This is a genomic window from Nocardioides sp. TF02-7, assembly GCF_022437945.1.
GTDB lineage: Bacteria > Actinomycetota > Actinomycetes > Propionibacteriales > Nocardioidaceae > Nocardioides.
Genome location: NZ_CP092535.1, coordinates 2,455,848 through 2,568,884, shown reverse-complemented (window position 1 = coordinate 2,568,884; position 113,037 = coordinate 2,455,848). Strand labels below are relative to the sequence as shown.

Sequence of the window (113,037 nt, the reverse complement as noted above, 5' to 3'; positions counted from 1 at the left end):
TGACTTCGCGCAGCTCGTCGAGGCGGACCCGGTTGAGGTTGGTCCGGATGTAGTGGTCCTCGGGCAGGTCCGGCACCAGGTCGATGTGGCGCCAGTCGTACACCTGCTGGTGCCGGGGGTCCGACTCGTCGAGCTGCGCCGGCTGGTTGGGCGCGAGGTGGTGGCCGTTCCAGCAGTAGTAGTTGTGGTGGTGGAACACCACGACGCTGTCGCGGCGGCACAGCCGGGTCAGGCCACGAAGCACTTCGTCGAGGCTCATCAGGTGCTCCGTGACGTTGTGCAGCGCGATCGTGTCGAAGGTCTCCTCGAACGTGGTGTCCTCCGACGAGCTCTGCAGCAGGCGGATCGCCGGGAGTGCTTCGGCGATCTGTCGAGGAGTGACCCCCATGTCCTCCCACTTGCGCACACGCTTGTTCTTGGCGCGGCTGCTGTCGAGCTCCATGGCCGGGTCGAGGCCGGTGTAGCTCTTGGTGCCTGCGATGAGGAACCCCATCCCGTAGCCGCCGAACCCGCACCCCACATCGAGCACCGAGCGGCCTCGGACGTACTGCTGGATGCGGCGGGGCCACGCGATGTAGTCGAACCGGGTCGAGATATCGATCAGGTGCGGATCGTAGTTGCGCAGCGCGGCACGGAGGTCCGAAGCATGGTGGAAGTAAGCGATCGTCGCCTGCAGCCGGTCGCGCGTCCAGTCGGGTCCCGGGCGCATACGTTGGAGTGTTCGAGCGGCCGCCAGCAGCTCGCGGGTCGGCCCCTCCCTCCTCGCCCGCACGTGCTGGGCGTCGACGAGGCGGACCAGCCGCTCCGACTCCGCCGCTGCGCGACCCGCCGCGATCCGCTCGAGCAGCCGCGGCACCGCCGGATGGTCGGGTTCGAGCTCGAGGGCCGCCCGCGCCTCGGACTCCGCCTCGTCGAAGGAACCACTGGCGAGGTGGATCCGGGCTCCGAGGACACGGGCACCGACGTGCCGTGGTCGCCACGCTTTGAACGCGGCGACGAGCGGTGCGGCCACTTCCGGACGGCCGAGCTCGAGCTCCGACCTGGCGAGGAGGACGGCGGCAGCACCACGGGGGTTCTCGGCCACCAGCGGGGCCAGCAGCCGCCGCGCCTCCGTCCAGTTCTTGTCGGCGATGGCGGCCTTCGCTGCGGCCATGGGATCGACGGTCGTCTCTGTCATGCGCTCCCCTAGGAGACCTTGAAGATGTTGCCGTTGGAGATCTGCCGGCTCGCTCGGTCGAGCCGGAACCGGTTCCCGCGCGGATCGTCTGCGTCGTCGAGCAGGTCGGCGTAGACGCGTTCCACCTCGCGCAGCGCATCCATCGCTTCGTTCTTTCGTCCCTTGAGCGCCATCAGGTAGGCGCGGGACAGAGCGAGGTGGTACTCGTACCGGCGCTCGATGCCGCCGTACTCGATCGCGTCGTGGAGCTGGAGGCACTCCTCGTAGGTGCCCACGAGGAACGGGTCGACCTCGGCGATGTCAGCAGGGACCGCCTTGACGCTCCGGTAGACGGAGCTGGTGAACACCTGTCCCTCCCACCGGAAGTAGTCCTTCAGGTAGCCCATCGTGACCCTGATCCACGGCAGCCGGTCGAAGAAGAAGTCCTGGTGGACGAGGGTCGACCCGCCGCCGATCAGCGCCGGGAGGAACTCCTTCGACACGTGGGCGTTCAGCCGTGCTGTCTTGCAGACGTCGATGAACGCGATCTCGATGGGCGCACCGCTCCAGCGCTCCTTCTGCAGGTCGCCGATGTGGAGGGCCACCAGGTCCCGGTAGGGAGCGACGGTGTCCTCGAGGATCTGGACGAAGCTGTCGCCGAGCCGGTACTCGGTGCCCGCATACACCCGTCGACGGTCGACCCGGTCGCTCTGCGGCGCCGGTAGGTAGCCGAGCTCGTACCCGTGGATCGGCTTCCCGTCGGGGAACCGGTCGCCGGGCACGTCCTCGATGACCGAGCCTGCCAGCATCCCTTGGGCCTCCGCGACGAGGGACGACCCGAAGAAGCTGCCACCGTCGACCACCGCGCCCTCTCCGGACCAGGTTCGGCGTAGCAGCTCGTGCAGCAGCGCTCGTTCGCCGATCGACAGCATGCCCGGGGCGATCTCTGCCGCTCGTAGCCGGGCGGCCGCCGCCGGGACGTCGAGCGCCTTGAGGAACGGACCTCCGAAGATCCCCCTGCCGAGTCGTTCCCACGTCATCCTCGCCTCCACCATCTCCTCTTCCTCGCGGCGCGGCGCTGGTCACCGCGATGGACCCCGGGCTCGACGACCCGACGGAGCATCGGCCCGGCGGACAGGTCGAGCCGCAGCCCGCCCCGGTAGACGCGGGTGTGGCTCTCCCAGATCCGAAGGTGGAGGTCGGCGCGCTCCATGTGCTCGGGTAGGACGGGGATGCGGAACACGTGCCGCCCCCTACCGGGAACGTCCTCGAGGGATCGGTCGGTGCCGTCAGCGCGGACCATCAGCAGCGGCTCGGCGGCCGACATCAGGACGACGTGGAGGATCCGATCGCGGTCCTCGCGGTCCCATGCCCAGCCGGTCAGCCAGTCACCTGTGCGCCAGCCGTCGTGGGCGTACGGAGGCTGCAGTCCCGAGCGGGGGTGATCGGCGCGGGCAGCGTCGGCGGTGGACTCACGAGGAGGGCGCGGCTGCGCTCGAGCACCTCGACCGGGTCGGTGTCGGCCCGCAGCTTCAGGGCGTCTCGCGCCGCCCGGACAGCCCGCTCGACGTCGTCGTCGACCGAGGCGGTCGCGGTGAGCTCGAAGCCGACATCGGTGGGGGGCAGCGGGTTCGTCGGCAACCGGATCCGTCGGGTCAGATGCTGACCCGGCGGCGACAGGCTGTGGCACCGGCCACCGCACCGGGACGCTGTGGACGAGGTCGGTGAGCGCGCCAGCGGAGAGGACCGGTGTTCGGCCGGCGACCGCGAAGGTGCGGGCTCCGATCTTGTTGACGCGGAGGAAGGTGTTGCGGATCTTGACCTCGCCGTCGTAAAGACCCCAGGTCAACGGGTACGAGCTACCCGCCTCCCAGTCGGTCGGCACCTGGAACCGCGACACCGTCACGTGGTCCTCACTGCCCTCCTCACCGCGCGTCGCAACGAGCGTGACCGGCACTGCCTCGCCTCGGACGATGAGCCGGCGCTCGCCGAGGCCGCGGGCGTAGAGCCACAGCTCGTCGGTGCGGCAGTCGAGCCCGACGACGAGCCGCCGTTGCCGAGCAGCGGCGACGTCCTCGGGGTCCCAGGTCGCTGGCAGGAGCCATTGACTCTCGCCGTCGTCGGTTACGCCGCCGCGCAGCATGCGCTCGTCGACCCCGCCGGACGTCCGGCCGGGGTGCAGGGCGGCGAGCAGGACCTTCCGCTGCGCGAGCGTCGAGCGGTCGATCATCGGCTTCGCCTTGAGGTAGGCGTGCATCGGATCGGTGTGGAAGGCCCGTGACTCCTCGGCGGCTGACTCCCCAGGAGAGGAGCTGCTCGGGAAGGACCAACAGCTCGTGGCCGGCCTCGGTCGCGCGGGTGACGTACTCATGAACCAGTCCGTGGCGAGCGTCGTACGGCTCGAACCCCCGACCGCGTCGAACGTCTCGCGCCGAAACGCGAACACCTCCGGCCCGTAGGCGCGGGACGTGAGCACCTGTGACGCCACGTCTCCTCCGAGCGGCATGCCCACGGTCGCGTCGTCAGTGGCGAAGAACGCCGTGAACAAGCAGCCGGGCCGGTGGGTCAGCGCGCGGCGCGCGGCGTCGAGGTAGCCGAGCCGCGGCACCGCGCTCGCGCCGTGCGAGACGACGACCGCGTCGGCGCGTCCTTCCGCCACCAGGCGGTCGAGTGCGCTTCCCGCCGTCTGGCCGGTGCAGTTGACCACCTTCACGCTCACGCCCGCGGACTCGAGAGCGAGGCCGGCCTTGTCGACCTCGGCACGGACGGCGCCGTCGTTGTAGCCCAGGACCACCTGGTCGGGCGCCTCGGCGTAGAACGCCTTGACCAGGTCGTCGAGCACATCACCGCGACGAGCCAGTGCGACGTAGGCGATCGACGCGACTTCGGAACCGGGGCGGTCCACGCCGGCCGTGAGCAGCTCCACCGCCCGTCCCCGGCCCTCCCGTTCGATGAGCTCGGCCACGTAGGCGTGGAACCCGTACCAGACGCGGAGGTTCTGCTCGTTGGAGAAGCGCGGCCGGGCGATGACCTGGCCGTCGCGGATGGCGTGCTCCATGCGATCGGCGAGCGCCTGCGCGGTCGGCTCCACCAGGCAGGTCGGGTGGTCCTCTTCAGCGACGAGCTCGGGCGTCCCTCCGACGGCAGTGGCAATGAACGGGACCCGCTGCTCGAGCGTCTCGTAGACCGCCATGCTGGAGTTCTCGATGAGCGAGGGCATCACCGCGATGACGTCCTTCTCGCAGAGCAGCTCGAGGGCTTCGGGCTGGTTCCTGTCGGTCACGACGGTGACCGGACACGCCCAGGTGCGCGACTTCTCCGCGACGTACTCCTCCGGCGTGATCCCGCCCTGCGCGGGCAGCCTGCCGCTCCACTTCCCGAGGAAGGTCACCGACGAGGGCACCTCGCCCCGCTCGTGCAGCAGATCCACGGCCGTGCAGAAGATCTCGATGCCCTTGCGCTGCTCGAGGCGCCCGAAGAAGACGAGGTCGCGGGTCCGCACGACGTCGCCGTGCCGGCGCGGGGGTCCAGGCCGGCGGTCGGTCACGGCGACGTTCGAGAAGTCGACGATGTTGGGCTGCACGTGGACGTGGTCGTCGGGTATCCGGTAACCGACCCGCTCCATGAACGACAAGAGGTGGGCTGAGCCGCCGACCACTCGATCGGCCAGCTCCACGCACTTCTGCTCCGCGTACGCGGCGGCGAGGAGGTTCGGCTCGGTGATCGGCTGCATCTGGTAATGACGGTTCCAGATGTAGGGCGAGGAGGTCTTGACCAGGAAAAAGGGTCTCCCGGAACGCGAGGCCGAGTCGCTTGGCCATGAGCGCGTACACCAGCCCGCCACGCCACTCGGAGGTGTGGACGACGTCGAACGGTTCCTGCTCACGGAGCCACTCGTAGGCGCTGGCGTAGCGACGCTGCCACGTGGCTGCCGCACTCCAGACGGGAGTCTCGGGAATGTCGAGGTAGTGCAGCGCCACGCCGTGCTGGGCGTAGTGGTCGACCCAGTGCTCCGGCGTCTCGTCCTGCACGACAGGCCCCTTGAGGAACAGCACGTGCACCTCGTGCCCCTCGGCAGCGAGCCCCCTTGGCGAGGTGCGCGTACGTCGAGGCGATGCCTCCGTTGCGCACCGGTCCGATGATCTCCTCGGTCACGATCGCCACGCGCAACCGACTTGCGGCCTCGCTCAGGCCGACAGCATCGATCCCGGGGAATCTGCGTACCTTGAAGTCATCGCGTTGCATCTGTCCTCCGAGACAGGACCCCCATGCGGCCGTGCTTCTGCGGCCGTGCCGAGGAGGCGGCACGGTCGCTGCGTGGTACCCGGATGTTCTTTACTTTATCCATCGCCTACCGATTGGCTAGGCTGCGCCGACCTCGTCGACCTCGGGAGAGATGACCGCTCATGAGCGAGCACCGGCCTGCTTCCGCGCATCGGACGAGACGGGCGGGTCCCCTGCGCCTGGCCAAGCGCCACCCGGCGCTGTCGGTCCTGTGCGTGCTGGCTCTGGCCCTCCTCGTCGGCGTCGGCGGCTGGGTCTGGGTGCTCAACAGCCGTCTCGGAGACATCCCTCGGTTCGATGCCGAGCTGGACCGTCCGGGGCGCCCGGAACGGGTGGAGGGCAGCGCGCTCAACGTGCTGCTCGTCGGCGTCGACGCTGGTCCCGGTCACGACCTGCGGGAGCAGCTGCAGACCGGCGACTGGGTCGAGGGCAGCTTTCGCAGCGACACGATGATGGTCTGGCACCTGTCGGAAGACCGCGACTCCAGCCAGGTGGTGTCGCTCCCCCGCGACGCCTGGGTCGAGATCCCCGGCCGGGGCCGGGCCAAGCTCAACGCGGCGTTCTCCTTCGGCGGCCCTCGTCTGTTGGCACACACTCTCGAAGAGACGGCCGGCGTCTTCGTCGACCACGTGGTGGTCGTCGACTTCGAGGGCTTCGCCGAGGTCACCGAGACGCTCGGTGGGGTCGAGGTGCCGATGGCCGACGGGACCACCAGCCGGCTCGAGGGTGCAGAGGCGCTCGCTTACGTGCGGGACCGCAAGTCGCTTCCCGAAGGCGACTTCGACCGGATCGACCGCCAGCAGCACTTCCTCCGCGCGGTCCTCGAGCAGGCCGTCTCCGGTTCGCGGACCAATCCACTGCGGCTCACCGGCCTGGTCGGAGATCTCGCCGAGCTGGTGGTCCTCGACTCCGAGTTCGACCAAGGCCTCATCCGGAGCCTGGCGATGACCATCACCCGGAAGGGCGCCGGCGAGTTCACCTGGCTGACCGCTCCGCACCACGGCACGGCGACCATCGACGGGCAGAGCGTCGTGGAGCTGGACGTACGGGCGACTCGGGCCCTCTTCCAGGCGATCGCCAGGGACGACTTCGAGAGGTACCGGCGCACCCACGACGTCGACCTCCTCCCGCCCCCGACCGAGTCGATTGACCCGCTCGACGAAGTTATCAGATCCGGCGCCGTCGCGGCCTGCGTAACGCAGGAGTCGTCCAAAGGTCACGCGCACAGACCTACTGTTAGGTAAGTCACCCGTCCCGGCGCCACTGGGGCGGGCGCGGCCGGTGGGGGATCGGTCGCGGGGACCCGGCTCCAACGGGTCCGGGGGCACGGGGAGGGCTCATGCCCGGACGAGCCGATCGCGATCGGGTCGCAGGGGCGGTCGACGCTGCGCTCGCGCGCTCGCGCGCCGACACCGACGACCCGCAGGCGGCGACCTGGCGTCGGTTCGAGCAGCTCGTCGAGAGCAAGGCGTGGCGGCAGGCGAAGGACGAGGAGCGGGCCGCGTGGGCCAACCTCGTCTGCCTGTGCGTCGACGCCGAGGCCGAGGACGTGCTCACGCTCAACACGCTGATCCGCACCCTCGGCCACGAGCCGCTCGCCTCCGTGCAGGACCGGCTCGACGAGCTCCTCGGCCACGGCCCCGACCAGCCGGTGCTCTCCGGCGTGCTGGCGCTGCTCGACCGGGAGCAGGCGATGTGCGACGCCCTGGTCGACGCCGGCCTCGACATCGAGGAGGCCACCGAGGTCGCCGAGCTCAACCACCACCACGCGTCGTGGCTGATCCTCGTCGGGATCGGCGACCCCCGGCCGAGCCGGCGGCAGCCGTGGAGCGACCACCTCGAGCGGCTGGTCGAGTCGCACAGCGTCGCCGACTGGCGGGCGCTGGTGGCTCCGGTGGCGCTCAACCCGTGGGGTCCCGCCGCCGACCGGCTGGTCGAGCTGGCTCGTCGTACGGCGCGTGACGACGTCGCCCGGGCGGTCCAGCAGTTCCAGGTCGTTTACCGCGAGCGCCAGGAGCAGCGGGAGCGGGAGCACGTCGCGCTCGAGATCCGGCGGCTGGTCGCGATCAGCGGCCTCACCCAGCGCGACTTCGCGGCCTACGTCGGCACGTCGGCCTCGCGCCTCTCGACGTACATCTCCGGCAAGGTGACGCCGTCGGCGGCGATGCTGCTGCGGATCCGGCGGGCCGCCCACGCGCTGCAGGAGGAGAAGCGCGCCTGAGCGGGGAACGGCGACGGCCCGCCGCCGGTGTGGTGACCGGCGGCGGGCCGTCGTGGTGCTCGGCCTCCCCTACCGCTTGCGGAAGGTGAAGACGTCGCGGTCGGCGCGGTGGCCGGCGTCGCCCTTGTAGACCGCGACCACCCGGTAGCGGCCCTTCTTCAGCCGCGGCGGCAGCGTGCACGACGCCTTGCCGTTGCGCACCTTCGCCACGCATAGCTGCTTACCGCCGCGGTTGAAGGTCACCGTGCCGGTGGCGGTGCGCGCCAGGGTGGCGCGGAGCACGACCCGGGCGCCGGGCGGGACGACCTTGCGGCTGGCCCCCGCGTCGACGCGGGCGTCCCGCTTGGCCGGCGCCCGCACGTCGAGCACGAACGACCGCTGCGAGGGCGCGTGCTCCTCGTCGCCGGAGAACGCCGCGGTCACCACGTGGTCACCCGGCGCCGGCAGGGTGAGCACGCGGCACGACGCGCTGCCGTCGGTCACGACCGCCTCGCAGAGCACCTCCTCGCCGGCGAGGAACTGCACGCTACCCGTGGCCGCGGCCGGTGAGACCTGAGCCGTGAGCCGCAGCCGCTTGCCGAACGTCGCCGTGGCGTTCCTGACCGTCACCCGGGTCGCGACCCGGTCGTCCACCGGCTCCACGACCCGCACCACGCGGGGTACGACGACCTGGTTGCCGTTGTCGTCGGCCACCAGGTAGGTCAGCGCGTAGGACCCCGGCTCCGCCGTGTCGACCGACCCGATCACCTCGACCCGGTCGAGCAGGTCGCCGTCGCTGTCGTCGGTGGCGGTGACGCCCGCCAGCGGGTCGAACACCTCCCCCACCTCCAGCTCGGTGCCGGCCGGCACCGTCAACACCGGCGGCGTGGCGTCGGTGCCGGCGGCCGTCGCGACGAACACCGTGCCGAACTGGCGCAGCCCGCGGATCGGCTCACCGTCGGCGGTGCGGCTGTCCGACACCCAGGCGTAGACCTCGCCCTCCGTCAGCCCGGACCACTCGACGGTGGCCGGCCAGCCCGAGCGGGCGGTCGCCTCGCCGATCACGGTGTCGGTCGGCGTGACCACGGTCAGCGCGTCGGTCTCGAACGTGGTGGTGCGGGTCGACAGGTCGACCGGCAGCACCAGGTTGTCCTCCGCGCCGTTGTAGCGCTTGCGGTCGTCGTACTCCGTCGCCCCGAAGTCGTCCAAGAACGGCGAGTAGGTGTCGATGCTCACCTCCGACCGCTCGACGTCGAACTGCAGCAGCCGCAGCCAGCTCGCACCGAACTGGAGCAGGTCGCTCGCCCGGTGGTCGGACGTCCCGTCGCCGTCGAGGTCGATGGTGCCGTCGGCCGCCACCTTCTCCGGCCACAGCTCACCCGCGGTCACCTTGTAGAACTGGTAGTCCGCAAGCAGCTCGACCACGTTGTGCGCCACCGTGGCGCCGATGTCGGTCTTGAGGTTGGTGCCGACACCGTGCTCGTGGCCCGCGAGGACCAGGAACACGTTGGGGTTGTCGAGCACCACCTCGTCGTAGAGCCGCGAGCCGTCGACGGAGAAGCCGGCGCCCCGGCCGTCCGGCGCGGTCGACGGCGCGATGTAGGCGTGGCTGATCAGGATGCCGTTGCGGTCGGGGAACCGCTCGAACACCGAGCTCGCCCAGTCCGCCTCCTCCTGGGTGACACCGTAGGACAGGCCGACCGCGACGAAGTCGAGACCGCCGGCGGAGAACAGCACGTAGTTGTTCTGGTTGTCCCGGCCGCGGGTGACGGTGTTGCCCTGCTCGTCGGTCGTCTCGTCCCAGGCGTGGTACGACGCGCCCTCCGGCCACGCCTGCGACGCGTCGTAGTAGCGGTCGGGGCCGTAGTACTCGTTGAACCGCGAGTCCGGACCGGTCGCGCGGCCGAGCTGGTTGTCGTGGTTGCCCGCGACCACCTGGTTGACCACGCCGGCGTCGTCGAGCCGCGCCTGCGCCTCCGACGTGAACTCGTACTCGCGCACCGCCTGCTCGTCCAGCCCCGGCCAGAGCAGGTTGCCGTCGGGGCCGGTCGCCAGCGGGTCGTTGTACTCGTTCTCGATGATGTCGCCGCTGTGGGCGGTGTAGGCGATCTTGCGCTCGTCGGCGTTGTCGGCGATCCACTGGGTGCTCGACTCGTAGGCCGCCGCCCAGAGGGCGCGCTCCTCCTCCAGCATCACGTCCGACGGCTCCTGCACGCCGTCCCAGTCGTCGTAGGTGCCGCCGCCGGCGCCCTCGGCGAGGTACTGGGTGTCGGTGAAGTGGGCGAAGGAGAAGTCGTAGTCGCCCGGCTCCTCGAACCGGTCCTTGTCGGCCGTCGCCCGCTCGTCGCGCGGCGCCAGGTCGTCGGCGAACGGGTCGACGCCGGTGACCATGACGTGCACGACGCCGTCGTCGACGAACGCCTCGTGACGCAGCAGGCCCGCGAGCACGGTCTCGCCCTCGGCGTTGCCACGGGCGGAGGCCAGCTCGACCCACCGCTCGGTGTCGGTGCGCCATGCCCGCAGCGCGACCGAGCGGGCGGGGTCGACGGTGCCGCTCCACACGACCCGCCGGCCGGCGGCCGCGCCGTCGACCTCCACGTCGAACCGCTGGAACGGGATGTCGCCGCTGGTCGGGCTCGCGGTGGTCTCGCCGTCGTCGGGCTCCTGCGCGCCGGGGACCTCGCCGCCCTCGTCGTACTCGAACTCGAGGCTGGTCGGCACCCGCCGCACCACGCCCTGGAAGCCGTCCTCGGCGACCGAGGCGGTGGCCTCGCGGAAGGTCGTCGTGACGTCGCTGCCGTCGGGGCTGTCGGCGATCGCGGACAGCGACACCGAGCCGCCGCCCTGCCCGTCGTCGGTGCCGCCGCCGGTGGGGATGGTGGCGGAGGTGAACGGGATCTCCCAGCGGTAGGCGTCGCCGAAGACGCTGGTCGCGGTGACCACGACCTGGTGGTCGCCCGACCGCAGGCCGGCGCCGATCTCCTGGCCCTGCTCGATCGGCTCGCCGTCGAGGGTCGCGGCCCAGCCGGTCGCGTTCTCGGCCTTGGCGACGTCGAGCTCGAAGACCGTCGGCTCGGTCAGGTGCGCACCGGCCTCCGGCGAGCTGGCGACCAGCTCGACACCGGCCGGCGGCACGCCGCCCAGCTCGCGGGCGTACGCCGCGGCGACCTCGGCGCCGTCGAGCGCCTGGCTCCAGACCCGGCTGCTCGAGAACACCGCGGGTGCGAAGAACTGGGCGCCGGTGTTGTTGTTGGTGTCGCCGCCGACGACGAACCGCGGCCGGCCGTTGACCGACGGCAGCGTCAGCGCGCCGGTCGCGGGGGTCTCGGCGGAGAGGACACCGTTGACGTAGAGCCGGATCGCGGCGCCGTCCCAGGTGGCGAGGACGTGGTACCAGCGGTTGGCCTGGATCTGCGCGCGGGCGTTCTTGTAGGAGCCGCCGATGTGGGCCATCAGGCCGACCTGGTCGTCGTTGACGTAGATCGAGTAGCCGCCGGCCTCCTTGCTGGAGCACAGCGCCTTCTCGGCGGTGACCGGCAGGTCGGTCGTCAGCCGGAACGTGCACTCGATCGACACGCTCTCGCTGATCGCCGGCCACTGCTCGCCGAACGCATAGCTGTAGGCGTCGTCGAAGCCGTCGGTGGTGGCGGTCGGCTTGCCGAGCGCCGGGTCGGGCGCGACGACCGGCGAGCCGAACGTGCTCACCGCGAGGTCCTGCGCGGCGTCGGCCGGCGTGCCGTCGGAGAAGTCGACGGAGAGGATGTCGGCCTCCGGCACCTGCACGGCGAAGCCGTACGACGCCGCCGCCTCGTGCACCTGGGCGGCGTTGAGCGGCTGCGACCAGACCCGGCTCGCCACGAACGACGCCGGCGGGGCGTACTGGCCGACGCCGCTCGGCGCCGCGTCGGCGCCGATCGCGAACCGGTGCGCGGCCGGGTTGGGCGGCACGGTCAGCGCGCCGGTGGCCGGCGTGGAGCCGACCGGGGCGCCGTCGACGTACAGGGTCAGCGTGGTGCCGTCCCAGACCGACATCGCGTGGTGCCACTCGTGGCCCTCGATCGGCGTCAGCACCGTCTGGTAGCCGCCGCCGATGTGGGCCATCGTGCCGAGGTTGCCGCCGGTGACGTAGACCGACAGGCCGCCGGCCTCCTTGGAGGAGCAGAGGTCCTTCTCGTTGCCGATCGGCATGTCGGTGTCGATGCGGAACACGCACTCGACCGCGAACCCGCTGGTGAGCTCGTCCCACTGACCGGCCCAGTCGAAGGCGATCGCGTCGTCGGCGAGCTGCGGGTTCGCCGCGGGCGCGGTCACCCGCATGATGTCGCCGTGCTCGGGGTCGGTCTCGAAGGTCGGCGTGCCCCACGTGTCGACCGCGAGGCCCTGCGCGTGGTCGGTCGGCGTACCGCCGGCGAAGTCGGCGTCGAGCAGGTCGGCGTCGGGAACCTCCACGGCCGCCGCGGCGATCGTGGGGGCGGTGGTGGGTGTGGCCGGTGTGGCCTGGGTCGGTGCGGCCTGGCTCGGTGCGGTGAGCAGGCCGCCGGCGGCGACCGTCAGCCCGAGCGCCGCAGCCGCGAGGACGCGGCTACGACGATGCTGGCGTGGGGACACGTGTTGTCTCCTCGGGGTTGGTGGTTGCGGTGGTGGGGTGGGCTTGGGAGCGGCGGCGGCGGGCGACGAGCGCCGCGGTGAGGCCGGCCAGGAGGAGGGCGCCGAGGACGCCGCCGAGCTGGAGGGCGGCGCTGCGGCCGAGGTGGTCGTCGGCCTGGGTGGCCGGGTCTTCGACGTCTGCAGGGTCGGCCGCGGGACTGGTGGCGGGGCCGGCGGGCAGCTCGAACCGGTGGGTCTCCGTCGTGCTGCCGTAGACCGCGCGCTGGCCGTCGGGGCCGGTGGCGAGGGTGCGGTAGGCCGGGTGGAGGTCGGTGAGCGTCCGCACCGTGACGCTCGCCGCGGTGACCGGCACGGCGCAGGTGAACTCCAGGCGCGCGCCGTCGCGCTGCAGGTCGTCGGTCACCGACGTGACCTCGCCGGTGCAGGCGGCGCCGCCGGCCTCGACGGCGATCCGGTCGAGCAGGTAGCCGCGCAGCTCGTCCGGACGCGGCGACGGTGGCCGGGTCGGCCTCGTCGAACGTGATCGCGCCGTCGAGCATCACCCGGTCGGCGGGGAGGACGCCGAGCTCGATGCCGAGCAGGGTGAGGTCGTCGAGGCCGCCGACCCGCCACTCGACGACGACCCGGCCCTGCTCGTTGCCGACGGTGACCGTCTGCGGGTCGCCGAACGGGTGGGCCCCGGCGGGCGCAGGGGTGGCGAGCAGGAGCCCCGCGGCGAGCGCGGCGACGGCCGCGGCGGCCGCTGCCCGGCGTACGGGCTTCATGCGACACCGGCCAGGTCGGTCATGGCCAGGGTGGTGATGCCGCAGCCGATGAGCGTGATGCTGGTCGCGGCGAGCACCGGTGCGACGCGGGTGGCGACCCCGAGCAGCCGGCGCGACTCCGCCGCGCGGACCACGACGTTGCGCCCGCCGACGGCGAGCAGGCCGACCGCGAACAGCACGCTCGCCAGGCCGAGACCGAAGGTGATCACCAGCGCCAGCGCGAACCCGGAGCGGCCGGTGAACAGCCCGGTGATCAGCACGAGGAACGCCGCCGGCGACGGCGTCAGCCCGCCGGACATGCCGAGCAGGACCAGGCCGGGGCGGCTCGGGCCGGTGTCGTGGCCGCGACCGTGGCCGTGTCCGTGGCCATGGCCATGGCCATGCCCGTGGCCGTGGCCGTGGTCGCCGTGGCGGGCGCGGCGGAGGTGGCGGCGGAACAGCCAGACCCCGACGCCGATCACCAGCACGCCACCGACGAGCTGCAGCGCGGTGGTCAGCTGCTCGAGCCGCACCAGGTCGGAGAGGGAGAGGAACGTCCACGCGACCGCGATGACGAGCACCGACACGGTGTGCATCGCCGCCACGCTGAACCCCAGCCACGCCGCGTCGCGCACCTTGCCGTCGGACCCGACGAGGTACGCCGCCGCCAGGCTCTTCCCGTGCCCCGGCCCCACCGCGTGGGCGGCCCCGGCGACGAACGCGAGCGCGAAGGCGGCGGGGACGAACCCCGGTGACTGGACGAGACCGACCATCCGGTCGCCGAGTACCGAGGCGCCGAACGGATCGATCGCGAGCGAGGAGAACGCGGGCAGCATGAGAGAGCCGGGACTTCCTGGGCCGGGAGGGAGGGACCGGCCGGCCCGCAGAGGACCGACCGGGCGTCATGCTGCTGACCCGCCCCCGACCGGCCCGCTACCCGCCGGTGTCGCGTTCGCGACCCACCGGTGAACAGTTGTCGGGGGACAACCAGGGCGATGTGACACCGGAGGCCTGTGACCCACGGTGCGCGCGGCGCGGTCGAATCGGGCCTCATGGCGCGTCGAATCGGGCCTCATGGCGCGTCGAATCGGGCCTCGTGGCGCGTCGAATCGGGCCTCGTGGTGGATCGCAGGCGGCGCAGGTTCATCAAGGGATGTCGCTGAGTCGGTGCTTCCCATGGCGTGCCCACCGTGGGAGGCGGGAGTTCGCCTACATACCTTGATGAACCTGCGCTGCCCGCGTCGCGCACCGCTGTGCTGCGCACCGCCCGTACTACGCCCCGCTCGGTGCTCGAACACGGCCGGCGAGCCGCGCCCGCGCGTTCCACGAGCAGGTGCAGTGGAACCTCAGCCCGCCTCGGATGCGGTACGACGACGCCGTCATCGACCTGGCTAACCGTGCCGCCTCCACGCTGGAAGCGGTCGGCGTGCTCGCCGACGCGTGTGGCGGACGACGTACGACCACCCACCGGCTCCGCGAACGGGTGGCCGTCGCCGCGCGCCTCCATCGCCGCGACTGGCTGCTGGCGGTCCTGGCCGACGTCGAGGACGGCACGTGCTCGGTGCTCGAGCACGGCTACCTGACGCTCGTCGAGCGTCCGCACGGGCTGCCGCGCGGCATCCGGCAGGCGCTCGCGACGATCGACGGACGGCGCATGTTCCGCGACGTGCTCTACCGGGGTCGCCAACCCGCCTGGTTGCAGGTCGTGGAGCTCGACGGCCGCCTCTTCCACGACTCAGCCGCAGCCCGCAACGCCGACCTCGAGCGCGACCTCGACGCCGCGATCGAGCACACCGCGACCGTCCGCCTCGGATACGCCCAGGTCTACGACCATCCCTGCCGCACCGCAGGAAAGATCGGGCAGCTGCTGCGGCTCCGCGGCTGGACCGGCAACGCCACGCCCTGCCCCAACTGCGCGCCCGAGGCCGAACTGGGGGAAGATCGGATGAGCTATCGCAGTCGGATCTTCCCCACTTCCCGCTTTCCGGCCGCCTCGTCCGCGACTCAGCTGCCCTGCGCGGGTCACACCGGCGCCCCGCCACTGCCGGCGCAGATTCATCAAGGTATGCAGACGAGCTCGCGCCTCCCACGGTGGGCACGCCATGGGAAGCACCGACTCAGCGACATCCCTTGATGAACCTGCGCCGCCTGCGACCCATGGTGCGTCCCACCGTGTCAAGCGCGAGCGCGGACCGTGTTTGGGTCGATCGCGCACCACGACACCCGACTCGACGCGCCACGAGGCCCGATTCGACGCGCCACGAGGCCCGACTCGACCCGTCACGAGGCCCGATTCGACGCGCCACGAGGCCCGATTCGACCCACCACGACACCCGATTCAAACGCCCGGGCGGGCGGCACCCCAGCCTCAGCGCTCGGGGCGGAAGTGGAGACCGACCTCGGGGTCGACGACGACCTCCTGCGCGGCGGGGAGGCCGTCGGCGACGAGCTGGGCGTCGACGGGGACGTTGCGCTTGAGCAGGGCGAGGGCGATCGGGCCGAGCTCGTGGTGGCGGGCGGAGGAGCCGGTGCGGCCGATCACCTTGCCCAGGCCGTCGACGACGTCGGAGCCGACGCCGGGCAGCCGGTTCTCGGAGCCGTCGAGGTGGAGCAGGGTGAGCCGGCGCGGCGGGCGGCCGAGGTTGTGCACCCGCGCGACGGTCTCCTGGCCGCGGTAGCAGCCCTTGTCGAGGTGCACCGCCGAGCCCAGCCAACCCACCTCGTTGGGGATGGTGCGGTGGTCGGTGTCGACGCCGGGCCGCGGCTCGCCCCGCTCGATCCGCAGCGCCTCGAACGCCCAGAGCCCGGCAGCGGGGCCGGCCGCCTCGGCGTACTGCTCCAGCCGCTCGCGCGGCACCAGGTCGTACTTCCCAGGGCGCCAGCAGACCGCCACCTCGTCGCTGACGACGCCCACCTCGACGCGCATCATGAAGCGCATCCGGTCGAGGAAGTCCACCAGCGCGGCAGCCGCACCCGGCTCGGTGTGGGCGGTGAACGCCTCACCGTCGTCGACGCCGGTGAACGCGTGCTCGACGTGGCCCTGCGGGCTCAGCACCAGCGCCGACGTCCAGACGTCGGGCTGGAGCCCCTCGAAGTCCTGGGTGGTCAGCGAGTGCAGCCACGTCAGCCGGTCGGGTCCGGTGACCCGCAGGACGTCACGGTGGGACAGGTCGACGAACCCCTCCCCCGCGGCCAGCGCGCGCTGCTCGCCGTAGAGCGACCCGTAGTGGGCCGCCACCGGCGCGTCGACCCCATCGCCGGCCACCGCCCCGGGCAGGGAGAGCAGCGGGCTCGCGGTGTCGGTCATGGCTCCTCCGGTGGGCTGCAGTTGCGGCACCGGCCGAAGACGGTCAGGTGCCCGATGTCAGGGGTGAAACCATGACGGGCGCCCAGAACTTCCACGAACGGCGCCGCCGTCGCCGCGTCGACGGAGATCACCTCGCGGCAACCGCGGCAGACGAGGTGGAAGTGCTCGTGGCCGCGGGCGGAGTGGTACGTCGGCGCGCGGTCGCTCAGGTGGGCGTGGCGGATCAGCCCGAGCTCCTCGAGCACCTCCAGCGTGCGGTAGACCGTCGACGCGTTGACCGTCGACACCTGCTGCCGGACGTGGGCGAGCACCTCGTCGGGCGTGGCGTGGCCGAGCTCGTCGACGGCGCCGAGGATCAGCTCGCGCTGGGGCGTGAGCCGGTAGCCCTTCTCGCGGAGGGCGGCCTTCCAGTCCGCAGCGGACTCAGGCACGTTGCAGCCTCGCCCACAGGTGTGGCTGCAGCGGCTGGCCCATCGCGGCCATGTCGAACGCGTAGAGGAGGTCGCCCTCGACGTTGCCGTAGAGCCGCTTGCCGCCGGCGTACTCCTTGGCGGTCTCGGTGCGGGCGACCGCGTCGGTGACGATGTCGATCCGGCCGTTGTCGGCCTCGCCGTACCAGATCTCGACGAACCCGGTCGCGTGCGTGAGCACCAGCTCGAGCTTGCCCTCCGGCTTGGCGCGGAGGAACCCGGTCTCCTGGGCACCCTCGCGGACCTTGTTGCCCTGCTCGTCGATGATCCACGCGCGCGACATGTAGTGGAAGAACGGGCGGCCGTCCTGCTGGAAGATCAGCTCCTGCCCGAACTGGAACTTCTCGATCGTCGGGTAGTCGCCGTGGCCGTTGCCGCGCCAGGTTCCGAGCAGCCACGCGATCGGCCCGCAGTCGGGGTGCAGGTTCTGGGGGGATCTGGAAGGCCACGGTCGACCATCCTAGGCGGCGCCCGGGCGTACGGCGGGCTCTAGGGTGACCTGCATGGCACGCGACCTGGTGGTGAAGGTGACCTGCGGCGTCGAGGCTCCGGAGCGGGCCAACCAGGGGTTCACGGTCGCCGCGACCGCCGCCGCGTCCGGCGTCGCGGTCTCGCTGTGGCTCGCGGGCGACGCGGCCTGGCTGGCGGTGCCCGGCCGGGCGGCCGAGCTGCAGCTCCCGCGCGCGACCCCGCTGCCCGACCTGATCAGCACCGTCCTCGAGCTCGGCACCGTCACCGTCTGCGGGCAGTGCGCCGCGCGGCGGGAGCTGACCGAGGCCCACCTGCTGCGCGGCGTACGGATCGCCGGGGCGTCGGTGTTCGTCGAGGAGTCGCTGCGCGACGGCGCCCAGGCGCTCGTCTACTGACGTCCGGAGGCGGAGGCTCTCGTGCGGGCGGTGGTGCAGCGCGTCAGGTCGGCGTCGGTGGAGGTCGACGGCGCGGTGGTCGGCGAGCTGACCGGCCCCGGCCTGCTCGTCTACCTCGGCGTCACCCACGACGACGGCCCCGACGAGGCGGCATGGATGGCGCGCAAGATCCGCGACCTGCGGATCCTGCCCGAGGAGCGCTCCGCCGGCGACACCGGCGCCGGCGTGCTGGTCGTCTCGCAGTTCACCTTGTACGGCGACGCGCGCAAGGGCCGCCGCCCCACCTGGGTCGCCGCGGCGCCGCGGGAGGTGAGCGAGCCGCTGTACGACGCCGTCTGCCGCGAGCTCGAACGGCTCGGGACCCCGGTGGCCCGCGGCGTGTTCGGCGCGCAGATGCAGGTCGCGTCGGTCAACGACGGGCCGTTCACGGTGTGGCTGGAGCGCTGACAAGTGTTGAGCTGGACCGGTCACGGGTGCCGGGTCAGCCGTAGGCCGAGCCGGTGGTCGGCGTACCCGGCCGCGGCGTGAGGCAGGTCGCCGGCAGCCAGTCGGTGATCGTGCGCCCCCGCGGCTCGATCCACGTCACCAGCGCCTCCCCACCCGTCCCCGAGCGCCCGCCACTCCAGCACCAGCCCCGGCATGGTCGTCGGCGTGTGGGGCGGCCGGACCCACACGTGACGCACCCGCGGCATCGGCATGCCCGAAGGATAGAACAAGTGTTCGAACAGGGGTGGGCGGGGCGGCCCCCGTGAGGCCGCGGCCGAGCTTCTCGCGGACCTCCTGGTCGTCGAGCACTTGGACCAGGTCGGCGTCGAGCCCTCGATCGGCTACACGCGCGAAGGACAACTGGAGCTCCAAGGACGTTCCGGGAACCTTGTTCGTGCAGAGCGCGTCGAATCGAGAGATCGAGATCAGATTCGGTTCATACGTCAGCGAGGACCTGGGCGCTGATCTACGGCGTCTGCAGCGGGGGCCGTGGGACGTGCGGCGGGCGCCGGAAGGTGATGGAGCAAGGCTCCGAGAAGTCCGGATGTGGCGGAGCACCTCCATGGGACGACGACCAAGACGGTGTGCGGGCAAAGTACTGACGAAGGAGTCGGCATTGTGAACACGCTCAGTCGCGGGGTGCGATTGTCGATCGCTGTGACCTGCAGCGTCGCGTTTGCGTCGGGCTGCTCGGAGGGGAAGTCGCAGGACGCGGAAGCGGAACTTCCTGATGCGACACCCACCCCGATCACGCTCGGAGATGGCCCTGTCTATGAGTCCGTCGAGGAGTTGGTGGCGCGGGGCGAGTTGATCGTGCGCGGGATCGTAGGGGCAACGGTTGCCACCGAACTCGACGGCGGTGGCGCAACCCCGGAGGACTCGAGCAACGCGGTGCCGATCAAGTTCGTTGAACTGGCGGTCAGTGAGAGCAGTGATGAAGCGGTGGTCGCCCTCGGCGACGTCGCTGTCGTCGCCTGGGACGACTACGCGGGCGTTACCAGCGGCGGGGAGGATCACCCCGATCTCGTCGCCGGCGCCGAGGTACTCCTCGTAGTCGTCGACAAGACTTCGAAGGAAGCCCCTGGGATTCAGAGTTTCGATCGATTCCTGGTCCCTGTCGGCGGCTCCGCCGGGGTGTTCGACATTGTCGACGGCAACGCCGTTGCGCGGAGCGCCGAGGTGGTCGCCCTGTCTCGGAGCAACGCTCGCTCAAGTGACGGCAACGTGCCTCTCACGTCCAGCGTCGACACAATCGTGAACTTCGCCCAACGAGCCTGGGCCAAGGAATAGGCCTTCTCTATCGCTCGTGCTTTTTCAGTCGACCCGAGGGGACATGTGTTCGAACAGGGGTGGGCGGGGCGGCCCCCGCCAGGCCCTACCCCCGCGCAGCGGCGAGCAGCAGCCGCTCGAACTCCCGGCTGCAGTTGGCGAGGTCGAACTCGCGCTCGGCGAGGTCGCGGGCGCGGCGGCCGAGCTTCTCGCGGACCTCCTGGTCGTCGAGCACCTCGACCACCCAGTCGGCGGCCTTCTCGACCGAGCCCTCGTCGGGGGGCAGGACGCAGCCGCCGGCCTCGTCGACGAGGGCGGCGGCGAGGTTCTCGTGCGGCATCAGGCCGAGGATGGGGCGGGCGGCGCAGAGGTAGGACAGCGTCTTCGACGGCACGGAGAAGCCGCCGGCGGCCTTGTCGAGCACCACCATCAGCACGTCGCCGGAGCCGAGCACCTCCGAGAGCCGTTCGTACGGCTGGAACGGCAGCAGCGTGACCGGCACGTCGAGCCGCGCGGCCTCCTCCCGGAGGAGGTCGACGGCGTGGCCCTCGGTCACCACAGTGAGGCGCGCCGGCACGCCGCGGTCGCGGACGGCGCGGGCGACCTGCACCAGCAGCCGCGGGTTGTGCTTGAGGCCGAGGGTGCCGGAGTAGAGCAGGCTCGGGGCGTCGGCGAGGTCGTGCTCGCGCGCCCAGGCGTTGTCGCGGTCGGTCGGCACCAGCTCGTGCAGCGGCGCCCAGTTGGGGATCACGACCGTCTTGTGGGCGGTGCCCCAGGCGCGGTGGACGTCGAGGAACGCGTCGGAGATGACGACGATCGCGTCGGCCCGCCGGTTGCACCAGCGCTCGAGCCGTGCCGCCACCCAGGCGAAGACCACGAAGCCGCGGGAGAGCTTGTCGCCGGCGAAGCTCTTCATCGCCACGCCCTGCACGTCCTGCTGCCACGACACCCACGGCACCCGCGTAAGAAGGAGGTACGCCGTCACCACGACCATCATCGGCACCGGCACGTTGCCCATGAGCACGGCGTCGGGGCGCCGCCGCCGCACCTGGCGCGCGAGCTGGACGCCGTACCGCAGCTCCTGCAGGAGCCGGCGGCGGAAGCTGAGCTTCTCGATCACCTCGCCGCACCCGATCGGGTCGAAGCGGACCTGCTCGTGGCCGCCGAGGTTGCCCTTGCCGGAGACGTGCGCCTCGCACCAGGAGTGCGTCACGTCGTGACCGCGGTCGGCGAGCGCAGCGCTCAGCTCGACCTGGAACGGATGGCCGCTGTAGTCGTGCACGAGAATCCGCATGTGAGCCGCCACCACTCCCGATGTAGACCGTCGTTGACAGATCCCCCGCCTCTGTAACGACGCCCCCCGCCGGGAGGTCACACGGCCATCCCGACGCTCGCGCGGCTTACCCCCCGAGCCCGAGCAGCGCCCGCGCCTCCGTGGTCGTCATCGGCCGCCGCTGGGCGAGCCCGCCGAGGGCGACGGCGCGCTCGACGAGCTGGCGGTTGCTGGCCACCGGCTCGCCCCTGCGGATCGTCAGCACGTCCTCCATGCCGACCCGAAGGTGGCCGTCCTTGCTGAGGGCGGCGAGGGCGACCGGGAGGGTGGTGCGGCCGATGCCGGTGGCCGACCAGCTGGTGACCTCGGGAGGCAGGGCGGCGACCGCGGCGACGAGCGCGTCGGCGGTGCCGGGCATGCCGCCGGGCACGCCCATCACGAAGTCGCAGTGGACCCGCCCGCCGTGGGGCAGGCCGTGGCGGTCGAGCAGCCGGCCGAGCGCGGCGACGTGGCCGAGGTCGAAGAGCTCGAACTCGGGCACGACCTGCCGCTCCTGGCTCAGCTGGTAGAGGTCGCGGACGAACGGCCACGGGTTGCTGAACACGTCGTCGCCGAAGTTGGTGGTGCCCATCGTGAGGCTGCACGAGTCCGGCGCGGCGTCGAGCACCCGCAGCCGGGCGTCGAGCGGGTCGTGCACGGAGCCGCCCGTCGAGAGCTGCACGACGAGGTCGGTCTGCTCGCGGAGCGCCTGCACAGTGTCGGTCAGCCGGGCCAGGTCGAGGGTGGGCCGGTGGTCGTCGTCGCGGATGTGGACGTGGATCATCGCCGCGCCGGCCGCCTCGCACTCCTTCGCCGTGGCGACCAGCTCCTCGAGCGTGGTCGGCAGCTGCGGGCAGTCGGCCTTCGCCGTCTCGGCGCCGGTCGGCGCGACGGTGACGAGCAGGGCCTCCGCGGGGACGGGAGCGAGGTCTGTGGTCACCCGGTCATCGTGGCACGCCGGCGCCCGTCGCCGCCTCCAGGCGGTACGCCGGGTCAGCCGCAGCCCGGCGAGGTACAGCTCGCAGCCCAGGCAGAGCCCGAACACCGCGTTGAGCACGGCGGCGACCAGCGCCAGGCCGACCGCGAGCTGGGCGACCAGGTCGGCGCCGGCGGCGTACCCGGCGAGGGCGACGACGGTGAACGCCAGACCGACGCCCTGGGCGAACCGCGGCGGGCGCGGGTCCTCGAGTCCGGCAGGCGGCGCCAGCCGCGGCCGGACCAGCAGCCGGAAGACCACGCCGGTGGGCGTCCGCTGCACGCCGAGCGTGACCCCGACGAGGAAGAGCAGCGCCTGGACGGCCACGAGCACGACGGCGACGGGCGTCGGCACGAGCAGCGCGGCGGCGAGCACGACCAGCGTCACCGCGGCCGTGAAGCGGGGGCCGCGGGGGTCGATGCCGGTCACCGCGCGGGCTCCGGCGGGAGCGCGGCGAGCACCTGCTCGCGGCGCGGCGCCCCGGCGGCGCGACCGACCTCGGCCCCGGCGCCGTCGAGCACCAGCGTGGTCGGCGTCCGGCGCACGTCGAGGGCCCGGACCAGCTCGAGGTGCTGCTCGGCGTCGACCTCGACGTGCTCGACGCCCGGCTCGCGCCGCGCGACGTCGGCCAGCACGACCCGGGTCGCGCGGCAGGGCGCGCAGAAGGCCGAGGAGAACTGCACGAGCGTCGCCCGCTCACCCCGCCGGGCGTCGGGCACCGCGGCCTGCAGCCGCGTCCACGTCGTCGGCGCCTCGTCGGCGGGCGCGGCGAAGTCGCCGTCGGTGAGGCGGCGGTGCAGGCCGAAGCCGAGCGCGGCCACGACGGCCACCACGAGGACGAGGATCCCGGTCACGTCGTCCTCCAACGACGAGGGCGGCCCCCGGCATTCCGGGGGCCGCCCTGGTCGTTCGTCACGAGTCCTGCGTCACGTCGGCGCGCACCCTCAGAGGGTGACGGTCACCTCGGCGACGTCGCCCACCTGCGCTTGGACGACCCGGTCGACCGGGTCGGCCTTCGGCGCGAGGGTGCGCAGCGTCCACTGGCCGTCGGCGGCGAAGAACCGGAAGTGGCCGGTGGCCGAGGTCGGCACCTCGGCGGTGAACTCGCCGCTGCGGTCGAGCAGCCGGACGTAGGCGTTGGGGACGGGCTCGTCACCGCGGAGCACCTGCCCCTGGATCACCGCCTCCTTGGCGACGTTGACGCCGTCGAGCGAGAGCCCGCCCTTCGTGGCACCGCACATGTCAGGCCTCACCGGGCTCGTCGCCGAGCACCACGGGCACGCCGACCAGCGAGCCGTACTCGGTCCAGGAGCCGTCGTAGTTCTTCACGTTCTCGTGGCCGAGGAGCTCCTTGAGCACGAACCAGGTGAGCGAGGAGCGCTCGCCGATCCGGCACAGGGCGATGGTGTCCTTGGAGGTGTCGAAGCCGACCTCGTCGTAGAGGGCCTTGAGCTCCTCGTCGGACTTGAAGGTGCCGTCGTCGTTGGCGTTCTTGCTCCACGGCACGTTGACCGAGGTCGGGACGTGGCCGGCGCGCTGGGCCTGCTCCTGCGGCAGGTGCGCCGGGGCCATCAGCCGGCCGGCGTACTCGTCGGGGCTGCGCACGTCGACGATGTTCTTGTCGCCGATCGCGTCGACGACCTCGTCGCGGAACGCCCGGATCGAGCGGTCCTGCTCCTGCGCGACGTACTGCGTCTTCTCGCGGGTCGGGACCTCGGTGACCAGCTCGCGGCTGTCGAGCTCCCACTTCTTGCGGCCGCCGTCCATCAGCTTCACGTCCTGGTGGCCGTAGAGCTTGAAGTACCAGTAGGCGTAGGCGGCGAACCAGTTGTTGTTGCCGCCGTAGAGCACCACGGTGTCGTCGTTGGCGACGCCGCGGTCGGAGAGCAGCGCCTCGAACTGCTGCTTGTTGACGAAGTCGCGGCGGACCTGGTCCTGCAGGTCGGTGGTCCAGTCGAGCTTGATCGCTCCCCGGATGTGGCCCTTGTCGTACGACGTGGTGTCCTCGTCGACCTCGATCAGCACCACCTTGGGGTTGTCGAGGTTCTCCTCCACCCACTGGGCGGAGACGAGGGCGTTCTCGCGGCTCATGTCTGTTGCGTTCCTATCGGGTCGGTCGGGCTGTTCGGCGGTCGGGCTGTTCGGCGTTCGTTCGGGCGACGATGGGAGGGCTGGCGCCCGGGGTCGCGGACACGGCAGGTGTCCGGACGTGGCGGGGACGAGGCCGGCGGACGGGGCCGGGCGGCGGGCCCGGTGCGCCGGGAGTCGGTGGCGCTGCCGCGCCGGGGACGACCCCGCTCAGCAGGGGCGACAGAGCGCCGACCGGACGCGGCAGTGGTCCACCGCGCGGCGTCGGGTCAGCAGGGTCGTCGACATGTCAGCCACCCTAGGCGGTGACCGGTGGATCACCCGGCGATCGTCCGGATGTCGAGACCGGTGTCCGACTATCGAGACCGGCAGGCGGACGGCAGCGTCCGCGAGGCGCTGCCCGGCGTCGAGCCGGGCGTCACGACGAGCTCGACGTCGCCGGTCTGGGCGGGTCCGGTGCGCACCACGAACTCCACCTCCTGCGTCTCCTCCGGCCGCAGGTGCACGAAGACCGGTACGACGGTCCGGCCGCCGAGCGGGAAGGTGGCGGGCGGGTCGATGCGCCGGCCGGCCACCTCGACCTCGACCACCTCGCCGCTGGCGGGGAGCATCAGGTAGGCGACCACCTTCTGGTCGCCGGGCCGGAACCCGGCGTCGGGACCGGTGTAGCCGGTGACCGTCGGCGGCAGGTCGGCGACGTCGGGCGGGGTGTCGTTGGTGAGCCGCACGGTGCCGGCCAGCTCCTGCACGGCGTCCTCGCACGAGCGGGCCGCGACCGCGACGTCGTAGTCGAGGTAGTAGGACATCTTCGACGCGGTGGCGTCGTTGAGGTAGACGCCGATCGCCGCCTCGTCGCCGGGCAGCTCACCGGCGACCGCCGTGCCGGCGACCCGCTCCTGGACGTCGGGGTGGAAGCTGTGCATCCGGATCCGCCCCTCGGCCACCCCGCGGGCCAGCGCGGTCACCACGTCGACGGCGTCGCCCCGCCCCGCGGCGAAGGCGTCGAACACCGCCTTCGCGACGGCGTTCTGGTAGGCGTCGTGCTCGGCGACGTCGGTGGTGACCCGGTAGATCGTGTTCTCGACCGCCGCGACCACGGTGCCGGCGGCCACCGGCGGGTAGCCGGGCACCGCGACCGGGCCGGTGCCGGAGAGCAGGTAGGACACGGCGACCGGGTCGACGAGGAACACGCCGTCGATCGGTGAGCCGCGGTCCTCCCGCCAGTGCGCCGCCATCAGCTCCGCGGCCCGCGGCACGTCGGGCGTCATCACGGCGTTGAGGAAGTACTGCCCGAGGGCGTCGCCGAAGACCCGGCGCTCCTCGCGGGTGAGCGGCACCGGCGACCGATCGCGGATCCCGAAGTCGTGGGACGGCTCCTGGTGCACGATCTCGACCCGCCCGTCCGTCGCCTCGACCACCGAGATCGAGCCGGCCAGCCCGCCGGTCGAGCGCAGCTCGGCGTTGTTCTCGAGCACCAGCAGGTAGCGCCGCGTCCGGTCGTCGCCGAGCAGGTCGGGCATCATCGCGGCCGCGCGGTAGGCGGAGCCGAGGGTGTCGCGACCGGCCACCACCAGCGTCCGCAGCTGGTCGAACCGGGTGCGCAGCGGCCCGGCCAGGTCGGACTCGTCGACCGCGGCGAGCCGGTCGGCCGCGGCGTCGAACGCGGCCTCGCTGCGGCGCGCCGGCTCGCGCAGGGCGGCGATCCGCGCGAGCGGGAACTGGTGGTCCTGCGGATGGAACGCCCGCGAGGTCACCTGCTCGGCGGACTCCACGATCGGCGGGATCCCCTCCCCGGCCGAGGTCGTCGAGCACGTCGGCGGCGACGCCCACCGCCTCGGCGTCGTCGCCCACCAGCGGCAGCCGCTCGAGCGCCCAGAACGTCGGCCCGTCGGTGCGCGACCGCGCGGTGGCACTGGCCTCCTGGAAGTCGGCCAGCGCCCGGCGCGCCCCGTCGGCGTCGCCCTCGACCAACTGCCGGCGCAGCACCAGGCCGCTCTGCTCGACCTCCTGCAGGTCGGCGGCGGCCCGCCAGACGGTCACCCCGCACCACAGCGCGCACAGCAGCGCGGCGGCGAGGAACGCCAGCCCGGCGGCGACGGCCGGCCGCTGCCGCGCGGCCCGGACCGCCCGGCGCAGACGACTGCGCCGGCGGCGGCGGACCATCGGTGACATGGGCGCAAGCATGCCCGGACGCCGCGCCGACGGGCGACCGACCCGCGCTCCGGCGATGCGGCGTACGCCGCGCCGGGGTGCCCTAGTATCGGCGCGGACTCCGGCCCGCCACCCGACCCGAGGACTCGACACCGTGGACCTGAAGCAGTTCCTGCAGATCCTGCGCCGCCGCTGGCGCAGCGTGGTCGCGCTCCCGGTGCTGGCCCTCCTCGTGGCCGGTGGCATCACCTACTTCATGGACGCCGAGTACGAGTCCAAGAGCCGGGTGTGGCTGACCGTCGACACCCGTGAGGCGGCCGATGCCTACACGGCCGCCTTCATCGTGCAGCAGCGCGCGGCGTCGTACGCCAGCGCCGCCAAGAGCTCCGGCCTGGCCGAGGAGGTCATCGGCCGGCTCGACCTCGAGGACCTGACGCCCGAGGAGCTCGCCGACCGGATCTCGGCGGACGTCGAGGAGGGCACCACCTTCATCGAGATCACCGTGCGCGACGGCAACGCCCGCACCGCCCAGACGATCAACGACGTCGTGACGACGACGTTCATCGACTACGTCACCGAGCTGGAGACGCCGAGCGGCGCCGGCGGCGCCTCGCAGATCGACCCGAAGGTCACCGACGCGCCGACGTACAACCCCGACAAGGTCAGCCCGCGCACCGTGCTCAACCTCGTCGTCGGCGGGATCATCGGCCTGCTGCTCGGCGTCGCGCTGGCGATCGCCCGCGACCTGCTCGACCGCACGATCCACACCGTCGACGACGTCGCGAAGTTCACCGAGGCGCCGGTGCTGGCGAGCATCGGCTACGACCCGGCGATGAAGAAGTCGCCGCTGATCTCCGACCTGGGCGGGTTCGCCGCGCGCACCGAGGCGTTCCGGGTGCTGCGCACCAACCTCCAGTTCATCGACCTCGACAACCACCCGAAGGTCCTCGTGGTCACCAGCGCCACGCCGACCGAGGGCAAGACGATGACCGCCACCAACCTGGCGATCGCGCTCGCCCAGACCGGGCGCAAGACCCTCGTGGTCGACGCCGACCTGCGCCGCCCGCGGGTCGCCAGCACCCTCGGCCTCGACCCCGCGGTCGGCCTGACCACGGCGCTGATCGGCAAGGCCGAGATCAGCGACGCGATCCAGGTGCACGAGCCGAGCGGCCTGCACGTGCTGGCGAGCGGCGCCAAGCCGCCGAACCCGACGGAGATCCTGCAGGCGCGGGTCACCAAGGACGTGATCGCCCGCCTGCGCCAGTCCTACGACATGGTCGTCATCGACGCGCCGCCGCTGCTGCCGGTGGCCGACGCGGCGGTCCTCGCCTCGATCGCCGACGGCACGCTGCTCGTGGCCCGGCACAACAAGACGACCACCGACCAGGCCTCCGACGCGGTCAGCCGCCTCCAGCAGGTCGGGGCCCGGCTGCTCGGCGTCGTGGTCAACATGGTGTCCAAGCGCGCGGTCGGCTCCTATTACTACTACTACTACGAGGAGACCAGCCCGGTCGGCGCGAAGGCCCGCGTCAACGGCGACGGCGGCGGCTCCCGGGAGAAGCTGACGGCCCGCCGGGGCGGGAAGGACCGCCGGAAGCAGTGACCCGCCGCCTCGCCCCGCTCGCCTCCCTCGTGCTGGTCGCGTCCGTCGCGGCCGCCGGGTGCGACGACGAGCCGGGGCCGCTGCAGGTGTCGGAGCGGCTCGGCCCCGGTGACGAGTACGTCGCGCTCGGCGACTCCTACACCGCCGCTCCCGGCATCGGCCCGGTCGACGACGACGACGGCTGCTTCCGGTCGACCAACAACTACCCGCACCTGCTGGCCGACGAGCTCGACCTCGAGCTCGTCGACCGCAGCTGCATCGCGGCGACCACCGAGTCGATCGCCGGCCCGCAGCAGACGCCGATCGGGGTCTGGGCCGACCCACAGCTCGACGACGTCGACCGCGACACCCGGCTCGTCACGCTCCGCATCGGCGGCAACGACTTCGGGCTCTACCGGGTGCTGACGCAGCTCTGCCTGCAGACCGCCGCCAACGACCCCCGACGGCACGCCGTGCACCGACGCTGCCGCGGAGGCTCCCGGCCCCTCGATCCCGGAGCGGATCGACAAGCTCACCGGCCGGGTCACCCGGGTGCTGCGGGCGGTCGTCCGCAAGGCGCCGGACGCGGACGTGCTGGTCGTCGGCTACCCGTCGTTCGTCCCCGAGGACGGCCCGTGCGAGGGGCTGCCGATCGCCGAGGGCGACCTGCCGCTGGCGCTGAGCATCAACCGGGGCCTCAACACGGCGATGGAGAAGGCGGCCGAGCGGGTCGGCGCCCGCTACGTCGACGTCCACGCGGCCACCCGGGGCCACGACATCTGCAGCGACGACCCCTGGGTCGCCGACGGCACGGCGAGCCGCGGCCGGGCGGCGCCGTGGCACCCCTACGCCGCCGAGCAGCAGGCCACCGCCGAGGCGATCCTCGAGGCGCTCGCGGACTCCTGAGCCGCCGCCGGACCGGTGGAGCCGTCCCGCTCAGGACTCGAGCAGCGCGTCGACGGCCGCGAGCACCCGTGCGGGCGGGATGGAGACGTCGTCGGCGATGCCGGCGTTGGGCCCGCCCGGTCCGCCCGGACCGCCTGGTCCGTCGGCGACGAGGTAGCGGTAGTCGGCCTCGATCGCCTGGCAGATCGCCCACAGGCCGCGGTGCACGTACGTCGACGGGAACAGCTCGAGCACCTTCACGCCCGGCGGGCTGAACGTGATGTTGGTGAGCCCGGCGCCGTGCGGCGCGACGACGACCTCGGCCGCGGCGAAGGTGTCGATCTGCTCCTGCACGGTCAGCGTGCCGGGGTCGAGCCGGACGAAGCCGCGACGCTCGAGCCCGGGGAGCAGCTGCTCCTCCTGCACGTAGCGGCGGGTCTGCGGGGCGCTCCCCCGCGTCAGGTAGAGGCGGGTCGGGGTCGCCGGCGGCTGCTTGGGGGGCAGCCGCTTGCGCAGCCACTCGACCACCGACGGCGGCGCCTGGAGCGCCCAGTTGGGGTTGCTCGGCACCAGCAGCCGGTCGGCCAGCACGGTGCGCCCGCGCACCGGCTGGACGAACCGCCCCTCGATGCCGGCGAGCTCGAGCAGCTGGCGCTGGTAGCCGGCCGCGTGGGGCACGACGATCGCGTCGAACCGCGCGCCGGGCAGGCACTCCTCGACGATCCCGTGCCGGGCGAGCGCGTCGTAGAGGAAGTGGTAGTAGTTGCCGGCCGTGCCGCGCGCGGTGAGGCTCAGCACGGTGCCGGGCACGTGCTGCACCGCGCCGAGCGTGGGCCGCAGGAACACGGGGTGCTCGCGCCAGTCGGACACACCGAAGTACGTGCTCGTCTGGTGGTCGAGCACGCCCTCGGGGGTGATCGCGGCGCCGAAGTCGCCGACCAGCCGGCCCCGGTCGATCTCGAGGGTGAACGTGGCGGGCACGTTCGCGTGGGTGTGGAGGCCCTCCTCGAAAACCCAGTGCCGGGGCGGGTCCCCGGCGACCGGACGACGTACCAGCTCCTCGGCGGGACGCCCGGGGGTGCAGCCGCACGGTCCCCGGCGCGCGGGCCGCGGTGTCGACGGAGCGCTCCGTCGCGGTGCGCGGAACGCCGCGGACACCGAGCAGCGGCGCGGGCAGGCGGAACACGGAGCCGGCCACCCGGGTGAGCAGGCGGTGGGCCCGCTTGAAGAGCGGCCACCAACGTCTCAGGTTCGGCGGAAGAGGCACGGCCGGGACGTTACAGTCTGCGCTTGTGGCTGGGATGACGACCAAGACGCTGATGGCCAGGGCCAAGCGGGCGAACCCGCGACTGGTGGGCGCCGCGGTCGCCCGACGGGCACGGGTCCGGCTCGCCCGGGCCGGCATCGTCGTCAGCCGCCTCGACGAGGACATGCGGCGCGCGGTCAACCTGACCCACAACGACGCGGTCCCGCTGCCTCCGGGCGCCGAGGAGCACCTGCGGGCCGACAACCCGCAGCTGCAGGAGCTGCAGGCGGCCTACGACGCCCTCGACATCCCCGCCGCCGTGCACACGCAGTGGGCCAGCGGCTGGCTCGACAAGAACCTGTCGATGGCGTGGTTCCGCGGCGACAACGCCTACGTGTGGCAGTTCCGCCAGCTCGGCCAGGCCGCGACCATCCGGATGTACCTCGCGATGCTCGACGTCGAGTCCCGCGACGACCTCGGCCTGCTCGGCAAGCTCGAGGAGGACGGCCTGTTCGGCGCTTGGACGTTCGAGTTCGGCGACCGGCCGTCGATCAGCCGCGACCTGCTCGACAGCGTCAACGAGATCAACTACCTCGACGACCGGATGGGCCTGAGCTCGATCGAGGGCCTGCGGGTGCTCGACATCGGCGCCGGCTACGGCCGGCTCGCCCACCGGATGTCGGCCGCGCTGCCCAACCTGGCGGCGTACGACTGCATCGACGCGGTCGCGACCTCGACGTTCCTCTGCGACTACTACACCGGCTTCCGCGAGCTGCCCGACTCCGTGCGGGTGGTGCGGCTCGACGAGCACCAGAAGCTCGGCGACTCCTACGACGTCGCGGTCAACATCCACAGCTTCTCCGAGGCGTCGCACGCCGCGATCCTGTGGTGGCTCGACCGGATCGCCGAGCGCGAGGTGCCGTGGCTGTTGATCGTGCCCAACACCCCCGACGAGCTGCGCAGCACCGAGCTCGACGGCAGCATGCGGCCGTTCCGCCAGGACGTGCTCGACCGCGGCTACGAGCTCGTCGACAGCCGGCCGATCCACGACAACGACGAGCTGCTGCCGCTGATCGACCTGCACGACCGGTTCTACCTGTTCAAGCGCACCGCCAGCTGAGGCCGCCGGACCCGCTCACTGCCGGTGCATCCGCTCCGGCGTCGCCATCCACGGGTGCAGCGTCGCCCGGTCCTTGCGGATCGTGGCGGCGAAGATGTTGCCCCTGCCGGGCGGCGACCCTGTTGAGCACCCGCTGGCCGTTGGTGAAGGCCTTCTCCGCCGACGCCTGGCTCAGCCGCAGCTTGCGGCGGAGCACCTCGGAGGCCACCCGGCCGGTGCCGAGGTTCCACTCCGTGTGGACCTCGACGGGGATGTCGTACGCCGGGTCGAACGCGGCGACCGTCTTCTCCAGGTCGCGGCGGGTCCAGCGGTAGATGAAGTTGGGCACTCCGGTGCCGTCGACGCCGCCGGTCTCGTAGCCGTCCGCCACGACCGCGGCGAGCTCGTACCACCCGACGACGCCGGCTTTCGTGGCCGCCCGCATCAGCGCGGAGTCCTGGTTCTCCACGAACAGCACGGTCCTGCGGGCGATCCGGTACATCTCGTGCAGCGCCTCGTGCGGCCGCGAGCAGTGGTGGAGACCGGAGTGGCCCATCACGTGGTCGTAGCTCGCCGAGGCGTAGGGCATGTCGTGGGCGTCGATCACCGAGCCGCCGAGCTCGCTGCTCGGGCTGTCCGGCGCGATGTTGACCAGCGTGACGTTGGTGAGCCCGACCTCCTTGCAGACCAGCTCGTCGAAGGTGCCGGCGAACTGCACGAGCACCGAGTCGTCGGGCTGGATCACGCCCCGGTCGAGGTGCTGCCGCAGGATCCGCGCGAAAGTGGTCGCACCGGGCTCAGTCACGCTCGGATGCTAGGCCATGGCGCGGCGTGGCGGGCGGAGCTGTACGGAACTGGCGAACGGCCGTCCCGCGGCCCCTATCCTTGCTCCGCCATGACCACGTTGTCCCGCAGCTCCGTCGAGCCCGACCTGATGACGGTCCAGTGCGACGTCTGCTTCCCCCCAGCACGTCGCCACCACCACCCTGGGCGGGCTGACCGAGCGCGGCTGGCTGCTGCGGGCCAACGGCGCCGACGTCGACATGTGCCACCACTGCCGGTTCGAACCGCACCAGGGGCAGGTGCCGCGCGTCGACCGGGCCGGCGACGCCACCGGCGATGGGCACCTGCCGAACTTCTTCATCATCGGCGCCGCGAAGGCCGGCACCACCAGCCTCTTCCACTACCTCGACCAGCACCCCGACGTGTTCATGGCCGAGGACAAGGAGCTGCACTACTTCTGCGACCCCGACTGCGAGAAGTGGCTGCCGCTCTACCGCGAGCGGTTCCCGGTCGACGTACCGGTGCGGGGGAGGCGTCGACCCTCTACACCCGCTCCCCCGCCATCCCGGGCGTGCCGGAGCGGATGGCGGCGCTGGTCCCCGACGCGCGGCTGGTCTACCTCGTGCGCGACCCCGTCGAGCGGGCGCTGGCGTCGTGGCGCGAGGAGCGCTTCCACGTCACCGAGCGGCGGCCCGCCGAGGAGGCGTTCCAGAACCCCGAGGACCCGCACAACGCCTACGTCGCCGGCAGCAGGTACGCCGACCAGCTGCAGGGCTACCTCGACCACTTCCCCGCCGAGCAGGTGCTGGTGCTCGACCAGCGCGAGCTCGCCACCGACGCCGCGACCGTCGTCGCGCGGGTGGTCGACTTCCTCGGCCTCGACCAGCACCCCGTCGACACCGGCACCCGCCACAACGAGGGCGGCACGAAGTTCGAGTACGGCGCCCTCGGACACCGGCTGCGCTTCAGCGCCCCCGCCCGCGCCGTCCGCCGGATGCCCGTCCCGGTGCGCCGCGCACTCACCGCCCCCGCCCGCCGCTTCCTGCGCCAACAGGTGCCCAAGCCCGAGCTCGCTCCTGAGCTGATGACCCGCCTGCAGGCGACCCTGCGCCCCGACGCCGAACGGCTGCGCGCGATGACCGGGCTCGAGCTGGCGCACTGGTCGGTGTGAGGGGGCGGGGTCTGGTCGGCGTGGGGTGGGTCGGGTCGGCGTGGGTGGCCGGGTCACAGCCGCCGCAGATTCATCACGGTATGCAGCCGGATTGGCGCTCCCCCATGGTGGGTACGCCATGGGGAGCGGCAACTCACCTGCATACCTTGATGAACCTGCGCACCCATGGGCCGAGCCGGCTCCACACACCACCCGGGCACCAGCCGCCGCAGATTCATCACGGTATGCAGCCGAATTGGCGCCTCCCATGGTGGGCACACCATGGGGAGCGGCAACTCACCGACATACCTTGATGAACCTGCGCACCCATGGGACTCGACGACTCCACAGACCACCCGGGCACCAGCCGCCGCAGATTCATCACGGTATGCAGCCGGATTGGCGCCTCCCATGGCGGGTACGCCATGGGGAGCGGCAACTCACCGACATACCTTGATGAACCTGCGCACCCATGGGACTCGACGACTCCACAACCACCCGGGCACCAGCCGCCGCAGATTCATCACGGTATGCAGCCGGATTGGCGCCTCCCATGGTGGGCACACCATGGGGAGCGCCAACTCACCTGCATACCGTGATGAATCTGCGCACTCGTCAGCCCGCGCCCCTCGATCCCGCGCCCGCCGGTCCCGCGCCCGCCGATCCCGCGCCCGCCGATCCCGCGCCCGCCGGGTCCGCCCCACCCGACGCCCGCCGCAGGTGCCAGAGGAGCGCGATCCACCAGGCGGCTGCCATGGCGGCCTGGCCGCCGACGAGGCCACCCCAGACGGCGCCGGCGGCGCCGCCGAGGAGGGCACCGATCACGAGCGCGGTCATCGAGATCAGGCCGGTGACGACCTGCACGACCATCGCGCTGTGGAACTGGTGACGCGCTATCAGGGCGGGCGGCACGCCGGCCTGGGCGGCGGCGACGACGAGCCACAGGGCGGTGGGTAGCAGCAGCGGCGAGATGACCGGCCACACGCTGCCGAGCACGGCCTCGCCGACGACGTCGGGGAGCAGCACCAGGGCGACCAGGTTGGCGGCCGCGACCGCGGCGGCGACGAGCATCGTGCGGCGCTGGTGGCGCAGCAGGCCGCGGTTGTCCGGCTGCTCGCGGGCGACGTCGGCGGCCATCGAGGCGGCGACGGCGTTCTGAACGGCGGTGGTGGGGCGGCCGAGCAGGATCGCGGCGCGGACGGCGGCGACGGCGACCGGGCTCGCCACCAGCGCGACGAGCACGGCGCCGGCGAGGATGCTGCCGGCCGAGGCGAGGTTGCCGACGAGGAGCCGCCACGAGGCGTCCCAGCGCTCGCGCAGCCACCGCAGGGAGACCTCCGAGGGCCGCAGCACGCCGTACTGCGCCACCAGCACCAGCGACGCCACGGCGCCCGAGCCGACCCAGGCCAGCGTGAGCGTGAACAGGCCCGCCGAGTCGGTGACCTGTACGACGACGAGCGCGGCCACCAGCAGCACCAGCCAGGTGCCGTCGAGCACGACCGCCCCGGCCGGCCTGCTGCGGGCGACCGCGACCCACCGGCCGACGTCGTGGACGACGAGCGCGGGAAGCGCGATCCCCAACGCCAGCACCGACGCGCCCATCCCCACCCCGAACGCGACCTGCAGGCCGCCCACGAGCACGCACCCGAGGCCGGCGACACCGCCGAGCACCAGCGCGCTGCCGAGGACCTCGCGCGGCCGCTCGTCGGCGTCGCGGGGGTGGACGACGATGCGCATGCTGATCAGCGCCTGCACCGGCCCCATCACGAACATGTGCAGCAGGAGCAGGAGGCTGAACGAACCGAACGTCGTCGCCGAGGTCACGTGGGCGACCCACAGCACCACCAGCAGGTTGCTGGCGCTGGAGAGCGCCTGGTCGACGGTGACGAGGGTGGCGCGGCCACCGGTGGTCCCGCTCGGCGCGGCCGCCCCACCCGCGGCCGCCCCGCCGACGGCACCGTCGGCCGCAGCGTCGACACCCCCGTCGACAGCCCCGCCCACAGCCCCGTCCGCCACGGCGCCGGTCACCCTCCCGCCGCCGGCAGCAGCCGGTCGAGCACCGCGAGACCGGCCGGGTCGTCGTCGTGCACGACGGCGACGTCCCAGTAGGAACGCCGCCCCGGCCGGTTGCGCGGGAAGTCGTCGAGCTCGCCGGACCGCGCGGCGACCTCCGCACCGGTCATCCGGCCGACGTCGGCGCCGCCGTTGTCCCAGACGCCGGCCTGGTGGTAGCCGAGGTCGGCGAGCCGGTCCCACACCTCGAGCGGGTCGTAGCCGGCGATCCGGGTCAGGTAGGGGTCGTACTCGAAGAACAGCACCGGGCGGGAGTCGCGCCAGGCCTCCGCGATCGCGGGCACGAGCGCGACGTCGTAGCCGTCGGTGTCGGACTTCACCAGCCGCAGGTCGGCGAACGCCGGGTGCTCGGCACGCAGCCGCGCCGGGGTGACCGACGGCATCGCGTCGGCGTCGCCGCCCTCGACGAACCGGGTCGTGCCGCCGGTGCGGACGGCGGTCGTCCGCGCCGCGGTCTCCTCGAGCGCCAGCAGCGACTCGACCACGGTGACCCGGGGGTCGCCGTCGACGTTGCGGTGGAGGAAGTCCAGGTAGTAGGTGTCCGCCTCGACGCACAGCACCGTGCCGTCCGCGGCGTCGAGGACCTGCAGCGTGGAGTCGCCGACGTTGGCGCCGACGTCGAGCATCGTCAGCGGCGGCGCCTCCTCCGCGAGCAGGCGGGCGAGGCGCACGAGGTTCTGGCCGTACGCCGAGCCGGGGCCGGCGTAGTCGGGCAGCCGGTGCGCCCACGGCAGCACCATCCGCACGCCCTGCACCTCGCGGGCGACGACCCGGCGCGGGAACCGGTCGCGTACGAACCAGCCCGCGCGGCGGCGGACGGTCGACACGGCCTCTCGGAGCGCAGGCACCCGCGCGCTGCTAGTCGGCACGGACACCTCGCACGGTCTTGCCGCCTCTCGTCTCCAGGGCCTCGACGACCCGCACGCTGCAGGCTGCGCCGGGCGGGGCAGGTCGGCGCACGCCTCCTTGACCGCCGTGCGGAGGCCCGCCGGGTCGACGGCCGGCTCGGCCACCACGTCGACCGCGACGACCGCCCCGACGAGCGGGTTGGCCCGGCCGTAGACCCGTGCGGCGCGGACGCCCGGGAGGCGGGCCAGCCGCTCCTCGACCGGCAGCGGGTGCACCTTCACCCCGCCGACGTTGATGACGTCGGAGTCGCGGCCGCGGAACTCGATCCGGTCGCCGACGACCTCCACCAGGTCGCCGGTGGGCCACCACGCGTCGGCCGGCAGGTCGTCCTCGCCGTAGTAGCCCAGCATCGACGCCGACGAGCGCACCCAGAGCTGGCCGTCGACGATCTTGAGGGTGACCTCGCCGTCGTCGCCGCGCTCGAGCAGCGACGCGGGCAGCCCGTTGCGCCGGTCGCTCACCGAGCCGGTCGAGCCGAACTCCGAACCCGCGTAGACGTGGGAGATCCGCGCCCCGGGGAACGTCGCCTCGAGGTCGGCGAGCAGCGACGCCGGCGCGGCCTCGCCGCCCAGCGTCACCTGCCGCAGCGGCGGCACCGGACGGCCGTCCGCCGTAAGCTCGGCGAGCAGGAACCGCCAGAACGTCGGGGTGGCGCTGATGTGGTCGACCCGGTGCCGGTGGAGGTCGTCGAGCACGGCCTGCGGGCGCCGCACCGGCGGTGCCACGAGGGTGGCGCCCGAGCCGAGCACGTGGAGCAGGATCTGCAGGCCGGCGTACTGCTGCGGCCCGTAGACGAGCAGCCACCGCTGGCCGGCGCCGTCGGCGAGCCGGGACGCGCGGTGAGCTGGCGGCCCCAGTCGTGGCGTACGCCGCGGGGGAGGCCGGTCGTGCCGGTGGTCAGCACCAGCAGCGGCCGGCGCGGGGGCGGCTCGGCGCCCGGCGCGCCGGTGCCGCGCAGCTCCTCCGGCCGGCGCACGGCCAGGCCGGCGCCGTCGAGGTCGTCGCGGTCGGTGACGACCACGGTGTGGTCGAGCGCCGCGGCCCTGCCGCGCCAGGTCGTCGGGCGTCACGTCGGGGGCGTAGGTGCAGGCCTCCGCGCCCACCAAGGACGAGGCCGCGAGCAGCGCGACGATGAGCGGGACGTCGTTGGTCACGACCACGAACCGCTCGACGCCCGCGGACCGCAGGCCGGCGGCGTAGGCCTCGGCGGCGGCCGCCAGGTCGCCGTAGGTGTGCGTGCCGTCGGCGGCGACCACCGCCGGCCGGTCGGGGTCGGTCGCGGCGACCCGGCGCAGCAGCTCGATCACGACGCGGTCACCGGCCGGGCGGCCGCGGCGCGGTCGAGCCGGTCGCGGATCGCGCCGGTCAGGGCGGCCGGCTCGACGTCGAGCCGGTTGCGGTCGAAGGAGAGGACCAGCCCGAGCTCGCCGCGGAGCGTGGTGGCGGCGATGAACAGCACCTGGTTGGGCGCCGGCGCCAGGTTGGGCAGCAGGCCACGTACGCCGTCCGGCACCGGCTCGGGCACGACGCCGACGTTGCTGATGCACACGACGGGGGGGCGCGTCGGCCGTCCACCGCGCCACGGCGGCATCGGACTGGGGGCCGACCACGAGCCGCTCCGCGCCGCTCAGTGCGTAGGCGAGGTCGCCCTCGCCGCGCGCGACGCGGCGCCGGATGTCGCCGGTCACCGCGCGGGCGAGCTCGAGCTCCGGCACGGTCACGTCGTAGGAGCCGGCGATCAGGCCGGCGGCCTGGCCGACCGGCACCTCCGGCCCGATGCCGTGGGGGCCCTTGAGGTCCACCGGCGTCGACACCGCGAGCCGCCGGACCCCGGGCGACAGCTCCGCGCACGTGCCGAGCGCGGCCGCCGCCAGCAGGCCGTGGACGGTCGTGCCGTTCGCGCGCGCGTGCGCGAGCAGCCCCGCCGTCGCGTCGCGGTCCAACCGGAGCAGGTGGAACTCCACGTCGCGGGGCCCGTCGACCGCGGGCCGGTGCCACGGCAGCCGGTCGGCGTTGCCGGCGTACTCCTCCTCGTCGCGGACCGTGCGCGCCAGCGCGAGCAGCTCCCGGCGCCGCTGCCGCGGGTCGGCGGTCGCCGCGAGGACGTCCTCCTGCGAGACCGTCGGCGCGAACAGCGGGTGCTCCGCGGGCTCGCGGCCGGCCAGGATGTCGCCGAGGAGCAGGCCGACCTGGGCGATCCCGCGCCCGTCGACGAGCGCGTGGTGGACGCAGACCACGGCCGTGGTGGTGCGCCCGAGCTCGACCAGCGAGACGCGGGCCGCGGCCCGCTCGTGGTCGATCGGCGTCGACGACTCCCCCGCGCAGCGCGGCGGGCAGGTCGGGGAAGGTCGCCCACGGGTCGGGGGCGCCCTCGCCGGCGAAGTCGACCTCGCCGCCGCGCTCGGCGGCCGGCCGGATCCGGGCGCGCAGGAGCGGCACCAGCTCGACCGCGCGCGCCCACGCGGCGCGCACCGCGGCGGCGTCGGCGTCGAGCTCGACGGCGCAGAGCGCGTTCATCGGCCAGCGGCGCGCGAGCAGCTGGTAGTAGACCTCGGAGGGCCCGAGGGCCCGCACCCCGGACCCGGTCAGCACGTCAGGCCGCCGTCGACGACCAGCGTCTGGCCGGTGATCCAGTCGTTGCGGTCGTCGACGAGGAACTGCACCGCCCGCGCGATGTCGTCCGGCTCGCCGAGGCGGCCCGCGGGCGTGCGCCGCACGATCTGGCCGAGCTGCCCCTCGTCGAGCCCGTGGCTCATCTCGGTGCGCAGGTAGCCGGACGCGATGCTGTTGACGGTGATCCTCCGCGACCCGACCTCCCGGGCCAGGGCGCGGGTGAACCCGTCGAGCCCGGCCTTGGTGGCGCCGTAGACCGTCAGCCCCCGGTAGCCGGTCAGCCCGGTGATCGAGGAGATGTTGACGATCCGCCCGCCGCCGTGGGCGAGCATGTTGCGCACGACCAGCTTGGAGACGTGGAAGGTCGCCTTGAGGTTGAGGTCGACGACCGTGTCGGCGTCGTCGTCGGAGAACAGCGCCAGCAGGCCGTCCCTGGCGACGCCGGCGTTGTTGACGAGCACGTCGACCGAGCCCCAGCGGGCGACGACCTCCTTGACGAACCGGGTCGTCTGCTCGCGGTCGGCGATGTCGGCGCCGACGAAGAGGAACCGCCCCTCGTACGCCGGGTCCGCGCTCCAGGCGCGGACGGCGTCGGTCTCCGAGCGGGCACAGGTGGCGACCCGGTCGCCCGAGTCGAGGAACGACTGGACGATGCCGGCGCCGAGGCCCCGGCTACCGCCGGTGACGACGACGGTGCGCTGCCGCCCCGGCAGCGGCTCCGGCTGCTCCGCGGTCATGCCGCAGCGGCATAGAACGCGACGATCTCGCCCACGGTCTCCGGCATCTCGCCCGCGCTGAACGGGTCGGAGCCGAACTCGTCCTCGAGGGTCGCCGAGAGCTCGGCGGTCTCGAGCGAGTCGAGGCCGAGGCCCTCCTCGCCGTGGAGCGTCGTCCCGGCGTCGACCGTCACGCCGGTCCGGTCCCAGCCCTCGAGCAGCGACCCGATGATCTTCAGGACCGAGTTCTGGACGTCGTCCATGGAATGAGCCTCCTGTGTTCGGGGGCGGACACTAGCAGCGGGCGGAGGAGCCGGTGGCTCATCCGCCGTACCGCTGCCAGCGGTAGCCCCAGTCGTTGATCTTGATCGGCGCCAGCCGCCGCGCCGGCACGCCGCCGGCCAGGTTCTCCGCCTTGAGCTCCTGGCGCGTCCACACCGTCGAACCCGCGGCGAGCAGCGCCCCCTCCCCGATCACGGCACCGGCGAGCAGGGTGCAGTTGGTCGAGACGACCGAGCCCTTCTCGAGCTCGACCGGCTCGACGATCACGCCGCCGTCGTGCGGGTCGAAGACGTGGGTCAGCACGGTGGACCGCATGCCCGTCAGCCAGCAGTCCTCGCCGAGCACCAGCCCGCCGCTGCAGTCGATGACGTGCATGGTCATGATCCGCGAGTGCGCGCCCATCCGCAGGGTGCGCGCGACATCGTTGCGCTCCGCGCCCGGGTCGGTGGGCAGGGTGATGCCCGAGGTGATCAGGTTGAGGTAGTTGATGCGCGCACCGACGCCCATCTCGACCCGGTCGATGCCGCCGATGACGTTGAAGTTGCCGATCGCGGTGCCCTCGGCCAGCTCGAACCGGCCGACGCTCTTCACCAGGTTGATCCCGAGGTAGGCCGTGGGGTGGATCGAGTGCCCCAGCAGGTTGAGCACCCGGACCTTCAGCCGCTTGAACGGCAGCAGGAAGGCCAGGGTGGTGAGGAGGTTCCGCACACGGCGCATGACCCGTCAACGGCCCGGACCGACCCGGGGTTACAGGGATGACCAGGATCCGCGCAGCGGTGCGGTGCAGGTCACGCGGGTGCCACACTTCCGCCCATGCTGCAGACGCTCGCCGAGGACCTCCGCGCCTCCGTCGACGCCGGTCGCCGGACCGGCCCCCGGTTCTGGGTCTACCTGCTCGGCCGCTCCGCGATCTCCCCCGCAGGTGCACGCCCTCGTCCTGTTCCGGCTGGGGTCGTCGTTGCGCGGCACCCCGCTGTGGCCGCTGGCCTACCTGCTCAAGTCGCTCGGGATCGTCTGGGCGGGCGCCGACATCCACCCCAAGGCACAGATCGGGCCGGGCTTCGTGCTGGCGCACGGCCCCGGCGTCACCATCGGCGCCGACGTCCGCGCCGGGCGCAACCTGCGCGTCAACAGCGGCACCAACATCGGCGCGATGCGGATGACCGAGCCGCTGGACCCCAGCCGGCCGACGTACATCGGCGACAACGTCTTCGTCGGCGCCAACGCGATGATCCTCCAGGACTGCCACATCGGCGACGGCGCCGTCGTGGGCGCCAATTCCGTCGTCACCAGGGACGTCGCCCCGCTCACCGTCGTCTCCGGCATCCCGGCCAAGCCGGTGCGCACGCTGGACAAGCCGTTCCTCGGCCGCCAGGAGTGAGCGAACCGCCCCCGACCGCCGTCCGCTCGGATAGCCTCCGGTGGTCCGCGACCGAGAGGAGGGCACCGTGCCCGGGTTCCCCGGCCTGCCGAGCCTGTCCCTGCGCCAGCTGAGCGAGGCCCCCGTCGCGCGGCAGGTCTTCCGCCGGCTGCGCCACGAGCAGGACCAGCTGCGCGCCGCGATCGGCCGGCTCGAGGTGCACCTGATGGACGTGCGGCCGCGGCCCACCCGGCTCGCGGACGCCGAGTTCAGCGTCTTCTCCCAGTACGGCGAGGACGGGATCATCCAGCACCTGGTGCGGGAGGCGAAGGTCGAGCACACGACGTTCGTCGAGATCGGCACCGGCGACTACAGCGAGTCCAACACCCGGTTCCTCGTCGAGAACGACAACTGGCGCGGCCTCGCGGTCAACGGCGGCGACGACCACGTCCGGTTCGTCGCGAGCTCGGGGCTGGGCTGGCGGCACGACGTCGAGCCGGTCAGCGCGTTCGTCACCCGCGACAACGTCGACGCGCTGATCAGCGACCACGGGCTGACCGGTCCGATCGGCCTGCTGTCGATGGACGTCGACGGCGTCGACTACTGGCTGCTCGACGCGATCACCGTCGTGGAGCCGACGATCCTCGTCGCCGAGTACAACGCGCTGTTCGGGCCCGACGCCCGGGTGACCGTGCCCTACGACCCCGCGTTCGTGAACACCGAGGCGCACTGGTCGGCGACCTACTTCGGCGCGTCGCTGGGCGCGCTCGTCCACCTCGCGACCAGCCGCGGCTACCGCTTCGTCGGCTGCTCCAGCAACGGCGTCAACGCGTTCTTCGTCAAGGACGAGGCCGCCGGCGACCTCCCCGCGCTGACGGCCCGGGAGGGCTTCCGCGAGGGGCGCTACCTGACCGCCCGCAACCGGGACGGCTCGCCGGCCCGGATGCGCGGCGTCGGCGACCGGCTGCGGGTCATCGCCGACCTCCCGCTGGTCGACGTGACCAACGGCGAGCAGCGGCCGGTCGCCGAGGCCGTCCCGGTCTGGGACGACGCCCGCTGATGGTCTCCCGCGTCGGGCACCTGGCGCGCCGGGCCCGCGGCCTCGGCCTGCAGGCGAGCGGCATCACCCGGCTCACCGCCGGCCTGGCCACCGGGCGGGTGCGGGAGCTGTGGATCGGCGACTCCCACTCCGTGCTGCTCAACACCGAGCGGTTCCCGCTCTGGATGGGCTCGGTCGGCGAGGGCCGGTTCGTCTGGCACCTCGGCCCCCGGATCCTCCACTCGATCGCCACCAACGGCTTCCCGCCGGTCGTCGAGCGGGTCGCCGACCGGCTGCGCCGGCTCCCGGCGTCGCGCCGGCTGACGTGCTTCTTCGTCTTCGGCGAGATCGACGTGCGCTGCCACCTCGGCCCGCGGGTGGCGGCGGGGATCGACGACGCCTTCGTGACGGCGTACGTCGACCGCGCGGTCGCGCTCGCCGACCGGTTGGGTGCCGCGCGGGTCGTGATCGTGACGCCGACCCCGCCCAGCGACCACATCGCCGACCACGTCATGTTCCCGATCGCCGGCGACGTCGCCCAGCGCACCGCCGCCCACCGGTGGCTCAGCGACGCGCTCGTCGACGCGGTGCCCGCCGGCGACCCCCGGGTCGGCGTGCTCGACCTCCGCGCCGCGCTCGCCGACGAGGACGGCCGACTGCCGGAGGCCCTGACCTACGACGGGTGCCACACCAACGACGCCGGACGGGCCGCCGTACGACGGTTGGTCCGCGACCACCTGAGCAGCAGCGCCCCCGGGGCGCCGAGGAGGACAGCACGATGAGCGAGCAGGACGCGTCGGCCTGCCCGGCCTGCGAGTCGCGGTCGGTGAGCCGCGGGCCGGCCTCGCGCCGCAACCAGCACGTCGTCGTGCGGTGCCGCTCGTGCGGCGCCTGCTGGCTGGTGGGCGCGCCCGCGCCGCCGCCCACCTTCACCCTCGAGGACCTGCCCGAGGACTACGTCGACACCTGGGTCGACAACAAGCGCGAGTCGGTCGGCACCGGCGAGTGGGAGCGGCAGCTGCGCTGGCTGCGCGAGGAGCTGCGCGGGGTCGAGCGGCCGCGGGTCTACGACGTCGGCGCCGGCGACGGCGAGTTCCTCGCGCTGGCGCGCGACCGGTTCGGCTTCGACGTCGGCGGCAACGACATCCTCGAGGGCGCGATCCTCGTCGCCAAGCGTCGCTACGGCATCGACCTCGACCTCGGCGACCTCGGCGCGCTGCCGGACCTGCCGAGGGCCGACGCGGTCACCATGTGGTGCGTGCTCGCCCACACCGCCGACGGCCCGTCGATGGTCGCCGGCGCCGCGGACCTGCTCGGACCGGGCGGCATCCTGTTCCTCCAGACGCCGCACCGCACGCTGGCCGACCTCGCCTTCATCGGCGCCAAGACCGTGACCGGCGGCCGGGTGACCCGCCTGTCGGACCGGCGGCTCGCCGGCCACCACCGGATCCTGCACACCCGGCGGAGCATCACCGCGCTCCTCGAGCGGCACGGGTTCACCGACGTGGAGGTCACCCCGCAGGCGCGGTACTCGCTGTCGTCGGAGGCCTACCTCGCCTCGCTGCGCACCCCGCAGTGGGCGCTGCGACCGGCGGCCCGGGTGATGGACGCGGCCGTCACCGGCCCGCTCGCGCCGCGGATCGTGCTCGACGTCCGGGCCCGCAAGCGCGGCTGACCGCCGCCCGGGGAGCCGGGCCGGGAGCCCGGGCCCGGTCAGCGGGCGACGAGCCGGCGAACGACCTTCCAGACAAGCGGCTGGGTGATGACCCGGCGGACGACCTTGCGCAGCCACAGCGGCCGCACGACCTGCTTGGCGATCCGCGACAGCCGCCCGTCGATCCGCAGCAGCACCAGCTCGAGCTCGGTCTCCACGTCGCGGTCGAGGGCGACCTCCGGCGGGTGCACGAGCGGGAACGGCATCTGCTGGGCGGGCCGCGGCTGCCGGTTGGCGCGGGTGTGCGTGGCGTCGGGCCCGAACCCGTCGTTCTCGACGAGGTAGAGCGACGGCGTCACGCACAGCCCGCCCTGGGAGATGATCGTGACCCACAGGTGGTGGTCCCAGCCGTAGTGGTCGCCGTCGGGGGTCTGCGAGACCTTGAGGAAGTGCCGTCGCCCGGCCTCGGTCGTCAGCGCACCCGGCGCGGGCGGGGCGGGCTCGGTGCGCACCGCGTCGGCGGTCCGCGGCGTCGCGCCGGCGCGCTCCGCGGCACCCGCGTGGTCGCGGGGGAAGACCGCCCGGTGCCGCTTCCAGCGGTCGCCCCAGGTCGCCCACCCCCAGACGCTCGCCCAGGTGCTGAACGCATAGCTGCGGCCCTTGAAGTACTCCTGCGGCACCAGCTTCTTGTCGCCCGCGACGAACCAGACCCGGTCGTCGTCGGCGTAGCGGTCGAGGAGCTCCTCGCAGAACCGGAAGAACGACGGGTCGGGGATGCAGTCGTCTTCGAAGACGATCGCCCGGTCGACGTGGTCGAAGACCCAGTCGAGCCCCAGCTCGACGTTGGCCTCCAGCCCGATGTTGGACTCGGCGTACCGCTTCTCGACCGTGCACTCCCAGTCGATGCCGTCGATGATCGCGCGCACGGCGGCGCACTTGTCGACGTCCTCGGCGTTGCCGGGGCGGGGGCCGTCAGCGACCACGAACACCCGGCTCGGCCGCACCTCCCGCCAGGCGTCGATCACCCGCTGGGTGACGCGCGGGCGGTTGAACGCGATCAGGACGACGGGGACGTCGGGGTCGTCAGCGGCCACGAGCAGCTCCTCGGCGGTCGGTGAGGCGGGAGGCGACACGCGTCGCCCGGACGGCGGCACGGCTGTGGAGGGCGCGCCGCGCCACGGCCCGCAGCCGCGGGTCGGTGACCAGGCGGCGGGCCAGCTCGGTGGCGGGGCCGCCGACCCGGCTGAGCAGCAGCTCGAGCTCGCGCTCGACCTCCACGTCGAGCTCGACGGCGGCCGGGTGGCGCAGCGGCATCGGCATCGGCCGCGCGGGGGTCGGTCTCGCGCTCGTAGACGCCGTGGGTCGCGCCGGCACCGAACCCGATGTTCTGCACCATGTTGACCGCCGGCGTCGCCGCGAGGCCGCCCTCGGTGAGCATCGTGATCCACCACTGCTTGTCCCAGCCGTGGCGCACGACGTCGTCGGACACCGCGGCCTCGGCGAAGTGCCGCCGGCCGCCGCGGGTGACCAGCAGCTCGGGGCGGGGCGCCGCCGGCACCGCGCGCACCGGCGCGTCGCCGCCGGGACCGCGGTGGTCGCGCGGGAACGCCGCGCGGTGGCGCTGCCACCGGTCGGCCCAGGTCGCCCAGCCCCAGACGCTCGCCCAGGACGCGAACCGGTAGCCGTCGTCGCCGAAGAGGGAGGCCGGCACACCGTGGCTGTTGCCCGCGACCTGCCAGACCCGCAGGTCGTCGCGGTAGCGGTCGAGCAGCTCGGCCGCGTAGGCGAAGAACGTCGGGTCGGCCACGCAGTCGTCCTCGAGCACGATCGCCCGGTCGACCTGGCCGAAGACCCAGTCGAGGCCGGTCTCCACGTTGCCCTCGCAGCCCAGGTTGGTGTCGCTGAACCGGCGCGCCACGTCGCACGGCCAGTCGACGTCGTCCATCACCGCGCGCACCTGCGCGCAGAGGGCGGCGTCGTCGGGGCGGTCGGGGCGCGGTCCGTCGGCGACCAGGAACAGCCGCTCGGGCCGGGCGACGCGGATCGCGTCGAGCGTGCGCCGGGTGTGCTCCGGCCGGTTGAAGCCGACGAGGACGACGGCCGTCACCGGGCGGTCCCCGCGGTCGCCGGTGGACCGGGGGCGCGGGCCCCGCTGTCGGTGTCGCCCCGGGTCGCGAGCGCGATCGCGGGCAGGATCGCCAGCCCCATCGGCAGCAGCATGGTGCGGTCGGTGAGCCCCGGCACGGCGGGTCCGATGATGACGAAGACCCAGGCCAGGTAGGCCAGCCGGCGCTCGGGGTGGCTGCTCAGCAGCGGTCGGGCGAGCACGTAGAGCAGCACGAGGTAGGCGACGCCGCCGAGGATCCCGACCGCGATCACCACCTCGAGGTAGAGGTTGTGGATCTCGCCGAGGGCGATGGTGAGGCCGTGGCCGAGGAACGGCGCCTCGCTGAACAGCCGTTGCCCCTCGTCGAGCGCGTCCTGGCGGACGCTGTCGGACGCCTGGGCGGTCGCGTCGCCGAGCAGCCGGCTGATCGACGACCCCTCGCCGCTGGCCTCGACGACGAACGGCAGGAACGCCACGCCGAGGCCGGCCGCGGCCGCCAGCAGCATCGCGAGCACCGCCGACCGCTCCACCGCCGGCACGAGCAGCGCCAGCGCCACCACGACGACCGTCGCCGCGCGGCTGCCGCTCATCAGCACCGAGGCGCCGCTGGCCAGCACGACCAGCAGCAGCGCGGCACGCGCCCAGTTGTTGCGGTACTTCGGCCACAGGTAGAGGAAGATCGCGATGCAGACGGTGCCCGCGATGCCGAACGCGTTGGGGTGGTGCGTGAGCCCGTCGTACCGGTTGATGATGAGCGGGCCCTCGAGGAGCGCGTAGGCGATGCTGGCCATGTGGCCGGCCAGGTAGGACCACAGCAGGAACTGCACGACGCCGGGCCCGGGCCCCCAGAGGGCGATCACGATCGGCAGCATGCCGATGCACATCAGCCACAGCGTCAGGATCAGGATGCTCTCGAACGGCGACGGGTTGGCCGCCGCGCCGCGCAGTCCGAGGGCGAGCAGCACGCCGAGGGCCACGAGGAACGCCGCCGGCAGCCGTACCTGGCGGGTGAACAGCTCCGGCAGGAGCAGCACGACGCCGACGACGAGCAGCAGGTCGGTCGGCGTCGCGGGCAGGTCGGGGAGCAGCCCGCGGTACATCGGGGCTGTGGCGAAGGCGCCGGCGATGGCGAGGGTGCCGACCCGCTCGCGGCCGAGGACCGCCAGCAGGAACACGCCGACAGCGACGACCAGCGCGGCCACCGCGGCGACCAGCCCCCGGGTCGCCACGAACGCGAGCGCGGCGGCGACCGCTGCGAGTGCCGCGGTCACGACACCCCGCTCCATCGAGATCACCTGCCCAGCAGTCGCGTCATCTGCTCGATGTCGGCGTCGACCATCAGCTCCGCCAGCGCCTTGGCGTCGGTGCGGGCCTCCCAGCCGAGCACCTCGCGCGCCTTCGAGGCGTCGCCGATGAGCGCGTCGACCTCGGTGGGCCGCTCGTAGGCCTTGTCGTAGCGGACGTGGTCCTCCCAGCTGAGGCCGGCGGCCGCGAACGCGTACTCGCAGAACTGCCGCACCGTGGTGCCGGTGCCGGTGGCGAGCACGTAGTCCTGCGGCTCGTCGTGCTGCAGCATCCGCCACATGCCCTCGACGTACTCCGGGGCGTAGCCCCAGTCGCGCACCGCCTCGAGGTTGCCGAGGTTGAGGTGGTCGGTGATCCCGAGCTTGACCGAGGCCACGCCGAGGGTGATCTTGCGGGTCACGAAGCTCTCGCCCCGGCGGGGCGACTCGTGGTTGAAGAGGATCCCGGAGACGGCGAACAGGTCGTAGGCCTCGCGGTAGTTGACCGTGACCCAGTGCGAGTACAGCTTGGCTGCGCCGTACGGCGACCGCGGGTAGAACGCCGTGCCCTCGTGCTGCGGCGGCGGCGTCGCGCCGAACATCTCCGACGTCGACGCCTGGTAGAACCGGCAGTCGAGACGGGCCGCGCGGATCGCCTCGAGCAGCCGCAGCGTGCCGACGGCGTCGGTCGACGCGGTGTACTCCGGCAGCTCGAACGAGACCTTCACGTGGCTCTGCGCCCCGAGGTTGTAGACCTCGTGCGGCGTGATGTCGCGGATCTGGTTGCCGAGGCTGACGCCGTCGGTGAGGTCGCCGTAGTGCAGGTGGAGGTCGGCGTTGCCGTGCAGGTGGTCGATCCGGCTGCGGTTGAGCGTCGACGAGCGGCGCACCAGGCCGTGCACCTCGTAGCCCTTGCCGAGGAGGAGCTCGGCGAGGTAGGAGCCGTCCTGACCGGTGATGCCGGTGATCAGCGCGCGCTTTGCCACGGGGGCACAGTAGCGGTCGGGAGCGGCTTCCGAGGCCGGTGGCCGATATCGTCCGCGTCGTGCATCTGGTGGTCGACGCGGTCGCGGTTCAGGAGGGCAGTGCGGGCATCGTCGTCGAGCACCTGCTCGCCGGCTGGACGGAGCTGGCACCCGCCGACCGGGTCACCGTGCTGGCGCCCCCGGCCGGTCCGGCGTTCCGGGTGCCGGCCGGGGTCGCGGTCGAGACGCTGACCGCGCCGCTGCCGGGGCCGGCGGGCCGGCTGTGGCTGCGCTCGGTGGCCGTACGCCGCGCAGCGCGCCGGCTGCGGGCGGACGCGGTGCTCTCCGGCGTGCCCGCCAGCGGCCTGCTCGGCACCCGCTGCCCGCGCGGGATCATCCTCTACGACCTGCGCCACGAGCTGCGGCCGCACCAGTTCTCCCGTGCCACCCGCCTCGCCCGGCGGGTCTCGTGGGGGTGGAGCATGGCGAGCGCCGACGGGATCTTCACGATCTCCGAGCGCACCCTCGGCGACCTCCGGCGGCGCCACCCGCGGCACGCCGGCAAGGCCCGCGCCGCCGTGCTCGGCTCCGACCACGCGCTGGCCTGGCCGCCGGCCGATCCCGCTCGGCCGGAGGAACCGCCGTACGCGCTGGCGTTCGGGCACTTCGCCAACAAGAACGCCGACGCGGTGATCGCCGGCTGGGCGGCGTTCTGCCGCACCGACGACCGGTGGCACCTGCGGCTGGTCGGCATGGGGGCCGCCGACCGGGCGGCGGCCGAGGAGCAGGTCGCGCGGCTCGGCGTCGCCGACCGGGTGACGCTGATGCCGTGGCTCGACGACGAGGCGTTCGCCCGGTGCTTCACCGGCGCCGGTCTGGTGGTGTTCCCGTCGGACTTCGAGGGGTTCGGGCTGCCCGCCGCGGAGGCGTCTGCGGCTCGGGATCCCGACGGTGGTGTCGGCCGACCCGGCGCTCGCGGAGGTCACCGGCGGCCACGCCGCGACCGCCCGGTCGGTGGCCGCCGCCGACCTCGCGGCGGCGTACGCCGCGGCGATCGCGCTGACGCCGGAGCAGCTGGCCGCCGGCCGCCGGTTCGCCGAGGACTTCACCTGGCGCCGCACGGCCGCGGTCGTCCGCGACGGCCTGACCTGAGCGCGGCTGCCGGGCCCGGTCAGCGCGGGAACAGGTAGCCGACCGCCTCCGCGACGCCGGTGCGGAGCCGGTGGAGGTCGGCCGCCACCATGTGCCCGATGAGCGCCGGCAGCTCCGTGGTCGCGCGCCAGCCCAGCGCCCGGGCGGCGGGCTCCGGGTCGGCGACCAGCACCGGGGTGTCGGCCGGCCGCACCAGCGCCGGGTCCTGCTCGACGTAGCGGTCGGGGTCGTCGAGGCCCGCCGCGGCGAACGCCGTCGCCACCAGGTCGCGCAGCGAGTGCGGCCGGCCGGTGCCGACCGGCAGGTCCACCGGCTCGGGCAGGCCGGTCATCAGCCGCATCGCCTCGACGTACTCCCCGGCGAAGCCCCAGTCGCGCACCACGTCGAGGCTGCCCAGCACCAGCCGGTCCGCCCTGCCGAGCGCGATCTCCGCGACGCCGCGGGTGATCTTGCGGCTCACGAACGTCACGGCCCGCACCGGGCTCTCGTGGATGTGCAGCCGGGCGATGCTCGCGTGCAGGCCCGCGGACTCGCGCGCGTCGCGCACCGCCTCCTCGGCCGCGGCCTTGGACCGCGCGTAGGGACTGGCGGTCGCGTCGCCGGCGACCTCGGCGGAGGACGCCTGGAACAGCCGCACCTCCCTGCCGGTGCCCGCCGCTGCGCGACCAGGGTCTCGACGAGGACCTCCACCGCACGCTGGTTGACGGCGAACGTCAGCTCCGGCTCCGACCAGCTGCGGCCCACCGAGCTCATCGCCGCCAGGTTGTAGACCTCGTCCGGGGCGACGGCGAGCACCAGGTCGCGCAACGCGTCCGCGTCGCGCAGGTCGACCTCGACGACCTCGACGCCGGTCAGGTAGGGCCGCCGCTCGGCGAGCGCCGTGCTGCCCGGCGACGCGGTGCCGACCACGCGGACGCCGTCGGCCACGAGCGAGCGGGCGAGGTAGACGCCGTCCTGCCCGGTCACACCGGTCACCAGCGCGGTCGCAGGCCGGCGGTCGGTCACGCGGCACAGCGTACGGGCGGCGGCTCCGTGACGAACCGCTTCCCACCTCGTTGACGACCACGACCGGGGGAACTGTCAATCGAAGGGAGTCCCATGTCCGCGAAGTCCGTCGACGTGCTGGTCGCCGGGGGCGGCGGCTTCATCGGAGGTCACCTCGTGGCCGACCTGCGTGCCCAGGGCAAGACCGTCCGGGCCGTGGACGTGAAGCCCTTCGACGAGTGGTACCAGGTGCACGAGGGCGTCGAGAACGTCCAGGCCGACCTGTCGCTGCTCGACAACGCCCGCGCCGCCACCGACGGCGCCGGCGAGGTGTTCATGCTCGCCGCCGACATGGGCGGGATGGGCTTCATCGAGAACAACCGCGCGCTCTGCATGCTGTCGGTGCTGACGTCGACCCACATGCTGCAGGCGTCGCAGGAGAACGGCGTCGAGCGCTACTTCTACTCCTCCTCCGCCTGCGTCTACGCCGCGGAGAAGCAGACCGACACCGCCGTCACCGCGCTCCGCGAGGAGGACGCCTACCCGGCGATGCCCGAGGACGGCTACGGCTGGGAGAAGCTGTTCAGCGAGCGGATGTGCCGCCACTTCGCCGAGGACTTCGGCATGGTCACGCGCGTGGCCCGCTACCACAACGTCTACGGCCCGGAGGGCACGTGGGACGGCGGGCGCGAGAAGGCGCCGGCCGCGGTGTGCCGCAAGATCGCGATCGCCGCGATCACCGGCGACCACGAGATCGAGATCTGGGGCGACGGCGAGCAGACCCGCTCGTTCATGTACATCGACGACTGCGTGCGCGGCTCGCAGATGATCCTCGCCGGCGACCACGCCGAGCCGATCAACCTCGGCTCCTCCGAGCTGGTCTCGATCAACCAGCTGGTCGACATCGTCGAGGAGATCGCCGGCATCACCTGCAAGCGCAACTACAAGCTCGACGCCCCGCAGGGCGTGCGCGGCCGCAACTCCGACAACACCCGGATCCGCGAGGTCTACGGCTGGGGAGCCGTCGATCTCGCTCCGCGAGGGCATGGCGCGCACCTACGAGTGGGTCTACGAGCAGGTCAAGCGCGCCCAGTGAGCGAAGTGGTGTAACTCAGTGTTCGGTGCACTACCCGGGTGCTGTGGCACGTCAGAGCACCCGGGGAGTCGCACGAACACTGAGTTACAGCACCGTCACCGCATCCTGATGGCGAGGTGGCCGTAGAAGTACGACGCGTGCGCGAGCACGTCGTAGTCGCGCCGGTAGGCCGAGCAGTAGTCGGCGAGGGCGCTGAACTCGTTGAGCACCGAGGCGAACTCGTCGAACACCACGATCGAGCCCGGCGTGAGGATCCGGTCGCACTGGGTGAGCACGAAGAGCGTCGAGGAGTAGATGTCGGCGTCGCAGTGCACGACCAGCTGCCCCTGCGGCTCGAACTTGTCGAGGAACGGCGGCAGCGTGTCCTGGAACCAGCCGACCTCGAACGACACCCGCGGGTCGTCGACCTGCGGCGCCTGCCCGCCGACGTCGAACACGTCGGCGTCGACGCGGCGCACGACCTGCTCCCAGTGCTCTGGCAGCCCCTCGAAGGAGTCGAAGCCGACGAAGCGCGCGTCGGGGTGGGCCACCAGCCGCGACCACTCGCGGATCGACTTGCCCTTGTGGACGCCGAACTCGAGGTAGTCGACCGGTCCGTCGAGGTGGGTGTCGACGAGGTGGGCGTACATCTGCTCGCGGGTCTCGAAGCCCGGGCGGTCGGCGGCACCCCGTTCCTTCGCCCAGGTGCCGATCCTCGGCAGCTGCTGGAGGGTCTCCAGCTTGCGGCTGTCGACACCCCACCGTGCGACGGCGGACTGCACCCGCCAGCGGACCGGATACCCCATGTTGACTCCTGGCGGCCTGCGGCCATCCGCGGCGCCCCCACACCAGGGGCGCGTTCCCGGCGGCACCGTACAGGCCGGGAGTGCCGCGCGGCCACCGTTCCGCGCGGTCTGGATCGTGGCCGCGGACCCGGCTCAGCCGCCGGCGAACGGCGGGAGGAACTCGACCGTGTCCCCCGGCCGCACCTGCACCGCCGCGGGGTCGAGGGCCGAGACCGGGCGGTCGCCGACGAGCACCGAGCAGACCTTGATCACGTCCTCGAGGCGCGACCCCGCGTGCCGGCGTACGACGTCGGCGCGGAGCTCGCTGAGCGTCACGGGTCCCGTGACCTCCACCACGTCCTCAGCGGTGCCGGCCGCGGCGCGCGCGGCCGCCCAGTAGCGGACCCGGACGACGCCCGTCTCATCCATCGCCTTCTCCTCTTCCGTGTTCACGCCACGTTTCGCTATCGTCCCCCCACGGAAAAACTCGGCCGGAGCCCAGCGTTGCGTTTCGGTCTCTCGACGGCACCAGGGCCCCGACCCGTGCCAGCAAGGAGACCCGGATGAGCACCCTCCTGCTCCTCACCAGCGCGTTGCAACCCTCCGCCGAGGTGCTGCCCGGTCTCGCGCTCCTCGGCCACCAGGTGAAGATCCTGCCCGCCGAGGGCAGCGCGCTGCTCGAGGCGCCCGAGTCCGACCTGGTGCTCGTCGACGGCCGGCAGGACCTCGCCGGCTCGCGCGACCTCTGCCGGCTGATCCGCACCACCGGCACCGACGTACCGGTGCTGCTGGTCGTCACCGAGGGCGGCCTCGCCGTGGTCGCGCCCGACTGGGGCATGGACGACGTCGTGCTCCACACCTGCGGGCCCGCCGAGCTCGAGGCCCGCATCAAGCTCGCGATCGGCCGGCTCGCCGCCGCCCGCGACGCGGCGGACCCCGAGGCGCACGTCATCCGCTCCGGCGAGGTCGTCGTCGACGACGCGACCTACACCGCCAAGGTCGGCGGTCGCCCGCTCGACCTGACCTTCAAGGAGTTCGAGCTGCTGAAGTTCCTGGCCCAGCACCCGGGCCGGGTCTTCTCGCGGCAGCAGCTGCTGCAGGAGGTGTGGGGCTACGACTACTTCGGCGGCACCCGCACCGTCGACGTGCACGTGCGGCGGCTGCGCGCCAAGCTCGGCCCCGAGAACGAGACGCTGATCGGCACCGTGCGCAACGTCGGCTACCGCTTCGTGCTGCCGGCCAAGGACACGGGCACTGACGCCGGCACTGAGGCCGGCGCTGGCTCCGGCGGCGACACCGGCGGCCGGGCGGCCGAGGCCACCGGCGGGACCGCCCGCGGCTCGGCGCGCTGACGCGGGGCGTTAGCGTCGCGGGATGCCTCAACAGCCTGACGACAACCGCGTCCGTGCCGTCGTCGACCTCGTCGACGAGGTGCGCGGCGCCTGCCGTGAGCACGACGGTCAGGACCCGGTCGACGAGTCCGTGCACCTGCGGCTCAAGAACCACGGACTGGCCGGGACCGCCCACTGGACCGAGCGGTCGAGTGACCACACGGGGGCCGGCTTCGCGCTGCGCCACGACGGCGCGCTCGACCTCGCCGTCGCACCGGCCGCCCGCGGGGCGGGGATGGGTGGGCGGCTGGCGGCGGAGGCGTGCGCCGAGCCCGGACCGCTGACCGCGTGGTCGCACGGTGACCACCCGGCGGCCGCGGTGCTCGCCGACCGGCTCGGCTTCCGGCGTACGCGGGAGCTGTGGGTGCTGCGCCGGCCCGCGGTCGCGCCGCTGCCGCCGCTGGAGGTCCCGGCCGGGGTCACCGTGCGCGACTTCGGCCACGCCGACGCCGAGGCGCTGCTGGCGGTGAACGCGGCGGCGTTCGCCGACCACCCCGAGCAGGGCGCGATGTCGCAGGCCGACCTCGAGGAGCGGATGGCGGAGCCGTGGTTCGACCCCGCGGGGCTGCTGCTCGCGGTCGACGACGACGGCGGCCTGCTCGGCTTCCACTGGACCAAGCGGCACGACGCCGCCAACGGCGAGGTGTACGTCGTCGGGATCGCGCCGGAGGCCCAGGGTCGTGGCCTCGGGCGGGTCCTGACGCTCGCCGGGCTCCACCACCTCGCGAGCCGCGGGGTCGCCGAGGTGCACCTCTACGTCGAGTCCGACAACGAGCCCGCCGTGCGGCTCTACACCGGCCTCGGGTTCACGCACGAGCGCACCGACACGCACGTGCAGTACCGCAGGGACGGGTGACCTGCCCGGCCGCACTGGCCGGCGCCACGTCCCACCTGCCGCAAGAGCCGCCTGAAACCCTTTCGTGCGGATAGCATCGACCCTCATGAGCTCGGTCCCCGACGACGAGTCCGCGCCCGAGGGCCGCGCGCTCGACGGCCCCGCGCCGCGGGCGCGGTCGGATCGGGCTGCCGTGGCGCCGCCGCAACGACGACGCCCCCGCGGTCGCCGAGCTCGACCCCGACGACGTCGAGGCGTTCCTCCGGCGCAGCGTCGCGGACGACGGTCGGCCGGGCGACAGGAATGCCGGGGCCGCCGGCGGTGAGGATGCCGACGGTGCGGATGCCGCTGCCGGTGGGGCGGACGAGCCGGGCGGCCGGGCCGACGACATCGCCGGGCGGGTGGCCAGCCGGCCGCGCGGGCCGCAGCAGGACTACGACGACGCCGCGCCCGAGGACGACGACGTGGACTGGGCCGCGATCGTGGCGCCGGCCTACCCCTCGTCGACCGGCGGGCGACACCTCTCCCCCGTCGACACCGACCGCGTGGACCCGACGGGTCCCCCGGACCCGCTGGACCGGTTGCGTCCGGACGCCGGTGAGGAGGCGGGCGCGGCGGACGCCGGTGCCGGTGCGGCCGACGCGGTGACCGACGACATCGACGCGGCGCGCAAGGTGATCGCCGACGCGCTCGACCTCGGCTTCGCCGAGCCGCTGCCCGGCGAACCGCAGCGCAAGCTCTGGCCGCGGCGGCGCGGCGACACGGTCGTGCCGCGGGCGGCGACGGCCTCCGGTGGGGCCGGTGGATCGGGCGGCTCTGTGGCGTCCGACGGGTCCGGCGGGGTTGCCGGGTCTGACGGGGCGGTCGCGCAGGACGGGTCGGTCGACGCCGCGCACACCGAGGCGGTGGCGGCGCTCGCCGCCCAGTTGCGGCGCGACGCGGAGATGGCCGCGGCCGAGCAGGCGGCGGAGCGGATCGTGGCCGAGGAGGCCGCCCAACGGGCGGCCCAGGCCCGCGAGGAGGCCGACCGGCTCGCCGAGGAGCAGGCGGCGCTCGCCGCCGAGGCCCACCAGGCGCGGGTCGGGGCCGAGGAGATCGCCCGGCGCGCGGCGGAGGCGCGCGAGGAGGCCGAGCGGGCGGCGCAGGAGCGCGCCGAGCTCGCCGACGCCGAGACGGTGCGCCGCGAGGAGGCCGAGCGCAACGCGCAGGAGCAGGCCGCCCGGGCCGCGGCCGCGCACGCGGAGCGGCTGGAGGCCGAGGCCTCACGCCCGCGACCAGGCCGCCCGCGCCGCCGAGACGGCCGCCGCCCGGCAGGAGGCCGAGGCGCGGGCCGAGGAGTTCGCCGTGCTCGCACGGCAGGCGCACGAGGAGCGGGCCGCGGCCGAGGAGCGGGCGCGAGCGCTCGCCGAGGCCGCCGCGGCGACCGCGGCCGAGCACGCGGAGTTCGCGCGGCGGATGCTCGAGGAGCGCGAGGCCACCGAGCGCAGCTCCGCCGAGATCGCGGCCGCCCGGGCGGCCGCGGAGGAGTCGGCCCGGCAGCAGGCGGCGCTCGCGCAGCAGGCGTTCCAGGCGGCGCAGGCCGCGGAGGAGCGGGCCCGGCAGCTGGCCGAGGAGGCGGCGTCGGCGGCCACCGTGCACGGCGCCCGCACCCAGGAGGCCGTCGAGCAGCGGGCCGCGGCGGAGGCCGCCGCCACCGAGCACGCGCGACTCGCCCGGGAGGCGCACGAGGCGCGCCAGGCCGCCGAGACCGCCGCGCAGGAGCAGGCAGAGCTCGCGCGGCTCGCCCTGGAGACCGCCGAGGCCGCCGAGCTCCGGGCGCAGGAGATCGCCGCCCGGGCCGAGGAGCAGGTGTCGGCCCGGCTCGCCGCCGACGAGTCCGCCGCGCAGCAGGCGCGGGCGGCCGAGGCGGCGCACCAGGCGCGGCTCCTCGCCGAGGAGGCTGCGCGCGAGCAGCTCGAGATCGCCCGCGAGGCGCAGGCCGCCGCCGTCGCCGCCCAGGAGTCGGCCGCGGCGCTGGCCGAGGAGAAGATGGCGGCCACCCAGGCCCTCGCCGAGGCCGAGCAGATCGCGGCCGAGGCCAACCGGTCCCGCGCCGACGCAGAGGAGCGGGCACGTCAGGCCCTCACCGAGCTTGAGCGGTCGGCCCGGGCACAGCAGGCCGCGCTCGCCGCCGTGCAGGCCGACCTGCTCCGCACCGAGCAGCAGGCCCTCGAGCACGCGCAGGCACGCGCCGCCGCCGAGCAGGCCGCGGCCGACGCCGCCCGGGCCCGCGCGGAGGCCGAGGAGGCCGCCGCCGAGCAGGCCCGGGCGCGAGCGGAGGCCGAGGGCCGCGCCGCCGAGCTCGCCCGCCTCGTCGCCGAGGCCCGGGAGCGCGCCGGCGCCGAGCGGGCCGCCGCCGAGGAGGCGATGGCCCGGGCCGAGGCGCAGATGCGCGCGGCCGAGGAGGCCCGCCGGGCGGTCGAGGAGCGGACCTCCGCACAGGCTGCCGCGGCAGCGGCAGCCGGCGCCGGCGTCGAGCCGGTCGTCGAGCCCGTCGTCGAGCCCGTCGGTGGCGGCACCACGGCCGAGTCCCTGCTCGACCGCTGGGCGAGCAGCGCTGCGGCCCGGCCGCTCGCGCCCGCCGGCGACGCCCCGACCGACGATGATCCCGTCGCGCCCGAGGTGGCCGCCACGGAAGCCGATGTCGCACCCGCCGAGGCTGCCGAGCCCGAGGTCGCGCCGATCGACCCCAGCGGCGCCGAGTCGCTGCTCGACCGCTGGGCCGGCCTCACCGCGCGCCGCCCCCGCGCCGGTCGCGGACGACCACCGCGAAGCCCCGGTGACGGTCGAGGTGGAGCCGCTCCCCGAGCTGGTGGACGAACCGGTCGTGGCGACGGACGACGCGCCCGACGAGGGCCCTGCCGACGATGACCCGGTCGTCGACGAAATGGTGGACGGCGAGCTGGTCGCGGAGGAGCTAGTCGCGGAGGACCTGGTCGACGAGGAGCCGGCCGCCGAGCAGCAGGACGACGTCGAGCTGCTCGACGAGGACCTGCTGGCCGAGGACCTGCTCGCCGACGAGGAGGAGCTGGTCGAGGACGACGACCTTCTCGCCGACGACGTCGACGAGCTGGACGCGGGCGAGCTGGACGCGGGCGAGCTGGACGCGGGCGCGCTGGACGCCGACGAGCCCGACGTGGACGAGCCCCCCGCGGAGGAGCCCGACGTGGTCGCCGAGACGGCACCGGTCGACCTCCGCAAGGACGAGGTAGCCGGAGAGGTCGAGGAGCCGGCAGGCGACGAGGTCGAGCCGGAGCCCCAGCCCCAGCCGGTGGCGGCGCCCGCCGCGGCGGCCGGACGGACGCCGTACACGGCGCGGCGCGGCAACGCCGGCCTGGCGCCGATCGCGATCCTCGTCGCGCTGGCGTGTGCCGCGGTGGTCGGCCGGATGGCGTACCTCGGCACGCTGCGCGACGACATCGGCCTCAGCGCGACGCTGAGCGGTGTGACCGCGGTGCTGCTGATGTACGCGATGCGCGCCACCAGCGCGTCGCGGCGGGTCCACCTCGACGAACACGGCGTGCTGAAGGTGACCTTCGGGGAGAACCAGCACACGTTCGACCTGACCAGCCCGAGCACCCGTCTGGAGCAGGTCGGCACCCCCGGCCAGCGCGGCTGGAAGGTGCTGATCCTCCGCCGCAGCATGTCGCCGGTCACGATCGACTCCCGCACCGTCGACCCGCGCACCTTCGTCGAGGCCCTGCGGCAGTGGCGCCCCGAGCTCTGACCCGACGAGCGCGTGCTGCGGCGTGTGCCGCCGTCGTCCTCGTCGGCGCACTGTCGGCGTGCAGCGATGATCCTGACCAGGGAAGCGACGGACCGTCGGCGTGCCAGACGGTCGAGACCGACAGCGGTCCACACGAGCTGATGACGGAGATCAACCGGTCACGTACGTTCCGGGACGGACGCGTCGAGGCCTGCGACTGACCCGGTCACCTTCGACGGGCAGACGTGGAACGTGCCGTTCGTGCGCGCGGACATTGCGGTTCGTGACCCGAGCCAGTCCATGAGTGGGTAGGTCACCCGCGCTGGTTCCGCAGCGCTTCGACCAGTGCCGCGCGCACGATGATGTGGGGCGGCGGCGGCAGCTCCTCCAGGCTGAACCAGGCCAGACCGTCGTGCTCCTCAGGTGCGAGGTTCTCCGGCGCACCGTGCCAGTCACCCACGAGCCAGGCACTCAGAAGGACCGGCTTCCCTGCCGGCCTCACGATCTGTCGGCACAGACGCCTCGCCGTTCCGGTCGCGATCTGGACGCCGAGCTCCTCCTGCAGCTCTCGAGCAAGTGAGGCCACATCGGACTCGCCATGCTCCACGAGACCGCCGGGCAAGTCCCACACGCCCGGGTCGGCGCGCTCGTCCGTCCGTCGATGCACCAGCAGGACTCGACGTTCGTCGATCAACGCGCCGAGTGCGGCCGTGTGCATGGGTCAACCACGGCACGGACGACCGACAACCGCGGAGCGGTCCCGGGCGAACCGCCCGCTCGCGGCGCCCAGCCGGCGCGTCGGGGCACTGCGATCGGCGAAGAGCTGCCGAGCGGCGTCGAGGAGCGAGAGAGCCCAGCAGTCGTCCACAGGCGAAATCCGGGTTGGAGTTCTCCACAACCCGCGTGGTTGAGCGGGATTCTCGGCCGGGTGGTGTCGGTGGCGGGTGCTTGGATAAGGGCATGTTCGAAGGCTCCTCCACCCCCGGCGCACCGACCGGGCTGCACCCGATCCAGGCGTGCGCCCGGCAGGTGGGCGCGGCACTCGACCGGGTGGCCGGGGTGGAGGCGACGTTCATGCCCACCGAGGCGAAGGCGGCGGTGATCACCGAGCTGCACCGGGCCGAGCAGCGGCTCAAGGCGCTGCGGTTGAAGGTCATGGCCGCCTCCTCCGACGTGGCCAGCGAGAACGCCGCCGCGGACGTGGCGTCGTGGTTGGCCCACGAGGTCAACGCCGACCTCCGCGACGCCCGGGCCGACCAACGCCTCGCCAAGGCACTCGACGACCGGTTCCCCGTCGTGGCCGCGGCGTTCGCCGACGGCCGGGTAAGTGAGGAGCAGGCGTGGGTGATCGTCCGCGCCGTCGACGCGCTCCCCAAACGGGTCGGAACCCAGGTCAAGGCCGACGCCGAGGAGACCCTGGTCGACTGCGCCGCCCAGTTCACCCCCACCCAGCTCCGCATCCTCGGCCGCCACATCCTGCACGTCGTCGCACCCGAGATCGCCGACGAAGAGGACGCGAAGAAGCTGGCCGAGGAAGAAGCCACCGCCGAGGAACGGTCCCGGCTCTCGATCCGCGACCTCGGCGACGGCACCTCGCGGATCTCCGGCATCATCCCCACCCCCGCGGCGAAACGGTTGGACACCTACCTCGACGCCCTCACCTCACCGCGCCACCGCGGCCCCGACACCGTCGAGGACGAGACCCAGACGACCGAGTCTGGTGCAGCCGGTGAGGCGGAGCCGTTGGAGCCGACCACCACCGAGCTCCCCGACGGGGCCGAGGTCATCGGGTGTCACGAGGAGGGCGACCGGATCCCCTACCCCAAGAAGCGCGCCCTGGCGTTCTGCACCCTTCTGGAGCGGCTCGACCCCGACCGGCTCCCCGAGCACGGCGGGGACGCCACCACCGTCCTCGTCACGGTGACGTTGGAGGATCTGCGTTCCGAGCTCGGTGTCGCCGGGCTCGTCGAACCCGATCTCGAACACGGACCGAACATCACCGCCGCCGAAGCCCGACGTCTGGCCTGCAACGCCGGCATCATCCCCGTCGTCCTCGGCGCCGACAGCGAGGTCCTCGACCTCGGCCGCACCCGACGCCTCTTCACCCCAGCCCAGCGGAAGCTGATCCGAGTCCGCGACAAACACTGTCGCGCCAAAGGCTGCCGAGTGAAACCACAGTGGTGCGAGATCCACCACCTCCACCCCTGGCGCAACGGCGGCCAGACCAACCCCGACAACGGGGTCTGCCTGTGCGCCTACCACCACCGCCTCATCGAGAACCCGGCCTATGAGCACCGACGCCTGCCCGACGGCGACCTCCTCATCACCAAACGACGAACCTGACCCCCGCCCCGCGGGGCGCCGGAACCTCCACGACCGCCTCTCCTAGACCGCGACCACAAGGGTCGACCCGAAGCAACCCGGCGGCGACCCGCGGGCCGCAACCAGGTGCCTCGACCCCCGCGGCGAGCGCCCACGCCCGGCCGTTCGTCCCCACCGCGACCCACGACGACCCGCCAGACGCTTAGCGTGCGCTCCACCGGCACCAGGTGCCGGCGCAGCGCACCCCAACGAGCTGTCCTCTTCTCGACGGCCCCTCTCTCGACCCCGGCCACAGGGGTCGACCCGAGGCAACCCGGCAGCCACCCGCGGGTCGCAACCAGGTGCCTCGACCCCCGCGGCGAGCGCCCACCCCTGGCCGTTCGTCCCCACCACGACCCACGACCACCCGCACGCCCCCCGACGACAGCGACCCCAGGCCACCAGATGCTTAGCGTGCGCTCCACCGGCACCAGGTGCCAGCCCAGCGCACCCCAAGACCCGCTCACAACCTCGCTGACCGCCGCGTCGACGACGTCGTGCCGTGCCCGTCGTGGCGGACGAGACCGCCCGGGTGACCCGCCGGGACCTCGTTGCAGCGCAGGCGAACGCCGTCGATGTCCGCGCGGTGCGGGCGCTCCTTGCGCGGCTGCCTCCCCCTCTACCCGGACGACGTAGGCGCGCGGAAGGTCGCTGTGACCGGCGCTTGCAGCAGGCCGCCGACGGCGTCGCACAGGAAGCCGCCGACGTCGCTCCACGGGGGTGGCTCGCCCGAGGCCTGGGACCGTTCCTCGATCTCGGCGCAGGTGGCGCTGACGAGGTGCACCGTCATCCGCGCGCGCGCCTCGACGACGCCGCGGTCGAGGTGGGCGAGGCGGCTCGTGACCGATGCGACGATGCGCGCGGGGGTGTGGAACTCGACACCGCTGGCACGCATCAGCTCCGTGGTCGCCGGGTCGTTCAGGGCCTGCCGCAGGAAGCGCGCCCGCCACGAGGGAGTGGGCAGCGTGGCGAGCGTGTCGGTCAGCGGGATGACCAGTGCCCGGACGTCGCCCAACACCGAGTCGGACTGCGCGAACATCCGCTGCCGCGCGGGCTCGACCGCTTCGTGGTGGCGTTCGAGCAGCGCCTCCACCAAGCCGGCGCGTCCGCCGAAGTAGTACCGGACCGCCGAGTGGTTGCTGTTGCCGGCCGCCTCCGCGATCTGGCGGTCCGACACCGTCGGGACGCCCCGCTCGGCGAAGAGCCGCTCGGCGGCGTCGAGGAGCGGCAACCGGGCGTCCGGACGCGGCATGACTCCCCCTCTCGCGGCTCGAGTTCCCCGGAGCCTAACGTTTCCACGATTTAAGCCACTTGCCTTATTATGAAGGTACGTCGCCCGGCTCGGGCGCGACGACCGACCGCGGCGGGTTCGACCGCCCAGCAGCAGACAGAGGACTTGCCACGATGAACGACCCCGCGGGCACGAACGCGCCGCCTGGACCGGAGACCGAGCAGGGGGAAGTACCCGCCGCCGCCACCGGAGACGCCGGCCGAGCGCAAGGGGCGGATGGTCGCGCTGTTCGTGATGCCGTTCCTGATCGTGACGATGATGTACGCGACCTACATGGGGACCATGCACGACCCGCAGCCGAGGGACCTCCCGGTCGCGGTGGTCGGGGAGGGCCCGGAGGTCGACCGGTTCGCCGGCGCGCTCGAGGCCGAGTCCGACGGTGCGCTCGAGGTTCGCCGCCTGGACGATCGCGGTGAGGTCGAGGAGCTGATCCGGGAGCAGGAGATCGCCGGCGCGATCGAGATCCCGACGCAGGGGGCGACGGCGACCGTCTACCACGCGATGGCCGGCGGAGCGTCCCAGGCGACCCTGGTCGACCGGGAGCTCGGCGCGGCGGCGGTGGCGGAGTCCTGGCAGGTCGAGACCGTCGACGTCGAGCCGCTGCCGGAGGGGGACGGCTCGGGAACCATGGTGCTGTTCGCCGCCATGGGCATGATGCTGGCCGGCTACGTCCCGTTGAGCGCGATGCTGCTCGGCACGCCGAACCTGCTCCGTGTCCGACGCTTCCTGCCGATCGCGGTGGGCTGGGGTGCGCTGACGAGCTCGCTGATCTGGCTGATCCTCGGGCCGGTGGTCGGCGCCGTCGACGGGCACTACCCGCTGTTCTTGGGAGTCGGCACGTTGGCGGTCACCGCGGTCGGTACGGCGCAGCTGCTGTTCACCAAGGTGATGGGTCCGTTCGCGGTGCTCCTCGGGATGCTGTTGTGGGTCATCTTCGGCGTGCCCTCGTCCGACCTCGCCCTCTCGGTGCACGCCATGCCCGGGTTCCTGCAGTGGCTGCACGACGTGCTGCCCCTGCCCGCAGCCGGACAGGCCCTCCGGTCGGCGATCTACTTCGACGGCGCCGGGTTCTGGGGCCACGTGCTCCCCCTCGTCGCGTGGCTGGTCGCGGCCGCTGGTCTCGCGGCGCTCAAGGAGCGCCGCTCCGGGACGCTGATCGTCGGCGGCCCCCTCTACACCGAGCCGGACGCCCCGCTCCCGGCGTTGTCAGGCGGCCCGGTGGCGCCGTACCGCCGCCGCGTGGCCGCCGTGGCGCTCTTCCCGCTCGGCATCGTGGTCACGGTCGTCACCTTGATGAGCCTGTCGATGCACCAGCCCGACATCGACGACATGCCGGTCGCCGTGGTCGGCCCTGCCGACTCCGCGGGCGAGGTCGTCGACCAGCTCGAGCCCGGGCTCGGCGACTACCTCGACCTCGAGGTGGTCGCCTCGGAGGATGAGGCGACCGACCTCGTGCGCAGCCAGGAGCTGGTCGCGGCCTACGTCCTGCCGACCGAGCCGGGCGAGCGCCCCACCCTGGTCACCGCCGCCGGCGCGGGAGCCACGCAGCAGTCGACGGTGACCCAGATGTTCAGCGCCGTGGCGGCGGAGGGCGACACGGAGATCGCCACCGAGGACATCGCGCCGCTGACCGACGACGACACCGCCGGCAGCAACAGCCTGTACGTCGGGATGGGCTGGATCATGGCCGGCTTCCTGTTCTTCGCCGTCATGCGCGGCGGGGCGCCCGACCTCACCCGCACCCGCCAGCTGATGCCGCTCGTCGCCGGCTGGTCGTTCGGCATCTCGGTGTGGCTGTGGTTCCTCTTCGACGTGATCATCGGCGCGGTCAACGGACACGCGCTCGAGCTGATCGGGTACGGCACGTTGACCGTCTTCGCCGTCGCCTGGGCAAGCGCGACCCTCATCCGCGTCGGCGGGCTCGGGGCGCTGATCCCGGTGATGATCGTGGTGATGCTGGCAGGCGTCCCCGCCTCGGGCGGCGGGATGTCGATCTACATGGTCCCTGACTTCTTCCGCCCCCTGGCCGACGTACTGCCCCTGCCCGCTGCGGTGGACCTGGCCCGGTCGATCACCTACCTCGACGGGACCGGCATCGGCGGGAACCTGCTCGTCATCGCGCTGTGGGGGGTGGGCGGGCTCCTCGTCAACCTCCTCCTCGTCGACCGGTGGCTCAACCGGAGCGGCGCGCGCCCGCACGCTCCTCTGGGCCCTCGGCACCTGCCCGAGCGCGGGAAGAAGTCGACCGACGGCGCGGTGCCGGCGACCGCGGGCCCGGGCGGGTGAGCACGCTCGGGCGACGCTGACCCACGCTCCCGCCCGACTGCGAAGATCCACCCATGACAGAGGTGCGCATCGAGCAGGTCGACGAGCGCGACAGCAGCTGGGAGGACGACCACCCGCGGTTCCGGGTCTACCTGCACGGCAGCGGTGAGTCGTCGACAGGCGGCTGGACGGACACCTACGACGTCACCGGGGCCGACGTCCTGCAGGTCATCGACTGGGCGCAACGGCAGGCCGGTGGTTCGTCGACCTACGCGATCGCCCTCGTCCACGACGACGCCGACGAGGAGCGACGGAACCCGGGGCACGGCCGGGGGCTGGTGTGGCTGGTCGGCATGGACGGCAACGACGTGGCGGCGGACGGACGCGAGGCCACCATCCAGCGACGGATGCTCGCCAGGCGCCGAGACCCGGTCCGGCTGCCGATCGCCGACAACATGCCGGAAGGTGTGCCCGACCCCTACAACGACGGCACCCGGTCGCGCTGACACGCCCCGACGGCGCCCGACGGTGGCCACTCCGCCGGTCGCCCGACCGGCGAGCACCGTTGAGACCTGAGCGGCACGGGTACTCCCCCTCCGGACGACGACAGGAGGAGGACGTGGCCGACGACGTCATCGAGCGCTTCCCCACCGCGGAGAGCGCGCCGACCAGCGCTCGGCACGGTCGCCGCGAGGTCGTCGGGCGGCGCTTGGGGATCGGGCTGCTGGTCGTTGTCGTGGTGGTCGCCTGCCTCGGGCTGCTGGGGCCGGCGTCGAGCACGACGTCCGAGCGCGTTGCGGCCGGCACGATCACGATGGAGTACGACGTCCGCACCCGGCCCGGCCTCGACACCGAGGTGCTCGTGACCGTCCGGCCCGAGCAGCCGGCGGAGTCGCTCGCGCTCGAGATCGACCAGGCCGCCCTCGAGACCTACGGCATCGAGACCTTCGCGCCCGAGCCCGTGGAGCAGCGCACCCGCGACGACTCCGTCGTCCTCGAGTTCGCCGCGGCGGACGCCGAGGCGTTCGAGGTGCGGACGTCGGGTCGCACCTCCCCAACGCAACCGCCCGGACGCACCGCCTGGCAGCTCCGGTGGCTGGTCGACGGATCACCGGTCGCGACCCTCGACGTCACCACGTGGGTGATGCCCTGATGATCACGGTCGTCTACTCCGTCCTGGTGTTCTTCCTCCTCATGGCCGTGCTCCGGGTGATGGGCAAGCGCGAGCTCTCGGAGATGTCCGCGTTCGACCTGGTGATCCTGTTCGTCATCGGCGACCTGATCGCCGAGGCCGTGGTCTCCGAGGACACCTCGTTCAGCGGGGCGTTCGTCGCGGTCGCGACCTTCGCGCTGCTGACGATCGCGATGTCGTGGCTCTCGTTCCGGTTCCCGCGGCTCGAGAACGTCCTCGACGGGGCACCCACCGTGATCGTCCGGGACGGGGTGCCCGACGAGGAGGCGATGCGCCGCGAGCGCATCACCGTCTACGACCTCCACGAGGCGGCGCGCGGCAACGGGATCGAGGACGTGGACGAGATCGAGCTCGCACTGCTCGAGCCCGACGGCTCGTTCTCGTTCTTCACCCGGTCGAGCGACAGCAGCTGACGGACGCCCGGCGCGAACGTCGGCTCAGAGCAGGGCCGAGCGCATCCGGCCGGCGATCTCGAGGACGGCGGCGCGGGAGGTGCGCCCGGTGCCGACGATGTTGAGGAAGCCGTGGATCTGGTCGGTGAACCGGCGCAGCTCGACGGTGGCGCCGGCATCGGCCAGCCCGCGGGCGTAGGCCTCGCCCTCGTCGCGGAGCGGGTCGAACCCGGCGGTGACGACGTACGCCGGGGCCAGCGCGTCGGGGAGACCGTCGGGGAGCTCCGCCCGGACCAGCGAGATCCGCGGGTCGGCCAGGTCGTCGGGGGTCCGCGGGTAGGTGACGTCGACCCGGTCGATGAACGTGCGGGTGAGGTAGAACCCCTCGCCGAACAGCCGCATGCTCGCGGTGTCGTGGGAGCCGTCGGCGACCGGGTAGACCAGCAGCTGCCAGCGCAGCGGCACGCCGTCGCGGGCGGCGGCCAGGGCGATGTTGGCGGCGAGGTTGGCGCCGGCCGAGTCCCCGCCGACCGCCAGCCGCTGCGGGTCAGCGCCCAGCTCGGCCGCGTGGTCGACCACCCAGCGGAAGCCCTCGTAGGCGTCGTCGTGCGCCGCCGGGAACCGGTGCTCCGGGGCGAGCCGGTAGGTGATCGCCAGCACCGGCACGCCCGTCTGCTCGGCGAGCACCCGGCACGGCGCGTCGTGGGTGTCGAGGTCGCCCTCGACGAAGCCGCCGCCGTGGACGAACACCAGCAGCGGCCCCGGACCGTCGGTCACGGCCGGCCGGGTGGGGAGGTAGTGCCGCGCCGGGCGGCCCGCCACCACGAGGTCGCGGGTGGCGCCGATCGGCTGCACCCCGCCGACCAGGGGCGACTCCTCCCGCAGCCGGACGCGGAGCTCGTCGAACGGCACCTCCTCGTCGCGCGGCCGCACCAGCGACTGCAGCCGCAACAGCACCTGCAGGTCCGGGGCCAGGGTCTGCCCGTCCTTGACGACCGGGCGGCCAGCGATCAGCCGCTGCACCTTCGCGGGGGCGGACATGGCGGCCCGGAGCGACCGGGCCTCGACGGCGTGGCGGAGGGTCACGGAGCAGCAACCTAGACGACCGGCGTACGCCGTCCGGCACCACCCGGCCCGCACCTGGCTCCGACGTTGCGCCGACCGGCGCTCGGCGTCACCGGCCGTTCACCCGGCAGTGCCACACTCGATCGCATGACCCTGGAGATGGTGCCCGAGCCGGTCGACGACGCCGCCCCGCGTCCGGACGAGGGGACCGCCGACGACGGGACGCCGTACGAGCCGGACCCGGAGGCGCTCGCCGCGGTCGCCGCCGTGCCCGACCGGTTCCTCGACCGCGAGCTGTCGTGGCTCCGGTTCAACGAGCGGGTGCTGGAGCTGGCCGAGGACCCCGAGCTGCCGCTGCTGGAGCGCGCCCGGTTCCTGGCGATCTTCACCAGCAACCTCGACGAGTTCTTCATGGTGCGCGTCGCGGGCCTCGAGCGCCGGATCGCGACCGGGCTCGCCGTCCGGGCCGCGTCGGGCATGATGCCGCGCGACGTGCTGCGGGCGATCTGGCGGCACACCAGCGAGCTGAGCCTGCGCCATGCCCGTGTCTTCCGCGACGAGATCGCTCCCGCCCCTGCGTGAGGAGGGCATCGAGCTGCTGCGCTGGTCGGACCTCGCCGAGGCCGAGCAGGAGGCGTGCTCGACGCTGTTCCGCGACCGGGTCTTCCCGGTGCTGACCCCGCTCGCCGTCGACCCGGCACACCCCTTCCCCTACATCTCCGGCCTCTCGCTCAACCTCGCGGTGCTGCTGCGCAACCCGACGACCGGCAAGGAGCACTTCGCCCGGGTCAAGGTGCCGTCGAACTTCGACCGGTTCGTGCCGCTCGGCAACGCCCGCTTCGTCCCGCTGGAGGACGTGATCGGCGCCCACCTGGAGCGGTTGTTCCCCGGCATGGAGGTGCTCGAGGCGCACACGTTCCGCGTCACCCGCAACGAGGATCTCGAGGTGGAGGAAGACGACGCGGAGAACCTGCTCGCGGCGCTGGAGAAGGAGCTGCTGCGGCGGAAGTTCGGCCCGCCGGTCCGGCTGGAGGTCGAGGAGTCGATCGCGCCGGCGGTGCTCGACCTGCTGGTCTCCGAGCTCGACATCGGCGACGACGAGGTGGTGCGGGTGCCGGGCCCGCTCGACCTGCGCGGCCTGCACAGCATCGCCGACCTCGGGCGCGAGGAGCTGAAGTACCCCACCTTCGTGCCCGGCACCCACCCGGTGCTGGCGGAGGTCGAGTCGTCGGCGCCGGTCGACGTCTTCAAGGCGCTGCGCCGCCGCGACGTGCTGCTGCACCACCCCTACGACTCCTTCGCCACGTCGGTGCAGCGGTTCATCGAGCAGGCCGCCGCCGACCCGCACGTCCTCGCGATCAAGCAGACGCTCTACCGCACCTCCGGTGACAGCCCGATCATCGACGCGCTGATCGACGCCGCCGAGGCCGGCAAGCAGGTGCTGGTCATCGTCGAGATCAAGGCCCGCTTCGACGAGCAGGCCAACATCCGGTGGGCGCGCAAGCTGGAGGAGGCCGGCTGCCACGTGGTCTACGGCCTGGTCGGCCTCAAGACGCACTGCAAGCTCGCGATGGTCGTCCGCGACGAGCCGGAGGGCATCCGCCGCTACGTCCACATCGGCACCGGCAACTACAACTCCAAGACCGCGCGCTACTACGAGGACCTGGGGCTGCTGACCACGGACGCCCGGATCGGCAACGACGTGGCCCACCTCTTCAACAACCTCAGCGGCTGGTCGCAGGACGCCGAGTACGCCGACCTGCTGGTCGCCCCGGACTTCGTCCGCAACGGCCTGGTCGAGCAGATCCACCGCGAGATCGCCCACCACCGCGCCGGGCGGCCCGCGGGCATCCGGTTCAAGGTCAACGCGCTGGTCGACGAGGAGGTCGTCGACGCGCTCTACCTCGCCTCCCGCGAGGGTGTGCGCGTCGAGCTGCTGGTCCGGGGCATCTGCGCGCTCCGCCCCGGCGTCCCGGGCCTCTCCGAGAACATCACCGTCCGCTCGATCCTCGGCCGCTTCCTCGAGCACAGCCGGGTCTTCTGGTTCGCCGCCGGCGGCGAGCCCGTGGCCTGGATCGGCTCGGCCGACATGATGCACCGCAACCTCGACCGCCGGGTCGAGGTGCTGGTGCGGCTCCCCACCGAGCAGAGCAGGGCGGAGGTCGAGCGGCTGCTCGACCTGGCGTTCGACCCCGCCACCGACGCGTGGGAGCTCGACGCCGACGGCACCTGGCAGCGCCGGCGGGGCGAGGTGCACCTCCAGGAGGTGCTGATCACGACGCACCGGCGGCGGCGCAAGACCGACCACGGCGCGACGTACGGCTGAGGCCCGCGCTCCCGACGGGGCGCCCGACGTGGGCAGGGACACACGGCCCTTGACCCCACCGGGTTTGCGTGCACCGGACGGCCACCCCCTAGCATGAGCCCGTTCGCCTCCGCCTCAACGGGAGTCCATGTGGGTCTGCGTCTGCGTCCTGTCGACACCTCCTTCTACGACCTCTTCACCCAGTCGGCCCGGCACCTCGTGCGGGGCAGTGAGCTGCTGGCGGAGATGCTGTCGGACACCTCCGACAAGGCGTCGGTCGCCGAGCGGATGCGTGCCGCCGAGCACGACGCCGACGAGACGACCCACGAGATCGTCAAGAAGGTCAACAGCACGTTCGTCACGCCGTTCGACCGCGAGGACATCTATGCCCTCGGCTCCGGTCTCGACGACGTGATGGACATGATGGACGAGGCCGTCGACCTCATCCTCCTCTACGAGATCGAGGTCCTCCCGCCGGAGCTGTCGGAGCAGGTGACGGTCATCCAGCGGTGCGCCGAGCTGACCGCCGAGGCGATGCCCCGGCTGCAGTCGATGAAGTCGCTCGAGGACTACTGGATCGAGATCAACCGGCTCGAGAACGCCGGCGACAAGAACCACCGCCGGACGCTCGCCAACCTGTTCTCCGGCGAGTACAAGACGATCGACGTGCTCAAGCTGAAGGACGTCGTGGAGTCGCTCGAGGGCGCGATCGACGCGTTCGAGACCGTCGCCAACATCGTCGAGCAGATCGCCGTCAAGGAAAGCTGAGCCGGTCGTCCCGTGGACGTGACTCTCGCGATCGTCATCACGGTCGTCGTGGTGGCCCTGGTGTTCGACTACACCAACGGCTTCCACGACGCCGCGAACGCCATCGCCACCTCGGTCTCCACGCGTGCGCTGACCCCGCGGGTCGCCCTCGCGCTGGCGGCCGTCATGAACTTCGTGGGCGCCTTCCTCGGGCAGCAGGTCGCCCACACCGTGAGCGACACGATCGACCCACCCGGTGACAACCACGGCTTGATCATCGTGATGGCCGGGCTGGTGGGCGCCATCACGTGGAACCTGATCACCTGGTACTTCGGCCTCCCGTCGTCCTCCTCGCACGCGCTGATCGGCGGCCTGGTCGGCTCGGCGGTCGCCGCCGGCGTCGGCGTCTCGTGGAGCACGGTGCTGGAGAAGGTCGTCATCCCGATGTTCCTGTCGCCGCTGTTCGCGTTCGCGGCCGGGTTCGTGGTGATGCTGGCGGTGCTGTGGCTGTTCCGCCGCGCCAACCCGCACAAGGCCAACCGCGGGTTCCGGATCGCGCAGACGATCTCGGCCGCCGGCATGGCGCTCGGGCACGGCCTCCAGGACGCGCAGAAGACGATGGGCGTGATCTTCCTGGCGCTGGTCACCGGCGGCTACGTCGCCTCCGAGGACCAGGGCGGCGACCTCCCGATCTGGGTGATCGTCGCCGCCGCGACGGCGATCGCGCTCGGCACCTGGGCGGGCGGCTGGCGGATCATGCGGACCCTGGGCCGGCGGATCATCCACCTGGACCCGCCGCAGGGCTTCGCCGCGGAGTCGGTGGCGGCGTCGGTGCTCTACACGACCGCGTTCGTCTACGAGGCGCCGATCTCGACGACGCACACGATCACCTCCGCGGTGATGGGCGTGGGCGCCACCAAGCGGCTCTCGGCCGTGCGGTGGGGCGTGGCGCGGTCGATCGTCACCGCGTGGGTGCTGACCTTCCCGGCCTCGGCGTCGGTCGCCGCGGCCACCTACTTCGTGCTCCACGGCATCACCCGGATCTGACGCTCCGTCTCCCCCGGGCCGACCGTCGGGCAGACCGCCGGTCACGGGCCGCCGGTCACACGGTGAGCGCGTAGCCGCGGCCCCGGATCCGGCGGACGACAGCGGCGTCGCCGAGCCGCGCCCGCAGCCGGGTGACGTGCATGGCGATCGTGTTGCCGGCCGGCCGGCGCCCGGCCACGCCCCACAGCTCCTCGCGCAGCTCCTCGTCGGTCACGACGCCGGGGGGCGCGCAGCATGAGGGGCGCGCAGCAGCTCGAACTCCTTCAGCGGCAGGTCGCCGATCCGCTCGCCGTCGATCAGCACCCGGTACGACGCCGCGTCGAGCTCGATCGGCCCCACCACCAGGTGGGCGCGCTCCTCCAGCGACCGCGGCGAGTGGCTGAGCAGGTCCCACAGGTGGTCGGCGGAGTAGGGCCGGGCGACCACGGCGCTGGCACCGGCCAGCATCAGCGACCCGACCTCCGCGGCGTCGACCTCCTCCAGCGCGGCGACGACGTACGGCGACCCGTGGCGGCGGATGGCGGTGACGAAGTCCGGTGCGGAGACCCCCGGCGCTTCCGGCGCCACCACGACCGCGTCGGGGTCGAGCCGGCCGAACTCGATCAGGCCGTCGACGGTCGAGCCGACCCAGGTGACGTGGACGCCGCGGCCGGCCATCGCGTCGGCGAGGTCGACCCGGCCGGCCCGGTCGTCCCACGGGTCGACGACCAGCAGCTGGGCGCCGGCGGTCTCCGCCCACCGGTGCAGGTAGGCGCGGGCAGTCACCGGCTCAGCCGAAGCGGCCCGAGATGTAGTCCTCGGTCGACTTGTTGTCGGGGTTGGCGAACATCTTCTTGGTGGGGTTGAACTCCACCAGGTGGCCCGGCTCGCCCTGCGCCTTGAGGTTGAAGAAGCCGGTCTCGTCCGACACCCGCGCGGCCTGCTGCATGTTGTGGGTGACGATCACGATCGTGTAGTCCTGCTTGAGCTCGTGGATGAGGTCCTCGATCGCGGACGTCGAGATCGGGTCGAGCGCCGAGCACGGCTCGTCCATGAGCAGCACGTCGGGCTGGACGGCGATCGCCCGGGCGATGCAGAGCCGCTGCTGCTGCCCGCCGGAGAGGCCGGCACCCGGCTTGGACAGCCGGTCCTTGACCTCGTTCCACAGGTTGGCGCCGCGCAGCTACCGCTCCACGGTGTCGTCGGCCTCCGACCTGCTCATCTTCCGCGCGTTGAGGCGCAGGCCTGCGATCACGTTGTCGTAGATCGACATCGTCGGGAACGGGTTCGGCCGCTGGAAGACCATGCCGATCTGGCGGCGGACCGTCACCGGGTCGACGCCGGGCTCGTAGAGGTCCTGCCCGTCGACGACGATCTTGCCCTCGACGCGGGCGCCCGGGATCACCTCGTGCATCCGGTTCAGCGACCGGAGGAACGTCGACTTGCCGCAGCCGGACGGGCCGATGAACGCCGTCACCGACCGCGCCCGGATCGTCATGTTGACGCCCGCGACCGCGAGGAAGTCGCCGTAGTAGATGTTGACGTCGGAGACGTCGATGCTCTTGGCCATGGGTTGCTTCCTAGCTCCTCGAGGTGGCGTCACTTGCCGGTCTTGGGGGCGAACACGGAGCCGATGACGCGGGCCACCACGTTGAGCGTCATCACGATCACGATCAGGACGAGGGCGGCGCCCCAGATGGCGTCGCTCCACGCGTCGCCGTACTTGAAGTGGCTGGTCTTGCTCAGCGATCCGAAGATGAAGGTCGGCAGCGTCGCCGTGCCGCCGTCGAAGGGGTTCCAGTTCGTCTGGTACGCCGTGCCGACGATCAGCAGCAGCGGCGCGGTCTCGCCCGCCACCCGCGCGACCGCGAGCGTCACGCCGGTGACGATGCCCGCCACCGCGGTCGGCAGCACGACCTTGACGATCGTGCGCCACTTGGGCACGCCGAGGGCGTACGACGCCTCCCGCAGGTCCTCGGGCACCAGCTTGAGCATCTCCTCCACCGCGCGGATCACCGTCGGCAGCATCAGCAGCGACAGCGCGACGCCGCCGCCGACCGCCAGCCGCGGCAGCGGCTCGGCCAGGACGACCTGGAAGAACGCGAACGCGAACAGGCCGGCCACGATCGACGGGATGCCGGTCATCACGTCGACGAGGAAGGTGATGACGCCGGCCAGCCTGGTGCCCTTGCCGTACTCGACGAGCCACACCGCGGTCAGCACGCCGACCGGGACGGCGATCACGGCGGCGATCACCGTGACGAGCAGGGTGCCGACGAGCGCGTGGAAGATGCCGCCGCTGCCGTCGAGGAGCGCGCGACCGCTCATGTCCGCGGTGAGGAAGTTGCCGCTGATCGCGGGGGCGCCCTTGGCGACCACGGTGACCATCAGGCTGACGAGCGGGATCATCGCGAGCACGAAGGCGGTCCACACCAGCGTGGTGACGAGGCGGTCGACGGCCTTGCGGCGGTTCTCGACGAGCAGGCTCCACAGCGGGAACGCGACGACGAAGACCACCCAGGCGACGGCGACCACCGGCGCGACGCCCCAGCCGAGGATCACGCCGAGCAGCCCGCCGGCGGCGAGGGCGACCACCCCGGTGAGGAGGGCGGCCAGCCGCGGGAGCCGCCCGGCGGGCGCGGTCGGGTCCGGAGGGAGCGGGCCGGTCGAGAAGGGGTCGATCGTGTCGGTGGCGCGACCGCCGGGCTCGGCGGGAGGTGTCGAGGTCATCGGATCAGCCCTTCACGACACCCCGGGTCGCGATCCAGCGACCCAGGAAGTTGACGACGAACGTGAGGAGGAAGAGCGCGAGGCCGGCGAAGATCAGGACGCTCACCTTGATCGGCGAGGCCTCCTTGTAGCCCAGGGCGATGTAGGCGGCGATCGTGTTGGAGCTCTGGCTCGACACGACGTCCCAGTTGACGACGACGCCGGTGGCGGAGAGCACCATGGCGACCGCCATCGTCTCGCCGAGCGCGCGGCCGAGGCCGAGGAGCAGCGCCGCGACCATGCCGGACCGCCCGTAGGGCAGCACGGTCATCCGGATCATCTCCCAGCGGGTGGCGCCGAGGGCGAGCGCGGCCTCCTCGTGGGCCCGCGGGGTCTGGGCGAACACCTCGCGCATGATGGCGGTGACGATCGGCAGCGCCATCAGCGCCAGCACCACGCCGGCGGTGAGGATGGTGCGGCCGGTGGTGCTGGCGGGCCCGTCGAAGAACGGCAGCCAGCCGAGGTTGTCGACCAGCCACTCGTGCATCGGCTGGAGGTACGGCGCGAGCACGATGATGCCCCACAGGCCGAACACGACGCTCGGCACGGCGGCGAGCAGGTCGACGAGGAAGCCGACCGGGCGGGCGATCCGCCGGGGTGCGTAGTGGGAGATCACCAGCCCGAGGCCGATCGACAGCGGCGTGACGATCAGCATCGCGATGATCGAGGCCAGCACGGTGCCGAACAGCAGGGCGCCGACCAGCGACCACAGGCTGGAGCGCTCGTTGAGCTGGTCGGGCTCGGCGTCGAACGCCGGGAGGCCCTTGATCAGCAGGAAGACCGCGACCCCGGCGAGGAAGACGATGACGAGCAGGGACGACACGAGTGCGGCCCTGCTGAAGACGGCGTCGCCGATGCGGCGACCCGCCACCTCCTGCACGGGCGGCTCTTCACGGACGGCGGTCACGACGGTTCCTCCGGTCGACGATGGGCGACGGCACCCGTGCAGGGGTCGGGCACTGCGCCCGACCCCTGCACTGCCTGCAGGGCCTGCACGGCCTGCACGGCCTGGTGCTTCTCGGTCAGGACGACGCCGAGATTCCGTCGATGATCCCCTGGATCTCCTCCTGCAGGGAGTCGCTCAGGGGGGCGGCACCGGCCTCGGCGGCGGCGAGCTCCTGGCCCTCGTCGGAGACGACGTAGGACAGGTAGCCCTTCACCAGGTCGGCGGTCGCCTGGTCCTCGTACTGCTGGCAGGCCAACAGGTACGACGTCAGCACGATCGGGTACACGCCCGCCTCGGCGGTCGTGTGGTCGAGGTCGACGGCCAGGTCGACGTCGGGCCGGCCCTCGACGCGCGGGGAGACCTCGAGGATCTTCGCGGCCGCGTCGGCGCTCGGCGGGACGAACTCGTCGCCGACACCGATGTTGGCCTGGCCGAGACCGCCGGCCTGGCTCGCGTCGGCGTACCCGATGGTGTTCTCGTTCTCGGTCACGACCTGGACGACGCCCGAGGTGCCGTTGCCGGCCTCGCCGCCCGCGTCGGTCGGCCAGGTCTCCACGACACCGGCGGTCCACACGTCGCCGGCGGCGGCGTCGAGGTAGTCGGTGAAGTTCTCGGTCGTGCCCGACTCGTCGGAGCGGTGCACGGGCGTGATGTCGGCGTCCGGCAGGTTCGCGCCCTCGTTGGACTCCGCGATGGCGGGGTCGTTCCAGCTGGTGATCTCGCCGGCGAAGATGCCGGCGACCGCCTCGGGGGTCAGGTTGAGCTCGTCGACGCCGGGCACGTTGAAGATGACCGCGATCGGCGAGACGTAGTTGGGGATCTCGATCGGGTCGGTGCCGGCACAGCGCTCGGTGGCGTCGCTGAGCTCGCCCTCGTCGTCGGTGAGGTAGGCGTCGGAGCCGGCGAAGGCGTAGCCGCCGTTGATGAAGTTGGTGCGGCCGTCGCCGGAGCCGACCGGCTCGTAGGTCACCGCCACGTTGGGCGCGACCTCCTGGAAGCCCACCAGCCAGGCGTTCTGCGCCGACTCCTGCGACGACGCGCCGCCGGCGATGAGCTCGCCCTCGAGCGTGCCGTAGTCGACGCCGGACGCCTCGCCGCCGTTGCCGCCGGAACCGTTGTCGTCGTCACCGCCGCACGCGGTCAGCAGCAGGGCCAGCGCGGCCACACCCGGCACGAGGGCCCGGCGGAAGGAAGTGCGGTTCAAGAGTTCTGCCTCTCGGGAAGCTGAGGGGCACACATCTCTCGCAGCGCCCCCGTTGTTTCGATCTCGGACACTGCGAACGTAGGGAGACCGGGTAACACAACTCTCCGACGAGTCTGAACGAGAGGTGAACAGTGGGCGAGCATCGCGGCACGTGCCGCGACGCCCGTCACAGGCCCCTCACCGGAGGGACACCGGCGGCGCCGGGTCAGTACGGCCCGTGCCGCTCCGTGGCGACGACCTGGTCCTTGCGCACGTGCACCACGAGCATCTCCGCGGGTGCGAGCTCGGCGCCGACGTGCTTGGGGCGCAGGCCGAGGGCGTCGAAGAGCAGCGGCAGCACCGGCCGGTGGCTGCAGAGCACCGCGCCGCCGTCGGTGGCGGCCAGCTTCTCGACCAGCCCCCGTCACGGCCTCCGGCGTCGCGCCCCTCCTCGCTGAGCAGCTCGGTGGTGTCGACGTCGAGACCGGCGGTGTGGGCGTAGGGCGTCACCGTCTGCACGCAGCGGGTGCTGCTCGACGACACGACCGTCGTGACGTCGTAGGCCGCGAGCAGCGGCACCAGCCGCTCGGCCTGCACGGCGCCGGTACGCACCAGCGGGCGGAGCGCGTCGTCACGCCGCCACCCCCTTGCGCGACCGGGCCTGGCCGTGCCGGAGCACCACCAGGGCCCGGGTCCGGCGGCGCACCTCGAGGGCGTCGGCGAGCGTCTGCCGGTCGTAGGGGTAGGTCAGCCGGTCGGGCGCCTCGGCGACGGGCACCCACTCGACCCGGTCGATCTCGTCATTGGGCCGGTAGAGGCTCACGTCGTCGTCGCCCACGACCCGCCCGGTCCAGTAGCCGACCGTCTTCATCCGGCCACCGGTCTCGTAGCGCTGCGAGGCCAGCGGCGGCCCCAGCCGCACGTGCAGCCCGGTCTCCTCGGCGACCTCCCGCACCGCGGCGGCCACCGCGTGCTCGCCGCGCTCGAGCTTGCCCCTTGGGGAACGACCAGTCGTCGTACTTCGGCCGGTGCACGAGCAGCACCTCCCGGCCGGGCCGGAACGTCACCACCCCCGCGGCCTGGATGTCGGGCGGCGGCGCGGAGCGGGTCGTCGGCACGGCGCTAGTGTCACACCTGCCGCCGGTTGCAGAGGAGCATCCCACCGACCATGTCGACGACGCGTCGCCGCCTGTTCACCGGGCGCTCACCGGTGGTCCCGGTCGCTGTGCTGGTCGTGCTCGCCGTGGTCGCCGCCGCGGTGGTCGTCTGGCTGGTGCGGTCGGAGGACGAGGAGCCGACGCGGATCGCCGCCGCGGTCGCCCTCGCGCCGGAGGCCAGCGAGCGGATCGGCTGGACCGACTGGGCCGCCGTACGCGACGAGCTCGACAGCGACGTGTCGGCCGGCTCGACCGCCGCCGAGGTCGAGGAGTTCCTGCTCGCCGGCTTCGACGCCGACCTGACCGCAGCGTCCGCGCTGGTGACCTCGGCGTCGGCCCTCCAGGAGCAGTACGGCGTCTCCCCGCGTCCCTGGAGTGGGAGCTGTTCGCGCAGAGCAGCGAGGCGGCGCTGCTGTTCCTCGGGCTGCCGGCGTCGCTCGACCTCGCGGCGCTCGAGGACGACCTGGAGGCACTCGGCTACGCGCGGCCCGACGCCGACGACGGCGTGTGGGTCGGCGGCGGGGAGGTGACCGCCCGGGTCGGCGGCGTGACCGAGCAGCTCGGCCACCTCGTCCTCGACGCCGACCGCCGCCTGCTCGTGGCGAGCGACTCCCAGATCGCGGCGGAGCGCTGGCGCGACGGGCAGCGCGGCACCGCGCGTGACGACGGGGTCGCCGACGTCGTCGCCGAGATCGGAGGCGCCGTGTCGGCGACGGTCTACACCGGTGACCACGCGTGCGTGGCGCTGTCGATGACCCAGGCCTCGGACGACGACCGGGTGCGGGCGGCGGACCTCGTGGAGGCCGCCGGCGGCGTGCACCCGCTGCTCGGCTTCGCGATCGCGGGCCGGCCCGGCGGCGAGGTGCGGGTGGCGATGGCCTTCGACACCGAGGAGCAGGCCCGCGCCGACGCCGACGCGCGGTTCGCGCTGGCGCGCGGGCCGGCGCCGGGCCAGGGCACCGACTTCCCCGACCTGTTCGAGCTCGGGGAGGGCGACGTCGCGGCCCGCGGCAGCGTGGTGACGATGGACCTCGACCCCCTCCCCTACGCGTTCGCGCTCTCCGACCTCGCGCAGGGCCCGGTGCTGTTCGCGACCTGCTGAGCCGCCCGCTACCGGAACCGGCGCAGCCGGAGGCTGTTGGTGACCACGAACACCGACGACAGCGCCATCGCCGCGCCGGCCAGCATCGGGTTCAGCAGCGCCGCCGCAGCCAACGGGAGCGCGGCGACGTTGTAGCCGAACGCCCAGAACAGGTTGCCGCGGATGGTCGACAGCGTCCGCCGCGCGAGGCGGACGGCGTCGGCCGCGACCCGCAGGTCGCCGCTGACGATGGTGAGGTCGCTCGCCTCGCGGGCCACGTCGGTGCCGGTGCCCATCGCGATGCCGAGGTCGGCCCGGGCCAGCGCGGCGGCGTCGTTGACGCCGTCGCCGACCATCGCGACCCGGCGGCCGCGCTCCTGCAGGTCGGCGACGAAGGCGACCTTCTCCGCCGGCAGCACACCGGCCCGCACCTCGTCGATGCCGACGGCGGCCGCGACGGCGCGGGCGGCCCGCTCGTTGTCGCCGGTCAGCAGCACAGGCGTGAGTCCCAGACCGCGCAGGCGGCGCACGGCCTCGGCCGACGACTCCTTCACCGCGTCGGCGACCACCAGCACGCCGCGGGCCCGGCCGTCCCAGCCGACGAGCACCGGCGTCGCGCCGTCGCCCTCGGCCCGGTCGACCGCCTCGGCGAGCGCCCGGGGCACGGTCAGCCCGTGATCGGCGAGGAACGATGGCCGGCCGACCAGTGCGTCGCGGCCGTCGACCGTGCCGGTCACGCCGCGGCCCGGCTCGTTGGCGAACCCCTCGAGGACGCCCGTCTCCCTGTCCGTCGGCGATCGCCCGCGCGATCGGGTGCTCCGACGCCGACTCCAGCGTGGCCGCGACCCGGCGCACCTCGGCCTCGTCGACCCCGTCGGTGCCGTCGGGAACCACCTCGACCAGCCGCATCTCGCCGGTGGTGACGGTGCCGGTCTTGTCGAGCACGACGGTGTCGACGGCCCGGGTGGCCTCCAGCGCCTCGGGGCCGCGGATCAGGATGCCGAGCTGCGCGCCCCGCCCGGTGCCGACCATCAGCGCGGTGGGCGTGGCGAGCCCGAGGGCGCACGGGCAGGCGATGATGAGGACCGCCACGGCGGCGGTGAGCGCGACCTCCCAGCCGGCGTCGGCGCCCAGCCAGAAGCCGAGGGTGCCGACGGCGAGGGCGATGACCACCGGGACGAACACCCCGGAGATCCGGTCGGCCAGGCGTTGCGCGCGGGCCTTGCCGGCCTGCGCCTCCTCGACCAGGCGGGCGAGCTGGGCGAGGTGGGTGTCGGCGCCCACGCGGGTCGCGCGGACGACCAGCCGGCCGGTCGTGTTGACCGTCGCGCCCACGACCTCGTCGCCGGGCCCGACCTCGACCGGCACCGACTCGCCGGTGACGAGCGACGCGTCGACGGCCGACCGGCCGGTGACGACCTCGCCGTCGGTGGCGACCTTCTCCCCCGGCCGTACGACGAACAGGTCGCCGGCGGTCAGCTCGGTGGCGGGCAGCAGCGTCTCGGGGCCCTCCGGCCCGTCCCGCAGCACCGCGACCTCCCGGGCGCCCAGATCGGCGAGCGCGCGGAGCGCGTCACCCGCGTGCCGCTTCGACCGCTTCTCGAAGTAGCGCCCCGCGAGCAGGAACATCGTGACGCCGGCCGCGGTCTCGAGGTAGATGTCGCCGAGACCCGAGCCCGGGCCGTCGCGGTCGGGCCACAGGTCGAACGGGTGGGTCATCCCGGGCTCGCCGGCGGTGCCCCAGAACAGCGCCGCCAGCGACCAGCCGAACGCCGCGAGCACGCCCACCGAGACCAGCGTGTCCATCGTGGAGGAGCCGTGCCGCAGGTTGACCCACGCGGCCCGGTGGAACGGCCAGGCGCCCCACGTGGCGACGGGCGCGGCGAGGGTGAGCGAGGCCCACTGCCAGTACTCGAACTGGAGGGCCGGGACCATCGCCATCGCGATCACGGGCACGGCGAGCACCACCGACCACACCAGCCGGTGCCGCAGCGCGACCAGCTCGCGGTCCTCCGGCGGCTCTGCCGGCGCCCCCGCCGGGGCGGCGAGCGGGCGGCGTACCGTCGCGGCGTAGCCGGCCGCCTCGACCGTCTCGAGCAGCAGCGAGGGGTCCGTGCCCGACGGGGCGGTCACGGTGGCGCGCTCGGTGGCGTAGTTGACCGTGGCGCTGACGCCGTCGAGCTTGTTGAGCTTGCGCTCGATCCGGTGGGCGCAGGACGCGCAGGTCATGCCGGTGATGTCGAGGTCGAGGCTGGCGGTCGGCTCGCCGGTCAGCTCGCGGACGCGGGTGTCAGTGGCCATGACCGTCCTCCTCGTGGTCGTCCGGCGCCGGCGCCGCGCCGTCACCGACGGTGACGGTGAAGTCGGCCGTGCGGACCACGCCGTCGTGGCGGAAGTCGAGGAACAGCCGGTAGCGCCCGGCGTCGGGGAGCTCGACGTGGAACGCCACCTCCGGCCCCGGCTCGCCTTCCTCGGGGTGAACGTGGACGTAGTCGAGGTCGTCGGCACCGATGGCCACCAGGTGGCCGTACGCGCCGAGGTAGGGCTCCAGCGCCTCGACCTCCACGCCGCCGCGGGTGACGTGGAAGGTCGCCATCGACGTCTCCGGGTCGCGCTCGAGGTGGACCTCGTAGTCGTCGACACGGGCGGTGTCGGTGTCGCCGCCGAGCGGCTCGGGCCGGTAGTCGCCGGCGACCTGCAGCTCCGCCTCGGCGAGCGCAGGGTCGCCGCCCGCGGGCACGAAGTCGGCGTAGAGGCGCCAGCTGCCCGGCTCGAGGTCCACCGGCACCGACCACCGGCCGGTCGCCGGGTCGAGGCGGGGATGGACGTGACGGAAGGCGGCGAGGTCGCGGCGTACGGCGATCAGGTGCAGCTCCTTCTCGTGCTGCACGTCGTAGGACGTCACCGGCTCGCCGGAGCCGTCGAGCACGCGGAACCCGAGCTGCGCCCGGCCGGCGTCGACGACCCCTGAGTCGAGCGCCAGCGTGTGCACGCTGCTCGCACGGCTCGCGCCGTGCTTGTCGTCGCCGCTGCCGTGGTCGTGGCCGCTGTCGGCCGGCTGCAGCCGGACCCGGTCGTGGCCGGACGAGTCGTGCGCCGTGTCGTCGGTCTCGACCGGGCCGACGACGCCGCCGACCCACAGCGCCGCGGCCAGCACGACCACCAGCCCGGTGCCGTAGGCGGCGACCTTCTGCCAGGCACGCATGCCGCTCCTCCTCGTGCCGGGGCCGTCAGGCCAGCTGGTAGCCCGCCTCGACCACGGCCGCCTCCACGGCGCCGCGCTCGAGCGGGGCGGCGCTGGTCACGACGACCGCGCCGGTCTCGACGGTCACGTCGACGTCCTCCACGCCGGGGATCTCGCCGATCTCCTCGGCGACCGACGCCGCGCAGTGGGCGCAGGTCATGCCGGTGACCTGCCAGGTGCTCTGCTCGCTCATCTTCGCTGCCTCTCGTCTCGTGGGTGGTTCAGGACCGGACCAGCCGGGTGATGGCGGCGACCGCCTCGGCGACCTTGTCGCGGGCGACCTGGTCGCTGGCGGCCTGGTCGCTGGCCTCGCCGGAGCGGGCGGCGCCGAGGGCGTCGGCGACGCAGTGGTTCATGTGCTCCTCGAGGAGCTGGAGGGAGAACGACTGCAGCGCGCTGGTCATCGCCGAGACCTGGGTGAGGATGTCGATGCAGTACTGCTCCTCCTCGACCATGCGCTGCAGGCCGCGGGCCTGCCCCTCGATCCGGCGCAGCCGCTCGAGGTGGTCGTCCTTGCGGTGCAGGTAGCCGTGCTGGTGCTCGCTCACAACAGAAACCATACCCCCCTAGGGTAACTTGTCAAGCGCAGAGGGGTACGCCGATCGCCCGGGCCCGCAGGGTCGGGCCCGGTGGCTGGCGGGGTCAGGTGGCCGGCAGGGTCAGCCGGCGTCGGGGCGGATGCCCAGGATGCGGTCGATCTCCTCGACCGGCAGCGGGCCGTCGGAAGCGGTGGCGGCCACGATCAGGTTGGTCGTCAGCTCGACCTCGACGAGGAGGTCGGAGTCCTCGAGGGTCACGTCGAACTGGTCCGTCACGACTGCTTCTGCCTCCCCGAGTCCGACCGGCCGCCCCCGAGCCCGCTCCACCGCCGGGCACACCCGATCTCGTTCCGAACTATCGTGCCCAATGGACCCGCCTGCAAACGGAGAACCGCCGAAACTTTGCACTCTCGTTACCGACGGCCGGCGGGCTCGGGAAGGCGAGAGCCCCGCCGGCGGACCGGCGGGGCTCTGCGAGAAAGGCGCGAACGTCAGCTCGTCAGAGCGGACGCACGTTCTCGGCCTGCGGGCCCTTCGGGCCCTGGGTGACGTCGAACTCGACCTTCTGGTTGTCCTCGAGGGACTTGAAGCCGGAGGACTGGATCGCCGAGTAGTGCACGAAGACGTCGTCGCCGCCGCCCTCCTGCTCGATGAAGCCGAAGCCCTTCTCGGCGCTGAACCACTTCACGGTGCCCTGAGCCATTGCGCTCGTTACTCCTTGTGTCGGGGCGAGAGCCGCCACCTCGGCGACCCGCAGCGGATGCGCTGACACGTCGCTCCGACCCGTGATTGGGACACCACAAACCAGATACGCCGTTGGCCACAGACTTCCGCAGGCGTCAAACCTTGAAGAACTGCATCCACTGCAGGACCGACCCTACCAAGCGTCTCTGCCGAACGAGCCGCCACGCGCACCGGTGTCTCGCGGACCGGCCGGGTGCCGGCGTACGGCGCCCGTCAGTCGACCCACTCGACCTCGAACAGCTCCTCGAACCGCTTGCCGGTCGCCACCAGCAACCGGGCGATCGTCTCCGCGCTGGGGCTCGCGTGACCGGCCTCGAGGCGCCAGGCGGCGCTGCTCGACAGCCCGACCCGCCGCGCCCACTCGTCGCGGCTGATGCCGGCGTGCTTGCGCAGGCCGTAGAGGACGCCGTCGCGGAGCCGGACCCGCGGCGTCCCCCGCCCGGCAGCCTCCTCACCGCGCGTCACCACACCTCCCGAGAGTGGAGCCGTCCATCGTCACGATAACGAGCGCCCCGCCGACAGCGTCACGGCCGGCCCGGTGACCGGTGGGTTCCTCACGACGAGCGGACGGAGCGTTCTCAGATGTGAGGCCATGGGCGGTTGCGCTCCGTGCGTTGCCCGCGTCTCGGGGCGGCGGTCCGGTAGACGTTGGCCGTCAACCCCCACCGCGGCCGTCTCGGGCAGCAGGAGGACTCCTCGTGAGCGAGCAGTCGTGGCTCCGTGCCTCGTCGGCCCCTGCCGCCATGCCCTCCCTCGGCCGCCGCGGCGTCCGCATCGTCCGGGAGGTCACCGCTCGCGACGGCGAGGTCGTGGAGCAGTCCACCTCGACGGTCGTCTACCGACCCGACGCCGACGGCCCGGCCGTGCCGTGGGCGGTGCGGAAGCTGCGGCAGAACGGCGGCGACGTCTGGTTCGGCGTCTCCGGGCAGCCCGGGCACCTCGAGGACCTGCTCGGCGCCGACTCCTCCCCCGAGGGCCACGAGGTGGTCTGGCGCGCCTACCTCGAGGGCGGCTGGACGCTCGAGGACCGCACGTCGGTGCGCACCGAGATCGACTTCGGCAGCGACGGCCAGGCGCTCAGCCTGCCGGGGCGGCACGCCGCCGAGCGGCGCGTCGGCGGTGGCATCGTCAACCTCGCCGCACCGCACCGCACCCACGTGGCGCTCCTGCTGGACGAGTGGGGGCTCGGCGTGCTGCTCGTCTCCGACGGCCTGACCGACCTGATCGGCAACCGGCTGGCCGAGGACCCCGACTGGGAGAACGACCGGAAGTGGCTCCTCGAGGAGCTCCGGACGCTCGGCTGGCACGACGACCAGCTGTTCCAGGTGTTCCCCCGGCGCTCGCGACCTCAGCATCGAGACCCCCGGCGGCTACCTCGTCGACCGGGCGCTCACCCACGCCTCCGACCACGAGGAGCGCACCGCCGGGCTGTCGGCCGAGGCCCGCTCCGACCTGCGGTTCGGCGCCTACCTGCGGCTGCTCGTCGAGGGCACCGAGGAGCTGGTCTCACCCCGCTGGATCGTCTAGGAGCGAGGTCGTCAGGGTGAGAGTGAGCCCTGGCTCACTCTCACCCTGACGACCGGCTCGGACGCCATGGCCCGCCCGGGTGGTCCGACCTGTCCGATCGGTCATTCGTCGTCAGATGTGGTAATGCTCGGCGGGCTGTCGCCGTTGGATGAGGCATGGTCCGCCGCACCCTCGCCGCCGTCGCCACCGGCATCGCCGTCGCGCTCGCCCTCGCTCCCACCGGCCCCGCCGGCGCCGGGACGCCCCCGAACGGACCCGGCACCGCCGGGCCGCCGTACGACTACGCCACCGAGCTGATGGGCGAGGAGCTGGGGAAGCCGCTGGTGCCGCTCCCGGACAAGGCGATGATCACCCGCTCGAAGCACGGCTACCTCTACCGCGCGGGCCAGCAGCACAACCGGCTGACGGTGACCTTCTCGGGCACGTCGCTGCGGTTCGTCGACACCGGCACCCGCTCGTTCCACCGGCTGGCGGCCGGCTGCGTCGAGCAGCGCGTCTGGCGCGGCGTCGCGGCGGTGTGCCCGGTTCCCACCTGGATCAGCGTCGACCGTCCGGTCCTGCTCGAGGTGTGGCCGCGGCTGGGCAACGACCACGTCAACGTGTCGACGCTGCCGGCGTCGTTCGCGGTGACCGTGCTCGGCGACGCCGGCGACGAGGTCGTGCGGTTCGGCGCCGGCCCCGACTTCTTCAACGGCTTCACCGGCCGCGACCGGGTCTTCGGCGGAGGCGGCAACGACTGGATCCGCCTCGGCCCGGACGCCGACGTCGTGCGCGGCGGCGGCGCGGACGACCAGCTCGTCGGCCAGGACGGCGACGACGTCATGTACGGCGACGCCGGTGACGACCGGCTCGGCGGGATGGGCGGCCGCGACCGGCTCGTCGGCGGCAGCGGCAGGGACTTCCTGCTGTGCAGCGGTATCGACAACTTCGTCGCCGACCTGCTCGACCGCCTGCTGGGCTGCGGGAACCGCTCGTCCTGACCCCGTTCACGCGCCCCAGGCGGGACGTCCCGTCGGGGCTAGGGACATCCGCGGTGGGTAACGCCGAGCGAGGGGCCGGACCGCGGGAGGCACGAGCATGCTGATCACCGTCACGGGCGCGACCGGGAACGTCGGGTCCACCCTGCTCCGGACGCTGGCCGACGCCAGGCACGACGTCGTGGGCGTCAGCCGCCGCCCGCCGGAGACGGCGGCGGGCCCGTACGACGGCGCGCGCTGGGTCGCTGCCGACCTCGCCGAGGAGTCGTCGGCGACCGAGCTCGACGACGCGCTGCGAGGGGCCGACGCCGTCGTCCACCTCGCCTGGGGGTTCCAGCCGTCCCACCGCACGGACTACCTGGAGGCGCTCGGCGTCGGCGGCACCGGCCGGGTGCTCGCCGCGGCCGCGCGGGCCGGCGTACGGCACGTCGTGCACATGTCGTCGGTCGGCGCCTACTCACCGCGGCACGACCTCGACCCGGTGGACGAGACGTGGCCGACCGGCGGCATCCCGAGCTCGGTCTACAGCCGCCACAAGTCGGCCGCGGAGCGGCTGCTCGACCGGTTCGAGGCCGAGCAGCCGGGGACCACGGTGACCCGGCTGCGGCCGGGGATCATCGCCAACCGGCGCGCCGGGAGCGCCCTGCTCCGCTACGGCGTCCCGGCGCTGGTGCCGCGCCGGCTGCTGCGGCTCCTGCCTGTGCTGCCGCTGGACCGCTCGGTGGCGATCCCCGTCGTGCACGCCGACGACGTGGCCGGGGCGATCGACCTCGTCCTCGGCGCCCGGCTCCCGGGTGCGGTCAACCTGGCCGCGGAGCCGGCCGTGCGGCCCGGCGACCTGGCCGAGGCGCTCGGCGCGCGGCACGTCCACGTGCCGTACCCGGTGGTGCGGGCGGCGGCCGCGGGGAGCTGGCACGCGCGCCTGCAGCAGGTCGATCCCGGGTGGGTCGACCTCGCCCACCAGGTGCCGCTGCTCGACACGGCGCGTGCCCGCACCCAGCTGGGCTGGGCGCCGCGGATCGACGCTCTCGGCGCACTGCACGAGGTGATCGACGGCATCCTGTCCGGCGACCACGACGTCACGCCGCCCCTGCGGCCGCGCAGCCCCGCTGACGGGGTCAAGCGCCTCCTGCGCAGGGGGCCCGTGGCGCTACGGCGGCGTCCCTAGCCGCGGCCACGGGCCTCCTCCGGCCGGAGCGTCAGCGCATCCGGATGACGCGGGACTTCTTCGGGCCGCCGACCTTCTTCACGACCACCTTGAAGACGTCCTTGCCCTTGGTGTTCTTGCGGTTGCGCTCGATCTCGATGTCGCCGTCGCGGTCGGCCTTGCGCACGCCGTTGAAGAACCGCTTGCCGTCGTGGCGCAGCACGATCCGGTACTTGCTGCCCGGGCGGGCGTCGTCGATGTCGACCTCGACCTCGAACCGGCCGTCGTCCTTCTCGACCTTGAAGTCGACCTCGGCCCCGGCGACCCGGAACTCCCGCTCCTTGCCGTCGGCGTTGGCGGGCGAGGCCGAGAGCACCGTCATCGGCGCGGCGACCAGCGCACCTCCGGCGATGGCGGCGACGGCGCGTCGTACGTTCTGCATGTTGCTGCTCCTTCTCCTTCGGTGGTTGACGCTTCAAGGATCGGCGGCGAGGGTGAGGCACCTCTGAGACCGCGGTGAGAGACCTCTTACCGGCGGTTGTCTGCTCCGGTACCGATCGGCGCGACAGGCGGCGCCGGGAGCCCCCGGCGCGCGTAACGTCGAGTGCCGTCGGGGGGGACGAGCGGAGGTGGGAGATGTTCGTCCAGGTGATCCAGGGGCACGTGTCGGACGCCGGCAAGGTGCGGGCGCTGATGGACCGGTGGGTGGCCGAGCTGGCACCCGGCGCGGTCGGCTGGCTCGGCAGCACCGCCGGGGTGACCGACGAGGGCGAGCTGGTCGTGCTCGCCCGCTTCGAATCGGAGGAGGCGGCCCGGAAGAACAGTGACCAGCCGCGGCAGACGGCGTGGTGGGAGGAGATGGCAGCGCAGTTCACCGACGAGCCGGTGTTCCACAACTGCACCGAGGTCGAGGTGGACACGCCCGGCGACCCGTCGCAGGCGACGTTCGTCCAGGTGATGCAGGGCCGCACGACCGACATGGAGCGCACCCGCGAGCTGATGGCCGAGACCCCCGAGGACTGGGCGAGGTTCCGCCCCGACATCCTCGGCAGCGTCTGGGCCGGACACGACGACGGCCTCTGGACGATGGCCCTCTACTTCACCTCCGAGGCCGAGGCCCGGGTGAACGAGCAGAAGGAGCCGCCGCCGGAGCTGGCGAAGATGATCGACGAGCTCGCGTCGCTCTCGGCCGGCGAGCCTTCGTACCTCGACCTCCGCGAGCCCTGGCTGGACGCGCCGGACCAGGGGTAGTCGGCCATCGGCGCCGGGCGCTCCTCAGCCAAGGTAGTCCATCACCCTCACCCGGCCGGCGCCGGAGGCGGCCGGCTTGACCTTGGTCGACCCGCCGTACCGCAGCTGCACGGTGTGCCGACCAGGGCCGAGCTTGGGCAGCTTGAACGAGAAGCGGTTGTTCATCGCGGCGGTGAGGACGGCCGAGCGCACCTGCTTGCCGTCCACGAACAGCCGGATCGGCCCGGTCGCTCGCTGGTTCGGCGTGACGGCGAGGGTGCCGACCACGGCGGGACGCTCGTTCTTGCCCCACACCGGAGCGGGGAGCCGGCCCCTGAGGACCGCCGTCGCCCGCGGGACCTCGTCGCCCCAAACTGCGCAGGTGCCGGTGGGGCACGGCTGCCGGTCGCGGTAGGAACCGGCGTACGACCAGGTGCCGAGGACGGCTCCGGTCGCCGCCGAGACCAACGTCGGGGTGGTGTCGCCGTACTGCACCTGTCGCTGGCCGTAGAGGATCTCGGTGCCGTCGCTCGACCAGTCGACCGGCCCGGACCCGAGGTGGCTGTAGCTCGGCACGTTGACGTACACCGACGTCCGCTTGATCACGGTCGGGTGGAGGTCGCCCGCGCCGATCGTGCCCAGGAGCTGCTCGTGGGTGGAGACCTGCTCGTCGAGCTCGTCCTCGTCCTTGTCGACGAGGACCGCCAGGACGGACCCGTCCGGTGACCAGGCCGGGTCCGAGTACGCGTAGTTCAGGCAGGTGAGCTGGCACTCCTCGGGGAGATGCGCGTTGAACCGCGTGGCGGCCCCCTCCGGCGGCCGCGACCGTGTAGACCTGGTGGCTGTGGGCGGAGTAGCTCCATCCCCCGTCCTCCACCTCGGACGCGATGAACGCGATCCGGTCGGTCACGGGGTTCCACGACAAGGTGCTGACCAGGGCGATCTCGAAGGCAGCGGTGTCCTGCACCAGGAGGGTCGCCGCGCCGGTGGCTACCACGACCCGGTGGATCCGTTGCCGGTGGTCGCTGCCGTCCCACTCGGAGGTCAGGACCGCCAGGCGCGTCTGGTCCCCGGACCAGGCGACATCCTCGACCTCACCGGGGAGGGTGACGAGCTCCTGCACGGTGCCGTCGTTGCGCCAAACCGTCACCGTCGACCGGTGCTCCACCGCGCCGGCGACCATGGTGCCGTCAGGGGAGAACTCCATCGCGCTGCCCTGGTACGCGAAGAACAGGCTCGTCGCCGCGCCGTCCGCCGTCACCAGCCGACCGGTCTCGGTCAGCAGCGGGCCGTCGCTGGAGGGGCCGGGCCCGGCGTACGCCGGGAGCTGGGGAGTCGTCAGCAGCGCGACGACGATCCCGACGGCCGAGGCGGCTCCCGCGAGCCGCTCGAGGCTGGTCATCGCCGGCCCTAGAAGTCGTAGCCGCAGTGGCTGCCGACCTCGCGGAAGGAGCCGTTGGCCGGCCAGATCTCGATCGTGTCGACCGTCTTGTCCTTCGGCCCGGGTCGGTTCTTCAGGAGCTTGATCGTCACGTGCGCCCGCCAGCGGCTGTAGTAGAGGTTCCCCCCAGCCGGTCCGGTCGGCGGCGGTGGAGACGAAGTCCCAACTGCTGTCGGTCACCTGGATCCAGGCGGTCTCGGCGAAGTAGCGGTCGGCCGACCGCCACTCACCGCGGGCCTTGAGGTACTCCCACTTGATCCATTTTCTTCACCATGTAGCGGCCGCTGCCGTGGTAACGGGCCGGGTCGGCGAAAGTCGCGCGAACGCTGATCGCAGACTTGGCGGTGTCACAGCTCCGCCACTTGGCGGTCGTCCGGAAGGTGCCTGCGTACGACGACGGTACGGCCGTCATCATCGACACCGCCAGCACCAGCACCACCACGCCGAGCGCACGCGTCATCACCGGCATGCTCATCGCCCCCTCGTGTCCCCACTGTCCCGTCGCGGTGTCCCCCGCGTGTCCCGGGATGCTAAGAAGGGCCACCCGCAGCGGCAACGGGCTCCGTGCACGATTCGGATACCGATCGAGGACTTCCGGGCGCCCTCCGGGGCCTACGATCAGCAGATGAGGACCACGCTCGCGCTCCTGCTCGCCGTCCTGCTCGGCACCCTCACCACGGCGGCCCACGCCGAGGACGGCGTGCTCCGCGACGGGCGTGACCGCGTGCCCGCCCAGCAGGACATCCTCAACGTCAGGATCGACAACGGCGCCGAGACGCTGCGGATGACCGCGAGGTTCCGCGACCTGCGACCCGACCGGCGGGCCAACTTCCGGATGTTCGTCGACCCCCGACCCGCGGACGACCGGGCGTTCATCGTGTTCGCCATGCGCGCGGCGGACGGCCGGGAGGTGGCGCAGGTCCAGCTCAGCACCGACGACGAGTTCGGCGGCACCCCGATCCGGTGCGACGGCCTCCGCGTGCGGTGGGACCTGGCCCGCGACCGGATCCGCTTCGCCGTGCCGCAGGACTGCATGCGACCCGGCGGTCGGGTCAGCCGGTTCAAGGCGGTCTCCGGCTTCTGGGACGGCCTCCACGGCGACTGGACGAGGTTCGTCACGATCCGGAAGGGCTGACGGCGGCCGGCCGGTCCGGCGACATCGCGGACGGCGTACGCCGGGCGGTGCCGCGGGACGGTCGCGGACACACGTCTTCGCGGAAAGGCGTGCGTGGTGACCGTCGGCTGTGCCAGGTTTGGCGGGACTCTCCCCTGCTCCCTCCCACCCGGAGTGCCGTATGCGCCGCACTGCCCGTCTCGCCCTGCTCGGATTCCTGCCCGCCACCGCACTGGTCGCGGTCGCCTCACCGCCGTCGGTCTCGGCACCGGAGCCCGACCCGTTGCCGGAAGGCTGCGTCGCGGTCGGGGCTCGGGTGACCTGCACCTATACCGGCGAGGGCGAGTTCACGGTCCCGGCGCACATCACGGCGCTGACCATCGAGGCCGTCGGCGGTGACGGCGGGGACGGCTGGGGCATCGCCGGGTCCTACGTCGGCTCACCGGGTGGCCGCGGTGCACACCTGACGCAGACGGTCGCCGTGTCCCCCGACCGGAGCGGTGCGTCCGGAGCAGACCCTGGCGTTCCGCGTCGGCGGCAACGGCGAGCCCGGGAACAACGACCCGGCCGTCAGGGGGGTCGGCGACGGCGGCGCCAACGGCGGCGGGAACGGAGGTTCCAACGCCGGTGGTGGTGGCGGCGCCACGGTCATCTACGCCGACGCAGCGCTCACCGAGCGGGTCGTCGTCGCGGCCGGCGGCGGAGGCGGGGCCGGCGCGTGCATCATCACCCACGCCTGCCAGGGGGCCGGCGGGAACGCCGACCACGACGGGGCCGACGACGACCCGGACTCCGAGTTCCCGGCGCGCGGGGGCCGGTCCGACGGCACCGGCGGGACCCGCGGGGGCGACCCCGCGTTGCTGGACGACACCAGCACCGACGGCACCGACGGCACCGACGGCCAGGGCGGCGTGGGTGGATACCCGAACGGCGCCGGCGGCGGTGGCGGGGGTGGCGGCGGCTACCCCGGCGGCGGCGGCGGTGGCGGCGGCTGGTCGTGGGTCGGCGGCGGCGGAGGTGGCGGCGGCGGCACCAGCCACTCGGCGTTCGAGCCGTCCGTCGAGCGCACCGACGGCGACGGCAACCCGCGGGTGGTGTTCACCTACACCGATCCGCTCCGTGACGGCATCCTCCCGACCGTCACGCTAAACGCCGGCCCTGCCGTCCGGTTCGCCTCACCGGCGCGGATCCGGTGGACGGGCGCCGACACCGAGTCCGGTGTCGACAGCTACGACGTCCGCCACCGCACCGCCACCTGGCACACCGGCTTCGGCGCCTGGGCCACCCAGAGCGCGACCACGACCACGTCGGTGACGACGAGGCTCGCGAAGGGCCAGCAGCACTGCTACCAGGTCCGCGTCCGCGACCGTGCCGGCAACACCTCCGCGTGGACCGCCCAGCAGTGCACCACCCTGCCCCTCGACGACCGCTCGTTCTACGCGAGCCCCGGCTGGACGCGGGTCGGCGGCGCGACGTACTACGGCAGGAGCGCGATCACCACCCGCAAGAAGGGCCGGACGCTCACCATCAAGGACGCGCCCGCCGGCCGGGCCGCGCTGGTCGTGTCCAAGGGGACGCAACCACGGCCGGGTCGAGGTCCGCTACAACGGCAAGGTCGTCAAGCGGCTCTCCCTGGCCGGGAAGGCGAGGAATAAGGTCGTCGTCGCCTTGCCGAAGGTCGCGAAGAGGAGCACGATCAAGGTCCGCACCCTCAGCGGGAAGCTCGTGCGCATCGACGGGATCACCCTCACCCACCGGTGAGGAGATCGGCGCCTCCGTCGATCGCCTCCTGCGACGTGGTGGAGTCGACGCGCGGGTCGTTGGCGATCGCGAACAGGTCGTCGACGGAGATCGGCAGGTCGAGGTCGCGCGGGTCCTCGCCCTCGGTGATGGTCGGGCCGGCGTAGTAGACGAGCACCGTCGCATCCCCCTTCCCGACGGCGACGTAGACGACCCCGGGGTCGGACTCGAACGTCTCGTCCTCCCACATGAGCAGGCCGTCGTCGGTCTCCTCGCAGCCGTCCAGGAACTCGTCGTCCTGCGAGGTGCAGTCGACGGGGCCGTCCTGGGGGCCCACGGCGACGGCGAGCATGTCGCCGTCGTACTCACCGGTCGTCCCATACAGCAGCTCGACACCAACGGCGCCCTCGGCCTCGAGGTCACTGCTCGGGAAGGCCTTGTCGGGCTCCCCCGCGTGCTCCGCTGCGACGAAGGCGAGCGCCTGCGGCGTCACCGGCTCGTCGCCGCCTTCCGGCTCGTCGGCGGCGCTGGTCTCCGACCCGCACGCGGACAGGAGCAGGACGGTCGCGGCCAGGGGCAGAGCGCGCTTCATGCGGAGAACTCTGCCCTGTGGGATCGGGGGTTGCACCTCGTGAGGTTTCCCCGGCCGACCGGGGAAACCTCAACATGTCGGGCAAAGCAATGCCGGACAAGTGGAGGGATTGCCCGTCACGTCGGTCCGCGGAACGACGATCAGACCCCCTCTCGCGGGACCCGCGAGCATCGGATCGCGAATCGGCCGCGCCCTCACCCAGCCGGTTGCGCCACCGGCAGCGTGGCGACGTCGCCGTACTCCTGCCGCACCGCGGGCGACAGTGCCAGCAGGCCGGCGATCAGGAGCGGTGCGCCGAGCAGCAGGAAGGTCTCGACCGGGCCGGCGGCCGCGATCAGCAGCCGAGCGCCCGGCGCGAAGTCGCTGCTCGAGACGGTGGCCACCGTCGCGATCCCGACGACCAGCCAGATCCCGCACAGCACCAGCGCCGGCACCCGCGAGGCCGGCTTGACCAGCACCGCCACCAGCACAGCGAGCACCGCCACGACACCCAGCAGCACCAGGAACGCGACCATCGTGCCGGTCAGGTCCACGCCGTCGCCGAGCTGCATGATCACCAGCACGGCCACCGAGCACAGCAGGACGAACGCCGACAGCACGGCAACCAGGACGGCGGCCAGCCGCGCCGTGCTGATCGCCGCAGCCGCCCGCTCCGCACTCGACGTGCCGGCCGACCGGGCTCGCCAGGTGCCGAGCACGAGCGCGGCGGCAGCGGCGATCAGGAAGTAGCCCGCGGGTTGCGGGACGTAGAGGCTCCACAGGAAACCCGGGAGCGTGATCTTCTCGATGTCGACGACCACGAACGGCCCGACGTCGGGCACCCCTCCGAAGGGCGTCGGCTCGACCCGGCCGAACAGGGCGACGAAGAGGTAACAGGCAGCGACCGCGACCAGGACGCGCTGGAACGCCGCCGACATCACCGCCAGGACCGGCGGGAGCACGATGGTCACCAGCTGCACCGTCGCGACGATGAGCCCGGCCAGCACCACGTCGACGGGCGGGTCGCCGAACACGTCGGCCTGCTCGCCGACGAACAGCCGGACGACGCCGGTGACGGCGCTGCCGACGACCAGCACGACACCGGCGAGCAGGACCACGAACTGCACCCGCACCCAGGCGCGCGGGGCGATGCCGGCGTCGTAGCGCCGCGGCGAGATCGCCAACAGCGTCCCGAACAACGCCATGGCGACACCGGTGCCGATGCCGCCCTCACGCGCGTCGGTCAGGTGGACCAGCTCCATGATCAGGACGAAGCCGATCGCGGCGAACATCGGCACCGCGCACGCGAGCCGCAGCAGGAAGCACAGGCCCGGGTTCAGCTGCGGGACCACGCCACCCAGGTAGGGGATCACCAGCGCGACGACCGCGACCACCACCGCCAGCACCACCCACCACTGGTCGTTGGCCTCGTGGATGCCCTGGACCGCGTGCAGGTCCCAGGGCAGCGCGAACGTGCACATCAGTGCGGTGAACGCGACGACGTCGATCAGGACGTCGCGCCAGTCCAGCCCGGCGAACGGACTGCCGGCGCTCGCCGCCGTACCTGCTGCTGCGACCGGCGCGTACGCCGGCGGCGGGGCGTACGCCGGCGGCGGCGCTGTCGGCTTCGGTCCGGGAGGCGGCGGCGGGACCGCCGTGCTCGGCGCCGGCGCACCGGGTGCCGGCTCAGGCTCGTGCCTCGTCGCCGGGTCGGTCACCGGGTTGCCGGTCGCGGTGCCGCACTCGGTGCAGAACGCACCTGGTGCCGGCGCGCCGCAGCTGCTGCAGAAGTTCGCCATCGCCATTCCCCCTGTCGGCTGGTCCGCGCGAAGGCTAGCGGCCGCGCGCGGCCCTGGGGAGCCCGTTCGCCTGTCGATCCGCCCCTTCAACCCGGCGGCCTCCCTGCCTGCGGTGCGCACCTCAGAGACTGGCACCGGCAAGCGGGGCGAGGCCTCAGCTGAGCAGGGACGCTTCGCGGCGGAGGAGCCGGCTGGACATCAACGTGGCGTCGGTCGATACACCAGTTCTTGTGTGCTTCCGTCCAGGATCCGGGTCTCCAGCAGCTCGAGGTGGAAGTCGCCGGCTCCGCGGAAGATGGGAAAGGCGCCGGACTTGGCCGAGATCACAGGGAAGACAGTCACCTGCAGACGGTCGACGAGCCCTGCGGCCATGAGCGACCAGTTCAGCGCCAGGCTGGCCTGCGATCGCAGGGGGCGGTCGGATGTCTCCTTCAGTCGCCGCACCACCTCGACGGCATCGCCGCGCTCGATGGTGGCGTCAGGCCACCCCAGGGTGCTCTCCAGAGAGGACGAGATGACCGTTGCCGGGGCACGCAGCGTGCGTAGGTTCCACTCATCGAGCGCGTTCGGGTCCTCGAGCGCACCCATGATCGCGGCGTTCTCGCGGAAGAAGTTGGCCCCGAAGATCATCCTCGGCTCAGGTTCGAACAGTGAGGCGCGGTGTGCCAGCAGCTCTGGACCCTGCTTGCTCCAGTAACCGCCCCAGTTCGCGCCTTCGGCATAGCCCCCCATATCCGTCGAGGGTGGAGAAGACGTCCCAGGTATACGTGACACTCATCCGGCAGCTCCCTCGCTTTCGATGTCGCGGACGATGGTTGCGACTGATGCACGTACCGGGACTCATCGCTCCGCGCCTTGCCTCGACCCGCGCTGGCGGCTACAGCTCCGATCTTCGGACCTGAGAGACTGGCACCGGCGCGCCGATCGAGGTCGAACCACACCGGTGTATTCCCGATGTGATTCCCGACCTCATTCCCGACGCCCCGGGCCGCTAGCTCAATTGGCAGAGCTGAGGACTTTTAATCCTTAGGTTGTGGGTTCGAGTCCCACGCGGCCTACCGACCGGTCACCCGGCGGCGCGGCACTCCGCGCAGAGGCCGAAGAGCTCGATGCTGTGGCTGACCTCGGCGAAGCCGTGCTCGCGGGCGACGGCGTCGGCCCAGCGCTCGACGGCGGGGCCGGTGACCTCGACGGTGCGGCCGCAGGAGCGGCAGACGAGGTGGTGGTGGTGCTCGGTGCTGCAGCGCCGGTACGACGCCTCGCCGCCCGGGCCCTGGAGCACGTCGACCTCGCCGGACTCCGCCATCGCCTGCAGCGTGCGGTAGACGGTGGCGAGCCCGACCTTCTCCCCCGCGTGCCGGAGGGCGTCGTGGATGTCCTGGGCGCTCTGGAAGTCGGTGGCCTGCGCGAGCGCGTCGTTGATCGCCCGCCGCTGCCGCGTCGGCCGGAGCGCCGTCGACCGCTCGGTCATCGCGCCTCCTCCAGTTGAGAGTGAGACTCAAATCTACCGCTGCGGGTGGTCGAACCGGCCACGAGCACTCCGGTTCCGACGTACATTGCGAGGGTCGGGAGGAAGGGAGGCCTCGTCATGCCCGGTGCGGGAGAGCTGGACTTCGGTCCGGACACCGACGCGATCCGCCGCTGGCTGGTCAAGCGGGCGACGTACGCCGGTGAGCTCGGCGACCCCCGCCCGTGGCGGCAAGCACCGGATGGACCCGCCCGGCACGGTCGACCCCCGCGCCCTCGCGGTGCCCGACGCCCGCGCTGCCGGGCGCGACGTCCTCGAGGCGCTCGTGACCCCCGAGCCGGCGCGGCCCGAGGAGCCCGCGGAGGCGGCGCCGGACCCGGGCACCGATGCCGAGCGGCGCACCCCGCCGACCCCACCCGCGCCGCCGACCCCCCGCCCGACGCCGTCGTACGGCGCCGCCGCGGCCGTCGCGCACGCGGAGCGGCAGGAGGCGACCAGCCGGTCGACCAACATGGTGTTCGAGCCGCGCCGGTGGATGCACCGCACGGTGACGGCGGTGTTCCTGGTGGGGGTCGCGGCGACCGCCGGCGCGGCGTACGTCGCCTACCGCGACCGCACCACGCTGGCCCTGGGCCTCGCCGTCCTCGCGGGCGTGCTGACGCTGGTCGTGTGGGCGGTGCGCGCGAGCACACCGGTGACGGAGCTCGCGGTGATCCGCGGGCAGCTGGAGGTGATCCGCGCCGGCAGGTTCGAGATCATCGACCTCGCCAGCCCGTTCACACCGATCCTCGTCGAGGGCACGCCGGGCCGTCGCGGCTGGCGGGTGCTGATCGAGCGGCCCGAGCAGCCGCTGCTCGTGCTCGACCGGAGCCTGGTCGACCCGCAGGCGTTCACCGCGGTGCTGCACCGGGTCCGGCCCGACCTGCGGCCCGACGCGGTGGCCGGGTAGGCCGTCAGCCCGTCGTGATCCAGTAGCGCCGCTTGACCCCGCGGACGTCCTCCAGGACGCCGCCGCACGCCTCGATCGTGCGGGCCGACGGCAGGTTGTCGGTGTCGCAGGTGACCAGCACCCGCTCGATCCCCCCTCGCGGCCGCCCGGCGTACGGCGAGGGCCAGCGCCCGCGTCGCGTGGCCGCGCCGCCGGTGGGCGGGGCGCACGGAGTAGCCGACGTGGCCACCCTGGTCGAGCAGCCAGTCGTCGAGCTCGTGGCGGAGGTTCAGGAACCCGATCACCTCGTCGTCGGTGCCGCCGTCGCCGGCGGTGATCCACAGGTAGTCCGACGGGACCTTGCCCCCCGTCGGGGTCGCCCGGCGCGGCCCGCTCGAGCAGCGCGACGAACGTGGCGCAGTCGGCGCGGGTCGGCTCGAGCTCGCGGTCCAGGAGCCAGGCGCCCGACCCGTGCATCTGCTCGTTGCTGCCGAAGTCCGCGACGGTCTCCGCCCAGCTGCCGGACCAGCGGACGTCGGGGGCGACGAGGGAGGTCATGGCCCGATCCCACCAGCCACGACCGCTCGTCACCAACTCGGTCTCGTCAGCGCCGCACCCGCACCCGCACCACGTCGACGCTCGGACGGACGTCCGCGGAGCCCGTGTAGCGCACCCGCACCCGCACCGGTCCGACCGGCAGCCGTCGCGCACTGGCGCGCACGACGACGGTCCCCTTGCGCAACGACGCCCTCCCGATCCGGCGGCCGTCGGCGCGGACCACGACCGTGCCCGTCGGCACGACGCCGTCGGCGCGCACGCGCACCCGCAGCCGCAGCGGTTGGCGCTGGCGCACCGTCCGCGGTCCGCGCACCTCCGTCGTCGACGGCGCCTTGCGGACCCGGAGGGTCGCGTTCCCGGTGCTCGGGAGGACGGCCGCGTCGCCGGCGTACGCCGCGGTGAGGCGGTGCGTCCCGACGCTCAGCCGCCGCGTCGGGACGACGATCCGTGCGGACCCGTCGGACAGGTCGGCCGCTCCGAGCCGGGTCCCGGCCGCCCGGAGCACGACGCGGCCGGTCGGGTCGGCGCCGTCGGCGGTGACGGCGACCCGCACGGTGGCGTCGGCGCCCTTGGCCACCGACGCCGGCGCCCGGACCGCGGTCGCCGACGGCACCCGCTCGCTGTCCGGCTCGCCGGCCGTGAACGCCCAGCTGCCGGAGCCGACCTCGAACAGCGCCCGGCCGTCCTCGGTGCCGACCGGCTCGGCGCCCTCGGGTGCCGCGACGACCTGGCCGTCGGCGACAGGGACCGAGACCACGGCAGTGGCCCCGACCGGGACCTCGACGTCGAGGGACAGCTCGCCGCCGGCGAGCGCCCACGACGCGGCGACCTCGCCCAACGGCGTCGTCACGGACCCGGAGGCGGACTCGAGGTCCCCCACGACCTGCGGAGCGATCGAGATCTCCCGGTAGCCAGGCGCGGTCGGCTCGATGCCGACCAGGTCCTCGTAGAACCAGTCGTCGATCGTCCCAAGGAAGTAGTGGTTGCGCGAGCGGTAGTCGTCCCACGCCTCCCACATCGACGTCGAGCCCTCCGCGGACTCGAACCAGCGGCCCCAGCCCGGGTAGTCGGTCTGGGTGGCGACCGTGAACGCCAGGTCGCCGTGCCCGTGCTCCGTCAGGACCGGCAGCAGGTACTTCGTGCCGAGGACCCCGGTCCACAGGTGCCCGTCCCGCTCCTCGCGGATGTCGCGAGCGAGGTTGTCGGCCACCCGCTGCTCGTCGCCGTCGGGCACCAGACCGAACGCGAGCGCGAGCACGTTGTGGGTCTGCCGGTAGCCGGCCTGGGCGTCGCGGTAGACGCCGCCGTCGGCGTCGTAGTAGGCGGCGTTGAAGGCGTCCTTGATCTGCCGGGCCTCGGCGCGCATCTCCTCGGCGTCGCCGGGCCGGTCGAGCAGCTCGGCCATCCGCGCCGCCACCTGCGTCATCTCGTAGACGTACGCCGTCGCCGAGACCCGCATGTCCTCCGGCGGGTTCCCGACCTGGTCGGGGGACATGTAGTCGCCGAGACCGGTGGTGGAGATATGCCCGGTCGAGGTGCTGTGCTCGAGGCGGAGGTAGTCGAGGATCCCGTCATAGTGCTCCTCGAGCACCCGTCGGTCACCGGTGTCCTCGTAGAGCCACCACGGGATCAGCACGTAAGCCGCGTGCCAGGTGGGCGACTGCACGGCATCGCCCCAGCGCCAGTCGGGGTCCGGCGCGATCAGCGCGGGCCGCCCGTCGGCGAGCCGCGAGTCGCTGACGTCCTGCAGCCACTTGGTCAGGAAGCTGTGGCTGTCGAGGTTGCGGAGGAACATCTCCGCACCCAGCTGGGCGTCCCCGGTCCACCCGTTCTTCTCGTACATCGGGGTGTCGGTCGGGATGTGGTGGAAGTTGTTGAGCACCGTGTCGACGACCGCCTCGTGGATGTCGTCGAACAGCGGCTCGGAGCTGGCGAACGTCGACGTCCGCGCCACGTCGGTGTGCACCAACCGCGCCTCCACGTCGTCGACGCCGGGACCCTCCGCGTCGGGCCAGCCGGTGATCTCCACGAACCGGAAGCCCTTGTAGGAGAACTTCGGCTCCCAGGTCTCCCCCGCCCTCGCGGCCGGCGAGCGTGTAGCGGTCGGTCTGGAAGTCGCCGCCGGTGAAACCGGTCGAGACACTGGCCCGGCCGTTGTCGAGCAACCGCTCGCCGTACCGCAGCTGCACCTCCTGGCCGGCCTCGCCGGTGACGTGGATCCGCGCCCAGCCGGCCACCTGGCGGGGGAACGTCGCCACGAAGACGCCCGGCTCCGGCGCCGTGATCTCCGTGGGCGCCAGCGTGTCGACGACGCGGATCGGCGGCTGGACGCGGGCACGCAGCCGCCCGCTGGGCCCGTCGACGACGGCCGGTCGCTGCCACGTGCTGTCGTCGTAGCCCGGCCGGTCGGCGCCCGCCGGCTCCCGCCGGGCGTCGTAGAAGTCGCCCTCGTAGAGGGAGTCGTACGTCGTCGCGCCCTCGGTCACCCGCCACTGGTCGGCGTCGGTGCCGATCGTCTCGACCCGGCCGTCGGCGTAGGTCACCCGGAGCAGCGCACGCACCGCCGGCCCGTCCTGGGTCCACGGGGCCTTCTCCCAGCCCCAGGAGTTCGCCGTCGGCATCGCGTAGAAGCCGCGGCCGAGCTCGAGCCGCAGCGCGTTGTCGCTCGCGACCAGGTCGGTGACGTCGTGCGTGGCGTAGTGGACGGTCCGCGTGTAGTCGGTGTTGCTCACCGACAGCACCTCGTCGGACACCTGCTCCCCGTTGAGCCGGGCGTCGACCAGGCCGGCGCCGGCCACGTAGAGGCGCGCGGCGGCGACCGTGCCGTCGAGCTCGAACTCGTGCCGCAGGACAGGGGCGGCGGACCGCTCGACCACGACGACGTTCTCGCCCCAGTCGCCCTGCCCGTACGGCGCGTGCACGGCCACCGGGGTCCACGCGGCGTCGTCGTACGACGCGGCCTGCCACCCGTCCTCGGCGTCGCGGCTGCTGCGCCAGCTGGCGTCGGTGGGGGACCAGCTCCACCGCGCCGTCGTCGTAGGTGACCCGGACGTAGCCGAGCACGCCGGCGGGCGAGTCGGCCCCGCTGGCGAACCTGCTGTTGGCGGCCTCGACGGCGACCACGTTCTCGCCGGGCACCACGTTGTCCAGCGGCAGGATCTCGGCCTGCCGCCAGGCCTCCGCGCCGCTGCCCGAGCGACCGACGAGAGCGCCGTTGACCCAGGCGGTGAACCGGTCGTCGGCGGTCATCACGAGCTCGGCACTGCGGAGCCCGCGGTCGGGGTCGACCACGAACCGCTTGCGCAGGTAGCGGGTCCCGGCGGGCGCGACGGGGGCGCTGCCGTCGGGGTACCAGATCCACGACGCCTCCGCGAGCGACGCCTGGTGGTCGGTCGTCGGCGGGAGGGTCACCCCGTTGCCCCACGGACCCGAGCCGTAGGCCGCGAACGAGACGGCCGCTCCCCAGGCGCTGTCGTCGAAGTCCGGCTGCTCCCACCCGTCCGCCGGGTCGGCGGAGGTGACCCAACCCGTGTCGGCACCGGTGCTGCGGTCGACGTAGGTGCCGTCGGCGTGGTGGATGCGGACCTTGGCGAGGACGCCCGCGGGCGAGGGAACGCCCTCGCCGGCGGGGTCCCACGAGTTGCGGGCCTCGACGGCGAGGACGTCCTGCTCCCCGGTCAGCGGGACCTCGTAGTGCTGGGCGCGCATCCAGGTGTTCGGCTGGTCGGCGCTGGCGCCGACCTCCTCGCCGTTGACGAGCACGCGGTAGCCGTCGTCGGCGGTGATGAGGATCTCGGCGGCGACGGCCGTCCGACCGGTCCCCCGGGTCGAGGACGGTGCGGAACCAGCGCCGGCCGGCCGGGGCGGTGGGCGGCGCGACGCTCTCCTCGTGCCAGACCCAGCGGGCGCCGGTGAGGTCGAGGGCCTCCTGGTCGGCGTCCTTCTGCTCGGCCAGCCACTCCGACTGCGCCCAGTCGTCCTCGGCGAGGCCGGTCTCGAACCACGACGGCTCGCTCCAGGCCTCTCCTGCCGGGCCGAGGAGGACCTGCACCGCCCAGTGGTAGCGGGTCGCGGGCTCGAGCTCGGGACCGTCGTAGGGCACCTCGGCCGAGGCCGGCGACTCGACGACCCCGCTGTCCCAGACGTCGCCCTCGCCCGCCGCCGCGCGGTCGGCCGTGGTCGCCACCACCACGCGGTAGCCGCTCTGGACGAGGTCGTGCGCGGTGCCTCGGGTCACCCAGGAGAGCCGGGGTCGCGCGACGTCGGTGCCGAGCGGCGTCACCGTGTTCTCGACGCGGAGGTCGCCGACCTCGACCGCGGCGGGAGCGGCCTCGTGCGCCAGCGGACCGGCGGCTCGGTCGGGCACCGCCACCGCCGGTGTGCCGGCTGCGGACACCGCGAGGGTCAGGCCCACCGCGACGAGGACGCCCGCCCGGCGCGGAGCACGCGGACGACGGAGCGAGGAGGGAGCAGTCACCGGAGGCCTTTCGAGTGCAAGCATGCGTGAATCGATTCAGTGACGGACGTTACACAGCCCCCGTCTCGCTGTCCGCACCCGAGCGTGGCCGGATCCGGACAGGTCCCTTACTCGCAGACGACCCCGTCGCCGTCGCCGTCGCGGTACCAGTGGTACTCCGGGTCGCGCCCCTCCACGTACGGCCCGTAGCCGGCGGCCCGCGCCTCCGCGCAGGAGCCGAACCGTGGGTCGGTGCCCGGCTGCGGGGCGACCGGGCCGGTGCGCCCGACCCGCGCCCGGCGGACGACGAGCCGACGGTTCGGGCAGGTCCTGGCGTGCCGCCGCAGCGCTGTCCGCTCGGCCCGGTCGACCGTGAGCGACCACCGGGTCTTCACGGCGACCCAGTGCCGCACGAACGCGCACCGGCCCCGTGGCGGCATCCACTCGGCCGGGTCGCGGTCGGACTTCGACCGGTTCGTCGCCGCCGTGACGGCGACCAGCGACCGGTGGTCGCCCAGGTCGTTGGCGAAGCGGCGCCGGGTGTCGAGGTCCCACCGCCGGGCGCCGGAGTCCCAGGCCTCGGCGAGCGCGACCACGTGGTCGATGTCGAGCTCCGCCGACCTGGTCACGACCTTCCCGTCATAAGGCGACCGCCACCGGCCGGTGCGGATGTCGCACCCGGAGGTGGCGGTCCGCGACTCGTCGTGGAGCACCTCGTCGCGGGTGTCGCGGCAGTCGCCGTCGGCGTCGATCCAGTGCGGGAACGCGTCGCGGTCGTAGCCGGCGCGGGTCTCGGCGGCGACCCGCAGCGCCCGGACGGCGGCCCGGAGCCGCACGCGGACCGGTCCCGCCCGGCGCTCGGCCTCCGCGGCGCCGCTCGCCACCACGACCGGCACCATGACCGGCGCCGCGGCCGGCACCGCCGGCTCCCTCGACCGGCGCCGCCGCGAGTGCCGGCCCGACGGGGAGCAGGAGGGTCGCGGCGGCGAGCATCCGGATCAGCACGGTCCGCATCCTGCCGCACAGCCGGCGGACCCGCAGCGGTCCGAGGTCAACCGCGCAGCGCGGGGACGGCGCACCGCGGCTCCCGGACGGCGTACACGTCGGCGCCGCTGACCTCGAGACCGAGCAGGCCGAGGACGGGCGTGAGCACCGCCCGGTCCAACGCGCGCACCACCGGGTTGACCACCAGCCGCAGCAACGGCCGCAGGATCGCCTCGAGCAGCCAGCCGACCGGCAGCCCCAGCACCTTCAGCGCGTTGGTGCGGACGTCGAGCTCGGGCAGCCCGCTCGACCCCTGGCCGACCCGCACCGGACGGTCGTAGTCGGCGTCGTCGCGGATGTCGATGACGGCGCGGCCGGAGGAGGCACGGGTGCCGGTGACCCGGATCGGACCGCGGACGACCGGGGCGCCGAGCAGCGTCACCTCGACCTCCAGCGACAGGTCGACGGTGAGCAGGCCGTCGCTGACGTCGACCGTGATCCCGGCGGGGTCGCACCGCACGTCGGTCAGCCGCCCCTCGGCGCTCGCGAGGCGCACGGCGGCGGCGAGCTCGACCTTGGTGCGCAGCCCCTCGCCGAGGTCGAGGTCGAGAACCTTGGCCCCGACGTCGAGCGCGACGGCCGAGCTGGTGGCGACCGCCGCGGCGTCGTTGGCGCGGCCGCAGGCGATGGTCGGCGGCTCGATGACGCTCAGCGAGGCGGAGAGCTGGGCGAGCGGCCCGAGGTCGATGCCGATCCCGGGTACGTCGACCGCGTGCTGCCCGGTGGCGGCCGCGGCGGCCGCGGTGACGAGGTCGAGCACGTTGAGGGAGGCGTCGAGCCCGGCGGCGCCGCCGGTGCCGAGGTCGAGGATCTCCCGAGCGGGATCCGGACCGAGCCGACGCCGACGGCGAGCGCCTGGAGCAGCCGGACCTGGGCGGTGGCGCCGCTCTCGCGGGCGAGCACCTCGGCGATGGCGAGGTAGAAGTCGGCGAGCCCGACCAGCTGGGAGCCGTCGACGAGCTCGTGCAGGGTCCCCGCGGCGAGGTCGACATCCAGCAGCCAGAGCAGGTCGACGTCGACGGCCGCGAGGGCCCGGTAGTCGGCGACCGTCAGCTGGACGCGGCTGCCCAGGATCCGGAGCAGCGGGCCGAGGAGCGGGGAGTCGTCGGTGTCGAGGTCGGCCGCGAACGAGCCCACCTGGAGCACGCCCCGCCGGTCGCCTCCGCGATCGCGGAGCGGGCCGCCCCGCCCCCGGAGGTGCCGGTGATGCCGGCGAAGGCGAAGTCGACCGACGTGTCGGCCCGCACCCGCACGGCCGTGGGCACCTCCGCACCGCCGACCTCCTGGAACCCTCCGTCGGGCTGGAGCCGGCCGAGGTCGGCCTCGAGCCGCGGCGTACCGCCGACGTTGTCGTCGTTGCGGGCCAGGCTCGCGGCGAGCAGGCCCGGCACCGCGGGGCGGAGCTGGTCGGCCGTGCGGCCGTCGAGCTCACGCGCCAGGTCGAGCGCGACGACGTCGGCGAGCGTCTGCATGTCGCTGCGCGCCACCCGCTGCAGCCCGAGGTCGACGGCGAACGCCCCCGCGACCAGCACCAGCGGCATCAGCAGCGCCACGAGCACGGCGACGGCCCCTCGGTCGTCGCGGCGCGGTCGCACGGCACTGCCTCCTGGTCGTCTCGCGCCCCGGCACGCGAACATAACTTTACAGGTTGTAGGTTATCGGATGTTGAAACGCGGGCGACGGAGGGTCGTCCGCACGACAGGGAGGAACTCCATCCGATGACGCACGTCCTCGCCCGGGCAGCCGCGGCGCTCTGCACGACCGCGGTGCTCGCCGCCGGCGCCCAGCTCGCCCCCGCCCCGGCCGGCGCAGCCGCGCCGAGCTCGACGGTGGCGACCGCCGCCGCCCCGACCGCCGACCGGGCCGCCAAGCCCCGCGTCCGCGCGAAGGTCAAGCTCCGCAAGGCCAAGAAGCAGGTCAGGCGGATCGCCGCCACCAAGATCCGCCGCTACCGCATGATCCGCAAGGACGCCCGTCTCGGCTCGCTGCCGCCCGAGCTCGCCGCCGGCATCAGGACCGCGGCCAACCAGGGCATCGCCCGGGTCGACCGCAAGCGCGACGTGCTCCCCCGACATCCGGCGCCTCAAGCGCGCGGTGAAGATCCGCAACCAGGTCCGCGCCGAGAAGCCGGCCGCCCTGGTGACGGTGCTGGACGTGGCCTACCGCGCCGTGACCGCCGAGGACCCCGGCGTCCTCGCCGGCCTGCTCGACGAGCTCGCCGGCGCCGACCTCGACGGCACCCCGCTGGAGCCGCTGGTCGGTCTCGTCGACGGCCTCCTCGACACGCTGCTGAGCACCGGCGACCAGCCGGGCGTCGTCACCGGCCTGCTCGACCTGCTCACCGACCTCCTCGACGGCCTGCTCGGCGGCCTCCTCGGCGGCCGCACCGCCTGACCCTCAGAGGGGTCGAATCGGGCCTCGTGGTGTGTCGAATCGGGCCTTGTGGCGTGTCGAATCGGGTGTCGTGGCGCGTCGAATCGGGCCTCGTGGCGCGTCGAGTCGGGTGTCGTGGCCCGTCGAATCCGGCCTCATGGCCCGTCGAATCCGGCCTCGTGGCGGTCCGCGCGTCCCCGCCGCCGACGACGAGCTCCCAGGGGCGGGGCGGGCGGGCCGATCCTCGGTGTCGACAGGCGCGCCACGACGTACGAATCAACCGACCACGAGGCCGGATTCAACACACCACGAGGGCCTAATCAACCGACCACGAGGCCCGATTCAACACACCACCAGGCCCGATTCAACCCACCACGAGGCCCGATTCAACACACCACGAGGCCGGATTCAACGGGTGAGCGGCCCGAGGCCGTTCCAGACCAGGCCGACGAAGCACTCGACGAGTTCCTCGCGGTCGAGGCCCGGCTCCTCGAGCCACCAGAGCCCGACGCGCTCGCCGATGCCGACGATGGCGTTGGCAGCGAACCGGGTCGCCAGCGGCGTCCCGCCGGGGGCGACCTCCGCCACCAGGCCGGCGACCAGCCCGATGAGGTGCCGCCGCGACTCCTCCAGCTCGGCCGCGAAGTCGCCGCCGAGGAAGGCGAGGGCGTTGGCCGCCAGCCGCCACCGGCCAGGGTCCTCCTCGACGACCTGGAGGAACACCGCGATCCCGGCGCGGAGCTTGCCCTCGGCGGTCTCCTCGGCCGCCACCGCCTCGGCCATCAGCGTGCGCCAGTGCTCCCGCGCGCGGTTGACGCACGCGACGAAGAGGGCCGCCTTGTTCTCGAAGTGCTCGTAGACGACCGGCCTGGTCACGCCTGCGGCGCGCGCGACGTCCTCCAGCGACACTGCGTCGAGGCCGCGCTCGACGAACAGCGCCTCCGCCACGTCGAGCAGCTGGCGGCGGCGCTCCTCACGGCGGAGTCGGGAGGCGCCCATCGGGGCAGGCTACGCGGTCGGTCCACGCCCGGTCCCTTGGCGACCCGACGACTAGAACCTGTTCTAACCTAGCCGCATGAGCCGGTTCGAGGTCGACGACGCGTCCGAGGAGGAGATCGAGGCGGAGGCGGCGCTCTACGGCCCGTTCACCGCCGCGGTCCGGGAGCTCGTCGACGTCACGATCCGCACCGAGGTGCCCGCCGACGAGGTGCGCGCGGCGCAGGCCGAGGTCGAGGCGGTCGTCGCACGGCTGCGCCGCCGCCAGAGCCCCGGCGCGTACGGCGTCCGCGTGCGGCCCGGCGCCCGCCACGGGCGTACCTGGGGCAACGCCGTGACCGGGTTGCGCAACCCCGTGGCACCCCCGCTCGAGGTGGTGAGCGACGGCGAAGGCCGGGCGTGGAGCGACTTCCGGCTCGGCGCGGCGTACGAGGGCCCGCCCGGACTCGTCCACGGCGGCGTGGTCGCGCTGGTGCTCGACCAGGTGCTCGGGCACGCGGTGAGCACCAGCGGCCTCCCCGGGATGACCGGCACCCTGACCGTCGTCTACCGCCGCGGCACGCCGCTGGGCGACCTGCGGTGCGAGGCCCGGGTCGCGCGGCGCGAGGGGGTCAAGACGTGGGGGCGAAGGTCGGGTGCTGGACGCCGAGGGGTCGGTGACGGCGGAGGCCGAGGGCGTGTTCGTGCTCCCCCGCTGGGCGCGCGAGCGCCTCGCCGCCCGGGAGGACGAGGTCAGACCGACCCGGTCGCCGTCCTGACGCCGCGCTCGCCCTCGTCGGTGAGCCGGACCTCCTCGGCGGCCTGCCGCTCGAGCTCCTCGCGGCGGCGGCGTTCGGCGTCGGTGTCGTACTCCCCCGGTTCGGAGACCAGGTCGGTGGCGCCGCGCTGCAGGCGTTGCAGCGCCACCCGGGCGAAGATCTGCTGCTCGGTCGACGTGCGCTCGGACCGGCCACGGCCGATGAACGACACCAGCCAGTGCAGGACGGCGGTGACCCCGGTTCTTGAAGCCGGTGATGTAGAAGAGGTGCAGCCCCAGCCACATCAGCCAGGCGATGAACCCGGTGAGCCGGACCTTGCCGATCAGCGCGACCGCCCGGAACCGGCTGATGATCGCCATCGAGCCCTTGTCGAAGTACTTGAACGGCTGTTGGGCCGGCTTGCCCCGGAGCCGGTTGTCGATCTCCTTCGCGGCGTACTTCGCCCCTTGGATCGCGACCTGGGCCACGCCGGGGAGGTTGTCGAGCGCGATCATGTCGCCGACGACGAACACCTCGGGGTGGCCGGGCAGCGTGAGATCGGGGTTGACGGCGATCCGGCCCGCACGGTCGAGCGGCGCGCCGGTCTGCTCCGAGAGCGTCTTGCCGAGCGGGCTGGCCTGCACGCCCGCGGCCCACACCTTGGTGACCGCGGCGATCCGCTCCTCGCGCCCCTCCTTGTACTTCACGACCAGGCCGCGCTCGTCGACGTCGGTCACCATCGCGCCGAGCATCACCTCGACGCCGAGCTTCTCGAGCTCCTTGTTCGTCCACGTGCCGAGCCGCTGCCCGAACGGCGGCAGCACCTGCGGGGCCGCGTCCACCAGGATCACCCGGGCGTGCCGGGTGCTGATCGCGCGGAAGTCGCGGGTGAGGGTGCGGTGGGCGAGCTCGGCGATCTGGCCGGCCATCTCCACGCCGGTCGGCCCGGCTCCCACGACGACGAAGGTGAGCAGGTGGTCGACGTTCTCGCCGCGGGCGGCGCCGAGCTCGGCCATCTCGAAGGCGCCGAAGATCCGGCCGCGCAGCTCGAGGGCGTCGTCGATGCTCTTCATGCCGGGGGGCGAACCGGGCGAAGTGGTCGTTGCCGAAGTAGGACTGGCCGGCGCCGGCGGCGACGATCAGGAGTCGTACGGCGTCACCAGCTCGCGCCCGAGCACGTGCGAGGTGACCGTGCGCGCGGCGAGGTCGATGCCGGTGACCTCGCCGAGCAGCACCTGGGCGTTCTTCTGGCTCGCCAGCACCTCCCGGGTGGGCGGCGCGATCTCGCCCTCGGACAGGATGCCGGTCGCGACCTGGTAGAGCAGCGGCTGGAAGAGGTGGTGGGTCGTCTTGGCGATCATCGTGATGTCGACGTCGGACCGCCGCAGCGCCTTGGTGCCGAACAGGCCGCCGAACCCGGAGCCGACGACCACGACCTGGTGCCGGTCGGACCGCGGGACGATCGCGCGGTCGGGCATGGGGGTCTCAGCTGCCATGTCGTGCCTCCTGTGGCTTCGGGTGCTCCGTGCCGGTCGGGCCGTGACGACGTTGTCCTCCCACCTCATTGTCCCGCGGGCGGAGGGACCGCTCCAATCGGCGGCTCGTTCCGTCGGTCACACTCGACCGTCGGTCCGGTACCCCATTTGGGGGATGAGGCGCGGATCCCGTCCTGCGCGCCCCTCGCGGTGAACGCCCGGGAGGGGTGAGAATCTTCCTCACACGCTTGATGTTTGAGGCGTGGTGGGCGGGGGTAGTGGACCCTGGATTCTCAGAAGACTGCAGACGTTCTTCGACTCGGGCGCGGACACGGAAGGGGATGGACGTTGCCGCACCGGCAGGCCCTGATCCTGACGACGGGCCCGCGAAGCGTGCAGGAGGCCCGCCGGTGGGCGGTCCGCACCTGCGAGGCCATCGAGCGCCACGACCTCGTCGAGTGCGCCGAGCTCGGCGTCTCCGAGCTGGTCACCAACGCGGTCCTGCACGGCGACCCGCCCGTCCGGCTCCAGCTCCGCGGCACCCCCGAGCACCCGCGGATCGAGGTCTACGACGCCTCCACGGTGCCGCCGCAGCCCGGCTCGGCCGCGGGTGGCATCGACCTGGACGCGTTCGACCTCGACGCCTTCGACTCCGGCGCCGCGGAGACCTTCGACGTCTCGACCCTGACCGCCTTCGGCCGCGGCCTCGACATCGTGGCCCGGGCGGCGGTCGCGTGGGGCACCGTGGTCGAGGAGGACGGCAAGACGGTGTGGTTCGAGCCGGCCGGGGAGTTCTCCGACGACAGCGGCGCCGAGCACCAGCTGATGGCGCCGCCGTCCCTCGGTGAGCAGCGCACCCAGCTGGGCCAGGTGGCGATCCAGGTGCAGGGCATCCCGGTCCGCACCTTCGCCCAGTTCCAGCGGCACTACCGCGACCTGCGTCGGGAGATCCGGCTGCTCGCCCTCGCCCACGAGACCGACTACCCGCTCTCCAAGGTGCTCTCCGAGCACTTCAACGCCCTCGAGCTCCCGCTGCGCTACGGCATGGGTCGCGAGCAGGTCGACGAGGCCCTGGAGGCCGGCGAGGAGACCATCGACCTGCGGCTGCGGATGGCCCCCCAGGTCGCGCGTCAGATCGGGGCGCTGATCGACCTGCTCGAGGCCGCCGACGACTTCAGCCGCGCCGAGCGGCTGCTCACGCCGCCGCGCACGCCGGAGCAGCGCGCGTTCCAGATCTGGTTCCTCGGCGAGTTCCGCCGCCAGGCCGCCGGCGCCCAGCCGGTGCCGTGGCACGGCAGCGCCGACTCACGGGTCTAGCGGAGGCGGGCGACCCGCGCCCTCGGCCGGCGCCTAGCATCGCCGGGTGACCGTCCGCCCGCGACTGCTGCTCGCCGTCGCGGCCGGCGGAGCCGCCGGCGCCGTGCTGCGGCACCTCGCCGGCGAGGCCGCGCCGGACGGGACCGGCTTCCCCTGGACGACGTTCGCCGTCAACGTCGCCGGCTCCGCGCTGCTGGCCGCTCTCTCCCTGCTGCGGCCGGTACGCCGGTCGGCGACCTGGGCGGCCGGCCTCGGCCCCGGGCTCCTCGGCGGGTTCACCACGTTGTCGGCGACCTCGGAGCAGGCGCGCCGGTTGCTCGCCGACGGCGACGCGGTCCTCGCCGGGGGTACCTGCTCGGCACGTTCGGCGCCTGCCTCGTCGCCGTCACCGTCGTCGGGACGCTCACTCCCCCCGCCCACCCGGGAGGAGGCGCGGTGACCCTGCTGTGGGTCGCGGTCGGCGCCGCGCTCGGCGCCCCGCTGCGGTTCCACCTCGGCACCCGGCTCGACGGCCGGCTGCCGATGGGCACGCTCACGGCCAACCTCGTCGGCTCCCTGCTGCTCGGCGCGGCCGCCGGGGCCTCGCTCGACGGCGCGGCGTGGGCGCTGGTGGCGACGGGGTTCTGCGGCGGGCTGACGACCTACTCCGCCTTCGCGGTGCAGAGCCGCGACCTCGGCGCCCGTCGTGGGACGGCGTACGCCGTCGTCACCATCGGGCTCGGGCTGCTGGCGTGTGCGGCCGGGTTCGCCCTCGTTCAGGCGTAGCCGAGCTCGTGGAGCCGGTCGTCGTCGATCCCGAAGTGGTGGGCGACCTCGTGCACCACGGTGATCCTGATCTCGTCGACCAGCTCGTCCTCGTCCTCGCACATGTCGAGCAGCGGGCCGCGGAAGATGAAGATCCGGTCGGGCAGCTCCACGCCGAGGGTGCTGTCGCGCCGGGTCAGGGCGACGCCGTCGTAGAGCCCGAGCAGGTCGTACGGCTCCCCCCTCCGGGGGCTCCTCCTCGACGAGGACGACCACATTGCGGACCAGCGCGGCCAGCTCGTCGGGGATGTCGTCGAGCGCGGCCTCGACCAGGGCGTCGAAGCGCTCGGGATCCATCTCGACTGGCACATCCCCATTGTGCCGGGTGACCAGATCCTTAACTTTTCGGCCAGTCCGGGGACACGGCGGCCGGTTCTTCCCTAGAGTGCTCCCGCCGGAGGAGTTGGAGCCTGCTCCGGCAAGGGCCCCGTTCCTGCTCATCCCCCACGCTGGAGCGGGGCCCTCCCCTTTTCACGGTCGTCAGGGTGAGAGTGGCCCATGGCTCACTCTCACCCTGACGACTGAGGTTCCCGGGACTGGTACCGCTCTGCGCCCGGTTCAGGACGCGCGACCCACAGCGGCCGTACGCTCGAGGTGGGCCCGCCGGCGCTCCCCCGGACGGCCGGTCCGCAGCCCCGCTCCTCGACTGTCCCCACGCAGGGGCGGGGCGCCCCCCACTCGTCCGCACGCTGCTGCCGGCCGTGACCCGACCGGGGCCGTGCGGTGCCCCCGGGTCGCCCCGAATGCAGCGAGCCCGGACCTTGCGGTCCGGGCTCTGCGGCGACCCCGACGGGACTCGAACCCGCGGCCTCCGCCGTGACAGGGCGGCGCGCTAACCAACTGCGCTACGGGGCCTTGTGAAGCGGTGGAACTCTAACCCATGGTGCCCGGCCGCTCCCAATCGAGGGCCACCGGTGCCGCACCACCACCGCTCGCACCCCCAACCGGATTCGAACCGGCGCTACCGCCGTGAAAGGGCGGGGTCCTAGGCCGCTAGACGATGGGGGCCCGCCGCGCCGGGTGGCCCGACGCGGCCCGCACAGCATAGTCACCGGCCCTGGCTTTCGTGTGCGGCCCCGACCTCGGGTAAGGTGTGCCACTGCTCGGGCAGGTAGCTCAGTTGGTACGAGCGTCCGCCTGAAAAGTGGAAGGTCGGCGGTTCGACCCCGCCCCCTGCCCACCGAGCACGACGCCCCCGCCGGCCCGACCGGCGGGGGCGTCGCTCGTCTCCGCGAGCGGTGAGCGGCCGCCCCCGGGGTACCGCACCTCCATGGATCGCCCCCAGTCCCCCGACCGCACCCCGCTGGCCTGGTGCGTGCTGGTCGCCGCCGTCCTCGAGGCGGTAGCGCCCGTCGTCACCATCTCCGGCCCCGGGAGCTCACCGGGCAACGGCTCGGGCGCCGAGCTGCTGATCACGCCGCAGGGCTGGGCGTTCTCGATCTGGAGCGTGATCTACGCGCTCGCCATCGCCCAAGCGCTCGCCGTCCTGCTCCGTGCGGACGCCGCGGTCCCCCGGCGGCTTCAAGTCGACCAGCTGGTGCTCTACCTCGCGGCCGTCGCCTGGATCGCCGTGGCCGGCCTCGACAGCAGCGTCCTGACGGCGGTCGTGCTCGCGGTGATGCTCGCGGCCGCCCTCGACGCCGTGCTGACGGCGGCCCGGCACCACTGCCCGAGCCGGTGGGCGACCGTGCTCACCCGCGCGGCGGTCGGGTTGTACGCCGGCTGGGTCACCGCCGCGTTCTTCCTCAACGCCGCCACGGCCGCCGTGGCCCTCGACCTCGCGGAGGCCGGGTCCGAGACGTGGCAGCTCGTCGTCCTGGCCATCGCGACCGTCACCCTCGGCGTGGTGCTGATCCGCGCGAGGGGCGTGGTCGCCTACGCGGTCGCGGGCGTCTGGGCGCTGGTCGGGATCGCCGCCACCGGGATCCGCGACGGCAGCACCGCCGTCACGGCGACCGCGGTCGTCGGCGTGGTCGTCGTCGCCGTCGCCGCGCTCGCGGCCCGGCGCCCGGGGCAGCGGCCCGTGACCTGACGCCCCCCGGGGTCCGGTGGTTGGCTCCCCCGGCGGCCGCGCTATCGCCGGGCTCGCCCCGGCTCGCCGAACTCCGAGCGCAGGGCGGCGGTGTGCGCGCCCAGGGCCGGTACGTCGCCCATGACGGCATCGACGTCGGAGAAGCTCGCCGGCGGGAGCAGCGCACGCACCGCGCCGTTCGGAGTGCCGACGTCGCGCCACCGCCCGCGCGCCTCCAGCTGCGGGTGGTGGAAGAACTCCTCGGTCGAGCGCAGGCGGGCACACGCGATCCCGGCCGACTCCAGGGCGGCCAGGACCTGCTCGGCCGGGCGGTCGGCGAAGCACCGCTCGATGAGCTCGCGGATCTCGGCCTGGTGCTGGACCCGTTCGGGGTTGCGGGCGAAGCGCTCGTCCTCGACGAACTGCGGCTCACCGAGCACGTCGCGGCACAGCACGGCCCACTCCCGGTCGCTCTGCACGCCCAGGAACACCGTGCCGTCCGCGGTCGCGAAGGGCCCGTAGGGAGCGATGGAGGCGTGCCGCGCCCCGGTGCGGACGAACGGGTGGCCGCCGTAGACGCTGAGGTAGGTCGGCTGCATCATCCACTCGCCGATCGCGTCGAGCATCGAGACGTGCAGGGTCGCGCCGTCGCCGGTGCGCGCCCGGCGGAGCAGGGCCGCGAGGACGCCGGAGTAGGCGTACATCCCGGTGGCGATGTCGACGACGGAGATCCCGACCTTCGCCGGCTCCTCGGCCGGCCCGGTGACCGACAGGAGGCCCGACTCGCACTGGACGAGCAGGTCGTAGGCCTTCTTCGCGGCGTACGGGCCGTCGGGGCCGTAGCCCGAGATGGAGCAGTGCACCAGCTCCGGCCTGCGCGCCCGCAGGGTCTCGGCGTCGAGGCCGAGCCGCTCCACCGCGCCGGGGAGCAGGTTCTGCACGACGACGTCCGCCCGGTCGACGACCGAGGTCAGGAGCGCGCGGTCGGCCTCGTCCTTGAGGTCGAGCTCCACGCTCTCCTTCCCGCGGTTGAGCCAGACGAAGTAGCTGGCCTGCCCGTGGACGGACCGGTCGTACCCGCGGGCGAAGTCGCCGACCCCGGGGCGCTCCACCTTGACCACCCGGGCGCCGAGGTCGGCGAGGTGCCGGGTGGCCAGCGGTGCGGCGACCGCGTGCTCCAGGGCCACCACCAGTGTTCCTTCGAGTGGGCGCACGCGCCTTCCTTCCTGTAGGGGTCCTGTCAACGGACGCCCGCGCACGCGCGGAGCGCGGCCATCTCGTCCGCGAAGGCCGACCGGCCCGCCCCGGCGACCGGGGTCGGCAGGCCGTCGGCGCCGACCACCACCGGCTCCCAGGCGGCGTCCCGGACCGTCGCTCGGCCGGTGGGC

Annotated in this window: 106 protein-coding genes, 4 tRNA genes and 8 pseudogenes (2 of these 118 running past the window's edge); 45 read left to right on the top strand and 73 right to left on the bottom strand. The window is 73.2% G+C overall.

All coding sequences use genetic code 11. The features are described 5' to 3' along the window. The 3 genes in view from MF408_RS13200 to MF408_RS13190 are tightly spaced (at most 32 nt apart) and all read right to left on the bottom strand, a layout consistent with a single transcriptional unit that may run on beyond the window. A protein-coding gene (locus MF408_RS13200; RefSeq protein ID WP_240248088.1) for a methyltransferase crosses the window boundary here: on the bottom strand, positions 1-1,153 show its 5' portion. 170 nt of this gene lie to the left of the window's left edge; the window shows 1,153 of its 1,323 coding nt (coding positions 1-1,153); its start codon is at positions 1,151-1,153; its stop codon lies off the left edge, out of view. A gap of 32 nt (positions 1,154-1,185) precedes the next feature. After that, on the bottom strand, positions 1,186-2,196 hold the full coding sequence (locus MF408_RS13195; protein WP_240248087.1) for a hypothetical protein: 1,011 nt from the start codon (positions 2,194-2,196) through the stop codon (positions 1,186-1,188). After that, a complete protein-coding gene (locus MF408_RS13190) occupies positions 2,193-4,889 on the bottom strand; it encodes a glycosyltransferase (RefSeq protein WP_240248086.1) in 2,697 nt (898 codons plus the stop codon). Before MF408_RS13190 ends, MF408_RS13195 begins: the two co-directional genes overlap by 4 nt. A gap of 766 nt (positions 4,890-5,655) precedes the next feature. Between MF408_RS13190 and MF408_RS13185 the strand changes: the two genes are divergently transcribed. Beyond that, positions 5,656-6,684 (top strand): LCP family protein, encoded by a 1,029-nt coding sequence (locus tag MF408_RS13185; protein WP_240248085.1) that lies wholly within the window; start codon positions 5,656-5,658, stop codon positions 6,682-6,684. Between the two features lie 95 nt (positions 6,685-6,779). Continuing rightward, the gene (locus tag MF408_RS13180) at positions 6,780-7,661 is read left to right on the top strand and encodes a helix-turn-helix transcriptional regulator (protein ID WP_240248084.1); all 882 of its coding nucleotides are present in this window, start codon (positions 6,780-6,782) and stop codon (positions 7,659-7,661) included. A 69-nt stretch (positions 7,662-7,730) separates the two neighbouring features. Here MF408_RS13180 and MF408_RS13175 read toward each other — a convergent pair whose 3' ends face one another. The 3 genes from MF408_RS13175 to MF408_RS13165 form a co-directional block, all read right to left on the bottom strand. Further along, the gene (locus MF408_RS13175) at positions 7,731-12,248 is read right to left on the bottom strand and encodes a LamG-like jellyroll fold domain-containing protein (RefSeq protein ID WP_240248083.1); all 4,518 of its coding nucleotides are present in this window, start codon (positions 12,246-12,248) and stop codon (positions 7,731-7,733) included. Then, the gene (locus MF408_RS13170) at positions 12,223-12,651 is read right to left on the bottom strand and encodes a hypothetical protein (RefSeq protein WP_240248082.1); all 429 of its coding nucleotides are present in this window, start codon (positions 12,649-12,651) and stop codon (positions 12,223-12,225) included. The genes MF408_RS13175 and MF408_RS13170 overlap by 26 nt, the downstream gene beginning before the upstream one ends. 357 nt (positions 12,652-13,008) lie before the next feature. Continuing rightward, entirely contained in the window at positions 13,009-13,827 is an 819-nt protein-coding gene (locus MF408_RS13165; protein ID WP_240248081.1) for a cobalt transporter, read from the bottom strand. Between the two features lie 524 nt (positions 13,828-14,351). Here MF408_RS13165 and MF408_RS13160 point away from each other — a divergent pair. After that, positions 14,352-15,125, top strand: a complete 774-nt coding sequence (locus tag MF408_RS13160; protein ID WP_240248080.1) for a hypothetical protein — start codon at positions 14,352-14,354, stop codon at positions 15,123-15,125. Between the two features lie 234 nt (positions 15,126-15,359). Here MF408_RS13160 and MF408_RS13155 read toward each other — a convergent pair whose 3' ends face one another. Genes MF408_RS13155 through MF408_RS13145 form a run of 3 tightly spaced genes read right to left on the bottom strand, consistent with a single transcriptional unit; the run spans position 15,360 to position 17,162 of the window. Beyond that, positions 15,360-16,298, bottom strand: coding sequence for a folate-binding protein (locus MF408_RS13155; RefSeq protein WP_240248079.1), 939 nt, complete (start codon positions 16,296-16,298; stop codon positions 15,360-15,362). After that, complete coding sequence (locus tag MF408_RS13150; protein WP_240248078.1) at positions 16,295-16,729, bottom strand: transcriptional repressor; 435 nt, start codon at positions 16,727-16,729, stop codon at positions 16,295-16,297. The genes MF408_RS13155 and MF408_RS13150 overlap by 4 nt, the downstream gene beginning before the upstream one ends. Then, on the bottom strand, positions 16,722-17,162 hold the full coding sequence (locus tag MF408_RS13145) for an FABP family protein (protein WP_345893946.1): 441 nt from the start codon (positions 17,160-17,162) through the stop codon (positions 16,722-16,724). The genes MF408_RS13150 and MF408_RS13145 overlap by 8 nt, the downstream gene beginning before the upstream one ends. Positions 17,163-17,271: 109 nt before the next feature. Here MF408_RS13145 and MF408_RS13140 point away from each other — a divergent pair, with 109 nt between their 5' ends. The 3 genes from MF408_RS13140 to MF408_RS13130 all read left to right on the top strand — a co-directional run bounded on the left by MF408_RS13140 (position 17,272) and on the right by MF408_RS13130 (position 19,410). Beyond that, positions 17,272-17,634, top strand: coding sequence for a DsrE family protein (locus MF408_RS13140; RefSeq protein ID WP_240248077.1), 363 nt, complete (start codon positions 17,272-17,274; stop codon positions 17,632-17,634). A 21-nt stretch (positions 17,635-17,655) separates the two neighbouring features. After that, positions 17,656-18,081 carry a D-aminoacyl-tRNA deacylase gene (gene dtd, locus MF408_RS13135; protein WP_240248076.1) on the top strand — a complete coding sequence of 142 codons (426 nt, stop codon included), beginning with the start codon at positions 17,656-17,658 and terminating at the stop codon, positions 18,079-18,081. Positions 18,082-18,738: 657 nt separating this feature from the next. Continuing rightward, positions 18,739-19,410 carry a hypothetical protein gene (locus tag MF408_RS13130; protein ID WP_240248075.1) on the top strand — a complete coding sequence of 224 codons (672 nt, stop codon included), beginning with the start codon at positions 18,739-18,741 and terminating at the stop codon, positions 19,408-19,410. Positions 19,411-19,495: 85 nt separating this feature from the next. On the opposite strand, the gene MF408_RS13125 is transcribed toward MF408_RS13130, so the two are convergent. The 6 genes from MF408_RS13125 to MF408_RS13095 all read right to left on the bottom strand — a co-directional run bounded on the left by MF408_RS13125 (position 19,496) and on the right by MF408_RS13095 (position 25,537). Then, entirely contained in the window at positions 19,496-20,683 is a 1,188-nt protein-coding gene (locus MF408_RS13125) for a glycosyltransferase family 4 protein (RefSeq protein ID WP_240248074.1), read from the bottom strand. Between the two features lie 106 nt (positions 20,684-20,789). After that, positions 20,790-22,106, bottom strand: coding sequence for a DUF4395 family protein (locus MF408_RS26910; RefSeq protein ID WP_345893736.1), 1,317 nt, complete (start codon positions 22,104-22,106; stop codon positions 20,790-20,792). After that, complete coding sequence (locus MF408_RS13110; RefSeq protein ID WP_240248073.1) at positions 22,103-22,531, bottom strand: thioredoxin family protein; 429 nt, start codon at positions 22,529-22,531, stop codon at positions 22,103-22,105. The genes MF408_RS26910 and MF408_RS13110 overlap by 4 nt, the downstream gene beginning before the upstream one ends. Positions 22,532-22,621: 90 nt before the next feature. Continuing rightward, positions 22,622-22,918 (bottom strand): DUF1416 domain-containing protein, encoded by a 297-nt coding sequence (locus tag MF408_RS13105; RefSeq protein ID WP_240248072.1) that lies wholly within the window; start codon positions 22,916-22,918, stop codon positions 22,622-22,624. Position 22,919: 1 nt separating this feature from the next. Continuing rightward, positions 22,920-23,768 (bottom strand): sulfurtransferase, encoded by an 849-nt coding sequence (locus MF408_RS13100; RefSeq protein ID WP_240248071.1) that lies wholly within the window; start codon positions 23,766-23,768, stop codon positions 22,920-22,922. A gap of 353 nt (positions 23,769-24,121) precedes the next feature. Beyond that, complete coding sequence (locus MF408_RS13095; RefSeq protein ID WP_240248070.1) at positions 24,122-25,537, bottom strand: DUF4012 domain-containing protein; 1,416 nt, start codon at positions 25,535-25,537, stop codon at positions 24,122-24,124. 533 nt (positions 25,538-26,070) lie between these two features. Here MF408_RS13095 and MF408_RS13090 point away from each other — a divergent pair. Then, positions 26,071-27,519, top strand: coding sequence for a polysaccharide biosynthesis tyrosine autokinase (locus MF408_RS13090; RefSeq protein ID WP_240248069.1), 1,449 nt, complete (start codon positions 26,071-26,073; stop codon positions 27,517-27,519). Here the strand turns inward: MF408_RS13090 and MF408_RS13085 are convergent. Continuing rightward, a complete protein-coding gene (locus MF408_RS13085) occupies positions 27,408-28,034 on the bottom strand; it encodes a hypothetical protein (RefSeq protein WP_240248068.1) in 627 nt (208 codons plus the stop codon). The genes MF408_RS13090 and MF408_RS13085 overlap by 112 nt on opposite strands. Before the next feature lie 16 nt (positions 28,035-28,050). Here MF408_RS13085 and MF408_RS13080 point away from each other — a divergent pair, with 16 nt between their 5' ends. Beyond that, positions 28,051-28,404 carry a hypothetical protein gene (locus MF408_RS13080; protein ID WP_240248067.1) on the top strand — a complete coding sequence of 118 codons (354 nt, stop codon included), beginning with the start codon at positions 28,051-28,053 and terminating at the stop codon, positions 28,402-28,404. Between the two features lie 30 nt (positions 28,405-28,434). Here MF408_RS13080 and MF408_RS13075 read toward each other — a convergent pair whose 3' ends face one another. Continuing rightward, a complete protein-coding gene (locus tag MF408_RS13075; RefSeq protein WP_240248066.1) occupies positions 28,435-29,364 on the bottom strand; it encodes a glycosyltransferase family 61 protein in 930 nt (309 codons plus the stop codon). Positions 29,365-29,684: 320 nt separating this feature from the next. On the opposite strand from MF408_RS13075, the gene MF408_RS13070 reads away from it, so the two are divergent. Continuing rightward, on the top strand, positions 29,685-30,749 hold the full coding sequence (locus MF408_RS13070) for a hypothetical protein (RefSeq protein ID WP_240248065.1): 1,065 nt from the start codon (positions 29,685-29,687) through the stop codon (positions 30,747-30,749). Here the strand turns inward: MF408_RS13070 and MF408_RS13065 are convergent. After that, entirely contained in the window at positions 30,730-31,533 is an 804-nt protein-coding gene (locus tag MF408_RS13065) for a methyltransferase domain-containing protein (RefSeq protein WP_240248064.1), read from the bottom strand. The genes MF408_RS13070 and MF408_RS13065 overlap by 20 nt on opposite strands. A 90-nt stretch (positions 31,534-31,623) precedes the next feature. Between MF408_RS13065 and MF408_RS13060 the strand changes: the two genes are divergently transcribed. Further along, positions 31,624-32,682, top strand: a complete 1,059-nt coding sequence (locus MF408_RS13060) for a sulfotransferase (RefSeq protein WP_240248063.1) — start codon at positions 31,624-31,626, stop codon at positions 32,680-32,682. 594 nt (positions 32,683-33,276) lie between these two features. Here MF408_RS13060 and MF408_RS13055 read toward each other — a convergent pair. The 5 genes from MF408_RS13055 to MF408_RS13035 form a co-directional block, all read right to left on the bottom strand. Continuing rightward, a complete protein-coding gene (locus tag MF408_RS13055) occupies positions 33,277-34,662 on the bottom strand; it encodes a hypothetical protein (RefSeq protein WP_240248062.1) in 1,386 nt (461 codons plus the stop codon). 23 nt (positions 34,663-34,685) lie between these two features. Continuing rightward, complete coding sequence (locus MF408_RS13050; protein ID WP_240248061.1) at positions 34,686-37,880, bottom strand: FkbM family methyltransferase; 3,195 nt, start codon at positions 37,878-37,880, stop codon at positions 34,686-34,688. Positions 37,881-38,228: 348 nt separating this feature from the next. Continuing rightward, positions 38,229-38,993 carry a 3-oxoacyl-ACP reductase family protein gene (locus MF408_RS13045; RefSeq protein WP_240248060.1) on the bottom strand — a complete coding sequence of 255 codons (765 nt, stop codon included), beginning with the start codon at positions 38,991-38,993 and terminating at the stop codon, positions 38,229-38,231. Further along, positions 38,990-39,235 (bottom strand): phosphopantetheine-binding protein, encoded by a 246-nt coding sequence (locus tag MF408_RS13040; RefSeq protein WP_240248059.1) that lies wholly within the window; start codon positions 39,233-39,235, stop codon positions 38,990-38,992. The genes MF408_RS13045 and MF408_RS13040 overlap by 4 nt, the downstream gene beginning before the upstream one ends. A gap of 58 nt (positions 39,236-39,293) precedes the next feature. Beyond that, positions 39,294-39,971, bottom strand: coding sequence for a hypothetical protein (locus MF408_RS13035; RefSeq protein ID WP_240248058.1), 678 nt, complete (start codon positions 39,969-39,971; stop codon positions 39,294-39,296). A 205-nt stretch (positions 39,972-40,176) separates the two neighbouring features. Here MF408_RS13035 and MF408_RS13030 point away from each other — a divergent pair, with 205 nt between their 5' ends. From MF408_RS13030 to MF408_RS13015, 4 genes are all read left to right on the top strand, one after another. Further along, entirely contained in the window at positions 40,177-40,635 is a 459-nt protein-coding gene (locus MF408_RS13030; protein WP_240248057.1) for a DapH/DapD/GlmU-related protein, read from the top strand. 67 nt (positions 40,636-40,702) lie between these two features. Then, positions 40,703-41,674 carry a hypothetical protein gene (locus tag MF408_RS13025; RefSeq protein ID WP_240248056.1) on the top strand — a complete coding sequence of 324 codons (972 nt, stop codon included), beginning with the start codon at positions 40,703-40,705 and terminating at the stop codon, positions 41,672-41,674. After that, entirely contained in the window at positions 41,674-42,435 is a 762-nt protein-coding gene (locus MF408_RS13020) for an SGNH/GDSL hydrolase family protein (RefSeq protein ID WP_240248055.1), read from the top strand. Before MF408_RS13025 ends, MF408_RS13020 begins: the two co-directional genes overlap by 1 nt. Next, the gene (locus MF408_RS13015) at positions 42,432-43,328 is read left to right on the top strand and encodes a class I SAM-dependent methyltransferase (protein ID WP_240248054.1); all 897 of its coding nucleotides are present in this window, start codon (positions 42,432-42,434) and stop codon (positions 43,326-43,328) included. Before MF408_RS13020 ends, MF408_RS13015 begins: the two co-directional genes overlap by 4 nt. A gap of 38 nt (positions 43,329-43,366) precedes the next feature. Here the strand turns inward: MF408_RS13015 and MF408_RS13010 are convergent, their stop codons facing one another. From MF408_RS13010 to gmd, 4 genes are read right to left on the bottom strand one after another with little or no spacing between them, the layout of a single operon-like run. Next, positions 43,367-44,401: a hypothetical protein gene (locus MF408_RS13010; protein WP_240248053.1), complete on the bottom strand. Its 1,035-nt coding sequence runs from the start codon at positions 44,399-44,401 to the stop codon at positions 43,367-43,369. Then, positions 44,365-45,414, bottom strand: a complete 1,050-nt coding sequence (locus tag MF408_RS13005) for a hypothetical protein (RefSeq protein ID WP_240248052.1) — start codon at positions 45,412-45,414, stop codon at positions 44,365-44,367. Before MF408_RS13005 ends, MF408_RS13010 begins: the two co-directional genes overlap by 37 nt. Continuing rightward, entirely contained in the window at positions 45,411-46,700 is a 1,290-nt protein-coding gene (locus tag MF408_RS13000) for an O-antigen ligase family protein (RefSeq protein ID WP_240248051.1), read from the bottom strand. The genes MF408_RS13005 and MF408_RS13000 overlap by 4 nt, the downstream gene beginning before the upstream one ends. Positions 46,701-46,705: 5 nt before the next feature. Next, on the bottom strand, positions 46,706-47,683 hold the full coding sequence (gmd, locus tag MF408_RS12995; RefSeq protein ID WP_240248050.1) for a GDP-mannose 4,6-dehydratase: 978 nt from the start codon (positions 47,681-47,683) through the stop codon (positions 46,706-46,708). Positions 47,684-47,742: 59 nt separating this feature from the next. Between gmd and MF408_RS12990 the strand changes: the two genes are divergently transcribed. Next, positions 47,743-48,852: a glycosyltransferase gene (locus tag MF408_RS12990; protein WP_240248049.1), complete on the top strand. Its 1,110-nt coding sequence runs from the start codon at positions 47,743-47,745 to the stop codon at positions 48,850-48,852. On the opposite strand, the gene MF408_RS12985 is transcribed toward MF408_RS12990, so the two are convergent. Together MF408_RS12985 and MF408_RS25420 are read right to left on the bottom strand one after the other, a co-directional pair. Beyond that, entirely contained in the window at positions 48,834-49,451 is a 618-nt protein-coding gene (locus tag MF408_RS12985; RefSeq protein ID WP_275693156.1) for a GDP-mannose 4,6-dehydratase, read from the bottom strand. The two genes, MF408_RS12990 and MF408_RS12985, sit on opposite strands and share 19 nt — an antisense overlap. A gap of 32 nt (positions 49,452-49,483) precedes the next feature. Next, a pseudogene (locus tag MF408_RS25420) lies at positions 49,484-49,789 on the bottom strand (GDP-mannose 4,6-dehydratase); the annotation flags it as partial. Positions 49,790-49,912: 123 nt separating this feature from the next. On the opposite strand from MF408_RS25420, the gene MF408_RS12980 reads away from it, so the two are divergent. After that, positions 49,913-50,908, top strand: a complete 996-nt coding sequence (locus MF408_RS12980) for an NAD-dependent epimerase/dehydratase family protein (protein WP_240248048.1) — start codon at positions 49,913-49,915, stop codon at positions 50,906-50,908. An 81-nt stretch (positions 50,909-50,989) separates the two neighbouring features. On the opposite strand, the gene MF408_RS12975 is transcribed toward MF408_RS12980, so the two are convergent. After that, positions 50,990-51,679 carry a class I SAM-dependent methyltransferase gene (locus MF408_RS12975; protein ID WP_240248047.1) on the bottom strand — a complete coding sequence of 230 codons (690 nt, stop codon included), beginning with the start codon at positions 51,677-51,679 and terminating at the stop codon, positions 50,990-50,992. Positions 51,680-51,811: 132 nt separating this feature from the next. Beyond that, positions 51,812-52,087, bottom strand: coding sequence for a MoaD/ThiS family protein (locus MF408_RS12970; RefSeq protein ID WP_240248046.1), 276 nt, complete (start codon positions 52,085-52,087; stop codon positions 51,812-51,814). 134 nt (positions 52,088-52,221) lie between these two features. Here MF408_RS12970 and MF408_RS12965 point away from each other — a divergent pair, with 134 nt between their 5' ends. Continuing rightward, on the top strand, positions 52,222-53,010 hold the full coding sequence (locus MF408_RS12965) for a response regulator transcription factor (RefSeq protein ID WP_240248045.1): 789 nt from the start codon (positions 52,222-52,224) through the stop codon (positions 53,008-53,010). Positions 53,011-53,032: 22 nt separating this feature from the next. Next, positions 53,033-53,905, top strand: a complete 873-nt coding sequence (mshD, locus tag MF408_RS12960) for a mycothiol synthase (protein WP_240248044.1) — start codon at positions 53,033-53,035, stop codon at positions 53,903-53,905. Positions 53,906-53,988: 83 nt separating this feature from the next. Here mshD and MF408_RS12955 read toward each other — a convergent pair whose 3' ends face one another. Next, complete coding sequence (locus MF408_RS12955; protein WP_240248043.1) at positions 53,989-55,122, bottom strand: hypothetical protein; 1,134 nt, start codon at positions 55,120-55,122, stop codon at positions 53,989-53,991. 106 nt (positions 55,123-55,228) lie between these two features. Between MF408_RS12955 and MF408_RS12950 the strand changes: the two genes are divergently transcribed. Both MF408_RS12950 and MF408_RS12945 read left to right on the top strand, forming a co-directional pair. Further along, entirely contained in the window at positions 55,229-56,794 is a 1,566-nt protein-coding gene (locus MF408_RS12950; RefSeq protein WP_240248042.1) for a hypothetical protein, read from the top strand. Then, positions 56,751-57,650, top strand: a complete 900-nt coding sequence (locus MF408_RS12945) for a hypothetical protein (protein ID WP_240248041.1) — start codon at positions 56,751-56,753, stop codon at positions 57,648-57,650. Before MF408_RS12950 ends, MF408_RS12945 begins: the two co-directional genes overlap by 44 nt. A 292-nt stretch (positions 57,651-57,942) precedes the next feature. On the opposite strand, the gene MF408_RS12940 is transcribed toward MF408_RS12945, so the two are convergent. Next, positions 57,943-58,347 carry an NUDIX domain-containing protein gene (locus MF408_RS12940; protein ID WP_240248040.1) on the bottom strand — a complete coding sequence of 135 codons (405 nt, stop codon included), beginning with the start codon at positions 58,345-58,347 and terminating at the stop codon, positions 57,943-57,945. 242 nt (positions 58,348-58,589) lie between these two features. Between MF408_RS12940 and MF408_RS12935 the strand changes: the two genes are divergently transcribed. Then, a complete protein-coding gene (locus MF408_RS12935) occupies positions 58,590-59,972 on the top strand; it encodes an HNH endonuclease signature motif containing protein (RefSeq protein WP_240248039.1) in 1,383 nt (460 codons plus the stop codon). Between the two features lie 637 nt (positions 59,973-60,609). Here MF408_RS12935 and MF408_RS12930 read toward each other — a convergent pair. Next, complete coding sequence (locus tag MF408_RS12930) at positions 60,610-61,242, bottom strand: TetR/AcrR family transcriptional regulator (RefSeq protein WP_240248038.1); 633 nt, start codon at positions 61,240-61,242, stop codon at positions 60,610-60,612. 255 nt (positions 61,243-61,497) lie between these two features. Between MF408_RS12930 and MF408_RS12925 the strand changes: the two genes are divergently transcribed. The 4 genes from MF408_RS12925 (at position 61,498) to MF408_RS12910 (ending at position 65,151) form a co-directional block, all read left to right on the top strand. After that, positions 61,498-63,567, top strand: a complete 2,070-nt coding sequence (locus MF408_RS12925) for an ABC transporter permease (RefSeq protein ID WP_240248037.1) — start codon at positions 61,498-61,500, stop codon at positions 63,565-63,567. A 53-nt stretch (positions 63,568-63,620) separates the two neighbouring features. Continuing rightward, positions 63,621-64,052: a hypothetical protein gene (locus MF408_RS12920; RefSeq protein WP_240248036.1), complete on the top strand. Its 432-nt coding sequence runs from the start codon at positions 63,621-63,623 to the stop codon at positions 64,050-64,052. Between the two features lie 113 nt (positions 64,053-64,165). Next, entirely contained in the window at positions 64,166-64,699 is a 534-nt protein-coding gene (locus MF408_RS12915; RefSeq protein WP_240248035.1) for a hypothetical protein, read from the top strand. Then, positions 64,684-65,151 carry a DUF421 domain-containing protein gene (locus tag MF408_RS12910; protein ID WP_240248034.1) on the top strand — a complete coding sequence of 156 codons (468 nt, stop codon included), beginning with the start codon at positions 64,684-64,686 and terminating at the stop codon, positions 65,149-65,151. Before MF408_RS12915 ends, MF408_RS12910 begins: the two co-directional genes overlap by 16 nt. Positions 65,152-65,175: 24 nt before the next feature. On the opposite strand, the gene MF408_RS12905 is transcribed toward MF408_RS12910, so the two are convergent. After that, positions 65,176-66,216: an alpha/beta hydrolase gene (locus MF408_RS12905; protein WP_240248033.1), complete on the bottom strand. Its 1,041-nt coding sequence runs from the start codon at positions 66,214-66,216 to the stop codon at positions 65,176-65,178. 246 nt (positions 66,217-66,462) lie between these two features. Between MF408_RS12905 and MF408_RS12900 the strand changes: the two are divergent. From MF408_RS12900 to MF408_RS12890, 3 genes and pseudogenes are all read left to right on the top strand, one after another. Further along, positions 66,463-68,521 (top strand): annotated as a pseudogene (locus MF408_RS12900) (RNA degradosome polyphosphate kinase). 129 nt (positions 68,522-68,650) lie between these two features. Next, complete coding sequence (locus MF408_RS12895; protein ID WP_240248032.1) at positions 68,651-69,268, top strand: DUF47 family protein; 618 nt, start codon at positions 68,651-68,653, stop codon at positions 69,266-69,268. Positions 69,269-69,286: 18 nt separating this feature from the next. After that, on the top strand, positions 69,287-70,294 hold the full coding sequence (locus MF408_RS12890; RefSeq protein ID WP_275693155.1) for an inorganic phosphate transporter: 1,008 nt from the start codon (positions 69,287-69,289) through the stop codon (positions 70,292-70,294). A gap of 55 nt (positions 70,295-70,349) precedes the next feature. On the opposite strand, the gene MF408_RS12885 is transcribed toward MF408_RS12890, so the two are convergent. The 9 genes and pseudogenes from MF408_RS12885 to MF408_RS12845 all read right to left on the bottom strand — a co-directional run bounded on the left by MF408_RS12885 (position 70,350) and on the right by MF408_RS12845 (position 76,138). Beyond that, on the bottom strand, positions 70,350-70,508 hold the full coding sequence (locus MF408_RS12885; RefSeq protein WP_240248030.1) for a helix-turn-helix domain-containing protein: 159 nt from the start codon (positions 70,506-70,508) through the stop codon (positions 70,350-70,352). Then, the gene (locus MF408_RS12880; RefSeq protein WP_240248029.1) at positions 70,505-71,059 is read right to left on the bottom strand and encodes a hypothetical protein; all 555 of its coding nucleotides are present in this window, start codon (positions 71,057-71,059) and stop codon (positions 70,505-70,507) included. The genes MF408_RS12885 and MF408_RS12880 overlap by 4 nt, the downstream gene beginning before the upstream one ends. A gap of 4 nt (positions 71,060-71,063) precedes the next feature. Continuing rightward, positions 71,064-71,843: pseudogene (gene pstB, locus MF408_RS12875) on the bottom strand (phosphate ABC transporter ATP-binding protein PstB). Between the two features lie 29 nt (positions 71,844-71,872). Then, the gene (gene pstA / locus MF408_RS12870; RefSeq protein WP_240248028.1) at positions 71,873-73,003 is read right to left on the bottom strand and encodes a phosphate ABC transporter permease PstA; all 1,131 of its coding nucleotides are present in this window, start codon (positions 73,001-73,003) and stop codon (positions 71,873-71,875) included. A gap of 4 nt (positions 73,004-73,007) precedes the next feature. Then, complete coding sequence (pstC, locus tag MF408_RS12865; protein ID WP_240248027.1) at positions 73,008-73,949, bottom strand: phosphate ABC transporter permease subunit PstC; 942 nt, start codon at positions 73,947-73,949, stop codon at positions 73,008-73,010. Positions 73,950-74,064: 115 nt separating this feature from the next. Then, positions 74,065-75,192: a phosphate ABC transporter substrate-binding protein PstS gene (locus MF408_RS12860; RefSeq protein WP_240248026.1), complete on the bottom strand. Its 1,128-nt coding sequence runs from the start codon at positions 75,190-75,192 to the stop codon at positions 74,065-74,067. A 205-nt stretch (positions 75,193-75,397) separates the two neighbouring features. Next, on the bottom strand, positions 75,398-75,553 hold the full coding sequence (locus tag MF408_RS12855; protein WP_240252176.1) for a hypothetical protein: 156 nt from the start codon (positions 75,551-75,553) through the stop codon (positions 75,398-75,400). Positions 75,554-75,681: 128 nt separating this feature from the next. After that, positions 75,682-75,750 (bottom strand): annotated as a pseudogene (locus MF408_RS12850) (hypothetical protein); the annotation flags it as partial. A gap of 52 nt (positions 75,751-75,802) precedes the next feature. After that, complete coding sequence (locus MF408_RS12845; protein ID WP_240248025.1) at positions 75,803-76,138, bottom strand: NUDIX domain-containing protein; 336 nt, start codon at positions 76,136-76,138, stop codon at positions 75,803-75,805. Positions 76,139-76,167: 29 nt separating this feature from the next. Between MF408_RS12845 and MF408_RS12840 the strand changes: the two genes are divergently transcribed. Beyond that, complete coding sequence (locus MF408_RS12840) at positions 76,168-77,430, top strand: hypothetical protein (protein WP_240248024.1); 1,263 nt, start codon at positions 76,168-76,170, stop codon at positions 77,428-77,430. Between the two features lie 8 nt (positions 77,431-77,438). Here MF408_RS12840 and MF408_RS12835 read toward each other — a convergent pair. The 7 genes and pseudogenes from MF408_RS12835 to MF408_RS12805 all read right to left on the bottom strand — a co-directional run bounded on the left by MF408_RS12835 (position 77,439) and on the right by MF408_RS12805 (position 82,401). Continuing rightward, positions 77,439-79,710, bottom strand: a pseudogene (locus MF408_RS12835) (heavy metal translocating P-type ATPase). Continuing rightward, entirely contained in the window at positions 79,700-80,614 is a 915-nt protein-coding gene (locus MF408_RS12830) for a hypothetical protein (protein WP_240248023.1), read from the bottom strand. The pseudogene MF408_RS12835 and the gene MF408_RS12830 overlap by 11 nt, the downstream one beginning before the upstream one ends. Positions 80,615-80,639: 25 nt before the next feature. Further along, complete coding sequence (locus MF408_RS12825; protein ID WP_240248022.1) at positions 80,640-80,846, bottom strand: heavy metal-associated domain-containing protein; 207 nt, start codon at positions 80,844-80,846, stop codon at positions 80,640-80,642. Positions 80,847-80,874: 28 nt separating this feature from the next. Next, positions 80,875-81,213: a metal-sensitive transcriptional regulator gene (locus MF408_RS12820; protein ID WP_240248021.1), complete on the bottom strand. Its 339-nt coding sequence runs from the start codon at positions 81,211-81,213 to the stop codon at positions 80,875-80,877. 99 nt (positions 81,214-81,312) lie between these two features. Continuing rightward, positions 81,313-81,468: a hypothetical protein gene (locus MF408_RS12815; RefSeq protein WP_240248020.1), complete on the bottom strand. Its 156-nt coding sequence runs from the start codon at positions 81,466-81,468 to the stop codon at positions 81,313-81,315. Positions 81,469-81,691: 223 nt separating this feature from the next. Further along, the gene (locus MF408_RS12810; RefSeq protein ID WP_240248019.1) at positions 81,692-81,895 is read right to left on the bottom strand and encodes a cold-shock protein; all 204 of its coding nucleotides are present in this window, start codon (positions 81,893-81,895) and stop codon (positions 81,692-81,694) included. Between the two features lie 254 nt (positions 81,896-82,149). Further along, positions 82,150-82,401 (bottom strand): helix-turn-helix transcriptional regulator, encoded by a 252-nt coding sequence (locus tag MF408_RS12805; RefSeq protein WP_240248018.1) that lies wholly within the window; start codon positions 82,399-82,401, stop codon positions 82,150-82,152. Positions 82,402-82,634: 233 nt separating this feature from the next. Here MF408_RS12805 and MF408_RS12800 point away from each other — a divergent pair, with 233 nt between their 5' ends. From MF408_RS12800 to MF408_RS12790, 3 genes are all read left to right on the top strand, one after another. Then, positions 82,635-83,483: a hypothetical protein gene (locus MF408_RS12800; protein WP_240248017.1), complete on the top strand. Its 849-nt coding sequence runs from the start codon at positions 82,635-82,637 to the stop codon at positions 83,481-83,483. 135 nt (positions 83,484-83,618) lie between these two features. Further along, positions 83,619-84,443, top strand: a complete 825-nt coding sequence (locus MF408_RS12795; protein ID WP_240248016.1) for a calcium-binding protein — start codon at positions 83,619-83,621, stop codon at positions 84,441-84,443. 97 nt (positions 84,444-84,540) lie between these two features. Continuing rightward, on the top strand, positions 84,541-85,608 hold the full coding sequence (locus tag MF408_RS12790) for an NAD-dependent epimerase/dehydratase family protein (RefSeq protein WP_240248015.1): 1,068 nt from the start codon (positions 84,541-84,543) through the stop codon (positions 85,606-85,608). 31 nt (positions 85,609-85,639) lie between these two features. Here the strand turns inward: MF408_RS12790 and MF408_RS12785 are convergent, their stop codons facing one another. Further along, on the bottom strand, positions 85,640-86,029 hold the full coding sequence (locus MF408_RS12785; protein ID WP_240248014.1) for a hypothetical protein: 390 nt from the start codon (positions 86,027-86,029) through the stop codon (positions 85,640-85,642). A 194-nt stretch (positions 86,030-86,223) separates the two neighbouring features. Between MF408_RS12785 and MF408_RS12780 the strand changes: the two genes are divergently transcribed. After that, on the top strand, positions 86,224-86,838 hold the full coding sequence (locus MF408_RS12780) for a hypothetical protein (RefSeq protein WP_240248013.1): 615 nt from the start codon (positions 86,224-86,226) through the stop codon (positions 86,836-86,838). Positions 86,839-86,862: 24 nt separating this feature from the next. On the opposite strand, the gene MF408_RS12775 is transcribed toward MF408_RS12780, so the two are convergent. After that, positions 86,863-87,423, bottom strand: coding sequence for an Ig-like domain-containing protein (locus MF408_RS12775; protein WP_240248012.1), 561 nt, complete (start codon positions 87,421-87,423; stop codon positions 86,863-86,865). Positions 87,424-87,820: 397 nt separating this feature from the next. Here MF408_RS12775 and MF408_RS12770 point away from each other — a divergent pair, with 397 nt between their 5' ends. Then, positions 87,821-88,231: a hypothetical protein gene (locus tag MF408_RS12770; RefSeq protein WP_240248011.1), complete on the top strand. Its 411-nt coding sequence runs from the start codon at positions 87,821-87,823 to the stop codon at positions 88,229-88,231. On the opposite strand, the gene MF408_RS25415 is transcribed toward MF408_RS12770, so the two are convergent. Both MF408_RS25415 and MF408_RS12765 read right to left on the bottom strand, forming a co-directional pair. Then, positions 88,228-88,350 (bottom strand): hypothetical protein, encoded by a 123-nt coding sequence (locus MF408_RS25415; RefSeq protein WP_275693154.1) that lies wholly within the window; start codon positions 88,348-88,350, stop codon positions 88,228-88,230. The two genes, MF408_RS12770 and MF408_RS25415, sit on opposite strands and share 4 nt — an antisense overlap. Before the next feature lie 134 nt (positions 88,351-88,484). Continuing rightward, positions 88,485-88,733, bottom strand: coding sequence for a hypothetical protein (locus MF408_RS12765; protein ID WP_240248010.1), 249 nt, complete (start codon positions 88,731-88,733; stop codon positions 88,485-88,487). Between the two features lie 150 nt (positions 88,734-88,883). On the opposite strand from MF408_RS12765, the gene MF408_RS12760 reads away from it, so the two are divergent. Both MF408_RS12760 and MF408_RS25410 read left to right on the top strand, forming a co-directional pair. Beyond that, entirely contained in the window at positions 88,884-89,393 is a 510-nt protein-coding gene (locus tag MF408_RS12760; protein ID WP_240248009.1) for a hypothetical protein, read from the top strand. A 479-nt stretch (positions 89,394-89,872) separates the two neighbouring features. Further along, the gene (locus MF408_RS25410; protein ID WP_275693153.1) at positions 89,873-91,027 is read left to right on the top strand and encodes a glycine-rich protein; all 1,155 of its coding nucleotides are present in this window, start codon (positions 89,873-89,875) and stop codon (positions 91,025-91,027) included. A 92-nt stretch (positions 91,028-91,119) separates the two neighbouring features. Here the strand turns inward: MF408_RS25410 and MF408_RS12750 are convergent, their stop codons facing one another. From MF408_RS12750 to MF408_RS12740, 3 genes are all read right to left on the bottom strand, one after another. After that, positions 91,120-91,704, bottom strand: a complete 585-nt coding sequence (locus MF408_RS12750; protein ID WP_240248008.1) for a hypothetical protein — start codon at positions 91,702-91,704, stop codon at positions 91,120-91,122. Positions 91,705-91,898: 194 nt separating this feature from the next. Continuing rightward, positions 91,899-93,482: a zinc ribbon domain-containing protein gene (locus tag MF408_RS12745; protein WP_240248007.1), complete on the bottom strand. Its 1,584-nt coding sequence runs from the start codon at positions 93,480-93,482 to the stop codon at positions 91,899-91,901. Positions 93,483-93,680: 198 nt separating this feature from the next. Further along, positions 93,681-94,112 carry a dihydrofolate reductase family protein gene (locus tag MF408_RS12740; RefSeq protein WP_240248006.1) on the bottom strand — a complete coding sequence of 144 codons (432 nt, stop codon included), beginning with the start codon at positions 94,110-94,112 and terminating at the stop codon, positions 93,681-93,683. A 355-nt stretch (positions 94,113-94,467) separates the two neighbouring features. Between MF408_RS12740 and MF408_RS12735 the strand changes: the two genes are divergently transcribed. Further along, positions 94,468-94,540, top strand: a tRNA-Lys gene (locus tag MF408_RS12735). 8 nt (positions 94,541-94,548) lie between these two features. Here MF408_RS12735 and MF408_RS12730 read toward each other — a convergent pair. After that, complete coding sequence (locus MF408_RS12730; protein ID WP_240248005.1) at positions 94,549-94,953, bottom strand: Fur family transcriptional regulator; 405 nt, start codon at positions 94,951-94,953, stop codon at positions 94,549-94,551. Between the two features lie 199 nt (positions 94,954-95,152). On the opposite strand from MF408_RS12730, the gene MF408_RS12725 reads away from it, so the two are divergent. Then, positions 95,153-95,899: a hypothetical protein gene (locus MF408_RS12725; RefSeq protein ID WP_240248004.1), complete on the top strand. Its 747-nt coding sequence runs from the start codon at positions 95,153-95,155 to the stop codon at positions 95,897-95,899. A 583-nt stretch (positions 95,900-96,482) separates the two neighbouring features. Here MF408_RS12725 and MF408_RS12720 read toward each other — a convergent pair. From MF408_RS12720 to MF408_RS12695, 6 genes and pseudogenes are all read right to left on the bottom strand, one after another. Further along, positions 96,483-98,402, bottom strand: a complete 1,920-nt coding sequence (locus MF408_RS12720; RefSeq protein WP_240251908.1) for an Ig-like domain repeat protein — start codon at positions 98,400-98,402, stop codon at positions 96,483-96,485. Positions 98,403-98,529: 127 nt separating this feature from the next. Beyond that, a pseudogene (locus MF408_RS25405) lies at positions 98,530-99,312 on the bottom strand (family 78 glycoside hydrolase catalytic domain); the annotation flags it as partial. Between the two features lie 1,708 nt (positions 99,313-101,020). Next, positions 101,021-101,812, bottom strand: coding sequence for an excalibur calcium-binding domain-containing protein (locus MF408_RS12710; RefSeq protein ID WP_240248003.1), 792 nt, complete (start codon positions 101,810-101,812; stop codon positions 101,021-101,023). A 131-nt stretch (positions 101,813-101,943) separates the two neighbouring features. Then, entirely contained in the window at positions 101,944-102,696 is a 753-nt protein-coding gene (locus MF408_RS12705; protein WP_240248002.1) for a hypothetical protein, read from the bottom strand. Next, the gene (locus MF408_RS12700) at positions 102,585-103,073 is read right to left on the bottom strand and encodes a hypothetical protein (RefSeq protein WP_240248001.1); all 489 of its coding nucleotides are present in this window, start codon (positions 103,071-103,073) and stop codon (positions 102,585-102,587) included. The genes MF408_RS12705 and MF408_RS12700 overlap by 112 nt, the downstream gene beginning before the upstream one ends. Further along, positions 102,986-103,531, bottom strand: a complete 546-nt coding sequence (locus MF408_RS12695) for a pilus assembly protein TadG-related protein (protein WP_240248000.1) — start codon at positions 103,529-103,531, stop codon at positions 102,986-102,988. The genes MF408_RS12700 and MF408_RS12695 overlap by 88 nt, the downstream gene beginning before the upstream one ends. A 499-nt stretch (positions 103,532-104,030) precedes the next feature. Here MF408_RS12695 and MF408_RS12690 point away from each other — a divergent pair, with 499 nt between their 5' ends. After that, positions 104,031-104,330, top strand: coding sequence for a hypothetical protein (locus tag MF408_RS12690; RefSeq protein WP_240247999.1), 300 nt, complete (start codon positions 104,031-104,033; stop codon positions 104,328-104,330). 387 nt (positions 104,331-104,717) lie between these two features. Here MF408_RS12690 and MF408_RS12685 read toward each other — a convergent pair whose 3' ends face one another. Then, complete coding sequence (locus MF408_RS12685) at positions 104,718-105,308, bottom strand: TetR/AcrR family transcriptional regulator (RefSeq protein ID WP_240247998.1); 591 nt, start codon at positions 105,306-105,308, stop codon at positions 104,718-104,720. A gap of 76 nt (positions 105,309-105,384) precedes the next feature. On the opposite strand from MF408_RS12685, the pseudogene MF408_RS12680 reads away from it, so the two are divergent. Then, positions 105,385-105,849: pseudogene (locus MF408_RS12680) on the top strand (PaaI family thioesterase); the annotation flags it as partial. Positions 105,850-106,566: 717 nt separating this feature from the next. Here MF408_RS12680 and MF408_RS12675 read toward each other — a convergent pair. Together MF408_RS12675 and MF408_RS12670 are read right to left on the bottom strand one after the other, a co-directional pair. Further along, a pseudogene (locus MF408_RS12675) lies at positions 106,567-107,058 on the bottom strand (FAD-dependent oxidoreductase); the annotation flags it as partial. A gap of 123 nt (positions 107,059-107,181) precedes the next feature. Further along, entirely contained in the window at positions 107,182-107,538 is a 357-nt protein-coding gene (locus MF408_RS12670) for an FAD-dependent oxidoreductase (protein ID WP_240247997.1), read from the bottom strand. A gap of 372 nt (positions 107,539-107,910) precedes the next feature. Here MF408_RS12670 and MF408_RS12665 point away from each other — a divergent pair, with 372 nt between their 5' ends. The 3 genes from MF408_RS12665 to MF408_RS12655 are packed head-to-tail and all read left to right on the top strand — an operon-like array spanning position 107,911 to position 109,599. Beyond that, complete coding sequence (locus MF408_RS12665; RefSeq protein ID WP_240247996.1) at positions 107,911-108,834, top strand: ATP-binding protein; 924 nt, start codon at positions 107,911-107,913, stop codon at positions 108,832-108,834. Between the two features lie 46 nt (positions 108,835-108,880). After that, entirely contained in the window at positions 108,881-109,273 is a 393-nt protein-coding gene (locus MF408_RS12660) for a CrcB family protein (RefSeq protein ID WP_240247995.1), read from the top strand. Beyond that, entirely contained in the window at positions 109,270-109,599 is a 330-nt protein-coding gene (locus MF408_RS12655; protein WP_240247994.1) for a CrcB family protein, read from the top strand. The genes MF408_RS12660 and MF408_RS12655 overlap by 4 nt, the downstream gene beginning before the upstream one ends. Here MF408_RS12655 and MF408_RS12650 read toward each other — a convergent pair. The 3 genes from MF408_RS12650 to MF408_RS12640 all read right to left on the bottom strand — a co-directional run bounded on the left by MF408_RS12650 (position 109,590) and on the right by MF408_RS12640 (position 110,646). Beyond that, positions 109,590-109,856, bottom strand: a complete 267-nt coding sequence (locus MF408_RS12650) for a metallopeptidase family protein (RefSeq protein ID WP_345893735.1) — start codon at positions 109,854-109,856, stop codon at positions 109,590-109,592. The two genes, MF408_RS12655 and MF408_RS12650, sit on opposite strands and share 10 nt — an antisense overlap. 563 nt (positions 109,857-110,419) lie before the next feature. After that, positions 110,420-110,493, bottom strand: a tRNA-Asp gene (locus MF408_RS12645). Positions 110,494-110,573: 80 nt separating this feature from the next. Continuing rightward, positions 110,574-110,646 (bottom strand) — tRNA-Glu (locus MF408_RS12640). A 97-nt stretch (positions 110,647-110,743) separates the two neighbouring features. Between MF408_RS12640 and MF408_RS12635 the strand changes: the two genes are divergently transcribed. Together MF408_RS12635 and MF408_RS12630 are read left to right on the top strand one after the other, a co-directional pair. Beyond that, positions 110,744-110,818, top strand: a tRNA-Phe gene (locus MF408_RS12635). A gap of 90 nt (positions 110,819-110,908) precedes the next feature. Continuing rightward, positions 110,909-111,670: a hypothetical protein gene (locus tag MF408_RS12630; RefSeq protein WP_240247993.1), complete on the top strand. Its 762-nt coding sequence runs from the start codon at positions 110,909-110,911 to the stop codon at positions 111,668-111,670. A gap of 41 nt (positions 111,671-111,711) precedes the next feature. On the opposite strand, the gene MF408_RS12625 is transcribed toward MF408_RS12630, so the two are convergent. Beyond that, positions 111,712-112,863 (bottom strand): CaiB/BaiF CoA-transferase family protein, encoded by a 1,152-nt coding sequence (locus MF408_RS12625; protein ID WP_275693152.1) that lies wholly within the window; start codon positions 112,861-112,863, stop codon positions 111,712-111,714. Between the two features lie 26 nt (positions 112,864-112,889). Beyond that, positions 112,890-113,037: the final stretch of a CapA family protein gene (locus MF408_RS12620; RefSeq protein WP_240247991.1), read on the bottom strand. Its footprint extends 1,025 nt past the window's final position; 148 of the gene's 1,173 nt are visible here — the last part of the coding sequence; its start codon lies beyond the right edge, outside the window — the gene reads right to left on this strand; its stop codon occupies positions 112,890-112,892.

Bases quoted from the DNA above. Each gene is read 5' to 3' on its own strand.
- MF408_RS12740 (WP_240248006.1), bottom strand. From the start codon at position 94,112: ATGATCTTCGGGGCCAACTTCTTCCGCGAGAACGCCGCGATCATGGGT.
- MF408_RS13155 (WP_240248079.1), bottom strand. From the start codon at position 16,298: ATGACCGACACCGCGAGCCCGCTGCTCTCCCTGCCCGGGGCGGTGGCC.
- MF408_RS12730 (WP_240248005.1), bottom strand. From the start codon at position 94,953: ATGACCGAGCGGTCGACGGCGCTCCGGCCGACGCGGCAGCGGCGGGCG.
- MF408_RS13160 (WP_240248080.1), top strand. From the start codon at position 14,352: ATGCGGTACGACGACGCCGTCATCGACCTGGCTAACCGTGCCGCCTCC.
- MF408_RS13015 (WP_240248054.1), top strand. From the start codon at position 42,432: ATGAGCGAGCAGGACGCGTCGGCCTGCCCGGCCTGCGAGTCGCGGTCG.
- MF408_RS12920 (WP_240248036.1), top strand. From the start codon at position 63,621: ATGACAGAGGTGCGCATCGAGCAGGTCGACGAGCGCGACAGCAGCTGG.
- MF408_RS13180 (WP_240248084.1), top strand. From the start codon at position 6,780: ATGCCCGGACGAGCCGATCGCGATCGGGTCGCAGGGGCGGTCGACGCT.
- MF408_RS13125 (WP_240248074.1), bottom strand. From the start codon at position 20,683: ATGCGGATTCTCGTGCACGACTACAGCGGCCATCCGTTCCAGGTCGAG.
- MF408_RS12820 (WP_240248021.1), bottom strand. From the start codon at position 81,213: ATGGTTTCTGTTGTGAGCGAGCACCAGCACGGCTACCTGCACCGCAAG.
- MF408_RS12750 (WP_240248008.1), bottom strand. From the start codon at position 91,704: ATGAAGCGCGCTCTGCCCCTGGCCGCGACCGTCCTGCTCCTGTCCGCG.
- MF408_RS12765 (WP_240248010.1), bottom strand. From the start codon at position 88,733: ATGAGCATGCCGGTGATGACGCGTGCGCTCGGCGTGGTGGTGCTGGTG.
- MF408_RS13035 (WP_240248058.1), bottom strand. From the start codon at position 39,971: ATGCGCCGTGTGCGGAACCTCCTCACCACCCTGGCCTTCCTGCTGCCG.
- MF408_RS13040 (WP_240248059.1), bottom strand. From the start codon at position 39,235: ATGGACGACGTCCAGAACTCGGTCCTGAAGATCATCGGGTCGCTGCTC.
- MF408_RS12785 (WP_240248014.1), bottom strand. From the start codon at position 86,029: ATGCAGAACGTACGACGCGCCGTCGCCGCCATCGCCGGAGGTGCGCTG.
- MF408_RS12790 (WP_240248015.1), top strand. From the start codon at position 84,541: ATGCTGATCACCGTCACGGGCGCGACCGGGAACGTCGGGTCCACCCTG.
- MF408_RS12745 (WP_240248007.1), bottom strand. From the start codon at position 93,482: ATGGCGAACTTCTGCAGCAGCTGCGGCGCGCCGGCACCAGGTGCGTTC.
- MF408_RS12825 (WP_240248022.1), bottom strand. From the start codon at position 80,846: ATGAGCGAGCAGAGCACCTGGCAGGTCACCGGCATGACCTGCGCCCAC.
- pstA (WP_240248028.1), bottom strand. From the start codon at position 73,003: ATGACCTCGACACCTCCCGCCGAGCCCGGCGGTCGCGCCACCGACACG.
- MF408_RS13000 (WP_240248051.1), bottom strand. From the start codon at position 46,700: ATGGAGCGGGGTGTCGTGACCGCGGCACTCGCAGCGGTCGCCGCCGCG.
- MF408_RS12685 (WP_240247998.1), bottom strand. From the start codon at position 105,308: ATGGGCGCCTCCCGACTCCGCCGTGAGGAGCGCCGCCGCCAGCTGCTC.
- MF408_RS13165 (WP_240248081.1), bottom strand. From the start codon at position 13,827: ATGCTGCCCGCGTTCTCCTCGCTCGCGATCGATCCGTTCGGCGCCTCG.
- MF408_RS13190 (WP_240248086.1), bottom strand. From the start codon at position 4,889: ATGCAGCCGATCACCGAGCCGAACCTCCTCGCCGCCGCGTACGCGGAG.
- MF408_RS12935 (WP_240248039.1), top strand. From the start codon at position 58,590: ATGTTCGAAGGCTCCTCCACCCCCGGCGCACCGACCGGGCTGCACCCG.
- MF408_RS12970 (WP_240248046.1), bottom strand. From the start codon at position 52,087: ATGGATGAGACGGGCGTCGTCCGGGTCCGCTACTGGGCGGCCGCGCGC.
- MF408_RS13195 (WP_240248087.1), bottom strand. From the start codon at position 2,196: ATGACGTGGGAACGACTCGGCAGGGGGATCTTCGGAGGTCCGTTCCTC.
- MF408_RS12965 (WP_240248045.1), top strand. From the start codon at position 52,222: ATGAGCACCCTCCTGCTCCTCACCAGCGCGTTGCAACCCTCCGCCGAG.
- MF408_RS12810 (WP_240248019.1), bottom strand. From the start codon at position 81,895: ATGGCTCAGGGCACCGTGAAGTGGTTCAGCGCCGAGAAGGGCTTCGGC.
- MF408_RS13045 (WP_240248060.1), bottom strand. From the start codon at position 38,993: ATGACCGCGGAGCAGCCGGAGCCGCTGCCGGGGCGGCAGCGCACCGTC.
- MF408_RS12795 (WP_240248016.1), top strand. From the start codon at position 83,619: ATGGTCCGCCGCACCCTCGCCGCCGTCGCCACCGGCATCGCCGTCGCG.
- MF408_RS12940 (WP_240248040.1), bottom strand. From the start codon at position 58,347: ATGCACACGGCCGCACTCGGCGCGTTGATCGACGAACGTCGAGTCCTG.
- MF408_RS12975 (WP_240248047.1), bottom strand. From the start codon at position 51,679: ATGGGGTATCCGGTCCGCTGGCGGGTGCAGTCCGCCGTCGCACGGTGG.
- MF408_RS13070 (WP_240248065.1), top strand. From the start codon at position 29,685: ATGACGACCAAGACGCTGATGGCCAGGGCCAAGCGGGCGAACCCGCGA.
- MF408_RS12670 (WP_240247997.1), bottom strand. From the start codon at position 107,538: ATGGCAGCTGAGACCCCCATGCCCGACCGCGCGATCGTCCCGCGGTCC.
- mshD (WP_240248044.1), top strand. From the start codon at position 53,033: ATGCCTCAACAGCCTGACGACAACCGCGTCCGTGCCGTCGTCGACCTC.
- MF408_RS13020 (WP_240248055.1), top strand. From the start codon at position 41,674: ATGGTCTCCCGCGTCGGGCACCTGGCGCGCCGGGCCCGCGGCCTCGGC.
- MF408_RS12980 (WP_240248048.1), top strand. From the start codon at position 49,913: ATGTCCGCGAAGTCCGTCGACGTGCTGGTCGCCGGGGGCGGCGGCTTC.
- MF408_RS12925 (WP_240248037.1), top strand. From the start codon at position 61,498: ATGGTCGCGCTGTTCGTGATGCCGTTCCTGATCGTGACGATGATGTAC.
- MF408_RS12830 (WP_240248023.1), bottom strand. From the start codon at position 80,614: ATGCGTGCCTGGCAGAAGGTCGCCGCCTACGGCACCGGGCTGGTGGTC.
- MF408_RS12650 (WP_345893735.1), bottom strand. From the start codon at position 109,856: ATGTGGTCGTCCTCGTCGAGGAGGAGCCCCCGGAGGGGGGAGCCGTAC.
- MF408_RS12630 (WP_240247993.1), top strand. From the start codon at position 110,909: ATGGATCGCCCCCAGTCCCCCGACCGCACCCCGCTGGCCTGGTGCGTG.
- MF408_RS13100 (WP_240248071.1), bottom strand. From the start codon at position 23,768: ATGAGCCGCGAGAACGCCCTCGTCTCCGCCCAGTGGGTGGAGGAGAAC.
- MF408_RS12780 (WP_240248013.1), top strand. From the start codon at position 86,224: ATGTTCGTCCAGGTGATCCAGGGGCACGTGTCGGACGCCGGCAAGGTG.
- MF408_RS13060 (WP_240248063.1), top strand. From the start codon at position 31,624: ATGACCACGTTGTCCCGCAGCTCCGTCGAGCCCGACCTGATGACGGTC.
- MF408_RS12760 (WP_240248009.1), top strand. From the start codon at position 88,884: ATGAGGACCACGCTCGCGCTCCTGCTCGCCGTCCTGCTCGGCACCCTC.
- MF408_RS13140 (WP_240248077.1), top strand. From the start codon at position 17,272: ATGGCACGCGACCTGGTGGTGAAGGTGACCTGCGGCGTCGAGGCTCCG.
- MF408_RS13105 (WP_240248072.1), bottom strand. From the start codon at position 22,918: ATGTGCGGTGCCACGAAGGGCGGGCTCTCGCTCGACGGCGTCAACGTC.
- MF408_RS12930 (WP_240248038.1), bottom strand. From the start codon at position 61,242: ATGCCGCGTCCGGACGCCCGGTTGCCGCTCCTCGACGCCGCCGAGCGG.